Annotated in this window: 96 protein-coding genes and 3 pseudogenes (1 of these 99 running past the window's edge); 72 read left to right on the top strand and 27 right to left on the bottom strand. The window is 71.3% G+C overall.

The annotated features are described in order from the left end of the window. From lepB to IE277_RS26225, 8 genes are all read left to right on the top strand, one after another. Positions 1-289: the 3' end of a signal peptidase I gene (lepB, locus tag IE277_RS26260; protein WP_189956170.1), read on the top strand. The gene continues 497 nt to the left of window position 1, outside the view; 289 of the gene's 786 nt are visible here — the last part of the coding sequence; the start codon falls outside the window, past its left edge; the stop codon is at positions 287-289. Then, positions 279-803, top strand: a complete 525-nt coding sequence (locus IE277_RS26255) for an NUDIX hydrolase (protein ID WP_189956169.1) — start codon at positions 279-281, stop codon at positions 801-803. Before lepB ends, IE277_RS26255 begins: the two co-directional genes overlap by 11 nt. 56 nt (positions 804-859) lie before the next feature. Continuing rightward, positions 860-1,168 (top strand): DUF2469 domain-containing protein, encoded by a 309-nt coding sequence (locus tag IE277_RS26250; RefSeq protein ID WP_003965949.1) that lies wholly within the window; start codon positions 860-862, stop codon positions 1,166-1,168. A gap of 133 nt (positions 1,169-1,301) precedes the next feature. Then, positions 1,302-1,667: a YraN family protein gene (locus tag IE277_RS26245; RefSeq protein ID WP_229881972.1), complete on the top strand. Its 366-nt coding sequence runs from the start codon at positions 1,302-1,304 to the stop codon at positions 1,665-1,667. Then, a complete protein-coding gene (locus IE277_RS26240; protein ID WP_189956167.1) occupies positions 1,668-3,293 on the top strand; it encodes a YifB family Mg chelatase-like AAA ATPase in 1,626 nt (541 codons plus the stop codon). Then, positions 3,290-4,450, top strand: a complete 1,161-nt coding sequence (gene dprA, locus IE277_RS26235; RefSeq protein WP_189956166.1) for a DNA-processing protein DprA — start codon at positions 3,290-3,292, stop codon at positions 4,448-4,450. Before IE277_RS26240 ends, dprA begins: the two co-directional genes overlap by 4 nt. A gap of 324 nt (positions 4,451-4,774) precedes the next feature. Then, the gene (whiG, locus tag IE277_RS26230) at positions 4,775-5,617 is read left to right on the top strand and encodes an RNA polymerase sigma factor WhiG (RefSeq protein WP_189956165.1); all 843 of its coding nucleotides are present in this window, start codon (positions 4,775-4,777) and stop codon (positions 5,615-5,617) included. A gap of 65 nt (positions 5,618-5,682) precedes the next feature. Further along, a complete protein-coding gene (locus tag IE277_RS26225) occupies positions 5,683-6,240 on the top strand; it encodes a TetR/AcrR family transcriptional regulator (protein ID WP_189956230.1) in 558 nt (185 codons plus the stop codon). Between the two features lie 97 nt (positions 6,241-6,337). Here IE277_RS26225 and IE277_RS26220 read toward each other — a convergent pair whose 3' ends face one another. Continuing rightward, positions 6,338-6,931 (bottom strand): murein hydrolase activator EnvC family protein, encoded by a 594-nt coding sequence (locus IE277_RS26220; RefSeq protein WP_229881971.1) that lies wholly within the window; start codon positions 6,929-6,931, stop codon positions 6,338-6,340. Positions 6,932-7,202: 271 nt separating this feature from the next. Here IE277_RS26220 and rpsB point away from each other — a divergent pair, with 271 nt between their 5' ends. The 5 genes from rpsB to IE277_RS26195 all read left to right on the top strand — a co-directional run bounded on the left by rpsB (position 7,203) and on the right by IE277_RS26195 (position 11,992). After that, a complete protein-coding gene (rpsB, locus tag IE277_RS26215) occupies positions 7,203-8,123 on the top strand; it encodes a 30S ribosomal protein S2 (RefSeq protein WP_189956164.1) in 921 nt (306 codons plus the stop codon). Between the two features lie 174 nt (positions 8,124-8,297). Then, positions 8,298-9,134 (top strand): translation elongation factor Ts, encoded by an 837-nt coding sequence (tsf, locus tag IE277_RS26210; protein WP_189956163.1) that lies wholly within the window; start codon positions 8,298-8,300, stop codon positions 9,132-9,134. Between the two features lie 204 nt (positions 9,135-9,338). Next, positions 9,339-10,097 carry a UMP kinase gene (gene pyrH, locus IE277_RS26205; protein ID WP_069778472.1) on the top strand — a complete coding sequence of 253 codons (759 nt, stop codon included), beginning with the start codon at positions 9,339-9,341 and terminating at the stop codon, positions 10,095-10,097. Between the two features lie 192 nt (positions 10,098-10,289). Continuing rightward, positions 10,290-10,847, top strand: coding sequence for a ribosome recycling factor (gene frr / locus IE277_RS26200; protein ID WP_189956162.1), 558 nt, complete (start codon positions 10,290-10,292; stop codon positions 10,845-10,847). Beyond that, positions 10,847-11,992: a phosphatidate cytidylyltransferase gene (locus IE277_RS26195; protein ID WP_189956161.1), complete on the top strand. Its 1,146-nt coding sequence runs from the start codon at positions 10,847-10,849 to the stop codon at positions 11,990-11,992. The genes frr and IE277_RS26195 overlap by 1 nt, the downstream gene beginning before the upstream one ends. A gap of 109 nt (positions 11,993-12,101) precedes the next feature. Here IE277_RS26195 and IE277_RS26190 read toward each other — a convergent pair whose 3' ends face one another. Beyond that, positions 12,102-12,767 carry a YceI family protein gene (locus IE277_RS26190; RefSeq protein WP_189956160.1) on the bottom strand — a complete coding sequence of 222 codons (666 nt, stop codon included), beginning with the start codon at positions 12,765-12,767 and terminating at the stop codon, positions 12,102-12,104. Positions 12,768-12,933: 166 nt separating this feature from the next. Here IE277_RS26190 and rlmN point away from each other — a divergent pair, with 166 nt between their 5' ends. The 5 genes from rlmN (at position 12,934) to IE277_RS26165 (ending at position 18,842) form a co-directional block, all read left to right on the top strand. Then, positions 12,934-14,040: a dual-specificity RNA methyltransferase RlmN gene (gene rlmN, locus IE277_RS26185; RefSeq protein ID WP_189956159.1), complete on the top strand. Its 1,107-nt coding sequence runs from the start codon at positions 12,934-12,936 to the stop codon at positions 14,038-14,040. Between the two features lie 279 nt (positions 14,041-14,319). Next, entirely contained in the window at positions 14,320-15,351 is a 1,032-nt protein-coding gene (locus IE277_RS26180; RefSeq protein ID WP_373310874.1) for a thiamine ABC transporter substrate-binding protein, read from the top strand. A 47-nt stretch (positions 15,352-15,398) separates the two neighbouring features. Beyond that, a complete protein-coding gene (locus IE277_RS26175; RefSeq protein ID WP_189956228.1) occupies positions 15,399-17,000 on the top strand; it encodes an ABC transporter permease in 1,602 nt (533 codons plus the stop codon). Beyond that, positions 17,001-18,020 carry an ABC transporter ATP-binding protein gene (locus IE277_RS26170; RefSeq protein ID WP_189956157.1) on the top strand — a complete coding sequence of 340 codons (1,020 nt, stop codon included), beginning with the start codon at positions 17,001-17,003 and terminating at the stop codon, positions 18,018-18,020. A 24-nt stretch (positions 18,021-18,044) separates the two neighbouring features. Beyond that, positions 18,045-18,842: a maleylpyruvate isomerase family mycothiol-dependent enzyme gene (locus IE277_RS26165; RefSeq protein WP_189956156.1), complete on the top strand. Its 798-nt coding sequence runs from the start codon at positions 18,045-18,047 to the stop codon at positions 18,840-18,842. 80 nt (positions 18,843-18,922) lie between these two features. On the opposite strand, the gene IE277_RS26160 is transcribed toward IE277_RS26165, so the two are convergent. From IE277_RS26160 to IE277_RS26135, 6 genes are all read right to left on the bottom strand, one after another. Continuing rightward, positions 18,923-19,585 (bottom strand): LAETG motif-containing sortase-dependent surface protein, encoded by a 663-nt coding sequence (locus IE277_RS26160; RefSeq protein WP_229881970.1) that lies wholly within the window; start codon positions 19,583-19,585, stop codon positions 18,923-18,925. A 223-nt stretch (positions 19,586-19,808) separates the two neighbouring features. After that, positions 19,809-20,219 (bottom strand): VOC family protein, encoded by a 411-nt coding sequence (locus IE277_RS26155; protein ID WP_189956154.1) that lies wholly within the window; start codon positions 20,217-20,219, stop codon positions 19,809-19,811. Between the two features lie 146 nt (positions 20,220-20,365). Then, complete coding sequence (locus tag IE277_RS26150) at positions 20,366-21,838, bottom strand: hypothetical protein (RefSeq protein WP_189956153.1); 1,473 nt, start codon at positions 21,836-21,838, stop codon at positions 20,366-20,368. Further along, a complete protein-coding gene (locus tag IE277_RS26145) occupies positions 21,820-22,560 on the bottom strand; it encodes an ABC transporter ATP-binding protein (RefSeq protein WP_189956152.1) in 741 nt (246 codons plus the stop codon). The genes IE277_RS26150 and IE277_RS26145 overlap by 19 nt, the downstream gene beginning before the upstream one ends. A gap of 209 nt (positions 22,561-22,769) precedes the next feature. After that, on the bottom strand, positions 22,770-24,152 hold the full coding sequence (locus IE277_RS26140; protein WP_229881969.1) for an aspartate aminotransferase family protein: 1,383 nt from the start codon (positions 24,150-24,152) through the stop codon (positions 22,770-22,772). Further along, entirely contained in the window at positions 24,137-24,655 is a 519-nt protein-coding gene (locus IE277_RS26135; protein WP_189956150.1) for an Lrp/AsnC family transcriptional regulator, read from the bottom strand. Before IE277_RS26135 ends, IE277_RS26140 begins: the two co-directional genes overlap by 16 nt. Positions 24,656-24,825: 170 nt before the next feature. Here IE277_RS26135 and IE277_RS26130 point away from each other — a divergent pair, with 170 nt between their 5' ends. Further along, complete coding sequence (locus IE277_RS26130; RefSeq protein WP_189956149.1) at positions 24,826-26,265, top strand: gamma-aminobutyraldehyde dehydrogenase; 1,440 nt, start codon at positions 24,826-24,828, stop codon at positions 26,263-26,265. A gap of 57 nt (positions 26,266-26,322) precedes the next feature. Here the strand turns inward: IE277_RS26130 and IE277_RS26125 are convergent, their stop codons facing one another. Next, entirely contained in the window at positions 26,323-27,327 is a 1,005-nt protein-coding gene (locus IE277_RS26125) for an aldo/keto reductase (protein WP_189956148.1), read from the bottom strand. 147 nt (positions 27,328-27,474) lie between these two features. Here IE277_RS26125 and IE277_RS26120 point away from each other — a divergent pair, with 147 nt between their 5' ends. Together IE277_RS26120 and IE277_RS26115 are read left to right on the top strand one after the other, a co-directional pair. Next, positions 27,475-28,359 (top strand): helix-turn-helix transcriptional regulator, encoded by an 885-nt coding sequence (locus tag IE277_RS26120; protein WP_189956147.1) that lies wholly within the window; start codon positions 27,475-27,477, stop codon positions 28,357-28,359. A 144-nt stretch (positions 28,360-28,503) separates the two neighbouring features. Beyond that, entirely contained in the window at positions 28,504-29,667 is a 1,164-nt protein-coding gene (locus tag IE277_RS26115) for an ABC transporter substrate-binding protein (protein WP_189956227.1), read from the top strand. Positions 29,668-29,864: 197 nt separating this feature from the next. On the opposite strand, the gene IE277_RS26110 is transcribed toward IE277_RS26115, so the two are convergent. Then, on the bottom strand, positions 29,865-30,359 hold the full coding sequence (locus IE277_RS26110) for a hypothetical protein (RefSeq protein ID WP_189956146.1): 495 nt from the start codon (positions 30,357-30,359) through the stop codon (positions 29,865-29,867). 235 nt (positions 30,360-30,594) lie between these two features. Between IE277_RS26110 and IE277_RS50105 the strand changes: the two are divergent. The 8 genes and pseudogenes from IE277_RS50105 to IE277_RS26070 all read left to right on the top strand — a co-directional run. After that, a pseudogene (locus IE277_RS50105) lies at positions 30,595-31,069 on the top strand (DUF6177 family protein); the annotation flags it as partial. A 589-nt stretch (positions 31,070-31,658) separates the two neighbouring features. Then, on the top strand, positions 31,659-32,801 hold the full coding sequence (locus tag IE277_RS26100) for a globin domain-containing protein (protein ID WP_189956144.1): 1,143 nt from the start codon (positions 31,659-31,661) through the stop codon (positions 32,799-32,801). A gap of 94 nt (positions 32,802-32,895) precedes the next feature. After that, positions 32,896-34,041, top strand: a complete 1,146-nt coding sequence (locus IE277_RS26095; protein WP_189956143.1) for a nitric oxide synthase oxygenase — start codon at positions 32,896-32,898, stop codon at positions 34,039-34,041. Positions 34,042-34,222: 181 nt separating this feature from the next. Then, positions 34,223-35,185: a hypothetical protein gene (locus IE277_RS26090; RefSeq protein WP_229881968.1), complete on the top strand. Its 963-nt coding sequence runs from the start codon at positions 34,223-34,225 to the stop codon at positions 35,183-35,185. 31 nt (positions 35,186-35,216) lie between these two features. Continuing rightward, entirely contained in the window at positions 35,217-35,873 is a 657-nt protein-coding gene (locus IE277_RS26085; RefSeq protein ID WP_189956142.1) for a hypothetical protein, read from the top strand. After that, positions 35,857-36,831 (top strand): inositol monophosphatase family protein, encoded by a 975-nt coding sequence (locus IE277_RS26080; RefSeq protein ID WP_229881967.1) that lies wholly within the window; start codon positions 35,857-35,859, stop codon positions 36,829-36,831. Before IE277_RS26085 ends, IE277_RS26080 begins: the two co-directional genes overlap by 17 nt. A gap of 153 nt (positions 36,832-36,984) precedes the next feature. Continuing rightward, positions 36,985-37,809: a helix-turn-helix domain-containing protein gene (locus IE277_RS26075; RefSeq protein WP_189956141.1), complete on the top strand. Its 825-nt coding sequence runs from the start codon at positions 36,985-36,987 to the stop codon at positions 37,807-37,809. Next, on the top strand, positions 37,796-38,125 hold the full coding sequence (locus tag IE277_RS26070) for a DUF397 domain-containing protein (RefSeq protein WP_189956140.1): 330 nt from the start codon (positions 37,796-37,798) through the stop codon (positions 38,123-38,125). The genes IE277_RS26075 and IE277_RS26070 overlap by 14 nt, the downstream gene beginning before the upstream one ends. Here the strand turns inward: IE277_RS26070 and IE277_RS26065 are convergent, their stop codons facing one another. After that, positions 38,126-39,406, bottom strand: a complete 1,281-nt coding sequence (locus IE277_RS26065) for an ArsB/NhaD family transporter (protein WP_229881966.1) — start codon at positions 39,404-39,406, stop codon at positions 38,126-38,128. It lies immediately after the preceding gene. A 101-nt stretch (positions 39,407-39,507) separates the two neighbouring features. Here IE277_RS26065 and IE277_RS48895 point away from each other — a divergent pair, with 101 nt between their 5' ends. From IE277_RS48895 to IE277_RS47450, 4 genes and pseudogenes are all read left to right on the top strand, one after another. Next, complete coding sequence (locus IE277_RS48895; protein ID WP_189956138.1) at positions 39,508-45,351, top strand: WD40 domain-containing protein; 5,844 nt, start codon at positions 39,508-39,510, stop codon at positions 45,349-45,351. 74 nt (positions 45,352-45,425) lie between these two features. Then, the gene (locus IE277_RS26055; RefSeq protein WP_189956137.1) at positions 45,426-45,953 is read left to right on the top strand and encodes a hypothetical protein; all 528 of its coding nucleotides are present in this window, start codon (positions 45,426-45,428) and stop codon (positions 45,951-45,953) included. A 138-nt stretch (positions 45,954-46,091) separates the two neighbouring features. After that, positions 46,092-46,736, top strand: a complete 645-nt coding sequence (locus IE277_RS26050) for a hypothetical protein (RefSeq protein WP_189956136.1) — start codon at positions 46,092-46,094, stop codon at positions 46,734-46,736. A 279-nt stretch (positions 46,737-47,015) separates the two neighbouring features. Continuing rightward, positions 47,016-47,714 (top strand): annotated as a pseudogene (locus tag IE277_RS47450) (sigma-70 family RNA polymerase sigma factor); the annotation flags it as partial. A 9-nt stretch (positions 47,715-47,723) separates the two neighbouring features. On the opposite strand, the gene IE277_RS26040 reads toward IE277_RS47450, so the two are convergent. Next, positions 47,724-48,410, bottom strand: coding sequence for a glycerophosphodiester phosphodiesterase (locus IE277_RS26040; RefSeq protein WP_189956134.1), 687 nt, complete (start codon positions 48,408-48,410; stop codon positions 47,724-47,726). 29 nt (positions 48,411-48,439) lie between these two features. Further along, positions 48,440-49,596: pseudogene (locus IE277_RS26035) on the bottom strand (adenosine deaminase); the annotation flags it as partial. Between the two features lie 65 nt (positions 49,597-49,661). Between IE277_RS26035 and IE277_RS47445 the strand changes: the two are divergent. Further along, complete coding sequence (locus IE277_RS47445) at positions 49,662-50,471, top strand: DUF4190 domain-containing protein (protein ID WP_229881965.1); 810 nt, start codon at positions 49,662-49,664, stop codon at positions 50,469-50,471. Between the two features lie 176 nt (positions 50,472-50,647). Here the strand turns inward: IE277_RS47445 and ybiA are convergent, their stop codons facing one another. Beyond that, positions 50,648-51,205: a riboflavin biosynthesis intermediates N-glycosidase gene (gene ybiA, locus IE277_RS26025; RefSeq protein WP_189956132.1), complete on the bottom strand. Its 558-nt coding sequence runs from the start codon at positions 51,203-51,205 to the stop codon at positions 50,648-50,650. 209 nt (positions 51,206-51,414) lie between these two features. On the opposite strand from ybiA, the gene IE277_RS26020 reads away from it, so the two are divergent. The 8 genes from IE277_RS26020 to IE277_RS25985 all read left to right on the top strand — a co-directional run bounded on the left by IE277_RS26020 (position 51,415) and on the right by IE277_RS25985 (position 59,792). Beyond that, on the top strand, positions 51,415-52,950 hold the full coding sequence (locus tag IE277_RS26020) for a gamma-aminobutyraldehyde dehydrogenase (protein WP_189956131.1): 1,536 nt from the start codon (positions 51,415-51,417) through the stop codon (positions 52,948-52,950). Positions 52,951-53,056: 106 nt separating this feature from the next. Next, positions 53,057-54,304 (top strand): ABC transporter substrate-binding protein, encoded by a 1,248-nt coding sequence (locus IE277_RS26015; RefSeq protein ID WP_189956130.1) that lies wholly within the window; start codon positions 53,057-53,059, stop codon positions 54,302-54,304. 8 nt (positions 54,305-54,312) lie between these two features. After that, positions 54,313-55,482 carry an ABC transporter ATP-binding protein gene (locus IE277_RS26010; RefSeq protein ID WP_189956129.1) on the top strand — a complete coding sequence of 390 codons (1,170 nt, stop codon included), beginning with the start codon at positions 54,313-54,315 and terminating at the stop codon, positions 55,480-55,482. Then, positions 55,482-56,411, top strand: a complete 930-nt coding sequence (locus IE277_RS26005; RefSeq protein ID WP_189956128.1) for an ABC transporter permease — start codon at positions 55,482-55,484, stop codon at positions 56,409-56,411. Before IE277_RS26010 ends, IE277_RS26005 begins: the two co-directional genes overlap by 1 nt. After that, positions 56,412-57,212, top strand: coding sequence for an ABC transporter permease (locus IE277_RS26000; RefSeq protein WP_189956127.1), 801 nt, complete (start codon positions 56,412-56,414; stop codon positions 57,210-57,212). 36 nt (positions 57,213-57,248) lie between these two features. Continuing rightward, positions 57,249-58,679, top strand: coding sequence for an NAD(P)/FAD-dependent oxidoreductase (locus tag IE277_RS25995; protein ID WP_189956126.1), 1,431 nt, complete (start codon positions 57,249-57,251; stop codon positions 58,677-58,679). Between the two features lie 181 nt (positions 58,680-58,860). Then, on the top strand, positions 58,861-59,178 hold the full coding sequence (locus IE277_RS25990) for a hypothetical protein (protein ID WP_189956125.1): 318 nt from the start codon (positions 58,861-58,863) through the stop codon (positions 59,176-59,178). 137 nt (positions 59,179-59,315) lie between these two features. Further along, positions 59,316-59,792 carry a hypothetical protein gene (locus IE277_RS25985; RefSeq protein WP_189956124.1) on the top strand — a complete coding sequence of 159 codons (477 nt, stop codon included), beginning with the start codon at positions 59,316-59,318 and terminating at the stop codon, positions 59,790-59,792. Between the two features lie 50 nt (positions 59,793-59,842). Here IE277_RS25985 and IE277_RS25980 read toward each other — a convergent pair whose 3' ends face one another. Beyond that, on the bottom strand, positions 59,843-60,631 hold the full coding sequence (locus IE277_RS25980; RefSeq protein WP_229881964.1) for a phosphatase PAP2 family protein: 789 nt from the start codon (positions 60,629-60,631) through the stop codon (positions 59,843-59,845). 417 nt (positions 60,632-61,048) lie between these two features. After that, positions 61,049-62,383: a 4-aminobutyrate--2-oxoglutarate transaminase gene (gabT, locus tag IE277_RS25975; protein WP_189956122.1), complete on the bottom strand. Its 1,335-nt coding sequence runs from the start codon at positions 62,381-62,383 to the stop codon at positions 61,049-61,051. Between the two features lie 384 nt (positions 62,384-62,767). Between gabT and IE277_RS25970 the strand changes: the two genes are divergently transcribed. The 4 genes from IE277_RS25970 to IE277_RS25955 all read left to right on the top strand — a co-directional run bounded on the left by IE277_RS25970 (position 62,768) and on the right by IE277_RS25955 (position 70,219). After that, positions 62,768-65,029 carry an ATP/GTP-binding protein gene (locus IE277_RS25970; protein WP_308433426.1) on the top strand — a complete coding sequence of 754 codons (2,262 nt, stop codon included), beginning with the start codon at positions 62,768-62,770 and terminating at the stop codon, positions 65,027-65,029. Positions 65,030-65,164: 135 nt separating this feature from the next. Further along, positions 65,165-66,820, top strand: coding sequence for a PucR family transcriptional regulator (locus IE277_RS25965; RefSeq protein ID WP_189956120.1), 1,656 nt, complete (start codon positions 65,165-65,167; stop codon positions 66,818-66,820). Positions 66,821-67,166: 346 nt separating this feature from the next. Then, positions 67,167-68,615, top strand: coding sequence for an aldehyde dehydrogenase family protein (locus tag IE277_RS25960; protein ID WP_189956119.1), 1,449 nt, complete (start codon positions 67,167-67,169; stop codon positions 68,613-68,615). Between the two features lie 236 nt (positions 68,616-68,851). Further along, positions 68,852-70,219 carry a S53 family peptidase gene (locus tag IE277_RS25955; protein ID WP_189956118.1) on the top strand — a complete coding sequence of 456 codons (1,368 nt, stop codon included), beginning with the start codon at positions 68,852-68,854 and terminating at the stop codon, positions 70,217-70,219. Between the two features lie 278 nt (positions 70,220-70,497). On the opposite strand, the gene IE277_RS25950 is transcribed toward IE277_RS25955, so the two are convergent. Next, positions 70,498-71,511: a LacI family DNA-binding transcriptional regulator gene (locus IE277_RS25950; protein ID WP_189956117.1), complete on the bottom strand. Its 1,014-nt coding sequence runs from the start codon at positions 71,509-71,511 to the stop codon at positions 70,498-70,500. A 184-nt stretch (positions 71,512-71,695) separates the two neighbouring features. Here IE277_RS25950 and IE277_RS48890 point away from each other — a divergent pair, with 184 nt between their 5' ends. Next, positions 71,696-71,830, top strand: a complete 135-nt coding sequence (locus IE277_RS48890; protein ID WP_268252656.1) for a hypothetical protein — start codon at positions 71,696-71,698, stop codon at positions 71,828-71,830. A 133-nt stretch (positions 71,831-71,963) separates the two neighbouring features. Continuing rightward, positions 71,964-73,901: an acyl-CoA dehydrogenase family protein gene (locus IE277_RS25945; RefSeq protein WP_189956116.1), complete on the top strand. Its 1,938-nt coding sequence runs from the start codon at positions 71,964-71,966 to the stop codon at positions 73,899-73,901. A gap of 34 nt (positions 73,902-73,935) precedes the next feature. Here the strand turns inward: IE277_RS25945 and IE277_RS25940 are convergent, their stop codons facing one another. Both IE277_RS25940 and IE277_RS25935 read right to left on the bottom strand, forming a co-directional pair. Then, positions 73,936-74,403 (bottom strand): hypothetical protein, encoded by a 468-nt coding sequence (locus tag IE277_RS25940; protein ID WP_229881973.1) that lies wholly within the window; start codon positions 74,401-74,403, stop codon positions 73,936-73,938. A gap of 158 nt (positions 74,404-74,561) precedes the next feature. After that, positions 74,562-75,020 (bottom strand): lamin tail domain-containing protein, encoded by a 459-nt coding sequence (locus IE277_RS25935; RefSeq protein WP_189956114.1) that lies wholly within the window; start codon positions 75,018-75,020, stop codon positions 74,562-74,564. A gap of 175 nt (positions 75,021-75,195) precedes the next feature. Here IE277_RS25935 and dxr point away from each other — a divergent pair, with 175 nt between their 5' ends. The 4 genes from dxr (at position 75,196) to IE277_RS25915 (ending at position 80,148) form a co-directional block, all read left to right on the top strand. Then, positions 75,196-76,467 carry a 1-deoxy-D-xylulose-5-phosphate reductoisomerase gene (gene dxr, locus IE277_RS25930; RefSeq protein WP_189956113.1) on the top strand — a complete coding sequence of 424 codons (1,272 nt, stop codon included), beginning with the start codon at positions 75,196-75,198 and terminating at the stop codon, positions 76,465-76,467. Further along, positions 76,464-77,768 carry a M50 family metallopeptidase gene (locus IE277_RS25925; protein WP_189956112.1) on the top strand — a complete coding sequence of 435 codons (1,305 nt, stop codon included), beginning with the start codon at positions 76,464-76,466 and terminating at the stop codon, positions 77,766-77,768. Before dxr ends, IE277_RS25925 begins: the two co-directional genes overlap by 4 nt. 168 nt (positions 77,769-77,936) lie before the next feature. After that, entirely contained in the window at positions 77,937-79,094 is a 1,158-nt protein-coding gene (gene ispG / locus IE277_RS25920) for a flavodoxin-dependent (E)-4-hydroxy-3-methylbut-2-enyl-diphosphate synthase (protein WP_189956111.1), read from the top strand. A gap of 205 nt (positions 79,095-79,299) precedes the next feature. Then, positions 79,300-80,148, top strand: coding sequence for a GNAT family N-acetyltransferase (locus IE277_RS25915; RefSeq protein ID WP_189956110.1), 849 nt, complete (start codon positions 79,300-79,302; stop codon positions 80,146-80,148). Between the two features lie 83 nt (positions 80,149-80,231). On the opposite strand, the gene IE277_RS25910 is transcribed toward IE277_RS25915, so the two are convergent. Further along, positions 80,232-81,278, bottom strand: a complete 1,047-nt coding sequence (locus IE277_RS25910) for a questin oxidase family protein (RefSeq protein WP_189956109.1) — start codon at positions 81,276-81,278, stop codon at positions 80,232-80,234. A 157-nt stretch (positions 81,279-81,435) separates the two neighbouring features. On the opposite strand from IE277_RS25910, the gene IE277_RS25905 reads away from it, so the two are divergent. Both IE277_RS25905 and IE277_RS25900 read left to right on the top strand, forming a co-directional pair. Beyond that, a complete protein-coding gene (locus tag IE277_RS25905) occupies positions 81,436-81,966 on the top strand; it encodes a GNAT family N-acetyltransferase (protein ID WP_189956108.1) in 531 nt (176 codons plus the stop codon). 88 nt (positions 81,967-82,054) lie between these two features. Next, the gene (locus IE277_RS25900; RefSeq protein WP_189956107.1) at positions 82,055-83,758 is read left to right on the top strand and encodes a proline--tRNA ligase; all 1,704 of its coding nucleotides are present in this window, start codon (positions 82,055-82,057) and stop codon (positions 83,756-83,758) included. A 128-nt stretch (positions 83,759-83,886) separates the two neighbouring features. Here the strand turns inward: IE277_RS25900 and IE277_RS25895 are convergent, their stop codons facing one another. From IE277_RS25895 to IE277_RS25885, 3 genes are all read right to left on the bottom strand, one after another. Beyond that, the gene (locus IE277_RS25895) at positions 83,887-84,786 is read right to left on the bottom strand and encodes an aminoglycoside phosphotransferase family protein (protein ID WP_189956106.1); all 900 of its coding nucleotides are present in this window, start codon (positions 84,784-84,786) and stop codon (positions 83,887-83,889) included. Between the two features lie 80 nt (positions 84,787-84,866). Then, entirely contained in the window at positions 84,867-85,358 is a 492-nt protein-coding gene (locus tag IE277_RS25890; protein ID WP_189956105.1) for a ferritin-like domain-containing protein, read from the bottom strand. Next, positions 85,355-85,861: a hypothetical protein gene (locus IE277_RS25885; RefSeq protein ID WP_189956104.1), complete on the bottom strand. Its 507-nt coding sequence runs from the start codon at positions 85,859-85,861 to the stop codon at positions 85,355-85,357. The genes IE277_RS25890 and IE277_RS25885 overlap by 4 nt, the downstream gene beginning before the upstream one ends. 213 nt (positions 85,862-86,074) lie before the next feature. Here IE277_RS25885 and rimP point away from each other — a divergent pair, with 213 nt between their 5' ends. The 9 genes from rimP to IE277_RS25840 all read left to right on the top strand — a co-directional run bounded on the left by rimP (position 86,075) and on the right by IE277_RS25840 (position 98,678). Beyond that, on the top strand, positions 86,075-86,593 hold the full coding sequence (gene rimP / locus IE277_RS25880; protein ID WP_189956103.1) for a ribosome maturation factor RimP: 519 nt from the start codon (positions 86,075-86,077) through the stop codon (positions 86,591-86,593). A 2-nt stretch (positions 86,594-86,595) separates the two neighbouring features. Further along, positions 86,596-87,582 carry a transcription termination factor NusA gene (nusA, locus tag IE277_RS25875; protein ID WP_189956102.1) on the top strand — a complete coding sequence of 329 codons (987 nt, stop codon included), beginning with the start codon at positions 86,596-86,598 and terminating at the stop codon, positions 87,580-87,582. 104 nt (positions 87,583-87,686) lie between these two features. Then, positions 87,687-87,983, top strand: coding sequence for a YlxR family protein (locus IE277_RS25870; protein WP_189956101.1), 297 nt, complete (start codon positions 87,687-87,689; stop codon positions 87,981-87,983). 147 nt (positions 87,984-88,130) lie between these two features. Then, complete coding sequence (gene infB / locus IE277_RS25865) at positions 88,131-91,226, top strand: translation initiation factor IF-2 (RefSeq protein WP_189956100.1); 3,096 nt, start codon at positions 88,131-88,133, stop codon at positions 91,224-91,226. Between the two features lie 189 nt (positions 91,227-91,415). Beyond that, complete coding sequence (locus IE277_RS25860) at positions 91,416-91,709, top strand: DUF503 domain-containing protein (RefSeq protein WP_189956099.1); 294 nt, start codon at positions 91,416-91,418, stop codon at positions 91,707-91,709. Positions 91,710-91,749: 40 nt separating this feature from the next. Beyond that, positions 91,750-92,202 (top strand): 30S ribosome-binding factor RbfA, encoded by a 453-nt coding sequence (rbfA, locus tag IE277_RS25855; protein WP_189956098.1) that lies wholly within the window; start codon positions 91,750-91,752, stop codon positions 92,200-92,202. Then, complete coding sequence (gene truB, locus IE277_RS25850) at positions 92,199-93,104, top strand: tRNA pseudouridine(55) synthase TruB (protein WP_189956097.1); 906 nt, start codon at positions 92,199-92,201, stop codon at positions 93,102-93,104. The genes rbfA and truB overlap by 4 nt, the downstream gene beginning before the upstream one ends. Positions 93,105-93,392: 288 nt before the next feature. Further along, the gene (locus IE277_RS25845) at positions 93,393-97,577 is read left to right on the top strand and encodes a serine protease (protein WP_229881963.1); all 4,185 of its coding nucleotides are present in this window, start codon (positions 93,393-93,395) and stop codon (positions 97,575-97,577) included. A gap of 153 nt (positions 97,578-97,730) precedes the next feature. Continuing rightward, a complete protein-coding gene (locus tag IE277_RS25840; protein ID WP_189956096.1) occupies positions 97,731-98,678 on the top strand; it encodes a bifunctional riboflavin kinase/FAD synthetase in 948 nt (315 codons plus the stop codon). 92 nt (positions 98,679-98,770) lie between these two features. Here the strand turns inward: IE277_RS25840 and IE277_RS25835 are convergent, their stop codons facing one another. Then, positions 98,771-102,028 (bottom strand): SCO5717 family growth-regulating ATPase, encoded by a 3,258-nt coding sequence (locus tag IE277_RS25835; RefSeq protein WP_229881962.1) that lies wholly within the window; start codon positions 102,026-102,028, stop codon positions 98,771-98,773. Positions 102,029-102,706: 678 nt separating this feature from the next. Between IE277_RS25835 and IE277_RS25830 the strand changes: the two genes are divergently transcribed. Beyond that, complete coding sequence (locus IE277_RS25830; RefSeq protein ID WP_229881961.1) at positions 102,707-104,176, top strand: outer membrane protein assembly factor BamB family protein; 1,470 nt, start codon at positions 102,707-102,709, stop codon at positions 104,174-104,176. A 75-nt stretch (positions 104,177-104,251) separates the two neighbouring features. Here the strand turns inward: IE277_RS25830 and IE277_RS25825 are convergent, their stop codons facing one another. Continuing rightward, positions 104,252-104,545, bottom strand: a complete 294-nt coding sequence (locus IE277_RS25825; protein WP_189956094.1) for a DUF397 domain-containing protein — start codon at positions 104,543-104,545, stop codon at positions 104,252-104,254. 265 nt (positions 104,546-104,810) lie between these two features. Between IE277_RS25825 and rpsO the strand changes: the two genes are divergently transcribed. The 5 genes from rpsO to IE277_RS25800 all read left to right on the top strand — a co-directional run bounded on the left by rpsO (position 104,811) and on the right by IE277_RS25800 (position 110,266). After that, entirely contained in the window at positions 104,811-105,098 is a 288-nt protein-coding gene (rpsO, locus tag IE277_RS25820) for a 30S ribosomal protein S15 (protein ID WP_010042739.1), read from the top strand. A 327-nt stretch (positions 105,099-105,425) separates the two neighbouring features. Then, a complete protein-coding gene (locus tag IE277_RS25815) occupies positions 105,426-107,645 on the top strand; it encodes a polyribonucleotide nucleotidyltransferase (protein ID WP_189956093.1) in 2,220 nt (739 codons plus the stop codon). Beyond that, on the top strand, positions 107,642-109,021 hold the full coding sequence (locus tag IE277_RS25810) for a M16 family metallopeptidase (protein WP_189956092.1): 1,380 nt from the start codon (positions 107,642-107,644) through the stop codon (positions 109,019-109,021). Before IE277_RS25815 ends, IE277_RS25810 begins: the two co-directional genes overlap by 4 nt. 26 nt (positions 109,022-109,047) lie before the next feature. Beyond that, positions 109,048-109,800: a 4-hydroxy-tetrahydrodipicolinate reductase gene (gene dapB, locus IE277_RS25805; RefSeq protein WP_189956091.1), complete on the top strand. Its 753-nt coding sequence runs from the start codon at positions 109,048-109,050 to the stop codon at positions 109,798-109,800. Between the two features lie 13 nt (positions 109,801-109,813). Then, a complete protein-coding gene (locus tag IE277_RS25800; RefSeq protein WP_189956090.1) occupies positions 109,814-110,266 on the top strand; it encodes a tetratricopeptide repeat protein in 453 nt (150 codons plus the stop codon). Between the two features lie 75 nt (positions 110,267-110,341). On the opposite strand, the gene IE277_RS25795 is transcribed toward IE277_RS25800, so the two are convergent. Next, positions 110,342-110,902, bottom strand: a complete 561-nt coding sequence (locus IE277_RS25795) for an SCO5741 family PH domain-containing membrane protein (protein WP_189956089.1) — start codon at positions 110,900-110,902, stop codon at positions 110,342-110,344. Between the two features lie 90 nt (positions 110,903-110,992). Next, positions 110,993-111,229, bottom strand: a complete 237-nt coding sequence (locus IE277_RS25790; protein ID WP_189956088.1) for a hypothetical protein — start codon at positions 111,227-111,229, stop codon at positions 110,993-110,995. A gap of 181 nt (positions 111,230-111,410) precedes the next feature. Between IE277_RS25790 and thyX the strand changes: the two genes are divergently transcribed. The 3 genes from thyX (at position 111,411) to IE277_RS25775 (ending at position 115,133) form a co-directional block, all read left to right on the top strand. Then, positions 111,411-112,172, top strand: a complete 762-nt coding sequence (gene thyX / locus IE277_RS25785) for an FAD-dependent thymidylate synthase (RefSeq protein ID WP_189956087.1) — start codon at positions 111,411-111,413, stop codon at positions 112,170-112,172. 221 nt (positions 112,173-112,393) lie between these two features. Continuing rightward, on the top strand, positions 112,394-113,293 hold the full coding sequence (dapA, locus tag IE277_RS25780; RefSeq protein WP_189956086.1) for a 4-hydroxy-tetrahydrodipicolinate synthase: 900 nt from the start codon (positions 112,394-112,396) through the stop codon (positions 113,291-113,293). A gap of 154 nt (positions 113,294-113,447) precedes the next feature. Continuing rightward, positions 113,448-115,133, top strand: coding sequence for a ribonuclease J (locus tag IE277_RS25775; RefSeq protein WP_189956085.1), 1,686 nt, complete (start codon positions 113,448-113,450; stop codon positions 115,131-115,133). Positions 115,134-115,343 lie beyond the last annotated feature (210 nt).

Here is a 115,343-nt window from a genome sequence, read left to right as displayed (position 1 = left end):
GGACTCCACGGCCCACCTCGCCGACGCGGCCAAGGGCACGGTCTCCCAGGACGCCGTGACCGCCCGCGTGGACGCCGTCGTATGGCCCTGGAAGGGTTCGCTCAAGCGCCCCACCGGCTTCGAGGCGCTCGGCGCCCTCTCCCAGCCCGGCCCGCTGGGCACGATCGAGCTGCTGATCGCCGTCGGCGCGGTCCTGGTCCTGGTCGGCGGCGCCTACGGGCCGATCACGAGCCGGCTGGGCCGCTCCCGCGCCCGCGGTGCCCGCCCGGAGGCGGCCGGTGTCCGCTGAGACCGGGCCGACCGGCGAGGACACCTACGAGGGCGGTCTGCGCAAGGTGGCCCGGGTGGTCCTCCTCGACCCCGAGGACCGCATCCTCCTCCTGCACGGCCATGAGCCGGACGATCCTGCCGACGACTGGTGGTTCACCCCGGGCGGCGGTCTCGAAGGAGCCGAGACCCGGGAGGAGGCCGCGCTGCGGGAGCTGGCCGAGGAGACCGGCATCACCGAGGTCGAACTGGGTCCGGTGCTGTGGCGGCGCAGGTGCTCCTTCCCGTTCGCGGGCCGCCGCTGGGACCAGGACGAGTGGTACTACCTGGCCCGTACGACACAGACGGCCACCGCGGCGACGGGGCTCACCGAGCTGGAGCGACGCAGTGTCGCCGGTGCGCGTTGGTGGACGTGTCAGGAACTGACCCGGGCACATGAGACGGTGTATCCGACCAGACTCGCCGAGCTGCTGAGCACGCTGCTCGACGAAGGTCCCCCGGCCGGTCCTGTGACCCTCGACGCGGAAATCGTCTGAGGGTCCGTCGGACTGGCGCACAATGGTGGGATCGCACGGCTGAAGGGGAACATGCCATGAGCGCCGAGGACCTCGAGAAGTACGAGACCGAGATGGAGCTAAAGCTCTACCGGGAGTACCGAGACGTCGTCGGTCTGTTCAAATACGTGATCGAGACGGAGCGGCGCTTCTATCTCACCAATGACTACGAGATGCAGGTGCACTCGGTCCAGGGTGAGGTGTTCTTCGAGGTGTCCATGGCTGACGCCTGGGTCTGGGACATGTACCGGCCGGCTCGCTTCGTGAAGCAGGTCAGGGTCCTCACGTTCAAGGACGTGAACATCGAGGAGCTGAACAAGAGCGACCTGGAGCTTCCGGGCGGATGATCCGCTCTATGCGGCGGTTGTCCGTGCCCTCGCTCGTGCGGGTGACGGGGTTTTCCACAACCGCCGGGTAGCCCACCAAGATCAACAAATGTGGGCGGGACGCGTGACCGTTGGCGCCGGAGGTGGTGCCGACATGAGCAACGCACGCAGTGCACTCGGCAGGTACGGCGAGGATCTGGCCGCGCGGCGGCTGACCGAGGCCGGAATGACGGTCCTGGAGCGCAACTGGCGCTCCGGCCGGTCCGGTGAGATCGACATCGTGGCCAGGGACGGTGACGTCCTGGTCGTGTGCGAGGTGAAGACCCGCAGCGGCGGCTCCTTCGAGCATCCGATGGCCGCGGTGACCCCCGAGAAGGCGGACCGGCTGCGCGCGCTGGCCGGGCACTGGATCCAGGCCCACGGAGGAGCCCCGCCGGGCGGTGTCCGGATCGACCTGATCGGCGTCCTGCTGCCCCGGCGCGGCGCCCCGTCCGTCGAGCATGTGCGGGGGGTGGCCTGAATGGGATTCGCCCGCACCTGCTCGGTGGCCCTCGTCGGCGTGGAGGGCGTCGTCGTGGAGGTCCAGGCCGACCTCGAACCCGGCGTCGCCGCCTTCACCCTGGTCGGCCTCCCGGACAAGAGCCTCACGGAGAGCCGCGACCGGGTCCGGGCGGCGGTGGTGAACTCGGGCGGCGAGTGGCCGCAGAAGAAGCTCACCGTCGGACTCAGCCCGGCGTCGGTGCCCAAGGCCGGCTCCGGCTTCGACCTGGCCGTCGCCTGCGCGGTGCTCGGCGCCGCCGAACGGATCGACCCACGCGTCCTTTCGGACATCGTCATGATCGGCGAGCTGGGACTGGACGGCCGGGTCCGGCCGGTCCGCGGCATCCTGCCGGCCGTCCTCGCCGCGGCCGACGCCGGGTACGAACAGGTGGTCGTGCCCGAGTGCGCCGCCGCCGAGGCCGCTCTGGTCCCGGGTGTCTCGGTGCTCGGCGTCCGCAGTCTGCGACAGCTCGTCGCGGTCCTCACCGAGGAGCCCGTCCCCGAGGAGGAGCCGGACGTACACGGACGCCCCGACCCCCTCCTGGCCGGCCTGCGCATGCCCGGCACGGGTGCGGCCACCGGCATGCACAGCATCGGAGCCGCCCAGCACGACCACGATCACGACCTGGCGGACGTCGTGGGCCAGCGTGCGGCCCGCACGGCCGTGGAGGTGGCCGCCGCCGGTGGACACCACCTGTTCCTCGAAGGGCCGCCCGGCGCGGGAAAGACCATGCTCGCCGAGCGGCTGCCCGCGGTTCTGCCCCGGCTCACCAGGGCGGACTCGCTGGAGGTCACGGCCGTGCACTCGGTGGCCGGGCTGCTGCCACCGGGCAAGCCGCTCGTCGACGTCGCCCCCTACTGCGCCCCGCACCACTCGGCCACGATGCAGTCACTCGTCGGCGGAGGCCCCGGCGTCGCCCGGCCCGGCGCGGTCTCGCTCGCCCACCGTGGGGTGCTCTTCCTGGACGAGGCGCCCGAGTTCCACAGCCAGACCCTGGACGCCCTGCGGCAGCCCCTGGAGTCGGGGCACGTCGTGATCGCCCGCAGCGCGGGTGTCGTCCGCTTCCCGGCACGCTTCCTCATGGTGCTGGCGGCCAACCCCTGCCCCTGCGGACGCTTCTCCCAGCGCGACTCCCTGTGCGACTGCCTGCCGTCGGCGATCCGCCGCTACCAGTCCCGGCTCTCCGGTCCGCTGCTCGACCGGGTGGACCTGCGCGTCGAGGTCGACCCGGTCACCCGGGCCGAGCTCACCGACCCCGGCGCCCGGGGCGAGTCCACGGCGACCGTGGCCGAGCGGGTACGCCAGGCCCGGGAGCGAACGGCGGCCCGCCTGGCCGGAACGCCGTGGCGCACCAACAGCGAAGTGCCGGGCCGGGAACTGCGCAGCCGCTACCACCCCGTGGCCGGAGCGATGGACGAGGCCGAGCGCAGCCTCGAACGGGGTGTGCTCACCGCCCGCGGCATCGACCGGGTCCTGCGCGTCGCCTGGACGGTCGCGGACCTCCTCGGACACGACCGCCCGGACACCACCGACGTCGCTCTGGCCCTGCAGCTGCGCACCGGAGTCCCGCGCGGGGTGCCGATGGCCATCGGGGCGCTGACATGACCACGGGCGCGGATCCGGACGACGAGACGCTCGGGCGGGTCTTTCTCTGCCGGGTGATGGAGCCCGGGGACGAGACCGGCGGGCGGTGGGTGCGGGAGTTCGGGGTGGGGGAGGTGGTGCGGAGGCTGAGGGACGGGGCACAGGCGTTGCCGGGGGTGAGTGCGGTGCGGTGGGCCGGGCTGGTCGCGCGGGCCCGGCGGGCCGAGCCGGAGCGGGACCTCGCCGAGGCGCGGGCCGCCGGGGCCCGGTTCGTGGGGCCGAACACCCCGGAGTGGCCGCGCCAGCTCGATGACCTAGGCGACGCCCGGCCGATCGGACTCTGGGTGCGCGGCCGGCCCCATCTGCGGATGTGGGCGCTTCGGTCCGTGGCCCTGGTGGGTGCGCGCGCCTGCACCGAGTACGGCACCCACGCCGCCGCCACCCTCGCCGCAGGGCTCGCCGAGCGCGGCTGGGTGGTGGTCTCGGGCGGCGCGTACGGCATCGACGGCGCCGCCCACCGCGGCGCCCTCGCCGCCCGCGGAGCCACCGTCGCCGTCCTGGCCTGCGGCATCGACCGGCCCTACCCCCGCGGCCATGCCGCGCTGATCGAAAGGATCGCGGCGCAGGGACTGGTGGTCGGTGAGCTGCCCCCGGGTGACCATCCGACGCCGAGCCGCTTCATCCTCCGCAACCGCGTCATCGCCGCCCTGACCAGGGGCACCGTCGTCGTGGAAGCCGCCTGCCGCAGCGGCTCCCTGGCCACCGCGCGCGCCGCGCAGCGCCTCGGCCGGTTCACCATGGGCGTCCCCGGCCCCGTCACCAGCGCCCTCTCGGCCGGCGTCCATGAGCTGCTGCGCGCGGAGGCCGCCCTGGTCACCGACGCCGCGGACATCGTGGAGCTGGTCGGCGACATCGGTGAGCTGGCGCCGGCCCGGCGCGGCCCGGTACTCCCGCGTGACCTGCTGGCCCCCGCGGTCCGGGCCGTCCTCGCCGCACTGCCCGGCGATCGCGCGGCCCCCGTCGACGAGATCGCGCTCGGCACGCCGACCACACGGGACGAGGCGATCGCGAGACTGTACGAACTCCGAGCACTTGGTTACGTCGAACGACACGGCGATGGCTGGAAGTTGACACGCCAGGCGGTGATGTCGGTCCGCACAGGCCCTGGCCCATGCTGACCGAGCGTGTTCGGCCGTCCGGGGGAATCCCCGACGCCCTTGATGTTTCCCGGAGTTGACGCTCCGGCTGGTCACCCAGAGCGAGGCACGTGGCGAGCGCGCGACGCCCGCCGGAGCGCCCCGCGCACGAGTGGAGCATCACTGTTCGCACACCGCGACAGCTCAGTCACGCTACGCTCACAAAGGAGCCGACGCAGATCCCGCCAACTCGACACCAGACCGACAGCTCGCCCAGGCAGCCCCCACTCCACCCCAGGCAGTCCTACCCCGTCCCACTTCGCGGCACTTCACAGCACTTCACGGCAGAACGGCACAAGGCGACGAATGCCCCAGCACACCTCCGGGTCCGACCGGGCGGCGATCCCCCCAGCCGCCCGCGACGGTGGCAGCATGCGGCCGCCCGCTCCCTCGACGCTCGACGAGCTGTGGCGGTCGTACAAGGCGACGGGGGACGAACGGCTGCGGGAGCAGCTGATCCTGCACTACTCGCCGCTCGTGAAATACGTCGCGGGGCGGGTGAGCGTCGGGCTGCCGCCCAATGTGGAGCAGGCCGACTTCGTCTCCTCGGGAGTCTTCGGGCTGATCGACGCGATCGAGAAGTTCGACATCGACCGGGAGATCAAGTTCGAGACGTACGCGATCACCCGGATCCGGGGCGCGATGATCGACGAGCTGCGGGCACTGGACTGGATCCCGCGGTCGGTACGGCAGAAGGCGCGGAACGTGGAGCGGGCCTACGCCACCCTGGAGGCGCGGCTGCGGCGCACTCCGAACGAGGTCGAGGTCGCGGCGGAGCTGGGCATGGAGGTCGATGAGCTGCACGCCGTGTTCAGCCAGCTGTCGCTGGCCAACGTGGTCGCCCTGGAGGAGCTGCTGCACGTCGGCAGCGAGGGCGGGGACCGGCTCAGCCTCATGGACACGCTGGAGGACACCGCCGCGGACAACCCGGTGGAGGTGGCCGAGGACCGGGAGCTGCGGAGGTTTCTCGCGCGGGCCATCAACACACTGCCCGAGCGGGAGAAGACCGTGGTCACGCTGTACTACTACGAGGGACTCACCCTCGCCGAGATCGGCAATGTCCTCGGGGTCACCGAGAGCCGGGTCAGCCAGATCCACACCAAGTCGGTGCTGCAACTGAGGGCCAAGCTGGCGAGCTTCGGGCGCTGAGTCCTCCCTTTCCGGGACGGGGTGTCCGTAAAGTGGTTGACGTGCCAAGGATTCGAGCGGCCTCCGTGGCCGAGCACCGGTCGATGCAGCGAGCCGCCCTGCTGGACGCGGCTCGGTCCCTGCTGTCCGAGGGCGGGACGGAGTCGCTGACCTTCCCCGCTCTCGCCGAGCGCACGGGGCTGGCGCGGTCGTCCGTGTACGAGTATTTCCGTTCGCGGGCCGCCGTCGTCGAAGAGCTGTGCGAGGTCGACTTCCCCGTGTGGGCGGCGGAGGTCGCGGCGGCGATGGAGCGGGCGGAGTCGGCCGAGGGCAAGGTCGAGGCGTATGTGCGCCGGCAGCTGACGCTGGTCGGGGACCGGCGGCACCGGGCGGTCGTCGCCATCTCCGCCAGCGAGCTGGACGCCGGCGCGCGCGAGAAGATCCGGGCCGCGCACGGCGGACTGGTCGCGATGATCGTCGAGGCGCTCGGCGAGATGGGGCACGAGCAGCCCCGGCTGGCCGCGATGCTGCTGCAGGGGATCGTGGACGCGGCGGTGCGGCGGATCGAGCTGGGCGCGGCCGAGGAGCCCGCGGCGGTGACGGAGGCGGCCGTGGGGATGGCTCTGCGGGGTGTGAAGGGCTGACCTCGCCGGCCGCCGGTGCCGCCGACGCCGGCGGCACCGGGGGAGGTACGGCTGCCCGCGGCGGCGCGCCCGCGCGGGCAGCGGTGCCCGGTCGCGGCTACGCCGGCAGCGGTACCCCCAGCACCGGCAGCAGTCTCGACGGTCCCCTGTGCCGAAGCCACGGCGGGAGCAGGGACAGCGGGTCCAGATAGGCCGCGCCCCGCAGCAGGCCCCAGTGCAGGCAGGTCGTCGGGCAGTGGGCGCTCGTCGGCTGGAGCGTGCCCACCACATCCCCCGCTCCGACCTCGTCGCCCTTCGTCACCGACGGACTCACCGGCTCGTACGTGGTCCGCAGGTCCGTCCCCGCCAGGTCCACCGAGACCACCCCCGTCCCCGCCACCCGGCCCGCGAACGACACCCGGCCGGGTGCGACCGCCCGTACCGGAGCACCGGCGGGCGCCGCCAGGTCCACGCCGCGGTGACCGGGGCCGTAGGGCGTGGCGGGTGGTTCCCAGGCGCGGAGCACCAGGGGGCGGACGCCCACCGGCCAGGTGCGGGCCAGGGCCGGGACCGGGGCCTGAGGAGCCTGAGGGGGCGGTGGGGGAGCCGGGCGAGGCGGGTCCGCCCAGGCCCAGCCGGGCAGCAGGGTCGCCGGCGCCAGACCGAGCAGCAGACATGTCGTCAGCAGGGCACAACGCATCACTCGTCGCATGCGAGAACCCTCCCGCACCCCTCCGATCATGGCCGGGACCTGTGGACCACCGCCGGGTTGTGGACAGCTGCGTCACCCGGTGCCCCGGCGGTCCCGTACACTTCTTCTGGCGATCCGGGTCACCGGGTCGACTTCGCACGCCCCGACACCGGGCTGGTCAACGGCTGGTGTCAGCGCCCCTCGGTCCTTCGTGGCACGGCGCACTGCGGGCGTCAGGCGCGGGAGCCGTCCGGCATCCGCGGCACAACCGAGAACCAAGGAGAATACGGCCATGGCCGTCGTCACGATGCGGGAGCTGCTGGAGAGCGGCGTCCACTTCGGTCACCAGACCCGTCGCTGGAACCCGAAGATGAAGCGCTTCATCTTCACCGAGCGCAACGGCATCTACATCATCGACCTGCTCCAGTCGCTGTCGTACATCGACCGCGCCTACGAGTTCGTCAAGGAGACCGTCGCCCACGGCGGCACGGTCATGTTCGTCGGCACCAAGAAGCAGGCGCAGGAGGCCATCGCCGAGCAGGCCACCCGCGTCGGCATGCCCTTCGTCAACCAGCGCTGGCTGGGCGGCATGCTCACCAACTTCTCGACCGTCTACAAGCGTCTGCAGCGCCTCAAGGAGCTTGAGCAGATCGACTTCGAGGACGTCGCCGCGTCCGGTCTGACCAAGAAGGAGCTTCTCGTGCTCTCGCGCGAGAAGGCCAAGCTGGAGAAGACCCTCGGCGGTATCCGCGAGATGCAGAAGGTGCCGAGCGCCGTCTGGATCGTGGACACCAAGAAGGAGCACATCGCGGTCGGCGAGGCCCGGAAGCTCAACATCCCGGTCGTCGCCATCCTCGACACCAACTGCGACCCCGACGAGGTCGACTACAAGATCCCGGGCAACGACGACGCGATCCGCTCCGTCACCCTGCTCACCCGCGTGATCGCCGACGCCGTCGCCGAGGGCCTCATCTCCCGCTCTCGCGTCGCCACCGGTGACAAGGGCGAGAAGGCCGCGGGCGAGCCGCTCGCCGAGTGGGAGCGCGACCTGCTCGAGGGTGAGAAGAAGGCCGACGAGGCCGAGAAGCCGGCCGAGGCTGCCGCTGAGGCCCCGGCCGCTGAGGCCCCGGCCGCCGAGGCTCCGGCCGCTGAGGCTCCGGCCGCCGAGGCCGCTCCGGCCGAGGAGAAGCCCGCCGAGGGCGAGCAGGCCTGACGCAGGCGTCGACAGCGGGGGCGGTACTGAACCGACGGCGCCTCGGGCGCGGTCAAGTCCGCCCCCGCTGTTCACCCGTGGTCGGTACGACGTATGCGGTCCACGACTACATGTGGAACGCAAATCCGTGCGGATCTGAAGATCTTCCAGACTTCGAGAAAGACTCACAGACTCATGGCGAACTACACCGCCGCCGACGTCAAGAAGCTCCGTGAGCTCACGGGCGCCGGCATGATGGACTGCAAGAAGGCCCTGGACGAGGCCGAGGGCAACGTCGACAAGGCCGTCGAGGCCCTGCGCATCAAGGGCCAGAAGGGCGTCGCCAAGCGCGAGGGCCGCTCCGCCGAGAACGGCGCCGTGGTCTCCGTCATCGCCGACGACAACTCTTCCGGTGTCATCGTCGAGCTGAAGTGCGAGACGGACTTCGTCGCCAAGGGTGACAGGTTCCAGGCCGTCGCCAAGAAGATCGCCGAGCACGTCGCGGCGACCTCCCCGGCCGACCTCGACGCCCTGCTCGCCTCCGAGATCGAGGCCGGCAAGACCGTCCAGGCGTTCGTGGACGAGGCCAACGCCAACCTCGGCGAGAAGATCGTCCTGGACCGCTTCGCGCAGTTCGCCGACGGTTACGTCACCGCTTACATGCACAAGACCATGCCCGACCTGCCCCCGCAGATCGGTGTCCTGGTCGAGTTCGACAAGCCGAACGCCGAGGTCGCCCGGGGCATCGCCCAGCACATCGCCGCCTTCGCGCCGAAGTACCTCGCCAAGGAGGACGTCCCGGCCGAGGTCGTCGAGTCCGAGCGCCACGTCGCCGAGGAGACCACCCGCGCCGAGGGCAAGCCCGAGGCCGCGATCGCCAAGATCGTCGAGGGTCGTCTGAACGGCTTCTTCAAGGACGCCACGCTGCTCGGTCAGCCGTACGCGCTCGACAACAAGAAGTCGGTCCAGAAGGTGCTGGACGAGGCCGGTGTCACCCTGAAGCGCTTCTCGCGCATCAAGGTCGGCATCTGAGTCCGTATCGCGATCGACGCGCGACCCACGGAGAAATCCCGATAGGGTCGACAGCAGTCGTCCGCGCACACCGCCACACCCGGGCGTGAGGCGGACGGCAGCAGATCTGACGAGGAGGCCATTGCCGCGCATGGGAGCGAAAAGCGACCCCATCGGCAATGGCCTTCTTCGTATGTGCAACACGTGAAAGAGGCGGGATCTCCCATGACCACCAAGGCTCAGAAGAGCGACGACGGCAAAGTACGCGGCCGGTTTCTGCTGAAGCTGTCCGGAGAGGCCTTCTCCGGCGGTGGGGGCCTGGGCGTGGACCCGGACGTGGTGCACAAGATCGCCCGTGAGATCGCCGCCGTCGTCCGGGACGGCGCCGAGATCGCGGTCGTCATCGGCGGCGGCAACTTCTTCCGCGGCGCCGAGCTGCAGCAGCGCGGCATGGACCGGGCCCGCTCCGACTACATGGGCATGCTCGGCACCGTGATGAACTGCCTCGCCCTCCAGGACTTCCTGGAGAAGGAGGGCATCGACAGCCGGGTACAGACCGCCATCACCATGGGCCAGGTCGCCGAGCCGTACATCCCGCTGCGCGCCGTGCGCCACCTGGAGAAGGGCCGTGTGGTCATCTTCGGCGCCGGTATGGGCATGCCGTACTTCTCCACCGACACCACCGCCGCCCAGCGCGCCCTGGAGATCGACGCCGAGGCGCTGCTCATGGGCAAGAACGGCGTGGACGGGGTCTACGACTCCGACCCCAAGACCAACCCGGACGCCGTCAAGTTCGACGCCCTCGGCTACGGCGAGGTCATCACCCGCGACCTGAAGGTCGCCGACGCCACCGCCATCACGCTGTGCCGCGACAACAAGCTCCCGATCCTCGTCTTCGAGCTTCTCGCGGAGGGCAATATCGCCCGCGCCGTCAAGGGTGAGAAGATCGGCACGCTGGTGGGCGAACAGGGCAGCCGGGACTGACCGGCACACCCGGCTCGCCCGGGGCGCGCCACCCGACCCGCCACCTTTCCGGGGGAGGGGCGGGACGCGCCCTGGCCGGGGGATGGACAATGTCCTGCCGGTCGGGAACCGTGCAGGAAAGAAGACGCGACGCAGCCGGCCGCCGACCGACTTCAGCAGCCGGGCCTTACTCAAGACACGCAGGAGCAAGTGGTGATCGAAGAGACCCTCCTCGAGGCCGAGGAGAAGATGGAGAAGGCCGTCGTGGTCGCCAAGGAGGACTTCGCCGCGATCCGCACCGGCCGTGCGCACCCGGCGATGTTCAACAAGATCGTGGCCGACTACTACGGCGCGCTGACGCCGATCAACCAGCTGGCCTCGTTCTCCGTGCCCGAGCCGCGCATGGCGGTCGTGACGCCGTTCGACAAGAGCGCGCTGCGCAACATCGAGCAGGCGATCCGGGACTCCGACCTGGGCGTCAACCCCAGCAACGACGGCAACATCATCCGGGTGACGTTCCCCGAGCTGACGGAGGAGCGCCGCCGCGAGTACATCAAGGTCGCCAAGGGCAAGGCCGAGGACTCCCGGGTGTCGATCCGCTCCGTGCGCCGCAAGGCCAAGGACTCCCTCGACAAGGCGATCAAGGACGGCGACATCGGTGAGGACGAGGGCCGCCGTGCGGAGAAGGAGCTCGACGAGCTGACGGCGAAGTTCGTCGCTCAGGTGGATGAGCTCCTGAAGCACAAGGAAGCGGAGCTGCTCGAAGTCTGATGAGCGACTCTTCCTGGGGGGCGCCGCCACCGGCGGGGCAGGCCGGTTACTGGGGGCCCACCGCGGGTGGGCCAGTCCAGGGGGTCGCCCCGGCGGGTCCCGCGTACGATGCGCCTGAGGCGCAGCACACTCGCCCCATGCCCATCGCGCCCGACGAACCCGCGTACGGCGGAGACCAGGACGACGACCGGGGGGCCGCTTCGCCGAGTGGCCCCTTGTTCCAGGACGGGTTCCGCCCGGGTTTCCCGCAGACCCGGACAGTCCCGGCCGAGAACCAGAATCCGGAGCCCATGCCCGACGCCCACGAGCCGGCGCCAGCGCCGCAGAAGAAGAGCGCGGGCCGCGACCTGAGCGCGGCCATAGGGGTCGGGATCGGGCTCGGTGTGGTGATCATCGCCTCCCTGTTCATCAAGAAGGCCGTGTTCGTCGGCGTGGTCGCGGTCGCCGTCGTCGTCGGGCTGTGGGAGCTGACCAGCAGGCTGCAGGAGCGCAAGGACCTCAAGGCGCCGCTGGTGCCGCTCGCGGTCGGCGGTGCGGCGATGGTGGTCGCCGGGTATGTACGCGGCGCCGAGGGCGCATGGGTGGCCATGGCCCTTACGACCCTGGCCACCCTGGTCTGGCGCATGACGGAATCGCCGGAGGGCTATCTCAAGGACGTCACGGCAGGCGTCTTCGCGGCGTTCTACGTGCCGTTCCTGGCCACGTTCGTCGCGATGATGCTGACCGCGAAGGACGGCCCCTGGCGCGTCATGACCTTCCTTCTCCTCACGGTGGTCAGCGACACCGGTGCCTACGCGGTGGGCTGGCGCTTCGGCAAGCACAAGCTCGCCCCGCGGATCAGTCCCGGCAAGACCCGTGAGGGCCTGCTGGGCGCGGTGCTGTTCGCGATGGTCGCGGGCGCGCTGTGCATGCAGTTCCTGATCACCGGCGGCACCTGGTGGCAGGGCCTGCTGCTGGGTCTCGCGGTCGCGGGCAGCGCCACGCTGGGCGACCTCGGCGAGTCCATGATCAAGCGCGACCTGGGCATCAAGGACATGGGCACCCTGCTCCCCGGTCACGGCGGCATCATGGACCGTCTGGACTCACTCCTGCCGACGGCCCCGGTGGTCTGGCTCCTGATGGTGCTCTTCGTCGGCTCCGCGTGAGCCCGCTGTCGTACGGCTCACGGGCCCCCGTCCCTCGCTGAGGGGCGGGGGCCCGTCGCGTGTCCGGGGACGGGGACGGGCACGACGGGGCGGCGGGGGCGGCGGAGCCTCAGACCGTGGAGGTGGCGCGGATCGCGGCGATGTCGAACTGGAGGCGGACCGTCTCGCTCACCATGGCCCCGCCCTGGGCCAGCTTGGCGTCGTAGGTCAGACCCCAGTCGGAGCGGTGGATGGTCGTGGTGCCGTCGAAGCCGACCCGCTCGTCGCCGAACGCGTCGGTGACATGACCGATGTAGGTGAGGTCCAGGTCGATGGGGCGGGTGGTGTCCTTGATGGTGAGATCGCCGGTCATCCGGTAGACGTCCTCGCCGATGAGCTGCACGGTGGTGCTGGTGAAGGTCATCCGCGGGTGGGCGGCGGCGTCCAGGAACTGCCGGCCGACCAGGTGCGCGTCGCGCTGCTCGACACCGGTGTCGACACTGGCGGTGTAGAGCACGATGTCGGCCCGGGAGCGAGCCGGGTCACGGCCGTCGAGGTACAGACGGCTCTCGTACTGCGCGAAGGCGCCGCGCACCGTCGTGACCATCGCGTGCCGCACGGAGAACCCGATCCTGCTGTGCGCGGGATCGATCAGCCACTCGCCGGTGAGCCCCGCCAGGGCGGGATCGGGCAGAACGGCGGTGGCTTGGGCACGGGCCACCGGGGCGGCGGTCGCCACGGGAGCGGCGGCCTGCTGCGCGCGCCGGTGTGAGGAGTTGCGGCCGAAAAGGTTCATGGCTCATGTGGTTACGTCAGTGCCTGGGGCGCGACAAGGTCCGACCAGGAAACCCGACCGTTCGTCAGCAGAACTTCACAGCTCACCCGCCCCTCGCGGCCCGGCGTCGGCGGTGCCCGCGCAGCGTCGGGAGCCACCCGAGTGGATCTGAGACACTGGTACAGCCATGCCTAAGCCCGGAGAACTCACCTTTGTCGCGCCGCGCGGAGCCAAGAAGCCGCCGCGGCACCTCGCCGATCTCACGCCCGCCGAGCGCAAGGACGCGGTGGCCGAGATCGGCGAGAAGCCGTTCCGTGCCAAGCAGCTCGCGCAGCACTACTTCGCGCGGTACGCGCACGACCCGGAGCAGTGGACCGACATCCCCGCCGGCTCGCGCGACAAGCTGCGCGAGGCGCTGTTCCCGGAGCTGATGACGGTCGTCCGGCATCTGTCGACCGACCAGGGGACCACCCGCAAGACGCTGTGGCGGCTGTTCGACGGGACGCTCGTCGAGTCCGTGCTGATGCGGTATCCGGACCGGGTCACCATGTGCATCAGCTCGCAGGCCGGCTGCGGGATGAACTGCCCGTTCTGCGCCACCGGGCAGGCCGGGCTGGACCGGAACCTGTCCACCGCCGAGATCGTCCATCAGATCGTCGACGGGATGCGCGCGCTGCGCGACGGGGAGGTGCCGGGAGGACCCGCGCGGCTGTCCAACATCGTCTTCATGGGGATGGGCGAGCCGCTCGCCAACTACAACCGGGTCGTGGGTGCCGTCCGGGCCCTCACCGACCCGGCGCCCGACGGGCTCGGGCTGTCGCAGCGCGGGATCACCGTGTCCACCGTCGGGCTCGTGCCGGCCATCCACCGGTTCGCCGACGAGGGCTTCAAGTGCCGCCTCGCGATCTCCCTGCACGCCCCCGACGACGAGCTGCGCGACACCCTCGTGCCCGTGAACACGCGGTGGAAGGTGCGCGAGGTGCTGGACGCCGGTTTCGAGTACGTCGAGAAGAGCGGGCGCCGGCTGTCCATCGAGTACGCGCTGATCCGGGACATCAACGACCAGGCCTGGCGCGGTGACCGGCTCGGCCGGCTGCTCAAGGGCAGGCCCGTGCATGTCAACCTGATCCCGCTCAATCCGACGCCGGGGTCGAAGTGGACCGCTTCCCGGCCCGAGGACGAGAAGGCCTTCGTCGAGGCCATCGCCGCCCATGGCGTGCCCGTCACCATCCGGGACACCCGCGGGCAGGAGATCGACGGAGCCTGCGGCCAGCTCGCGGCCACCGAGCGGTAATGTGGCCGGGTCCCGGTAACCGGGTCCCTATATCTTCATAGGCATATCTTCATATTCCGACAGGGGAGCGCCACAGCGCTGAGAGTGCGGCGGACAGGGCCGCAGACCCTCTGAACCTCGCCCAGGTCATTCTGGGTAGGAAGTTCGGTCATCACTCAAGCTGTCGTGCCCTGCCCGGATTCCCGGGCGGGGCCGCGTTCTTCCTGGCCAACCCCAGGAGGACATCCAGTGCACCACAAGACCCTCGGCGCCGTCGCGGCCGGCCTCGGTCTCGTCGCCATGTCGACGCTGACCGCGTGCGGTTCGACGGACACCAAGAGCGCCGCCGACTCCAAGACCGTGACCCTCGTCAGCCATGACTCGTGGGCCGTCTCCAAGGACGTGCTGCAGGACTTCGAGAAGCAGTCCGGGTACAAGGTCAGGGTCCTCAAGGACGGCGACGCCGGTCAGGCCGTCAACAAGGCGATCCTGACCAAGGACAACCCGCAGGGCGACGTCTTCTTCGGCGTCGACAACACCCTGCTGTCCCGCGCCCTCGACAACGGGCTGTTCCAGCCCTACACGGCCAAGGGCCTCGACGAGGTCGGCGCCGCCTACCAGCTCGACAAGGACAAGCACCGGGTCACGCCCGTCGACTACGGCGACATCTGCGTCAACTACGACAAGGCCTACTTCAGCGAGCACAGGCTGACCCCGCCGCAGTCCTTCGCCGATCTGGCCAAGCCGCAGTACAAGAACCTCCTGGTCACCGAGAACGCCGCCACCTCCTCGCCCGGCCTCGGCTTCCTGCTCGGCAGCGCCGCGCAGTACGGCGACGGGGGCTGGCAGGGCTACTGGAAGAAGCTCAAGGCCAACGGCGTCAAGGTCGTCGACGGCTGGGAGCAGGCCTACTCCCAGGAGTTCTCCGGCTCCTCCGGGGGCAAGAAGGCCGGCGGCGACCGGCCGCTCGTCGTGTCGTACGCCTCCTCGCCGCCCGCCGAGGTGGTCGACGCCACGAAGCGGCCCAGCACCGCCCCGACCGGGGTGTCGTACGGCACCTGCTTCCGCCAGATCGAGTTCGCCGGACTGCTCGGCAACGCCAGGAACCCCAAGGGTGCCAAGGCGTTCATCGACTTCCTGGTCTCCAAGGAGTTCCAGGAGGACATGCCGCTGAACATGTACGTCTACCCGGTGCTGAAGGGTGCGAAGGTCCCGGCCGAGTTCACCGAGTACGGGCCGGCCGCCCAGCACCCCGAGACCATGGCTCCCGCCGCGATCGCCGCCAACCGTGACCAGTGGGTCAAGTCGTGGACCTCGCTCGTACTGAAGTAGCCGAAGCGGCCGAACCCCGGCGGGGAAACGCGGCGCGGCTCGGGCTGATGGCCCTGCCCGTCGCGTTCTTCGCCGTGTTCTTCGCCTGGCCCGTGGCCGCGATCGTCGCGCGCGGTCTGAAGGTGGACGGCGCCTGGCAGTTCGGGCGGATCGCGGACGTGGTCACCCAGCCGGACATCCGGCATGTGCTGTGGTTCACCACGTGGCAGGCGCTGGCCTCCACCGCGCTCACCCTGCTGCTCGCGCTGCCCGCCGCCTATGTCTTCGCCCGGTTCGACTTCCCGGGCAGAGCGGTGCTGCGGGCCGTGGTCACCGTGCCGTTCGTGCTGCCGACCGTCGTGGCGGGCAGCGCCTTCCTGGCGCTCGTCGGCCACCACGGCCTGCTGGACGAGTTGTGGGGCGTACGGCTGGACACTACGGTGTGGGCGATCCTGCTGGCGCATGTCTTCTTCAACTACGCGGTCGTCGTGCGGACCGTCGGCGGGCTGTGGGCCCAGCTCGACCCGCGCCAGGAGGAGGCCGCCCGGATGCTGGGTGCCTCGCCGCTGCACGCCTGGCGCAAGGTCACCCTGCCGGCGCTGGCGCCCGCCGTGGCCGCCGCCGCGCTGATGGTGTTCCTGTTCACCTTCACCTCCTTCGGTGTCGTCCAGATCCTCGGCGGGCCCACCTTCTCCACGCTCGAAGTGGAGATCTACCGGCAGACCTCCGAGGTCTTCGATCTCTCCACCGCCGCCGTCCTCACCCTTGTCCAGTTCGCCGCGGTCGGCGCGATCCTCGTCGTGCACGCCTGGACGGTGCGGCGCCGGGAGAGCGCCCTGCGCCTCGTCGACGCCGGGACCACCGCGCGGCGCCCGCGCGGTGCCGGCCAGTGGGCCCTGCTCGCCGGCGTCCTCGTCACCGTCGCACTGCTCCTCGTCCTGCCGCTCGCCGTCCTCGTCCGCCGCTCCCTCGACGCCCCCGGCTTCGGCTACTACCGGGCGCTCACGGACTCCGACGGCGGTACGTTCCTGGTGGCGCCCGTGGACGCGGTGTGGACCTCGCTGCAGTACGCCGTCGCCGCCACCGCCATCGCCGTCGTGGTCGGATCTCTCGCCGCCGCGGCGCTGGCCCGCCGGGACGCCGGACGGCTCGTGCGGGGCTTCGACGCGCTGCTGATGCTGCCCCTCGGCGTGTCCGCCGTCACCGTCGGCTTCGGCTTTCTGATCGCGCTCGACAAGCCGCCGCTGGACCTCAGACAGTCCTGGATCCTCGTCCCGCTCGCGCAGGCGCTGGTCGGCGTCCCCTTCGTCGTACGGACCATGCTGCCCGTGCTGCGGGCCGTGGACGCACGGCTGCGGGAGGCCGCCGCCGTGCTCGGGGCCTCGCCCTGGCGGGTGTGGCGGGAGGTGGATCTGCCGCTGGTGCGGCGGGCACTGCTGGTCGCGGCGGGGTTCGCGTTCGCCGTCTCGCTCGGCGAGTTCGGGGCGACCGTGTTCATCGCCCGGCCCGACAACCCCACGCTTCCGGTCGCCGTGGCCCGGTTGCTCAGCCGTCCCGGCGACCTCAACTACGGCCAGGCGATGGCCCTTTCGACGATTCTGATGGTGGTGTGCGCCGCCGCGCTGCTGATCCTGGAGCGGCTGCGCACCGACCGGACCGGGGAGTTCTAGATGCTGCTGAGCCTCGATGCCGCGACCGTGCGCCTCGGCGGGCGGGCGGTGCTGGACGCGGTCGACCTGGGGGTCGCCGAGCACGAGGTGGTGTGCGTCCTCGGGCCCAGCGGCAGCGGCAAGTCGACCCTGCTGCGGGCGGTCGCCGGGCTGCAGCCGCTGTCCTGCGGGCGGGTCCTGCTGGACGGGCGGGACCAGTGCGGCGTGCCCGCGCACAAGCGGGGCGTCGGCCTGATGTTCCAGGACCATCAGCTCTTCCCGCAGCGGGACGTCGGCGCGAATGTGGCGTTCGGGCCGCGGATGCACGGCGTCCCGAAGGGGGAACGGGACGCCGAGGTGGGGAAGTTGCTGGAGCTGGTCGGACTGCCGGGTGCCGCCCGGCGGTCCGTGGCCGCCCTGTCCGGCGGCGAGCAGCAGCGTGTGGCGCTCGCCCGCGCGCTCGCGCCCCGGCCCCGGCTGCTCATGCTGGACGAGCCGCTCGGCCAGCTCGACCGCTCGCTCAGGGAGCGTCTGGTGGTCGAACTGCGGGAGCTGTTCGGCCGGTTGGGCACGACCGTGCTCGCCGTGACCCACGACCAGGGCGAGGCCTTCGCGCTGGCCGACCGGGTGGTGGTGATGCGGGACGGGCGGATCGCCCAGTCCGGTACGCCGCTTGAGGTGTGGCAGCGGCCCGCCGACGCGTTCGTGGCCCGCTTCCTCGGCTTCGACAATGTCGTCCGGGCGACCGTCGTGGGGGAGGCCGCCGACAGCCCGTGGGGCAAACTGCCCGTGCCCGAGGGCACCCCGCAGGGCGGCCGCACCCTGCTGGTCCGGCCCGCAGGGGTACGGCTCGTGCCGGCCGATGCCGGTCTGCCCTGCACGGTGACCGCCCGCACCTTCAAGGGCACCCATGTGGCCGTACGTCTCCAGCCCGCGGACGGGCCCCACCTGGAGGCGGCCTGCGCACTGCGGGACGCGCCGGAGACAGGCGCGTCGGTCGGCGTGGAGTTCGACGCGGCCGAAATCGTCGCCCTCGACTGATCACCGTGCGCCTAGGGTGGGGTCATGACCCTACTCGCGCATGATCGATACTGCGATGAAATCGCCCATCAGGTAGAGCAGTTGAGGGCTGTTGTGACCTCCGGTGCCGACCTGTCCGCGACCGTGCCGACCTGCCCGGACTGGTCGCTGGAGGATCTCGTACGGCACATGGGCGGCGCCCTGCGCTGGGTGGACACCCTGGTCCGTACCCGGGCGCAGGAGAACGTCCCGCCGGAGCGGGTTCCGCTGGCCAAGGGCCCGGAGAAGCGGGGCGACGCGGCCGCCCTGGACGAGTGGCTCGCGCAGACCGGGGAGCTGGTCGTCGGCGCACTGCGCGAGGCCGGGCCGGACGCCGAGGTGTGGGCGTTTGCCGGAGTGCCGAACGCCGGGTTCTGGGCCCGCCGCATGACCCACGAGATCACCGTGCACCGCGCCGACGCCACGCTCGCGGCCGGGCTGCCGTACGAGGTCGCGCCGGACATCGCCGCCGACGCGGTGGACGAGTGGCTCCAGATCGTGCAGTGGGCGCAGCGGAACATGCCGAAGGACCCGAAGCGGGATCTGCGCCGGCCGGGCGACAGCATCCATCTGCACGCCACCGACACCGAGCCGGCGTTGGACGCCGAGTGGCTCATCGACCTGGACGGGGAGGTGATCGACTGGCGGCGCGGGCACGAGAAGGCCACGGTCGCCCTGCGCGGCCCGCTCAGCTCCCTGCTGCTCGCCTTCTACGGCCGGCTGCCGCTGGACGCCCCCGGGCTGGAGATCCTCGGTGAGCGGGAGCTGCTGGAGTTCTGGCAGCAGCGCGCGACCTTCGGCTGACCGGGCCCCGGCACACGACCGCGGCCCGTCCCCTGGGGATAGGGGGACGGGCCGCGGTGGCGTACGTGAGGGGTGCGGCGTCAGCTGTCGCCGCGGGCGCCGCGACGGCGCATGCCGAGGAAGACCGCGCCACCGCCGACGACGACCAGCGCGCCCGCGATGCCGGCGATCAGGCCGGTGTTGGAGTTGGCACCGGTCTCGGCGAGGTTCGAGTTGCCGGCCGCCGGGGACGGCGCGTTGCTCGGCGCCGCGCTCGCCGGGGCGGAGCTGGACTCGGAGGCCGACGGGGTCGGGGTCGCCGACCCGGACGGGGCGGACGTCGACGGCGACGGCTTCGGCGTCGTGGAGGCCGGCGGGGTCGGGGTGGAGCTCTCGCTCTTGCAGGCGGCGGCCGGGGTCGTCAGACCGCCTGCGATGTCCTTGTCGACGTAGGGGCTGGCCGTGACGTGGACGCGGTACGTCGCGTTCGGCTTCCACTTCTCCGAGAAGGTGATCGCGGTGCCCGCGGCGGAGCCCTTGACCTCCTGCTGGCCGATCTGCTTCTCGACCCCGCCGTTGTTCGTGCGGAACACGGTGATGGTGGCGGGGGTACCGGAGGCGTCGGTGTCGGTGACGACGATGACACCCTGGGCGCCGTCGCACTTGGCTTCGGCCTTGAACTCACTGATGTTGCACGCGAACGCGGAGCTCGACAGGCCCAGCACGACCGCGGCCGAGGCGGAGACAACACCCAGAATGCGCACGGAACGGCGTGCGCTACGGCGAGTTATGGACACGTTTGTCCTTTACTTTGTGCATAACTGCGGGGGGCTGAGGGGGAGTTGGGGCGACGGATGAGGTGAGGCCCCAGCACCCCCAAGAGGCTCACAGGTTTATAAGCGCTCCATAAGCAGTGTCAATGCATATGCCGCCGAGGGCAGTTGGCTTTGCCTGCTTATTAGGTACGGAGACGTTTGAGGGAGCGGGTCAGCCCTGGATCGCGGACGGATCCATCCACATGACCTCCCAGGAGTGGCCGTCGAGGTCGTCGAAGCCGCGGCCGTACATGAAGCCGTGGTCCTGGGTCTGGCCGCTCGGCGTGCCGCCCGCCGCGATCGCCCGGTCGACCAGCTCGTCCACCTTCTCGCGGCTCTCGGCACTCAGACAGACGAGCACCTCGCTGGTCGTGGTCGCGTCGGCGATCTCCTTCTTGGTGAAGGTCGAGTAGAACGGCTTGGTGAGCAGCATCGCGAAGATCGTGTCGCTGATCACCACCGAGGCCGCCTTCTCGTCGCTGAACTGCGGGTTGATCGTGTAGCCGAGTTCCGTGAAGAACTTCTTCGAGGCGTCGAGGTCGTTCACGGGCAGGTTCACGAAGATCATCTGCTGGTGCGTCATGAGGGTCTCTCTCCCGTGGTGGTGTGTGCCGGGGTCGGTGTGTTCGGTGGGTAGACCGGGGGCCCCGGGGAAACTCATCGGCCACGGGAGGTCTTTTTCCGCACGGATTTCGCACGGCTTTCGCACGGACGTGCGCGGCGGGCGGCTCAGCGCGGCACGGGGAGTTCCGCCACGGCGGCGACGACGAGGGTGAGCGGTGCGAACAGCGCCAGCAGGGCCGCCGCGCGCAGGGCCGCGGCCGCGCGCAGCGTGCCGGCCGGGGCGCCGAGCCGGAGCAGCGCGGCGGTCGTGTCGGCCCGGCACTGGCGGGTCTCCACGGCCGCGGTGAGCACGGTGGCGACCGTGCAGCCGGTGACGAGCAGCGCGCCGAGGGTGGTCAGGGGGCCGAACGCCGGTGCCGAGCCGGCGTACAGCATGGTCATGGCGTAGCCGGCGGACGCGACCGCGCTGACGACACCCAGCGGGCGGCCGATGCGGGTGGCTTCCGTCATGAGGACCCGGCCGGCGAGGAGACGGAGCGCGCCGGGCCGGATGGACTGCAGCAGACGCCCGCAGAAATGGGTGAGCCCGGGCGCGGCGAGGACCAGGCCGGTGGCGGTGAGGAGCCAGCCGGTGAGGACGACGAGGTTCGAGCGGTGGGCGTAGGACTGGACGGCGAGGCCGCTGGTCAGGAGGGCGACGCCCCAGGGGAAGCCGACGGGGCTGTCCTTGGCGGGGCGGGCGGTGATGTCGCTCCAGGCCATGTCCGGTGTCCGGGTCCCGGAATCGCGCACGCCGCCCGGCACCGGGCCGGCACCGTCCGCGGCCACCGAGGCCGTCTCGCCGGTACGGCCGCCCGCCGGCCGGCCGCTGCCCTTCCCGCTGCCCTTCCCGCTGTCCTGTCCGCCGCCCTCGGCCGACGGCCTGGCGCCGGTGTCCTCGGCCGCCGGCCGGTCGGCGCCGGGCCGGGGCCGCCCGCTGTCGTCGTCCGGGCTCGGGGCGTCGTCCGCGGTCCGCCGGCCGAAGCGCGCGCCGAACCGGCCGTACGCTCCGAACGTCTCGCGTGCCACCGCCTGGCCGTACGCCCCGAAGCGGCCGTAGCCGCGCCGGCCCGGGGCGGCGGGGCGGGGGTCCTTCGGGCGCAGGGACAGGGCCACCGTCGTCGAGGCGGCGGCCGGCAGCAGGGTCAGCAGGGTCAGGACGGCCGGGACGGGCAGGGGGAGGTCGGCCGCCAGGAAGTCCGCCGCCGCACCGTCGAAGGGCATGCCCGTCAGGTCGCCGCGCAGATGGAGGAAGACCAGCAGGGCGAGCAGCGAGCCGAGCGCACAGGACAGGGCCGTGGTCAGCGCGGAGACCGCCATCAGCCGCGCCGGGCCGAGGCCTACGGCGGACAGGCCGGGGCGCGACCGGGTGCCGGGGTCGGTGCGGGCGACGGCGAGCGCGAAGTAGACCGTGGCGGCGAACGGCACCGTGCACCAGGCGAGCCGCAGTGCGGCGGCGCCGGCCCGTTCCGGGTGGCCCATGGCGTAGCCGAGGCAGGCCAGCATCAGGAAGCCGGTGCCGCCGGTCGCCGCGGCCACCAGCAGGCGGCGCAGCTGGACGGCGGGCCGGGCAGCGCGGGTCAGACGGAGAGCGAGCACGCGGCCCGGCCTTCCGTGTCGGGCGCGTCCGGCAGGTACAGGGTGCTCACCCGCCGGCCGTCCAGCAGGGTCAGGCTGCGGTCGACGAGACCGCCGGCGACGGCGTCGTGCGAGGTGAGGACCACGGTGAGGCCGTGCGAGCGGGCGGCCGTGGTGAGCGTGCGCAGCACATGGGTGCGGTCGGAGTGGTGCAGCGGTGCCGTCGGTTCGTCGGCGAACAGCACGGTGGGGGCCGGTACCAGCGCGCGGGCGATCGAGACCCGCTGCCGTTCGGCCTGCTGGAGCTCGCTCGGGCGCTTGCGTGCCTTGTCGCCGACGTCGAGCCGCTCCAGCCACTCCAGCGCGGCGACCTTGGCCCGGCGGCGGCCGGCGCCGCGCAGCATCAGCGGGAGCGCGACGTTCTCCCAGGCGTTCAGCTCGGGGACCAGGACCGGTGCGGGGTCGATCCAGCCGAAGCGGTCCCGGCGCAGCCGCTCGCGGCGCATCGGGCCCAGGGTGTGCAGGGGGGTGCTGTTGAACCAGACCTCGCCCTCGCGCACCGGCACCAGGCCGGACAGACAGCGCAGCAGGGTCGTCTTGCCGCTGCCGCGCGGGCCGGTGACGGCGAGGATCTCGCCCTCGCGTACGGCGAGCGAGACCCCGGCGAGTCCGGGCGACCCGTCGGGGTGCCTGAAGTGCAGCGAGCGTGCCCACAGCACGTCGTTGTCCGGCGGGGCCTCCATGGGCGTACACCTCGGTTCTGATCCGTATTTCCCGTGCCTGTTCCCTCGTCCGGGGGAACGAACGCTGGGCTGATCGGTCACTGGAACGCTAGGCAGCCGGTACCGGACGGCCGGACAGCACACGGCCCCGGGCCGCCGTTCTCACTCGAACGGGGGCACCGGGGCCGGTGTTCATCATCCGGAAGGATCAAAGGATCATCCGAGTGTGATCAGAGCTTCGTCCACGCCTCCGTGAGGGTGGCGCGCAGGATCTGCTCGATCTCGTCGAAGGTCTCCTGGTTGGAGATCAGCGGCGGGGCGAGCTGGATGACCGGGTCGCCGCGGTCGTCGGCACGGCAGTACAGGCCGTTGTCGAAGAGCGCCTTGGAGAGGAAGCCGTACAGGACGCGCTCGGTCTCCTCCTCGTTGAAGGACTCCTTGGTGTTCTTGTCCTTCACCAGCTCGATGCCGTAGAAGAAGCCGTTGCCGCGGACGTCGCCGACGATCGGCAGGTCGTGCAGCTTCTGCAGGGTCCGCAGGAAGGCGCCCTCGTGGTCCAGCACGTGCTGGTTGATGTTCTCGCGCTCGAACAGGTCGAGGTTGGCGAGACCCACCGCGGCGGAGACCGGGTGGCCGCCGAAGGTGTAGCCGTGCAGGAAGGTGTTGTCGCCCTTGTAGAACGGCTCGGCGAGACGGTCCGAGATGATGCAGGCGCCGATCGGGGAGTAGCCCGAGGTCATGCCCTTGGCGCAGGTGATCATGTCCGGGACGTAGCCGAACTTGTCGCAGGCGAACATCGTGCCCAGGCGGCCGAAGGCGCAGATGACCTCGTCCGACACCAGCAGGACGTCGTACTGGTCGCAGATCTCGCGCACGCGCTGGAAGTAGCCGGGCGGCGGCGGGAAGCAGCCGCCGGCGTTCTGCACCGGCTCCAGGAAGACCGCGGCGACGGTGTCGGGGCCCTCGAAGAGGATCTGCTGCTCGATCTGGTCGGCGGCCCAGCGGCCGAAGGCCTCGGGGTCGTCACCGAAGAGCGGGGCGCGGTAGATGTTGGTGTTCGGCACCTTGTGCGCGCCCGGGACGAGCGGCTCGAACGGCGCCTTCAGACCGGGCAGACCCGTGATGGACAGGGCGCCCTGCGGGGTGCCGTGGTAGGCGACCGCGCGGGATATGACCTTGTACTTGGTCGGCTTGCCCTGGAGCTTGAAGTACTGCTTGGCGAGCTTCCAGGCGGTTTCGACGGCCTCGCCGCCGCCGGTGGTGAAGAAGACCTTGTTGAGGTCGCCCGGGGCGTAGTCGGCGAGGCGCTCGGCCAGCTCCACGGCCTTCGGGTGGGCGTAGGACCACACCGGGAAGAACGCCAGCTCCTGGGCCTGCTTGAAGGCGGTCTCGGCGAGTTCCGTGCGGCCGTGACCGGCCTGGACCACGAACAGGCCCGCGAGACCGTCGAGGTAGCGCTTGCCCTTGTCGTCGTAGATGTAGGTGCCCTCACCCCGGACGATCGTCGGGACAGGGGAGTTCTCGTACGAGGACATGCGGGTGAAGTGCATCCACAGGTGGTCGTACGCGGTGCGGCTGAGGTCCTTCTGGCTCACGGTTATCGGGTTCCCCACATGTAGGTCTGCTTCTTCAGCTTCAGATAAACGAAGCTTTCGGTGGAGCGCACCCCGGGCAGCGCCCGGATGCGTTTGTTGATGACGTCCAGCAGGTGGTCGTCGTCCTCGCAGACGATCTCGGCGAGGATGTCGAACGAGCCCGCGGCCATCACCACGTACTCGACTTCCGACATGCCGGTCAGCGCGTCCGCGATCGACTCGACATCGCCCTCGACGTTGACACCGACCATCGCCTGCCTGCGGAAGCCCACGGTGAGCGGGTCCGTGACGGCGACGATCTGCATCACGCCCTGGTCCAGCAGCTTCTGGACGCGCTGGCGCACGGCCGCCTCGGAGAGGCCGACGGCCTTGCCGATCGCGGCGTACGGCCGGCGGCCGTCCTCCTGGAGCTGCTGGATGATGGCGAGGGAGACGGCATCCAACGTCGGGGTGCCGTTCCTGGACTCGCGGGACGAGTCCCTCTGGTCTGCGCTTCGACTGGCCACGACCTCACTGTGCACGAGGCTTCGACAGTTCCGCAAGCCCCAACCGATGAAATTCGTTGTCTGAGCCTTCGAACCTTGCGGATTTCGCAGAAGTGGTGCGGGTGGGGGTGTTGAAAACGTGGGCCTGGCGACTAGGGTGGGTGTCTCATCAGTCGGACAGTGAGAACCAGATCAGGAGGCCGGCAGTGAGCACCGAGCTGCGTCGTCTGCGCAACTACATCGACGGTGAGTTCCGCGACGCCGCCGACGGACGGACCACCGAGGTGGTCAACCCCGCGACGGGCGAGGCGTACGCGACCGCGCCGCTGTCCGGGCAGGCGGATGTGGACGCCGCCATGGAGGCCGCCGCCCGTGCCTTCCCGGCCTGGCGCGACACCACCCCCGCCGAGCGGCAGAAGGCGCTGTTGAAGATCGCGGACGCGTTCGAGGAGCGCGCCGAGGACCTGATCGCGGCCGAGGTGGAGAACACGGGCAAGCCGACCGGGCTCACCCGCTCCGAGGAGATCCCGCCGATGGTCGACCAGATCCGCTTCTTCGCGGGCGCGGCGCGGCTGCTGGAGGGCCGCTCGGCCGGCGAGTACATGGAGGGGATGACCTCGATCGTCCGCCGTGAGCCGGTCGGCGTCTGCGCCCAGGTCGCCCCGTGGAACTACCCGATGATGATGGCGGTGTGGAAGTTCGCCCCGGCCATCGCCGCCGGCAACACGGTCGTCCTGAAGCCGTCGGACACCACCCCCGCCTCCACCGTCCTCATGGCCGACATCATCGGCTCGATCCTGCCCGAGGGCGTCTTCAACGTCGTCTGCGGCGACCGTGACACCGGCCGTCTGATGGTCGAGCACGACACCCCGGCGATGGCCTCGATCACCGGCTCGGTCCGCGCGGGCATGTCCGTCGCCGAGTCCGCCTCCAAGGACCTCAAGCGGGTCCACCTGGAGCTGGGCGGCAAGGCTCCGGTCGTCGTCTTCGAGGACACCGACATCGCCAAGGCCGTCGAGGACATCTCCGTGGCGGGCTTCTTCAACGCCGGCCAGGACTGTACGGCCGCGACCCGCGTCCTCGTCCAGGCCTCCATCCACGACGAGTTCGTGGCCGCGCTCGCCAAGGCCGCGTCCGAGACGAAGACCGGCCAGCCGGACGACGAGGACGTCCTGTACGGCCCGCTGAACAACCCCAACCAGCTCAAGCAGGTCTCCGGCTTCATCGAGCGCCTGCCCGCGCACGCCAAGGTCGAGGCGGGCGGCCAGCAGGTCGGCGAGAAGGGCTACTTCTACGCCCCGACCGTCGTCTCCGGCCTGAAGCAGGACGACGAGATCATCCAGAACGAGGTCTTCGGCCCGGTCATCACCGTCCAGTCCTTCGCGGACGAGGACCAGGCCGTCGCGTGGGCCAACGGCGTCGAGTACGCCCTCGCCTCCTCGGTGTGGACCAAGGACCACGCCCGCGCGATGCGCATGTCCAAGAAGCTCGACTTCGGCTGCGTGTGGATCAACACCCACATCCCGCTGGTCGCCGAGATGCCCCACGGCGGCTTCAAGAAGTCCGGCTACGGCAAGGACCTGTCGGCGTACGGCTTCGAGGACTACACGCGCATCAAGCACGTGATGACGTCCCTGGGCGAGTAACGCTCGGGAAAACACCGGCCCCGGTCAGGAAGCCACCCTGTCCGGGGCCGCGCTGTGTCACTCGCCCGCCACGAACTCCAGCTCCTGCTCGGTGAGTCGGAGGCCGGCAGCCTGCTCCCAGTCCGCCATCTGCCCCGGGTGCCGCGCCCCCGCGATCGCCCCCGTGACGCCCCTGCGGGCCAGCACCCAGGCGATCGCCACCGACCCCACCGTCGTACCGTGCGCCTGTGCGACCGTCCGGAGCCGGTCCACCGTACGGAGGTTGGTGTCCAGGTCCGTCGTGAAGTCCGGGTGGGTGCGGCGCCAGTCGGACGGGTCGAGCAAGGCCAGCCGCTCCCGGGTGAAGGTCCCGCTGAGCAGGCCCGAGTGGAGCGGCTGGTAGGGGATCACCCCGGCGCCGTGGTCGGCGGCCCACTCGATCTCCGGCTCGGCCGAGCGGTTGAGGAGGGACAGCGGGGGCTGAACGGCGTCGACCGGGGCGATGCGCTGCGCCACCGCCAGCTGCTCGGGGCCGTGGTTGGACAAGCCGATCGCCCGCACCTTGCCTTCCGCCTTCAGGTCGGCCATCACCTGCCAGTACTCCTCCAGCGGGGTGGCCCGCGCGTCCTCAGGAGGCTCGGTGCCGTCCCAGTTCAGGGACGCGCCGGTGTCCGGCCAGTGCACCTGGTACAGGTCGATCACCTCCACGCCGAGCCGGCGCAGCGAGTCCTCGACCTCGCGCCGTACGCTGTCGGGCCGCATGATCCGGCGCGGTGCCGCGGCCGGGTTCGCCGGGTCCCAGACCAGGCCCACCTTCGTGAAGACGTACGGCCGGTCGGCCGCGGGAAGCCCGGCCAGCGCCTTGCCGACCACCTCCTCGGAGTGCCCGAGCCCGTACACGGCGGCGGTGTCGATCCAGTTGACGCCCAGCTCGACCGCCCGGTGCACGGTCTCGATGGACTGCCGGTCGTCCTGGGCGCCCCAGGTGAAGCGCCAGCCGTCACCGCCGAACGTCCAGGCGCCGAGCCCGATCGCGGAGATGTCGAGGCCGGAGGCGCCGAGGGGGCGGAGGGGGAGAGTCATCGTCGTCACGTCCTTGTCGCGTTCGTCTGTCCGTTCTGCTGACGTCCACGACTCTGCGCGACCCGTCACCCCTCTCGACAGGCAAGCTTTATAGGGGGGAAAGACTTGGCCACCCTCGCCGCCGCGAGGCGCCGGATACTGGAGCGCATGACGGCACCCGGCGAACGACGCACCGAACTCAGCCAGTTCCTCAGGTCCCGGCGGGCCCGGCTCACCCCGGCCGACGTGGGCCTGACCGCGTACGGGCCCCGGCGCGTGCCCGGACTGCGGCGCGAGGAACTGGCACAGCTGGCCGGGGTGAGCGTCGAGTACTACGTACGCCTGGAGCAGGGCCGCAACCCGCATGTCTCGGACGGGGTGCTGGAGGCCGTGGGCCGGGCGCTGCGCCTGGACGCGGCCGAGCGGGCGCACCTGCGCAACCTGGCCCGGCCCGACCGCGCCCTGCCGGACACGGCACCGGCCCCGACGGCCCCGACGGCGATACGGCCGTCCCTGCGCCGGCTGCTCGACGCCCAGCCCGGCCCCGCCTATGTCTGCGGCCACCTCACCCAGGTGCTGGCCTGGAACGCGCTCGCCGCCGCGGTCTTCGGCGACTTCGGCGACGTACCGCACGAGCGGCGGACGTTCGCGCACCTGATCTTCCTGGAACCCCGCTACCGCGCCCTGTTCGCGGACAGCTGGGGGCCGAAGGCGGCGGCGACGGTGGCGTTCCTGCGGGTGAGCGTGGGCCGGTATCCCGACGATCCCGCGCTCGCCGCACTCATCGGCACGCTCGCCATGAAGAGCGAGGAGTTCGCCGGGCTGTGGGCCCGCCAGGACGTGGCCGAGAAGGGCCCCGGCCGCTACACCCTGTGCCATCCGCTGGTCGGGCCGCTCACCCTGGACTTCGAGGTGCTGCACACGCCCGAGCCGGGCCAGGTTCTCGTGAGCTACCTCCCGGCGCCCGAACCGGGGGCTGCCGAGGCGCTGGGCCTGGTCGGAAGCTGGGGGGTGACCGACGCCGGGGCGGCGCACGACCCGGGCACGGCATGACCCAGAGCTGACCGGGGCATGACCACCGCGGATCGACAAGGTGTCGGACAGGCGAGGGCATGCTCGACGCAGCGTCGATTGTCCGTCCGGCGGGCGGGCAGGCATCCTTCCGTGGTGCCCCAGACTTCCTCTCGTACGTCCGTGATGTCACGCCGCTCCCTTCTGCGCGCCCTCGGCGGCACCGCGGCGCTCGGCGCCCTGGCCGGCTGTGGGGTGCCGGCCGCCTATGTCGCGCCCGGCGACCGGGCCGTCACCGACGAGTCCGCGGCCGACAAGAAGCTGACCTGGGCGAACTGGCCGCTGTACATCGACACCGACGACAAGAACCCGAACCGGCGGCCCACGCTGGAGGCGTTCGCGAAGCGCACCGGGATCAAGGTCGACTACGTCGAGGAGATCAACGACAACGACGAGTTCTTCGGCAAGATCAGCCCCGCGCTGATGAACCACCAGGCGACCGGCCGCGATCTGATCGTCATGAGCGACTGGATGTGCGCGCGGTTCGTGCGCCTCGGCTGGGTGGAGCAGATGGACCGCGCCCATCAGCCGAACGTCGCGAAGTACCTGGACCCGCTGCTGCGCTCACCCGCCTTCGACAAGGGCCGGCTGTGCACCGTGCCCTGGCAGTCGGGCATCACCGGCATCGCCTACAACCGCAAGAAGCTCGGCCGCGAGATCCGGCACGTCAAGGATCTCTGGGCGAGCGACCTCAAGGGCCGCGTGACCCTTCTCTCCGGCCTGGACGAGTCCTTCGCGCTGCTCATGCAGGGCAACGGCGTGGACATCACCCGCTGGACGGCGGCCGACTTCCACACGGTCTGCGACGAGGTGGAGCGGCAGATCCGCCGCGGCCAGATCCGCCGCTTCACGGGCAACGACTACACCAAGGACCTGGTCAGCGGTGACGTGCTGGCCTGCCAGGCCTACTCCGGCGATGTGATCCAGCTCCAGGCCGACAATCCCGACATCCGCTTCGTCGTCCCCGAGGAGGGCGCCGAACTCTGGTCGGACTCCCTGATGATCCCCAACCGGGCCCGCCACAAGGCCAACGCCGAGCGCCTGATCGACTACTACTACGATCCCGCGGTCGCCGCGAAGCTCGCCGCCTGGGTCAACTACGTCTGCCCGGTCCCGGCCGCCAAGGAGGTCCTCGCGGCCGCCCCGGACAAGGACACCGCGGCCCTCGCCGACAACCCGCTGATCTTCCCCGACAGCTCGATGCGCAGGCGCCTCGCCATCGCCCGCGACATCACCTCCACGGAACGGGTGGAGTTCGCCAAGCGCTGGAACAAGATCGTGGGGTTGTGACCACCACGAACCGGCGACGAGTCGCACGGTCCCGCAACAGAGACCGAGACTCCCGCGATCAAGTGCCGGAATTCATCGACCGTCGCATGTGAGCCGCTCGTTGTGCTGCACGAGCGCGGCGGGGTGTTCTTCGTCGAGAACGGAGTGGCGCTGGACGCCGCGGACAGAGAGGCGAATTGACCGAGGCGGTGTCACCGCTACCGCGCCGTGCAGAACACGCAGCCCTCCCAGTACGGCAGCGCACTGAGTACACGGTGCCGTGCGCACGAGGCCGTCGCCGCTTCCTCAGGGCCGGGGAAGGCCGTGGGCGGCCCGTCGCCGCGGGGCGCCGGGGTGTACGCGGCCACCATGGCGCGGAAGCGGCGCAGATAGTCCGCGGCGAAAGCCGGGACGTAGTCCAACTCGTCCCACCGGTGCCGGTTCAGGGCCAGGTCGGTGACGCGGAGGACGAAGTCCTTGTTCCGCGCCCGCTCTTCGGGTGAAGCGCCCCAGTCGATGTCCTCCAGGTCGAAGCCGACCGCTCCCCGCCCCATGATGCTCTGGTCCTGCAGCGCGAGGAGGGCGGCGAAGCGGTAGTCCCACGGCTGCTCCACGAGATCGGTCACCGCCAGCATCAGGACGTCCACGAATACCGCCGTGCCGCCGTTGCTCAAGTAAAGACCGTCGCCATCGCCGTAGAAGGTGTTGCCCACCGCGCCATCCTATCGCCGTCGCCCGTCCCGGCGCCCTCGCCAAAGGGCGCGAAAGGAAAGGGCTCCAAAAAGTGACGGAGTCGGCCCAGTGATGAGTTCTGCGGTCGGGAGGCCATGCGACAGCGCAGGGAATTGAGCGGGATTACGCCCCTCGGCCAAAGACAGCGGACCGACGTCGTTCTGTCCGCCGATGAACGGATCGGCCGGCTGCCGCCCGACATTCTCCCGCTCCCGTCCCGACCTCCAGGTCCGGTCCGCCGCCGAAGGAGCGGTCATCCAGCTCTGCGACGCGGAGGGCCGCCCCCTCGTCCCCGTCGAGGCCTTGTTGACGACGAGCGGAAGTGGTGGACCGAGGCCCGCGCCTCCACCGCGGTGCCCGAGGCCGAACGGCTCGCGGAGGCCTTCGACCCGCGCCTCGCGACCCTGCTCGGCGGCACCGCCTGGCCGTCGGACGCGCCCGGCGCCGACGACCCGGCCCACCCCGTCGACACCTCCGGGATCACGGCCGTCCCCACGCCCGCCGCCGCACAACCCGCCGTCGACGTGCTCACCGACAAGGTCGCCGTGGTCCTCCAGGACCGGCCGTCATCAGCATGACCGGCTGGCTCTCCCTCCCCACCAGCACCGCGCTCACCGGCCCGACCACGCGCTGGGTCGTCCAGGACCTTGACTGCGGCTACTACGACGGCCTCTCCGGAGCTTCCGCACGATCCACCAGCCCGACGCCCGCCCCGGATATCCGGATTTACCGCCAGAGATCACCTTCAGCCCGGTGAATTCACGTGGTATTACGCTGTCATAAGTCATGCCAGCTATGACTTCTGAATCCACCGCACTCCTGAAAGCGACTGGTTTCGGATCACAATACGGAGCGAGTTCCGATATCTCGCCGGCGGTCTGTGGAGCAAAAGCGCGCGAGTGGCGGCGAGGCCGTGCCAATCCTTTGGTTGACGGGTGAAGATTGTGTATTAGGGTGAATGCGTTCCTGCCCGTTCCCAAGTCGCCCGTGTGCGGCCGAGTTGATCTCTGGCGTCGTATCGCGACGGCGTCACAGCCGAATGGCGGTGCCCGCTCCCCGCTGCTCTGACACTGAATTTCTTTCATGGTGATGACGATTCGATCTGCAGCGGGAGGCGCCCGGTGATCTTCTCCCGTGCGTCGAGAGGACGCCGTGACGCGGTGGATGCCACGGCGCAGCCACCGGAATCAGCAGCCCCTCCTCCCACTCCCACTCCCTCGCCCCCGGCGCCGAGTCCGCCGCCGGACCTCGTGCCGCTGACCGCGGAGGAAGTCGCCCTGATGCGCGCGAGCGTGGCCGTGGTCGGCCCGTACGCGGCGGACATGACGGTCTATTTCTACGCCATCCTGTTCACCCGCTACCCCGAGGTGCGCGGGCTCTTCCCGGACAACCTGGACGTCCAGCGCGACCGGTTGCTGCGCGGGCTGCTGCAGATCGTCGACCTCGTCGACGACCCGGAGAACCTGATCCGGTTCTGCGGCCGGCTCGGTCGCGACCACCGCAAGTTCGGGGCGCTGGACGGCCACTACCCCGCGGTGGGCGAGTGCCTGCTCGCGGCCCTGGCCCGCTACGCCGGCCCGGAGTGGAGCCCGGAGCTGGCCGCCGCGTGGACGCACGGATACGGCGTCGTCGCCCAGGTGATGACGCACGCCGCGGCGGAGGACGCACGCACGGCGCCCGCGGTGTGGGAGGCGGAGATCATCCACCACCGGCACCGCGGCCACGGCATCGCGGAGATCACCGTGCGGCCCGACGCGCCCTACCCGTACACGGCGGGCCAGTACGCGAGCGTGGAGACGCCCTGGCACCCCAAGGCATGGCGCTACTACTCGCCCGCGCACGCCCCGCGCCCGGACAACACCGTGACCTTCCATGTGCGTGCGGTCGCCCAGGGCCAGGTCAGCCAGGGCCTGGTCTACGGCGCGAAGCCCGGGGACGTGGTGCGGCTCGGACCCACCCAGGGCGACATGACGCTCGACCCGCGTACCGACCGGGATCTGGTGTGCGTGGCCGGCGGGACCGGCATGGCCCCCATCAAGGCCCTGGTCGAGGACGCGGCCCGCACCGGGACAGAGCGCTATGTCGACGTCTTCGTCGGTGCGCGGACCGCCGAGGAGCTCTACGGCCTGGACGACATGCTCAGGATGTCCCAGCGGCACCACTGGCTCTCGGTGCGGGCCGCGGTGTCGCACGAGCGTATTGCGGGGCTGGAGGGCACCCTGCCGCGGGTACTGACGGAGTTCGGGCCGTGGTACCGGCACGAGGCGTTCCTCTCCGGGCCGGTGGACATGGTCACGCAGGCCAGCGCCACCCTGGCCCGGCAGGGGATCCCGCAGGAGCGGATCCACTTCGACCCCTTCGACGTGCCCGCGCTGGAGGCCGCGCTGCTGCCCCGGCGGTTGCGGGAACCGCCCGAGGACTGAGCGTCAGGCCCATCCGGCCCATCCGGCCCCGGCCGTGCGGCCACTCGCTTGCCGCGCCCGTGTGAGCAGCAGCCCCCGAGCAGGAGAGAATCCGGTGCAACTCCCCCCTTCGTCCGACCCGGCCCGGTGCCGCCCGTCGGCGCACGAGGTCGTCCTGACGGCGGCCGAGGTGTTCATCCGCCAGTTCGCCGCCGAGACCCCGGGCGCCGGCGATCCGCGCCGACGGCTCGCGGAGGTCGCCGCGGAGGTGGAGCGCTTCGGCACGTACGAACACACCCCGGCGGAGTTGGCGTTCGGCGCGCGCGTGGCCTGGCGCAACGCGGCGCGCTGCATAGGCCGGCTCTACTGGAACAACCTGATCGTGCGGGACCTTCGGCATGTCACGCATCCCGACGACATCGCCGGTGAGTGCTTCGAGCATCTGCGGATCGCGACCAACGGAGGCCGCATCCGGCCGGTCATCAGCGTCTTCGCCCCCGATCGCCCCGGCCGGCCCGCCGCGACGCTGCTGGGCGAGCAGCTGGTGCGCTACGCGGACGACCCGCGCAGCACCCGCCGGGCGGCGCTGGCCAGGGACCTGGGCTGGAAGGGCGGCGAGACCCCCTTCGAGGTGCTCCCGTTGCTGGTGCGGCCCGGCCCCGGCCGGACCCCGGAGTTCTACGAGGTGCCCGAGGACGCCGTGCTGGAGGTGCCGTTGACGCATCCGCGTCATCCCGGGTTCGCCGACCTCGGTCTGCGCTGGTACTCGGTGCCGGCCGTCAGCGACATGTCGCTGGAGATCGGCGGGGTCACCTACCCGGCCGCGCCCTTCAACGGCTGGTACATGGGCACCGAGATCGGCTCCCGCAATCTCGCCGACACCAACCGCTACAACCTGCTGCCCGCCGTCGCCGAACTGTTCGGCCTCGACACCCGCGACGAGCGCACCCTGTGGCGGGACCGCGCCCTGGTCGAGCTGAACCTGGCGGTCCTGCACTCCTACGACCGGGCGGGGGTGAGCATGGCCGACCACCACACCGAGTCGCGGCGGTTCCTCGCGCACGTGGACCGCGAGAAGCGGCACGGGCGCCCGGTGCCGGCCGACTGGAGCTGGATCGTCCCGCCCCTGTCCGGAGGGGCGACCGCGGTCTTCCACCGCTACTACGACCCCGTGGACCCCGACCAGCGGCCGGCCTTCGTGCACCGCACCACGAGCGCGCCGAAGGGATGCCCCTACGGCGCGGCCCGAGCGGGCATGTGATCCTCCCGGTGCCGGGGTCCTCAGCCCACTCCCCCGTCGGACGCTCGTCACAGGAGCCAGGCGCCGCCGAGGAGTTGCCACCCCCGCCGATCTGTCGTGAGCCTGTTTCGGCTGGTTTGACGCATGGCTGACCAAGTGCCCTTGCTCCTACGATGGAAGCCGCCGTCGGGGGAGGGTGCTCGTGACCAGCAGCACGCCGCAGGGGGCCGGGCACCGGCTGGAGAACGCGATCGCCTGGGCGCTCAGAAACGTGGACGGGGTCGTCGCCATCGGCGTCGCCCTGGTCGTCGGGGTCATGGACGTCCTCAACCAGAACATGGACGACAACATCGTCTCCGGCGCCACCCTGCTCGTGCTCGCGGCGCTGGTGTACGGCTCGCTCACTGAGCGCCGCCGCCGGATGGCCGACCTGCGCGCCGCGACCGCCGGGACCAGCCGGGCCATCGAGGACCTGGCCATGGTGCGCGCGCTCTCCGGCGCCGAGGTCGCGCTCGCGCACGAGCGGGCCCGGCGCGCCACCACCCGCTGGGTGTTCAAGGGCGGCACCGGCACCTATCTGCGGGCCGTCACCCTGCCCGAGTGCGTGCTCGAAGCCCAGCGGCAGCGGCGCTCCCTCAGCATGAAGATCGACATCATCAACCCCGCCGACGACCATGTCTGCGCCGCCTACGCCCGGTTCCGCAGCACCTTCGGGCCGGGCGCCGGAAGCGGCCTCGCCGAGTGGACCGTGGAGCGCACCCGCAAGGAGGCGTACGCCACCGTCGTCGCCGCCTGCTGGCACCGGCAGCGGCTGGACACCCTGGAGATCGACGTCCATCTGTCCTCGGTGGCCCCGACGCTGCGGTTCGACCTCTCCGACACCTGCCTGATCATCACCCAGGACGACCCCAGCCGGGTCAGCCTCTGCGTCGAGCGGGACCGGCCGCTCTACGACTACTACGTCACCGAGCTGCACCAGAGCCGGGAACAGGCGGTCAAGCTCGATCTGCGCGAGGCCGTCCCGCTCGCCGACGACCCCACCGTGGACGAGGTCGGGCGCCTGCTGGACCGGCTCGGCCTGCCGCTTCCGCCGAGCTTCACCGACCGTGACGTCGGCGACATCATCGACAAGGCGCTGCGCGCGGAGAACCCGTACCGCAGGTGAGCGCCGTGTTCCGGCCAAGGGGGAAAGGAACATGGACTACCCGGCCCTCGAACGGGCCGCCCGGCGGCACGCCGCCGCCGAGCTGATCCGACACGCCGAATCGGAACTGGACCGGATCGTCTCGGGCCGCGCCGCGCTGCGTGCGATACGCCATCCACTGGGCTTCGTCTGCCTGCCCGTCCTGCGCGACGGCGACGACGGCGTCTGCGTCCACGTCTTCGGCACACCGGACGCGGAGCCCGACCACTCCGTGCCCCAAGTGCACTGCCACAGCTGGGACCTGACCAGCACCGTGCTGTACGGGCGGCTCGACAACCGGCGCGTGGACGTGCACGACGATCCCGGCGAGCCCACCCACCGGGTCTTCGAAGTCCTCAGCGATCCGTCCGGAGTCGACGAACTGCGGCCCACCCCGCGCCTGGTACGGCTGCGGCCCGGCGCGCGGCAGAGCAGCGCGCGCGGCCAGAGCTACACCCTCCCCGCGGGTGAATTCCACACCAGCGTGGTGCCCGACGGCCGCCCCACCGCCACCCTGGTCCTGGGGCGGACCCTGCCCGGCCGGGTGGACCTCTCGCTGGGCCCGCCGTCCGCCCCCGGGCATCGCATGGTCCGCCGGACGTGCGACGCGACCCAGACCGCCCGGATCGCTCGGGCCGCCCTCAGGAGGATCCATGAGCCCGAACCCTGACCCGTCCTCCTCCGCAGACGGCTACGCCGTCGAGCGCCGTACGGCCGTGGGCGCCGCCGAGGAGGCCGGGGCGCTGCTGCGGTCCCGCTACCCCGACGGGTTCGCCGCCCGCCCCAAGGGCGAACTCGGCGACGTCGTCACCGACCTGGACGTCGCCGCCGAACAACTGGTGGTGGGCCGGATCCGGGACCGCTTCCCGCACGACCGGATCCTGGCGGAGGAGTCCGGCGAACTCGCCGGCGACGGCGGCGGCCGCACCTGGCTGATCGATCCCCTCGACGGCAGTAACAACGTCGTCATCGGCCTGCCCGTCTACGTCGTCGGGGTCGCCCTCTGCGTCGAGGACACGCCCGTCGTGGGCGTCGTCCATGACCCGCTCACCGGCCGTACCTGGTCCGCCCTGCGCGGCGGCGGGGCCCAGGGACCGGCCGGGCGCCTCGCCGTTCCGCCGCGCGCCCGCCCGCTCTCCGCCGCGGGCCCCCTGCTGGCCTGGACCCAGGGCCACGCGGTCTCCCGCGACGACCCCGTCGCCTGCGATCTGCGCCACACCCTCGAACTCCGCTCCCGCCGCCTGCTCCAGCTGTGGGCGCCGCTGGTCGCCTGGGCGATGCTCGCCCGAGGCGACATCGACGGCTTCGTCGGCTACCGCGCGGAGGCGATCGACCTCCCCGCCGGCGCGCTGCTCGCCCGCGAGGCGGGGGTCGTTCTACGGCACCTCGACGGCGCGGAGTTCGGCGGCGGCTACGGCGGCCCCGACACGGGGCGGTCCTTCGTCGCCGGGCGCCCGGAGATGCTGCCGCACCTCCTCGACCTCGTCAGCCCTTTCTCCCTCGGCACCGAGGACACTCACAGGGGGGAAACCGCCCCGACAGGTCCAGCGGCGCGGCGTTCCTCGGCGGCCGGTACGTCACCGTCGGCCCCCAGGTCCGGCCACTGTCCCGGGACACCGCCAGCGTGAGAAACACGCTGACGAAACCGTCCTCTTCCTTGTCCTGCATTCCCGCGCCTTTCACTTTCCGTGGCGATACATGCACAGAGTGATGTGGACGGGAGTACCTTCGGTAGATGACCGAGCGTGACAAAGGGGTTTGCAAGAGGGGGAGTTGAGCAGGTGGCCGTCGAGGACAATCCGCGTACGCGCTTGGAGTACGGGCAGGAGCTGAAGCGGAGGAGGGAGGCGGCTGGGTTGACCCAGGAAGAGTTGGCCCAACGTGTCATGATGTCCCGCACGCATATCGCCCACATCGAGGCGGGGCGGCGCAGGCCGGATGTTGAGGATGCGCGGCGGTTGGATCAAGTGCTGGGCACGGATGGGTTTTTCGAGCGGTTCCTGCCCACACTCGACGGTCGCAAGGTTGCTGAGCACTTCAAGGGAGCGCTGGAGTTCGAGGGGCAGGCCACTGCCATCAAGGAGTACGGGCCCAGCCTGGTCCCGGGTGTCTTGCAGACTCAGCAGTACGCGCACGAGGTGTTCAGCTCCAGCTACCCGCGCAAGAGCAACGAAGAATGCGAAGAGTTCCTGGCCACTCGCCTCGACCGGGCCCGCATCCTCGACGACTTCCACGCGCCGGAGTTCTGCGCCCTGCTCGACGAGACGGTGTTGCGGCGTGTGATCGGCGGGCCTGCTGTGATGTGCGAGCAGCTTCGTCACATCGTGGAGCTGGGAGAGTGCCGCCGCATCTACGTGCACGTACTCCCGTTCTCCGTGGGCGCGCACACCCTGCTGGAGGGGTTCCTCTCGCTCATGTGGTTCGAAGAGATGCCGCCCATCGCGTATGCGGAGGGTGTGAACAACGGGCGGATCCTTGAACTCCCGTCCTTGGTACGCGAGTGCCAGGAGATTTACGATCTTGCACTGGGCGACGCCTTGTCGCACCGTAAATCTCTGGACCTGCTCAGGTCTGTCGCGGAGGATTACGAGCATGCAGCCCAGTGAGCACACCATCCCTGACGCGTCAGTGCTGTCGGGTTGGCGCAAGTCCAGCTACAGCGGCGGCAGCGGCGGCTCCTGCCTCGAAGTCACAGCCTGGCGCAAGTCCAGCTACAGCGGCGAAAGCGGCGGCGACTGCGTAGAGGTTGCCGCTTGGCGCAAGTCCACGTACAGCGGCGGCGACAGCGGTGACTGCCTCGAAGTCAACGACACCCCCGCCCCCACCCACGTCCCCGTCCGTGACAGCAAGAACCCCACCGGCCCCGCCGTCGTCTTCTCGGCGCCCGCCTGGTCTGCGTTCGTCGGTGCCGTGAAAAATTAGTCAGCGCGTCAGCACCAGCGCCCCCACCGCCGCGATCACTGTCGCCGTCGCCAAAAAGAACCCCGTGCCCATCAGGCGGGCCACCGGTACTCGAACGCCGTAGGCATGGCAGCGCTCGAACCAGAGCAGCGTGGCCAGGGAGGCCCATGGGGTGATCACCGGGCCCGCGTTGGTGCCGACCAGCAGGGCGAGGAGCTGGTCGTGGTTGGCGGTCGGGACCGCCGACTCGCCGGCGAGGTAGACGGGGAGGTTGTTGAGGGCGTTGGACAGGCCGCCGCCCACCGCCGCCGCGCGGAACATGCCGAGCGTGCCGCTGTCGTGGCCGACCGCCGAGGCGAGCAGGTGGTGCAGCCCGTGCGCGTCGAACGTCTCCACCACCAGGAACATGCCCGGCACCATCACCAGCAGCCGCCAGGGGACGAGGGACACGCGGAGGGCGGAGCGGTCGCGGAGGGCGAAGGCCGTGACGGCGACCAGCGCGGCCGTCGCGGAGGCCATCCACAGCGGGACGTCGGCCACCAGGATGGCGATCAGGAAACCGGCGCAGGCGAGCCCGCACGCGCGGAACAGCACCGGGTCGGCGGGGCGGTGCACGGCGGGCGGGATGTAGCGGTCGGCCGGGTCGGGGCGGAGGTCCGCCGCGCGCGCCGACCCCGGGCCCGACACCGGTACGGCGGTCATCAGGCCGGACTCGTCGGTCACCGGCGCCCCACGCCTGCCCCGGCGCCAGAAGAACAGCCACAAACAAGCCATCGTCACGGCCAGCGCGGCGAGCTGCGGGGCCCACATTCGGCCCGCCAGGCCCAGCGGGGACAGGGCGACCCGGTTGGCGGCCAGCAGGTTCGTGAGGTTGGAGACGGGCAGCAGCAGGCTCGCCGTGTTGGCGAGCCACACCGTGGTCATGGCCAGCGGCACCGGCGCGATGCCCACCCGGGAGGCGAGCGCCAGCATCACCGGGGTCAGCAGCACGGCCGTCGTGTCCAGGTTCAGGGCGATCGTCGTGACCGAAGCGAAGGCCACGCACAGGAGGAACAGCAACCAGTAACTGCCCCGGGCGGCCCTTGCCATCCGGGCCGCGAGGACGTCGAACACCTCGGCCCTGCTGGTCAGCTCGGCCAGCACGATCACCGTGCCCAGGAAGCCCAGCAGCGGTGCGATGCGGGTCATCGCGTCGGAAGCGGAATCCGCGGGCAGCAGTCCCGTGGCCGTACAGATGAGTCCGGTCGCCAGCAGACCGATCGCCACCCGGTCCAGGACATGCAGACGGAGAAAGACACGCACGGTTGGAAGGGTCGCACAGTTGTGCCCCGCCGTGGCCCACGTGTCGCCGAACGCCTCGAAACGACCGGTGTCGGCCACTCTTTTCACGGCATCATGCATACATGGTGGCTCGTCAGAACATCCCGGGGGACACCGGGCCATTGGACTTCTTCATCAGCTACTCACCGGCCGACGAACGCTGGGCGTCGTGGATCGCCTGGACCCTGGAGGAGGCGGGGTACCGGACGGTGCTCCAGGCCTGGGACTTCGTCCCGGGCACGAACTTCGTCGACTTCATGGACCGGGGCGTCAGCGAGTCCGCCGCCGTCATCGCCGTACTCTCGCACAACTACGAGCGCTCCCGGTACGGGCGCATGGAGTGGCAGGCCGCGCTGCGCGCCGACCCGGACGCGCCGGAGCGGCGGCTGATCACCGTACGGGTCGAGGACATCCCCGTGGAGGGGCTGCTCGCCACCATCACCTATGTCGACCTGGTGCCGGTCGCCGATCCGGGGGCGGCCCGCGAGCTGCTGCTCGCCCGGGTGCGTCAGGCCCTCGACGGGCGGGCCCGGCCCAGCGCCCGCCCCGACTATCCGGGGGCGGGCGGCCACCCCGCGCCGTCGGTCCCGTCCGTGCCGAGCCCCGGACGGCCGCTCGGCGGGCCCGGCTGGGCGGGGCGCCGCAGACCGGCGGCGGCGCCGACATATCCGCGGGTGACGGCCGAGGGCGGGGAGCGGGAGGCGGTCACCGTGCTCCAGCTCGCCGGGCCCGCCTTCGGCCGGGGGCAGGACCCGGCCGAGCTGCAGGCCGCGATCCGGGGCGACCTGGTCGAGCTGACCGACGCCGGGGCGCCCTCGCCGGATCTGCTGGTCGTCACCGGCGACCTCACCGCCTCCGGCAGCCGGCGCGAGTTCGAACAGGCCCTCGCCTTCCTCACCGGGCTGCGCGCCCTGCTCGGACTCGAACCGCACCGGGTCGCCCTCGTGCCCGGCGGCCAGGACGTCAACCAGGCCGCCAGCCAGGCCTACTTCAGCACCTGCGAGGCCGACGACATGCCGCCCCGGCCGCCGTACTGGCCCAAGTGGCGGCACTTCGCCCGGCTGTTCCGCGAGCTGTACCAGGGGCTCGACGTGGTCTTCGACAGTGATCAGCCGTGGACCCTCTTTCCGGTGCCGGAACTGCACACCGTGGTCGCGGGGCTCAACTCCTCGATGGCGTACAGCCATCGGCGCGACGACCGGTACGGGCTGATCGGCCGCGAGCAGGCCGCCTGGTTCGCCCAGGCGCTGCGGCCGCACGAGACCGAGGGGTGGCTGCGGATCGGCGCCGTACGGCACGCGCCCGGCGGCGCCGCCCGGCCCGCCGCCCCCGGTGTCCGCCGGGCCGGAGCGCCGGGTGCGGCCGCCCTGGACGGCGCCGGGCCGCTGCGCGACACCGATGTGCTGACCCGGCTGACCGCGCCCCGGCTGCATCTGCTGCTGCACGGCCCGGCCGACTCCGGCGCGGCCCCGTCCGACCTGGCCACCACCGCCGGTGAGGTCCCGGTGATCGGCACCGGCCGGCCCGGCGGGCATCAGCTGCTGCGCGTCACCCGCGAGGGACTGGCCGTGTGGCAGGGGCCGGGCGAGCCACGGCGGCGGCAGGTCCAGTGGCGGCGCGCCGAGCGGGCCTTCGTGCCCGCGGTCGGGGACGCTCCCGATCCGGACCCGGCCGCCCCCGACCCCGAGCCGCGCGCCGTACAGACCCCCGCCGAGATACTGCTCGCCCGGGTCACGGAGGTGTGCCGTACCCGCCACGAGGGCGCCCAGATCCGCCCCGTGGACGGCCCGGTCCCCCAACTGCTCGTCACCTGGACCCAGTCCGGCTTCGTCCGCCAGCAGCGGGTCGCCGTGCACACCGGCACCCCGACCGGCGAGGACGTCGACCGGTTCGTGGCCCTCGTGCACGCCGCCGACACCGAGACCGAGGCCGAACTCGTCCACGACGGCCCGCCGCCCGCCCGTGAACTGCGCGACGCGGCCCGCCGCCGGGGCATCCGGGTGCGCAGCTTCACCGAGTTCCAGGGCCTGCTCGACCTGCGCGGATACGTCTCGGCGCAGAGCGAGCGGCTGCACACCGACCCGCGCTATCCCCCGGGCATGTACCTGCCGCAGCGCTACCGGGAGGTGGAACGCCTCGACGCCGAGGACCGCGACGGGCTCGTCGACGAGATGCTGCGGCTGCTCGACTCCGACCAGGGCCGCTTCCTGCTGCTCCTCGGCGACTTCGGACACGGCAAGACCTTCGCGCTGCGCGAGCTGGCCCGCCGTATCCCCGCCGAACTCCCGCACCTGGTCCCGCTGTTGATCGAACTGCACGCCCTGGACCGGGCCTACTCCTTCGAGGGACTCGTCGCCGCCCACCTCGCCGCCCACGGCGTCGACAACATCGACCTGCGCGCCTTCCGCTACATGCTCCAGCAGGGCCGGATCGTGCTCCTCTTCGACGGCTTCGACGAACTCGTCAACCAGGTCACCTACGACCGCGCCGCCGAACGCCTCCAGGTGCTGCTGGACTCCGCCGTGGACAGCGCCAAGATCGTCGTCTCCAGCCGCACCCAGCACTTCCGCTCCCAGGGGCAGGTGCTCACCGCGCTCGGCGAACGCGTCGGCCTGCTCCCGCACCGCCGGGTCCTCGCCGTCCAGGAGTTCACCCCGCGCCAGATCCACGCCTACCTGGTCAACCGCTACGACGGCGACCACCGCGCCGCCGACCACCGGCTCGCGCTGCTCGACGCCATCCCCGACCTGCTCGCCCTGTGCCGCAACCCCCGGCTGCTCGGCTTCGTCGCCGACCTCGACGACGACCAGCTGCGCGCGGTCGCCGGCGCCGGCCGCGCCCTCAGCCCCGCCGGGCTCTACCAGGAAGTCCTCACCGCCTGGCTCGGCTTCGAGGCGCAGCGGGCCGGCGCCAGCCCCGGCCGGGAGCCCGGACTCTCCCTGGACCAGCTGTGGGACGCGGTCACCGCGCTCGCCCTGCGGCTGTGGGAGAGCGGCCAGGACTCGCTGCGCCTCGACGAGCTGACCGATGTCGCCGAGACCCTGACCGGGCTCGCCGAGGCCCGGCTGTCGGTGCCGCAGACCGCCCACGCCATCGGCTCCGGCACCCTGCTGGTGCGCAGCGACGACGGGGTGTTCCGGTTCATCCACGGCTCGGTGGTGGAGTGGCTCGTCGCCCGTGAGTGCGCCCGCCGGCTCACCGACGGCGACAGCACCCTGCTCGGCCGGCGCCAGCTCAGCCGGCTGGCCGTGGAGTTCCTGTGCGACCTGGCCGACCACCGGATCTGCCAGGCCTGGGCGGAGCGGGAACTGTCCGCCGCGCCCGGCGACGGGGCGATGGACGCCGCCCACGCCAACGCGGTGAAGATCCTCAGCCGGCTCCGGGTGCCCGCCCACACCGATCTGCGCGGCGCCGCCCTCGCCGGGGAGGACCTCTCCCACCGCGACTTCTCCGGCGTCGACCTCACCCGCGCCGACCTCACCGACGCCCGGCTCGTCGGCGCCAACCTCTCCGGGGCCGTCCTGCGCGGCGCCCGGCTCGTCGGCGCCCGGCTCGACGGCGCGGACCTGACCGGCGCCGACCTGCGCGGCGCCGACCTCCGCCGGGCCCGGCTGATCGGCACCGAGCTGACCGGCGCCCGGGTGGACGGCGGTAACTGGCGGCGCGCCGCGCTGATCTCGGCGACCACCGGGCCGCTGGCCGCGGCGCCCGAACTCGCCACCGCCGCGCACGCGCCCGGCATGGCCGTCGACTCCGGCTTCCGGCCCTCCGCGGTCGGGGTGCCGTACGGCTTCGACATGCGCACCAGCCGGCTGCCCGAGCCCATCTCCTACAGTCCCGACGGCGAACTGCTCGCCGTCGGCAGCGAGGACGGCGGCGTCCTCGTCTGCGACGCCGCCACCGGCATGCCGCTGCGCACCCTGCAGGGCCACACCGGCCGGGTCTACGCCGTCAAGTTCCGCGCCCGCGTCCTCGCCACCGGCAGCTCCGACGGGACCGTACGGCTGTGGGACCCGGTCTCCGGCCGCTGTCTGCACCGGCTGCCGATCCACCCGAAGGGTGTCTGGCCCCTCGTCCTCGACGCCGACGGCTCCCGCATGGCCACCGGCGACGCCGACGGCGTCGTCACCGTCTGGGACACCGCCTCGGGCACCGCGCTGCACCGGCTGTCCGGCCACAGCGCGCCCGTCTACACCATGGCGTTCGGACCGGACGACACCTCCCTGGTCACCGGGGACGCCTCCAGCGCCGTACGGCTGTGGGACCTCGCCACCGGGCGGCGCAACGGTGAACTGCCCGGCCACGAGGGCGCGGTGTACCGGGCGCGGTTCAGCCCCGACGGCACCCTGCTGGCCACCGGCGACCGCGGCGTCGACCGGAGCAACGGCACCGTGCGGATCTGGGACGTCGCCACCCGCACCCTGCGGCACGAGTTCACGGGACACTCCGGACGCGTCTACACCCTGGACTTCCACCCTGCCGGCGCCCTGCTCGTCAGCGGGGACACCCAGGGCGAGGTACGGCTGTGGGACCTGGCCGCCGGGCGCTCGGCGGGGCTGCTCGGCGGCTGCCGAGGGGCCGTGTACCAGGTGCTGTTCGATCTCGACGGGACGCTGCTCGCGGCCGGGGACAGCGCCGGCGTGGTCCGGCTGTGGCGGATCGACCCGGCGGCCGACCCGGTCGCGGCGCCGCTGAACCGGCAGCCCGCCGAGCACCGCGGCTCAGTCTGGGTGTGCAAGTTCCGCCCGCACGGCGACGCCCCGGCCACCGGCCCCGGCGCGCTGCTGGTCACCGGCGGCAACGACGGCGTCGTCCGCCTGTGGGATCCGGCGACCGGACAGGGCAAGCGCATCCTGCGCGGCCATGGACGCCGCATCGGCACCCTGTCCTTCAGCCCCGACGGCTCGATGCTGGCGGCCGGCGGCAACGACGGTGTCGTACGGGTGTGGCACTCCGCCTCCGGGCGGCGGCTGCGCGAACTGACCGGGCAGAGCGACCGCCTGGTCTCGGCGGTGTTCGGCCCGGCCGGACCGCTGCTGGCCACCGCCAGCAGCGACGGCGACATCTATCTGTGGAACGCGGCCACCGGCGAGTACCAGCGCGAACTGGACGTCGAGACCGACCATGTGTGGGCCGAGGCGTTCAGTGCCGACGGCAGGCTCCTGGCCACGGCCAACGACGACGACACGGTACGGCTGTGGTACCGGTCCACCGGAGCCCATGTCGCCACCATCACCGAGCACTTCGGCCGGGTCCGCGCGATCGCCTTCCGGTCCGACGGCACGGCACTGGCGACCGGCTGCGACGACCGCAAGGTGCGCCTGTGGGACCTGGCGGAGGGCCGTATCACCGCCGAACTCGACGGCCACACCGACCGGGTCTACGCCGTGGCGTTCGCCCCCGACGGCTCCTGGCTGGCCAGCGCCTCCTGGGACGGTACGGCGCTGATCTGGAAGGACGGTGAGATCGCCCACCGGCTCACCGGCCACACCGGCAGGCTCTGGACGGCGGCGGCCCACCCCCGGCGCCCCCTGCTGGCCACGGCGGGCGACGACCGGACCGTCCGCCTGTGGAACCCGGAGACCGGCCGCGAGACGGCCGCGCTGAGGGGCCACACCGGACGGATCCTCGCCGTGGCGTTCAGCCCCGACGGCTCCCTGCTGGCCAGCGCCGGCGAGGACGGGACGGTACGGCTGTGGCAGGTGCCCGCGGACGCCGCCGCGGAGTCCCCGGCCACCCTGCGGGCCACCCTGGTCGGCATGCCCGGCGGCTGGGCCGCCCTGTCCCCGACCGGCGGCTACAAGTACGAGGGAGACGTCACCGGCGAGTTCTGGCACGCGGTCGGCATGTGCCGCTTCGAGCCCGGCGAACTGGACGGTCATCTGCCGGGGGTGCGGCATGTGGCCCTGGACGCGCCGCTGGAGTAGCGGGGAGGGACAGGGGCAAGGGGCGAGCGCGGGGTGCTTTTGAACGTGTTCAATTGTCGGCGTACGCTCATCCCATGAGCGACAGAGCCGCCCTGCTCCGGGGCATTCGTGTCTGGTTGGTCCTCTTCGTCGTGTGCCTCGTACTCAGCGGGGCCACCGCCTTCCCCCTGGTCCACGAACTGCGCTGGACCGAGAGCGCGTTGCGGGCGCTGTCCGTGCCCGACCACCTGCCGGGACTCTGGGACTGGATCGAGCGGGTGCGGACCGGTCTCGACACCGCCGACTCCGACTACCCCTTCCTCCTCTACGGCACCGACTGGCTGGCCTTCGCCCACCTCGTCATCGCGGTCGCCTTCTACGGGCCCTACCGCGACCCCGTCCGCAACATCTGGGTCGTCGAGTTCGGGATGATCGCCTGCGCCGGGATCGTCCCGCTCGCCCTCGTCTGCGGACCGATCCGCGGCATCCCCTTCTGGTGGAGCCTGATCGACATGTCCTTCGGGGTCTTCGGGGTCGTCCCGCTGTACGTCGTACGGAAGAAGATCAAGCGGCTGGAGGCGCTCGGAGCGGCGCCGCGCCCCATGGCCGCCCCCGCTGCTTGACGGCGGCGAGCACGATCCGCTGGGTCGAACGGCTGCTGCGGCGCATGGCGTACCGCTTCCGCGCAGAAAACTGTCATCGGCGCGCCCTTCGCCCCGTCTCCTCGCACATCACCGTCTCCTCGCCCACGGAGTCCCCGCATGCGCAGCCCGGCCCACCAGCACGTCGACAAGCACCGTCTGAGCCGACGGGGGCTCTTCACGCTCGGCGGGGGACTCGCGGCGGCCGGCGCGCTCGGAGGCGGGATCGCCGCGTTCACGGGCGCCGGGGCGGACGCCGCCCAGCCCGGGGCCGCGGCGGGCGCGGTGAAGCCCTTCGCCCACCCCGGACTTCTGGTGAACGCCGGTGATCTGCACCGCGCCAGGGTCCGGGTGGCCGCGGGCCGGGACCCCTGGCCGGCCGGCTGGCGGCGGCTCACCGCCAATCCGCACGCGCAGAGCATCTGGCAGCCGCGCCCGCAGGCCACCGTGTACCGCGGCGCGGGCTCCGGCCAGAACTACCGCACCCTCTACAACGACATCCACGCCGCCTACCAGAACGCCCTGCGCTGGGGTCCCCCCTCTGGGGGAGGATCGGCGGCACGGAGGCCCACGGCGACACCGCGGTCGCCATCCTCGACGCCTGGTCGGCCACCCTCACCACCGTCACTGGCAACGCCGACCGGTTCCTGGCCGCCGGGATCCACGGCTACCAGTTCGCGGCCGCCGCCGAACTCGTCCGCGACCACCCGCACTTCGCGTTCCCCCGCTTCAAGAAGATGCTGCGCACGGTCTTCCGCCCGATGAACCTCGACTTCCTCACCCGGCACAACGGCGCCGTCATCTCCGACTACTGGGCCAACTGGGACCTGTGCAACCTCGCCTCCCTCATGGCGATCGGCATCCTCCTCGACGACCGCGCCGACTTCCGCCGCGCCGTGAACTACCTCGAACACGGCCAGGGCAACGGCGCCCTCAAGAACGCCATCCCCGTCCGCTACGCCGCCCAGGACCTCGCCCAGTGGCAGGAGAGCGGCCGTGACCAGGGGCACAGCATGATGGGCATCGGCCTGCAAAGCCCGCCGTGCGCTGACGGCGGGCGCGACGCTCGTCGCGGGCGGCACCTACCTCGCCGTACGGACTCCGGACCGCCCGCCGCACCCGGCCGTGACACCCCCGGCGACCGGCCCGGCCATGTGGCCGCCGGCCACCGCCGCGCCCTCCCCGTCCCGGTCCGCCGCGCCCGCCGCCCTGCCGCACCGCCCGGAGACCGGCATCACCAGCACCGGCGGCGCCCACGCCGTCATGAACCACCGTGGCGACGCCGTCACCCTGCACGGCACGGGCTATGTCCTCGTGCGCTGGCAGATCTCCCCGCAGTACCGGGCCGGCAGCCTCGTCATGCCGGCCTGGACCGGGCTGAAGGGCAAGCTGTTCCATGTCGCCTCGGGCGGCGGCCGCCGTATGGACGACCGGCTCGGCACCGACCCCGCGGTCACCGGCATGGGCGGTCCGGCCGTCGGCTACACCGTCCTGCCGCCCGGCACCCGGCAGATGTGGCAGAACGAGTACTTCTACGTCGACGGCAGCGTCACCCTCACCCTGAACGAACGCGGCGCCGACTACGGCCTGAGCGTCTTCCCGGCTACCTGGGCGGCGGCCGAGAAGGACATCACCACCGCCCCCGCCCAGGGCGCCCGCCGCTACGGCCTGGTCCGCGACACCGGCCAGGACTCCACGCCCGTCCCGCAGTACCTCACCCGCGCCACCCCGCCCGACCCGGCACTAGGCCGGTCACGCGCCGTTGCGCAGGGTGTGCAGAGCGGCCACGCGGTTGGTGGTGATCGAGTCGACGCCCAGGTCCAGCAGACGGGTCATCGCGCGGCGGGTGTCCGGGGTCCAGACCGAGAGGAGACGGCCGTCGTGGTGGACGCGGGCCGCCAGGTCCCGGCTCACCAGGGAGAAGCGGTAGTTGAGCCAGCGCGGGCGGACCGCGTCCAGCAGCGCGGGCCGGGGCGGGGCGAGGCTCGTCCAGGTCAGGGCGATCTCGGCGGCCGGGTCGGCGGCGCGCACGGCGAGCATCGCCTCGGCGCCCGCGCAGTAGTAGACGCGGTCCTCGGCCCCGCTCTGCCGGACCGCGTCCACGACCCGGTCCGCCGTCCGCCGGCCGACCCGGCCGCACAGGTCCAGCAGCACCCGGCTGTCCCCGGTGGCCGCCAGCGCCTGGGCCAACGTCGGCACACCGCCCGCCGTGAGACCGCGCACCTCCTCGGCGGACAGCGCGGCCAGCGGCCGGTCGTGCCGCCACAGCCGCCGCAGCGTGTCGTCGTGCAGCAGCACGGGAACGCCGTCGCGGGTGAGGCGTACATCGACCTCGACCGCGTCCGCGCCCCGGTCGAGCGCGGATCGCAGCGAGTCGATGGTGTTCTCACGGAAGCGGTAGGGGTCGCCGCGGTGGGCCACGGCGGTCACGGTCTGCATGGCCCCCATTGTGACCACAGCCGCCGCGGTCAGGAGGCCTGCCAGGCGGCGGTGTACGTGTCGATCTCCGCCGCGATCCGGGCCTTGCCCTCGGCCTCCAGGAAGGACGCCTCCACGGCGTTCTTGGCGAGGTCGGCGAGGCCCCGCTCGTCCAGGTCGAGCAGCCGGGCGGCCACCGCGTACTCGTTGTTGAGGTCGGTGCCGAACATCGGCGGGTCGTCCGAGTTGATCGTGACCAGCACCCCGGCCGCCACGAACTCCTTGATCGGGTGCTCGTCCAGGGTGCGCACGGCGCGGGTGGCGATGTTCGAGGTCGGGCAGACCTCCAGCGGGATCCGGTGCTCGGCGAGATGGGCGAGCAGCGCGGGGTCCTGCGCGGAGCTGGTGCCGTGCCCGATGCGCTCGGCGCGCAGCTCGGTCAGCGCGTCCCACACCGTCTGCGGGCCGGTCGTCTCGCCGGCGTGCGGCACGGAGCGCAGACCGGCGGCGATGGCCCGGTCGAAGTACGGCTTGAACTGCGGCCGGGGCACGCCGATCTCGGGACCGCCGAGCCCGAACGACACCAGGCCCTCCGGGCGGATCCGGTCGTCGGTGGCGAGCCGTGCCGTCTCCTCGGCGGACTCCAGCCCGGCCTCGCCGGGAATGTCGAAGCACCAGCGCAGTACGGTGCCGAACTCGGCCTCGGCCGCCTTGCGGGCGTCCTCGATCGCCGCCATGAAGGCCGGCTCGTCGATGCCCCGCCGGGTGGAGGAGAACGGCGTGATGGTCAGCTCTGCGTAGCGCACCTGCTGCCGGGCCAGGTCGCGGGCCACCTCGAAGGTCAGCAGCCGGACGTCCTCCGGGGTGCGGATCAGGTCGACGACCGACAGATACACGTCGATGAAGTGCGCGAAGTCGGTGAAGGTGAAGAAGTCGGCCAGGGCCTCGGGGTCGCTGGGGACCTTGGAGTCGGGGTGGCGGGCGGCCAGCTCGGAGACGATGCGCGGGGAGGCGGAGCCGACGTGGTGGACATGCAGTTCGGCCTTGGGCAGTCCGGCGATGAAGGTCCGCAGATCGCGGTCGGCCGTGCCGGTGGCGGGTACGGAGCTGTCGGTCATGGGGTCCTCCCCGGAAAGGCGCCCGCGGAGCGAGGTCCGTGGTGCGGGCGCGGTGATCGGCTGATCGGTTGCGCGGGATCATCGTAGGCCCCGGACCGCGTCCGCTTTGCCTGCCCTTAGCATGGCGACACAGCCAGGAGAGGGGGCCCACACCATGTCCGAGCAGGTGCCGCAGTCCACGCCGCAGCAGAACCAGCCTGCGGGCACGGGCCCGACAGCGCCCCAGGTGTCCCTGGACAAGGGGGCGGGGGAGCGGCCGGGTGCGGCCCAGGACGCGATACCCGGCTCCGGCCCGGACTCCGCCGCGGCCTCCCTCTCCTACCAGCAGACGGTGACCTCGCTGCCCGCGGCGGCCCCGAACGCGCCCGCCGACGCCGCCCGCTCCGCCTGGGCCCCGCCGGCCACCGGCCCCGCCCCCGCGGCGAACCCGTTCGCACCCCCGTCGGCCACCGCCCCCGCGATGCCGTACGCTCCGCCGGCCGCCCCCGCGACCCCGTACGCGTCCCCGGCCGGCCCCTATGCCCCGCCGGCCGCGCAGCACGCGGGCCCGGAACCGGTGCCCCCGCCGCCCGTCGCCCCCGACGGCCCCGGCCGGCTGCCCTACGGCTACCCGGGCGCGCCGGTCCCGTACGCCTCCTACCCGGGGCAGCCGCAGCCGCCGTACGCCGGCCTCTACCCGTCCGCCAACGGCTACGGCTGGCCCGGCATGCAGCCCATGCCGAGCAACGGCATGGGTACGGCCGCACTGGTGCTGGGCATCCTGGCTGCCGTCTTCTTCATAGTGTGGCCGGTCGCCCTGGTGCTGGGCATCCTGGCCATCATCTTCGGCGCGCTCGGCCGGGGAAAGGCGAACCGCGGCGAGGCCACGAACCCCGGCATGGCCCTGGCCGGCCTCGTCTGCGGCAGCTCGGGCATCGTCCTGGCCGTGGGCTTCATCGCGATCTTCATCGCGTCCAGAACCTGATCCACGGACCAGTCCCCGGCGACGTCGGGGTACAGACCCGGTGCCATCCGTCGGCCAGGCCCCGCGACATCCAGGGACAGACCTGGTGCCATCCGTCGGCCAGGCCCCGCGACATCCGGGGACACACCCCGGCGCCATCCGCCGGAGAGGCCTCGGCGTCATCCGCCGGTCACGCCCTAGCGGCCGGCCAGGACCTCCCGTGCCTCCATCAACGCGAACCCCAGCAGATTCGGCCCGCGCCAGCGCTCCGGGTCGGCGGCCGCCGCGTCGTCCGCCGCGAGGCCGATGCCCCACACGCGGTCCACGGGGCTCGCCTCCACCAGGACACGGTCGCCGGTCCCCAGCAGGAACGCGCGCAGCGCGTCGTCGGCCGCGAACTTGTGGACGCTGCCCTCGACCACGATGCGGAAGCGCTCCCGCTCCCATATCGCCGCGTCGAAGCCTTTGACCAGCCGTCCCGCCTTCTTCGCCTCGGCGGGATGCCCCGCGGCCAGCGCCCGGCGCTCCGCCTCGGCGTCCTCGAACAGCCGGGCCTTGCCGGCCATCATCCAGTGCTCGGCCGTCGCATACGTCACGCCGTCCACCACGAAGGGTGACGGCCACCACTGGCTCAGACAGCTCGCGCCGATCGTGCCGTCCGGCCTCGGCCGGTGCCCCCAGAAGTGCAGATACTTCACCCGCGCCCCGGCCCGGACCTCGCTGATCAGGGCTTCCACCCCGTTGATCTTCCCCATGCACGCGAGTGTGGCACGCACCACTGACACTCCGTCCGTCCTTTTCCGTCTCCACTCGACACCTGGTCGACAGATTCCGTCGCGTAACCAAAAGGCAACAACGGAATCACTTGTTGGAGTCCTATTGCTCTGTCAGGATCGGCACTCAAATCGAGCTGGAGCTACGCCACCCACCCCCCGGGACGGGGCGAACGGCGGAGGAGAGCGACATGCACAACCCGGGCACCGCCACCCCGGAACGATTCCCCGCACAGGAGCGATTCGCCGATGGCGCGCAGTTCATCGCCGGTCGCCTGACCAAGGGCACCTCGGGCCGCGTCCACGCGGTGACCGACCCCGCCACCGGTGACGAGGTCTACACCTACGAGCTGGCCGGCACCGACGACGTCGACGCGGCCGTCAGCGCCGCGCGCGAAGCCTTCCCGGGCTGGTCCTCGGCCACCCCGGGCGAGCGCTCCGACGCCCTGCACCGCTTCGCCGCCGTGCTCGCCGACCGCGCCGAGGACGTCGCCCGCGCCGAGTCCCTGCAGTGCGGCAAGCCGCTGAAGCTGACCCGCGAGTTCGACGTACCGGGGACCATCGACAACATCGCCTTCTTCGCGGGCGCCGCCCGGCATCTGCAGGGGCAGTCCGCCGGTGAGTACTCGGGCGACCACACGTCGTACATCCGGCGCGAGCCGATCGGTGTCGTCGGGTCCATCGCGCCCTGGAACTACCCCCTGCAGATGGCCGCCTGGAAGATCCTCCCGGCCATCGCCGCGGGCAACACCATCGTGCTCAAGCCCGCCGAGCTGACCCCGCTCACCTCGCTGCTCTTCGCGCAGGCCGCCACGGACGCCGGCATCCCCGACGGGGTCGTCAACATCGTCACCGGGACCGGGAAGGAGGCCGGGGAGCACCTCGTCGGCCACCCCGACGTCGCCATGACCTCCTTCACCGGGTCCACCGGCGTCGGCAAGCGGGTCGCCGAGGTCGCCACCGCCACGGTCAAGCGGCTGCATCTGGAGCTGGGCGGCAAGGCACCCTTCGTCGTCTTCGACGACGCCGACCTGGAGGCCGCCGCCCACGGCGCCGTCGCCGGTGCGCTCATCAACACCGGCCAGGACTGCACGGCCGCCACGCGCGCGTATGTGCAGCGGCCCCTCTACGACGCCTTCGTGGAGCGGACCGCCGCCCTGATGGAGACCGTGCGGCTCGGCGACCCGTTCGCCGCGGGCACCGACCTCGGCCCGCTGATCTCGCACGTCCAGCGCGACCGGGTCGCCGGCTTCGTGGACCGGGCGCGTGCCTACGCGCGCGTGGTGACCGGCGGCGAGGCACCGGGAGGCGAACTGGAGAAGGGCGCCTACTACCGGCCGACCCTGATCGCCGGCGCCGCCCAGGACAGCGAGATCGTCCAGTCCGAGATCTTCGGCCCGGTACTGGTCGTACTGCCGTTCGATGGTGATGATGAGGGCATCCGGCTGGCCAACGACACCCCGTACGGCCTCGCCGCCTCCGCATGGAGCCGCGATGTGTACCGCGCCAACCGCGCCACCCGCGAGATCAAGGCGGGCTGTGTGTGGGTCAACGACCACATCCCGATCATCAGCGAGATGCCGCACGGCGGCTACAAGGCCTCCGGCTTCGGCAAGGACATGTCGGCGTACTCCTTCGAGGAGTACACGCAGGTCAAACACGTAATGTTCGACAATACGGCGGTGGCCCGCAAGGACTGGCACCGCACGATCTTCGGGGACCGGTAGCAGTCGCCGACGGCGACGGACCGACATCACTTCCAGACGGCTGCTGCCGGGTGTGACGACCCGGCCCCGACCAGGCCGACCCATCCTCCGAAAGGGCACCACGCGCATGGAGCAGTACGAGCCCGACCGCCTGACGCCGGTCGAAGCCGCCGCCGTGCGGCGCAGTCTCCGTAATGGCCGGGCCGCGATGACCCGGCGCTCGCTGCTGCGCGCCTGTGCGGGCGGCGCGCTCACGGTCGGCGGACTGGGGGCGCTGAGCGCCTGCGGGATCCCCGCGGCGAACAAGACGCAGGGCGGCGTCTCCGCCGACGACCACTCGGCCACGGAGAAGGTCGTCGACTTCTCCAACTGGCCCGAGTACATCGACGTGGACGACAAGACCAAGCGCCATCCCACGCTCGACACGTTCGCCCGGCAGACCGGCATCCGGGTCAAGTACACCGAGGACATCAACGACAACGACGAGTTCTTCGGCAAGATCCAGCCCGAGCTCGCCGCCGGCCAGGACACCGGCCGTGACCTCATCGTGCTCACCGACTGGCTGGCCGCCCGCATGATCCGCCTCGGCTACGTCCAGAAACTGGACCCGGCCAACCTGCCGCATGCCTTCGCCGACCTGTCGGACCAGTTCCGCAGCCCGGACTGGGACCCCGGGCGGGCGTACTCGTACCCCTGGCAGGGCATCTCGACTGTCATCGCGTTCAACAAGCAGGCACTCGGCGGCGTCGAGGTGAAGTCGATCTCCGACCTGCTCGACAACCCCAGGCTGAAGGGCCGCGTCGGCTTCCTCACCGAGATGCGTGACAGCGTCGGCATGACCATGCTCGACATGGGCATCGACCCGGCGAAGTTCACCGGCGACGACTACGACAAGGTGATCGCCCGCCTGCAGAAGGCCGTCGACAAGGGCCAGATCCGCCGCTTCACCGGCAACGACTACACCTCGGACCTCACCAAGGGCGACCTCGCCGCGTGCGTGGCCTGGGGCGGCGACATAGTCCAGCTCCAGGCGGACAACCCCCACGTCGGCTACGTCATCCCGGACGCCGGGTACATGACGTCGACCGACAACATGCTCATCCCCAACAAGGCGCGCCACAAGACGAACGCCGAGCGGCTCATCGACTTCTACTACGAGCCCGAGCCCGCCGCCCAGCTCGCCGCGTACATCAACTACGTGAGCCCTGTCGCGGGAGTCAAGCCCTATCTTGCGAAGATCGACAAATCGGCGGCGGACAATCCGCTGATCATTCCCGACAAGGCCATGCAGGCGAGGTCCCATGCCTTCCGCGCGCTCACGCAGAAGGAAGAGACGGCCTACCAGCAGAAGTTCTCGAAGCTCACAGGGGCGTGACGACGACGATGACGACACCAGACAACAGCGGCGACGTCCGCCTCTCCGGTATCAGCAAGACCTACGACAACGGCTTCACCGCCGTACAGCCGCTGGACCTGACCGTGCCGCAGGGCTCCTTCTTCGCCCTGCTCGGCGCGTCCGGCTGCGGCAAGACCACCACCCTGCGCATGATCGCCGGCCTGGAGGATCCCACGACGGGAGCCGTCCACCTCGGCGACCAGGAAGTGACCCATCTGCCGCCGTACAAGCGGCCCGTGAACACGGTCTTCCAGTCCTACGCCCTCTTCCCGCACCTCGACATCTTCGAGAACGTCGCCTTCGGTCTGCGCCGGCGCGGCATCAAGAGCGTGAAGAAGCAGGTCGAGGACATGCTCGACCTGGTCCAGCTCGGCGAGCAGGCGCGCAAGAAGCCGCATCAGCTCTCCGGCGGCCAGCAGCAGCGGGTGGCCGTCGCCCGCGCACTCATCAACCACCCGAAGGTGCTGCTGCTCGACGAGCCGCTCGGCGCCCTCGACCTCAAGCTGCGCCGCCAGATGCAGCTGGAACTCAAGCGCATCCAGACCGAGGTCGGCATCACCTTCGTCCACGTCACACACGACCAGGAGGAGGCCATGACCATGGCCGACACGGTCGCCGTGATGAACGCGGGCCGCGTCGAACAACTCGGCTCGCCCACCGACCTCTACGAGAACCCCGACACCACCTTCGTCGCGAACTTCCTCGGCACCTCCAACCTCATCGAGGCCGAGGTCGACACCAAGAACGGCGACGACATCGTCCTCAAGGCCGGCGGCGGCAAGCTGGTGCTGCCCGAGGCACGATGTTCGGCGCCCACGAAGGCCGGCGGCAAGGTGCTGGTGGGCATCCGCCCCGAGAAGATCTCCCTCACCCACGCCGACGACGCGGGCGACATCCCCGAGGGCCGCAACCGCCTCACCGGCAAGATCGCCGACGCCAGCTTCATCGGTGTCTCCACCCAGTACGTGATCGACAGCCCGGTCTGCGACGAACTCGCGGTGTACGTCCAGAACGTGGAGCGCGACGGCCGGCTGGTGCCCGGCGCCGACGTCGTCCTGCACTGGAGCCCGGCGCACACCTTCGGACTCGACGCCGCCCAGTCCCTGCTTGCCGGGACAGTGGGCTCCGCGGGCACCGAGGAAGAGGCGGCCGCCTGATGCCGACGCTCACCGAGGCGCCCCCGCCTCTCGCGCCCACCGCGGACGGGAAGAAGCCGACGCGCAAGCGCGGCCGGTTCACGCCGTACTGGCTGCTGCTGCCCGGCATCCTGTGGCTGATCATCTTCTTCGCGCTGCCGATGATCTACCAGGCCTCCACCTCCGTGCAGCAGGGCTCCCTGGAGCAGGGCTACAAGGTCACCTGGCACTTCGCGACCTACTGGGACGCGCTGTCCCAGTACTGGCCGCAGTTCCTGCGGTCCGTGTTCTACGCGGCCGCCGCGACGCTGCTGTGCCTGCTGCTCGGCTACCCGCTGGCCTATCTGATCGCCTTCCGCGCGGGCCGCTGGCGGAACCTGATCATGATCCTGGTGATCGCGCCGTTCTTCACCAGCTTCCTGATCCGCACCCTGGCCTGGAAGACGATCCTCGCCGACAACGGCCCCGTCGTGCACGCCCTGAACTCGCTGCACGTCCTGGACCTCACCAACTGGCTCGGCTGGACGGCCGGCGACCGGGTGCTGGCCACACCGCTGGCGGTGGTGTGCGGACTGACGTACAACTTCCTGCCGTTCATGATCCTGCCGCTGTACACCTCGCTGGAGCGGATCGACGGACGGCTGCACGAGGCGGCCGGCGATCTGTACGCCAGGCCGTGGACCACCTTCCGCAAGGTGACCTTCCCGCTGTCGATGCCGGGCGTGGTCTCCGGCACGCTGCTGACCTTCATCCCGGCGGCCGGTGACTACGTCAACGCCGAACTGCTCGGCTCCACCGACACGCGCATGATCGGCAACGTCATCCAGACGCAGTTCCTGCGCATTCTGGACTACCCCACGGCCGCGGCCCTGTCCTTCATCCTCATGGCCGCCATCCTGGCCATGGTCACGATCTACATCCGCCGGTCCGGGACGGAGGATCTGGTCTAAATGCCCTTCGTCAACTGGCTCAAGCGCCGTCTCGTCGTCATCGCGGGACTGCTGACGCTCGGCTATCTCCTGCTGCCGAACGTCATCGTCACGGTGTTCTCCTTCAACAAGCCGAAGGGACGCTTCAACTACGAGTGGCAGCAGTTCTCGCTGGACGCCTGGAAGCAGCCGTGCGGCGTCGCCGACATGTGCGGCTCGCTCTCCATCAGCCTGCAGATCGCGATCTGGGCGACGATCGGTGCCACGGTCCTCGGCACGATGATCGCGTTCGCGCTGGTCCGCTACCGCTTCCGGGCCCGCGGCGCCATCAACTCGCTGATCTTCCTGCCGATGGCGATGCCCGAGGTCGTCATGGCCGCCTCGCTGCTCACCCTGTTCCTCAACATGGGCGCGCAGCTCGGCTTCATGACGATCCTGATCGCCCACATCATGTTCTGCCTCAGCTTCGTCGTCACCGCGGTCAAGGCGCGCGTGATGTCGATGGACCCGCGTCTGGAGGAGGCCGCCCGGGATCTGTACGCCGGCCCCGTACAGACCTTCCTGCGGGTCACCCTGCCCATCGCGGCACCCGGAATCGCCGCGGGCGCGCTGCTGTCGTTCGCGCTCTCCTTCGACGATTTCATCATCACCAATTTCAACGCGGGCTCGACCGTCACCTTCCCCATGTTCGTGTGGGGTTCGGCGCAGCGCGGAACTCCGGTCCAGATCAATGTGATCGGTACGGCGATGTTCCTGGTCGCCGTTCTCATCACGCTGTCCTCGATGGTCATCAGCAATCGCCGCAACAAGCAAAAGGCCTGAGCCTTTTCCAGAAAGTCCTCGTAGGGAGTTGAAATCATGGCCCCAAGCGCCATGAGTCGTGGAAAAGACAACTGGATCGCCTCTCTCTCCGAAGCCCAGCCGGTCCCGTACTGGCTGGAAGACCCCGGCAAGCCCCCCGCCGAGCCCGCCCTCACCGGCACCGAGAACTGCGACCTGCTGGTCGTCGGCGGCGGCTACAGCGGGCTGTGGGCCGCGCTGGGCGCCAAGGAGCGCGACCCGCAGCGCGATGTGGTGCTGCTGGAAGGCCGCGAGGTGGGCTGGGCCGCCTCCGGCCGCAACGGCGGCTTCTGTGCCGCCTCCCTCACTCATGGCCTGCCCAACGGCATGACCCGCTGGCCGGACGAGATCCACACGCTGCAGGAGCTGGGCCGGCGCAACCTCGACGAGATCGAGGCCGCCGTCGCCCGGCACGGCATCGACTGCGAGTTCGAGCGCACCGGCGAGATCGACGTCGCCACGGAGACCTACCAGGCCTGGGAACTGCGCGACTGGCACCGGGAGCTGACGGAGAAGGGGCTCGCCGACGGCATCGAGTTCCTCGACGCCGAGGCCGTGCGCGAGCAGGTCGCCTCGCCCACCTTCGAGGCGGGCCTGTGGGACCGCCGGGGCGTCGCCATGCTGCACCCGGCCAAGCTGGTCTGGGGCCTGAAGAAGGCCGCTCTGGAGCTCGGCGTACGGATCTACGAACACACGCCCGCGCTGAGCCTGAAGCAGTACGGCGCCGGCATGGCCGTACGCACGCCCTACGGCGCGGTCCGCGCCCGCGGGGTCGCGCTCGGCACGAACATCTTCCCGAGCCTGCTGCGCCGCGTGCGCTCCTACACCGTCCCGGTCTACGACTACGCGCTGATGACCGAGCCGCTGAGCGCCGACCAGCTGGCCTCGATCGGCTGGAAGAACCGCCAGGGCCTCGGCGACTCGGCCAACCAGTTCCACTACTTCCGGCTGTCCGCCGACAACCGGATCCTGTGGGGCGGCTACGACGCCATCCACCACTACGGCGGCCGGGTGCGCTCCGAGTACGACGACCGGCCGGAGACGTACGCCAAGCTCGCGGGCCACTTCTTCACCTGCTTCCCGCAGTTGGAGGGCGTCCGCTTCACCCACGCCTGGGGCGGCGCGATCGACACCTGCTCGCGCTTCTCGGCGTTCTACGGCACCGCGCACCAGGGGAAGGTGGCGTACGCGGCCGGGTACACCGGCCTCGGCGTGGGCGCGACCCGCTTCGGCGCCGATGTGATGCTCGACCTGCTGGACGGGGAGCGCACCGAGCGCACGGAGCTGGAGATGGTCCGCAGGAAGCCGCTGCCGTTCCCGCCCGAGCCGTTCGCCTGGACCGGGATCGCCCTCACCAAGTGGTCGCTGGCCCGCGCGGACGCGCACGGCGGGCGCCGCAATCTGTGGCTGCGGGCGATGGACCGACTGGGGCTGGGCTTCGACAGCTGAGCCGGCGAGGGGAGGGGGGAGGGGCGGGGCGGGCCCGGGCCGAGGGCTTTTACCTGGCCCTTATGACGGCGTCAAGCCACGAGAATCCGGAGCATGACCCCGCTGCCGTATTCCGGCGTACTGGAAGCACGGACCTCACCGGGAGGTACCGGCTTCCACACCGGATCAGCAGGAGAAGATCATGAACCGCATCACCCGCGTCACTCGCACCCACCGCAAGGACGACGACTCCCGTGCCCGGCGTCGCCCGGGCCTGGCGACGGCGGTGGCCTCCGCCGCCGTCGTCGCCGCGGGCGTCATGCTCCCGGCCGCGGCCGCCACGGCGGCGCCCATGCACCAGACGGCCGCGGTGACCATGGCTCCCCGGCATGACCACGACCACAGGGACCACTGGGACCACGACCACCACAGGCACTACTACTGGGACGACGATCACGACCGGTACTACTACTGGGACCACGATCACTGCTACTACGTGTACGTCTGGGGCTGGGACTAGCCCCGGCCGATACTGAGAAGTGACCCAGGTCACTCGAAAGGGGACGCGGAACCCGCGTAATGCCCCCGCGAGGCCTCCCTCTCTCTCCCTGACCCGACCGTGCCGGACGGCCGGGTGAGAGAAAGGGAGGCCCTTCGATGACTGGGGCGAAGACGGCCGTCGAGTGGCTGGCATCCGTCGCACCGGATCCCGAGGCCTGTCGCTGGGAATGGGAGCGCAACCCCCTCGGGATCGCCCTGCTGCCCGCCGGCAGGGCCTGGGACGTACTGATCCTGCCCGGCGACCTCGGCTACCCGACCCTGGACGTGCTCACCCGGGTGCTCGACCGGCCCGGCCCGGTACTCGTCGACTTCGGCGACAACCGGGTCGGGTTCTTCGTGCCGCCGGGCACCGCGGCCCGCTGGGTCGGCACCGGGATCCGCACCGCGGGCCCCGGCACCTGGATCGTCGTGCCGTATCCCGGCCGGGCGACCCGGGGTGTGCGCTGGCTGGTGCCGCCGGACGGCTCGGGCACACTGACCGACCCCGCGCTGCTGGAGCTGGCGATGCACGAGGCGGCGGCGTGGCTGGCCGGGGGCGGGGACAGGGACAGGGGCGGGGACGGCTGCGGCTGACCGACCCGGCCTTCGGCGAGTGAGCAACGGCTGCGTACCGCCGTCCGAGGTCACGAAGACCCTGGACCGTCCGACGAAGAAGACGAACCGCGGCTCGTACGCGCCCCATGGGGCCTGTCCCGCACCGCGCGGTCCGATGACACGGTCGGTGAACCGGGACCGCTGACCGAACCGGGAGTTCCAGAAGAACTCCGACACGTATTTCCGCTGACCGCGCTTCGGCTGATCGCGCTTCGGGTGGTCACCTGGGACAGGGCGGTCAGCAGCACGGTGCACAGACACCAGCTGGCCACCACATCCAGCGGCCAGTGATAGCCGCGCCGGACCAGGCCGTACGACACCCCGAGGACCAGGGCCGTACAGACACCGACCAGGCTCCGGCGGGCGGCGCCGGAGCGCAGCCAGGGGAGCAGGAGGAGGGTCGCGGAGCCGTACGCGACGGCGGCCGTCGCCGTATGGCCGGAGGGGAAGTAGCCGACAGCCGGGGGCACCGCGGGGGTCCCCGGCCGTGCGGTCCACTCCTTCAGCGGGACGACGATCGCCGGGACCAGCGCCATCAGGACGAACGCGGCGAGCGGCGGCAGCCACCAGCGGGGCACACCGCTGCCGCGGCCCCGCCACAGGACGTACCCGATGGCAAGGAGGAGTACCGGCACGGCGACCTGGCCGTTGCCGAGGTCGGAGAGGATCTCGGAGAAGCGGTCCGGATGGACGAGGGCCCGGCTCAGGCGGGCGTCCAGCCGCAGCAGCGGGCCGTGGGCCACGACCTGCCAGGTGAACAGGGTGAAGAGCACGGCCGGCAAGGCGAGCAGCGGGGCACGGCGGACAACGGTCGACACGACGCCCAGCTTCGCAGAGTTGCGGGAAGGAGGTCGGCCGCCCCGGAACAGGGGGGGTGGTTCCGAGGCGGCCGACCGGATCGGAACGTCGCACGCCCCGGGGGGTTTGGGGCGGCGACCGTCCGATCGGTGAGGAGATCCCGGAGCCGTCAGGCGCCGGATGTGTGCGCGAGGGCACGACCAGGTCGAAGCTGGGGAGGCCTCGTCCTGAAATCGTCCACAGTCCCCTGTGGACGGGGTGTATCTCTCATCTGGGTAGAACCTACGGCAGGCCGCGGCGCTTGGGCAGACGGAAACGCGACCCGCCATCCACCCCGCACACCTTCTTCACACGGCCTGCCGCAGGCCCCGTCACAGGTGCGGACCGCCTGTTCGGAACAGGCGCGGACGAGGCGTGGACGACTCGTCCAGATGCGCTCAGATGCGGGAGAAGGCCTGCTCGATGATGTCGAGGCCCTCGTTCAGGAGGTCCTCGCCGATCACCAGCGGGGGCAGGAAGCGCAGCACGTTGCCGTAGGTGCCACAGGTCAGGACCAGCAGGCCCTCGGCGTGGCAGGCCTTGGCGAGCGCGCCGGTGGCCTCCGGGTTCGGCTCCTTGGTGGCGCGGTCCTTGACCAGCTCGATAGCGATCATCGCGCCGCGCCCACGCACATCGCCGATGATGTCGAACTTCTCGGCCATGGCGGCGAGGCGCCCCTTCATGACCTCCTCGATGCGCTTGGCCTTGCCGTTGAGGTCCAGCTCCTTCATGGTCTCGATGGCACCGAGCGCACCGGCGCACGCGACCGGGTTACCGCCGTAGGTGCCGCCGAGGCCGCCCGCGTGCGCGGCGTCCATGATCTCGGCGCGACCGGTGACGGCGGCGAGCGGAAGACCACCCGCGATGCCCTTCGCGGTCGTGATGAGGTCCGGGACGATCCCCTCGTCCTCACAGGCGAACCACTGCCCGGTCCGGCAGAACCCGGACTGGATCTCATCGGCGACGAACACGATGCCGTTGTCGGCGGCGAACTGCCGAACCGCCGGCAGGAAGCCCTTCGCCGGCTCGATGAAGCCGCCCTCGCCGAGGACCGGCTCGATGATGATCGCGGCGATGTTGTCGGCGCCGACCTGCTTGGACATCTGGTCGATGGCCTGCGCGGCGGCCTCGGGACCGGCGTTCTCCGCACCGGTCGGCCAGCGGTAGCCGTAGGCCACCGGCACGCGGTACACCTCGGGCGCGAACGGCCCGAAGCCGTGCTTGTACGGCATGTTCTTGGCGGTGAGCGCCATGGTGAGGTTGGTCCGCCCGTGGTACCCGTGATCGAACACGACGACGGCCTGCCGCTTGGTGTAGGCACGCGCGATCTTCACGGCGTTCTCGACGGCCTCGGCGCCGGAGTTGAACAGCGCGGACTTCTTGGCGTGGTCACCGGGGGTCAGCTCGGCGAGCGCCTCCGCGACCTCCACGTACCCCTCGTACGGGGTGACCATGAAACAGGTGTGGGTGAAGTCGGCGAGCTGGGCGCTCGCCCGCCGTACGACGGCCTCGGCGGAGGCACCGACGGAGGTCACGGCGATACCGGACCCGAAGTCGATGAGCCGGTTGCCGTCGACGTCCTCGATGATCCCGCCACCCGCGCGGGCGGTGAAGACCGGCAGCACCGAGCCCACGCCCTGCGCGACCGCGGCGGTACGGCGGGCCTGCAGCTCCTGCGACTTCGGGCCGGGGATGGCGGTGACGACGCGGCGCTCCTGCGGAAGTGCGGTCATGAGGGCTCCCTGATGAATCTTGCGTACCGGGCGGTCCCGGACGACTCCGGGCGGTGGTATTTCGGCCACATACCTATCTTTCTTCGCAGGCTAGGGCCGGGGACGGGGGGTGGGCATGCTCCATGTGGGCGTTGTCGGCGGCCGTGGTTGTCCGCCGTGGACATAGCTTCATGGCCGGGGTACGCCCAGTCGGCGGGTGCTCTCGGCCGCGTAAACGGTGAACTCCCCTTCGCGGGGCGTTAGATTGGCTCGCTGATGGTGGATGGAACGGCTGGTCAGGGGGCAAGGGCGATGGACAGCGACGGCACACGAGATGCACGCGGCACGCATGCGCATCCTGTACCGCGCCCGACGGCACCGCCACAGGGACATGACGTCCCTCCGATGCCCCCTGCACCGCCCGGTGTGCCGCCCGTGGCCGGCGGCTCGGCGTTCCTGCAGTGGCTGCGTACTCCCCGTCCCGAAGTCACACCCGGGCTGTGGCGCTTCGGGTACCGGCCCCGGCCTCAGGAGACCAGCGCCCGGGTTTCCGACCGTGCACTGCTGACAGGAGCGGTGGGCGCACTGCTCGCGGTCCTCCTCGTGTGGTCGCTGTGGGCCAACAATCTGGTGCCCCACAAGAGGATCCTGCTGGAGTTGGTCACGCCGACCGACTGGTGGAGCGGCCAGCCGCACCGGGCCGCATCCACCGCCAGCGCCGTCTACGACAGCATCTTCGCCACCCTCGTCCTGTACTACTTCGCCCGTGTGGGCAACTGGAAAGAGGTCGTCCAGCGGTATGTGGCCGACCGGCCGCAGCCGTCGCGCGCGCTGCGCGCCGCCGTCCTCGGAGCGCTCATCATCTGGCTGGTCGTCTGGCACGGGCTGCTGCCGTACTACAAGCTGGCCGTAAGCCTGACACCGTCCGGCTGGCTTTTCGGGGACGGCGACCCGGAGGCCACTTTGCAGCGACTGAAACTCCTCAAGGCCGGGCTCACCCTGTTGACCTTGTGGCCGTTCGCCGTAGCCGGCGACTGGCTGGGCCTGGTCGGCAGCTTGCGTCAGCCGCGGACCGTGGCCGAGCGCCGCGCGGCCGAGGCGCCCGACCATGTCGCGGACTGGCACGAATTGCACGCCCATGGACAGAGCACGACGGCCGCACGGCTGTCCGAGGAGGCGAGCACTGGCCGGATGAACGACGTCGACTGCTTGAGGATCCGTCGTGCCTGGAGTTCCGTGGTGGCCGATCCGACCCGTCTCGACGCGTTCACCTCTGCCGTGCTCAGAGACGGCGCCCGCGCCTGTCTGCACCCCTCAGGGCAGCGTGACCTTCCTGCTCGCATGGCCACGCATGACCTGCTGACCTCTCAAGTCCGCATCGGCCGGTACACGGATGCGGAGCGCACACCTCCTGCCCACCGGGCTGCGGGCGCCGCCGTGGACCCCAGCACGCTCGGCACATCCCTGTTGGTGGTCGGCCCGTCCGGCTCGGGCAAGACCGCGCGAATGGTGCGGCCCATCGCCGAGTCCCTTGCTCTCCAAGCCCTCGCCGGGCAGGCGGCTGTCGTCATGGTGAGTGCCGCCGGAACGTCTCTGGGGCTCGATCAGTCCTACGACATCGTGATCAAGCCAGGGGACCGGTCGTCTGCGTACGATCTCGATCTCTACGGTGGGACGGACGACCCGGACGAGGCGGCCGCGCTCCTCGCGGACGTACTGGCTGGCGACTGGACCGAGGTCGACCTCCGGCGTGCCGTGACGGTGCTGGCACAGCTTCTGGGGCCGTTCCGGGCCGTCCACAGCCGGTTCCCGTCCGTATCGGAACTGAGGCAGCTGCTGGACGGGGAACCGTCGGCTCTGGACCGGCTGAAGACGATGCTCGACCCACAGGAGCACTCCCTCCTCCGGGAACTGGACGCTCGCGCACGCCAAGCAGGCGTCCCGGGCGACGTCGGGATAGTGCTCAGCGACCGGCTCGGCTGTCTCGACCGACCGGTCTTCACCGGCTTCTTCGACACCTCCCTCGACGCCCGGCCCTTCACCCTGAGCTCGCTCGACCACCCGCTGAGGGTCAGGATCGACCTGCCGGAGCGTGCGCATCCCGAGGCTGCCCAACTTCTGGCACGGTTGGTGCTCGCCCAGTTCACGAAGTGCATGGCCACGCGTGTGGATCGGTCCCTGTTCGCCTGTCTCGTTCTGGACGATGCGACACACGCGATCACGGCCGGGTCCGTGCGAGCCCTGCGCAGGCTGCGGGAGAGCCACGCCGGTGTGGTCCTGAGTCTGCGGGCCCTCGGCGATGTGCCGGAACACCTGCGGCAGGCCCTGATCGCAGCGGTCGGCTGCCACGCCGCCTTCGCGGGGCTCGCCACCTGGGAGGGTGCGCTGTTCGCTCAGGCATGGGGCACGGAGTGGGTGGAGACGACGGAGGTCGCCAAACACACAGTGTTCGCGGACCAGCCGCTGACCCGGTTGATCCACGCCGTACGGAAACTCGGTACCGGGAAGCCGGTCACCACGGATGCCGTCACCGTCCGGCAGGTCGAGCGGGAGCGGTGGTCGGCTTCGGAGTTGGCGCATGGGGTGCCGGCCGGGCATGCGGTGTTGTCGTTGACGAGTGTGCGGGGGGAGCACGCGCCGCCGTTGCTGGTGGATCTGCGCGGGTGAGAGACGGCCCGGGGACCGTACGGTGAGGCAGAATCGGTACAGGCCGTTCATACGGTTCGGCCAACAGGTCATGGTGATCATGCTGATCGTCGTCGGTTGTCCTGGTCATCGGAGATTCCTCGTCGTGAAGGCCCCATGCCCCCTACTCTCGCCTCGCTCGTCCACCACTCCGCGCTCAAGCTGACCGTGCGCGCCGGTGAGGACCGTCTCGATGTGCCGGTCCGCTGGGCCCACGTCAGTGAGTTGGCCGACCCGGTGCCGTACATGGAGGGCGGCGAACTGCTGCTGATCACCGCGCTGAAGCTGGACGCGGAGGACCGGGAGGCCATGCGGCGGTATGTGAAGCGGCTGGTGGGGGCCGGTGTCGTCGGGCTCGGGTTCGCCGTCGGGGTGAATTACGAGGACATTCCCGAGGCGCTCGTCGAGGCCGCGCGGGAGGAGCGGCTGCCGTTGTTGGAGGTGCCGCGTCGCACCCCCTTCCTCGCCATCAGCAAGGCCGTGTCCGCGGCCATCGCCGCCGATCAGTACCGGGCCGTCACCGCGGGATTCGCCGCCCAGCGTGAACTGACCAAGCAGGCCCTCAGCGCCGGACCCGAGGGCCTCCTCGGCGCGCTCGCCGCCCAGGTCGACGGCTGGGCCGCGCTGTACGACGCCTCCGGTGCCGTCGTCGCGGCCGCGCCGGAGTGGGCGGGGCGCAGGGCCGCGCGGCTCACCGCCGACGTCCAGCGGCTGCGCGAGCGGCCCGCCCCGGCCTCCTCCGTGGTCGGCGGGCCCGAACACGAGGACCGGGTCGAGCTGCACTCCCTGGGGACGGGCCGGCGGCCCCGCGCCGCGCTCGCCGTCGGCACGGCCGCCGCCCCCGGCACCGCCGAGCGATACGCCGTGCACTCCGCCATCGCCCTGCTCACCCTCACGACCGAACGCTCCCGTTCCCTGCACGCGGCCGAACAGCGCCTCGGCACGGCGGTGCTGCGCATGCTGCTCGCCGGGGAGCCCGACCACGCCCGCGCCGTCGCCGGGGACCTGTACGGCGGGCTGCTCGACGCCCCGTTCCGGATGATCGTCGCCGAGTCGGTGTCCGGATCCGCCGCCAGGGCGCACGCGGACGCCCATGGCCATGTCGCCACGTCGGTGTCCGGGGGCGCGGCCCTCGTCGCCGACGCCGGCGGTGATCCGCTGGGCGCGCTCACCGAAAGCGTGGAGGCCGCCGCCGCGCGCTCCGGGGAGGCCGTGCTGGTCGTGCCCGAGGGCGAGCGGCTGGTCGTACTCGCCGCCGACGGGGGTGCCGCGGTGGCCGCCTGCGCGCAGTACGCGGCGGCGCTGGAGGCGGCGCGGGCGGTGCCCGAGCAGGCCGGGGGAGAGGAGGACGAGCTGGTGGTGGGGCTGTCCGCGCCGGCCGGGCCGATCGCCGCGGCGGCGGCCTACAAGCAGGCCGAGCAGGCGCTGTCCGTGGCACGCCGGCGAGCGCGGGTGCTGGTGGAGCACGAGCATGTGGCCGCGGGGTCCGTGCTGCCGTTGCTGGCCGACGACGCGGTGAAGGCGTTCGCCGACGGGTTGCTGCGGGCGCTGCACGAGCATGACGCGACGGGCCGCGGGGATCTGGTCGCCTCGCTGCGGGCATGGCTGTCGCGGCACGGACAGTGGGACGCGGCCGCGGCGGACCTCGGGGTGCACCGGCACACGCTGCGCTACCGGATGCGGCGGGTCGAGGAGATCCTGGGGCGGTCGCTGGACGATCCCGACGTACGGATGGAGCTGTGGCTCGCCCTGAAGGCGACCTCCGGCGACTAGGGCGTGTTGCGAAAGTCCCGCCTGCCGCCCGACGCCTGGCACGCACTCTCGCCGCACCGGGCGAAAACCCACGTACAACCAGTACGAGGGCTTTCGCCCGGCACTCCCCCAGCCTCCGGCCGGGGGGACCCCCAGAGCACGCACCAGACGCCGCTCGGCCCGCCCTCCGGGCGGACGACGGGACTTTCGTAACACGCCCTAGTCCAAACAGTAGTGTCCTGCTCCTCTACTGCTACGGGTCGGACAAGCGACCCCCGGGCGCCCCCGCCCTACCGTGGACCACGAAAGCCAAGTACATCCCCAAACGCGGAAGGGCCGGGACTCGCAGATGCCCCAGGAAAAGAATGTGGGAGCCACCCACGCCTTCTGGCTCGCCGGTCGCCAGGTCACCGGCGAGGACACCTTCGACGTCACCTCCCCGTGGGACGGCCGGCTCGTCGGCAAGGCCGGCGTACCGACGGACGCCCAGGTCGAGGAGGCCGTGGCCGCCGCGTACGCCGTGCGGGACGAGTTCGCCGCCACCCCGGCACACGTGCGGGCCGCCGCGCTCGACCACGTCAGCAAGCGGCTGGTCGAGCGCACCGAGGAGATCGCCCAGCTGATCTCCGCGGAGAACGGCAAGCCCATCAAGTGGGCCCGGGGCGAGGTCGGCCGCGCCGTCTCCGTGTTCCGGTTCGCGGCCGAGGAGGCCCGCCGGTTCAACGGCGGTGAGGCCCAGCGGCTCGACACCGACCTCGGCGGCCAGGGGCGCCTCGCCCTGACCCGGCGCTTCCCGAAGGGCGTCGTGCTCGGCATCGCGCCGTTCAACTTCCCGCTGAACCTGTGCGCCCACAAGATCGCCCCGGCGATCGCGGCCGGCGCCCCGATCATCCTCAAGCCGGCGCCCGCCACCCCGCTGTCCGGCCTGATCATCGGCGACCTGCTCGCCGAGACCGAGGGCCTGCCGGCCGGCTCCTGGAGCATCCTGCCGGTCGCCAACGACAAGATGCCCGCCCTCGTCCAGGACGAGCGACTGCCGGTCATCTCCTTCACCGGTTCCGAGAAGGTCGGTTACGCGATCATGGACTCGGTGCCGCGCAAGCACTGCACGCTGGAGCTGGGCGGCAACGGCGCGGCCGTGGTCCTCGGCGACTTCGCGAGCGACGCCGACCTGGACTGGGCCGCGACCCGCATCGCGACCTTCTCCAACTACCAGGGCGGCCAGTCCTGCATCTCCGTGCAGCGCGTGATCGCCGACGCGTCGGTGTACGACCGGCTGCTGCCGCGCATCGTCGCCGCCGTCGAGGCCCAGGTCACCGGCGACCCGAGCGACGCCAAGACGGATGTCGGCCCGCTGGTCAGCGAGGCTGCCGCCGAGCGCGTGGAGTCCTGGGTGAAGGAGGCCGTCGAGGCCGGCGCCACGCTGCTCACCGGCGGTGACCGCGACGGCGCCTCGTACGCGCCGACCGTCCTCACCGACGTACCGGCGGACACCACGATCTCCTGCGAGGAGGTCTTCGGGCCCGTCCTGACCGTGCAGAAGGTCGACGGCGAGACGGCGGCCTTCGAGGCCGTCAACTCCTCCAAGTACGGTCTCCAGGCGGGCGTGTTCACCCACGACCTGCAGGTCGCCTTCCGCGCCCACCGGGCCCTGGAGGTCGGCGGCGTGGTGATCGGCGATGTCCCGTCCTACCGCGCCGACCAGATGCCGTACGGCGGCGCCAAGCAGTCCGGAGTGGGCCGTGAGGGCGTCAGGTTCGCGATGGACGACTACACATACGAGCGCGTGCTGGTCCTGACCGGACTCGCGCTCTGACCTGCCACGGACAGGTCGGGCAGGAACGGCCGGAGCCCACTGTGCGGGGGCTTCGGCCGTTCCTCGTTCCGTTTCCCTGACTGCTGCACCCTGGTAAAGGATTCGAAATCTGCGGTTCAAGAGTGTTGCCATAAGTCTTGATCTGTCCATGACTCACCCGATGAGATGCGCCTGACCACTTCGTCCGAGTCGGCCTCAGCCGGCTCAGGACGTCACAGGACCACTCAGGGGACCACATGCACATAGCCCGTTCCGGGCGGGGCGTCGCGGCGTCCACCGCCACCGTCGCGCTCGTCGCCGCCGCACTGGCGGCCACCTCCCAGGCCGGCGCCACCACCGCCGCGCCCGCCGGCGTACCGCACACCAAAGCGGTGCCGGCCATCGCGGGGAACACCCTGGTCCACGGTGTGGCCAGCCCCCTGCCGATCGAGCAGTGCCAGACCAAGTGGCACATCAACTGCTACAACCCGCTGCAGTACCGCACCGCGTACAACCTGAACCCGCTGTACAAGAAGGGCATCACCGGCAAGGGGCGGACGATCGTCATCGTCGACTCCTTCGGGTCCCCGACCGTCCAGCACGACCTGGACGTCTACAGCAAGCAGTTCGGGCTGCCCAGCACCAAGGTCAGCGTCGTCAAGTGGGGCCACGTCCCGAAGTGGGACCCCAAGAACTCCGACATGACCGGCTGGGCCGGCGAGACCACGCTGGACGTCGAGATGGCGCACGCCGTCGCCCCCGGCGCCAAGATCGTGCTGGTCGAGACGGCGGTCGCCGAGACCGAGGGCGTCACCGGTCTGCCGGAGATGATGTCCGCCGAGAAGTCCCTGATCGACCACGGGGTCGGCGACGTCATCAGCCAGAGCTTCGGCGCCACCGAGAACACCTTCCCGGGCTTCGACAAGGGCGACTTCTCCAGCATCAAGAAGCTGCGGTACGCCTTCGAGGCCGCCAAGCGCAAGCACGTCACCGTGCTCGCCTCCTCCGGTGACGGCGGCGCCACCGACATGAAGGCGGACGGCAAGTCGTACTACAACAAGCCCGTCAACTCCTGGCCGTCCTCGGACCCGCTGGTGACCTCCATCGGCGGCACCCAGCTCCACCTGAACGACAAGGGCCGGCGCGTCAAGCCGGACAGCGTCTACAACGACAACGGCGCGGGCGGCGGCGGCCAGTCCCACGTCTTCGGCCGCCCGTCCTTCCAGGACGGTGTGAAGAACGTCGTCGGCGGCCGCCGCGGCACCCCGGACATCTCGATGGCCGCCGCGGTCAACGGTGGTGCCTGGGTGTACTCCAGCTACGACCCGACCGCCGTCGGCTGGGAGGTCTCCGGCGGCACCAGCGAGGCCAGCCCGCTCTTCTCGGGCATCGTGGCCCTCGCCGACCAGGCGGCCGGTCGCCGACTGGGTGACATCAACTCCGCCCTCTACACCCTGCTGAAGCAGAAGAACCCGGGTGTCGTCGACGTCAACGACGGCACGGACAACAGCTACCAGGGCGTCAAGGGCTACAAGGCCGTCAACGGCTATGACATGGCCACCGGCGTGGGCACGCTGGACGCCCTCCGCTTCGTGCCGGCCCTCGGCAAGGCGAGCCGCGGCTGATCACGGCGCCATTGCGTCACCCCTGAGACGGCCCGGGTCCTGGACCCGGGCCGTCTCGCATGCCCGGCCCGTGGTCTCGTCCCACTAGGTAATGGCAATCATTTTCAGGTAAGCTGGTCATGGCGCAGCCCGCCATGGCGAAGGGGTCCGGCACCGCTGCCTTCCGGTGCCGGACCCCTTCCTGTCGCCGGTCTTCTCCGGACCCTCAACCGGAGAAGCCGACGTGCGCGAGCCGCAGTTCCATGACGCCCTCGCCCGCCACTCGTGAGCCGCGGGTGTCAGGGTGCGGCCGGCGCCGGCCCCGAACTCGCCCGCGGCGTCAGCTCGGGGGCGAGCAGCACGACCTCGTCGCCGCCCGGCCCGTCCAGCTTGGCCACCAGGTGCTCCACGGCGCGCCGGCCCATCTCCTGCGCCGGCACGGCGACCGAGGTCAGCCGCACCGAGGCCTGCACGGCGACCTGGTCCGGGCAGATCGCGACCACGGACACGTCCTCCGGCACGGCCCGGCCCTGCTGGCGCAGCAGCGCGAGCAGGGGTTCCACCGCCGACTCGTTCTGCACCACGAACCCGGTCGTCGCCGGGCGCTCGTCGAAGATCCGGGCGAGGGTGAGGGCCATCGCGTCGTACCCGCCCTCGCACGGGCGGTGCAGCACGCGGACGCCCGTCTCGCGGGCCCGGGAGCGCAGTCCGTCGAGGGTGCGCTCGGCGAAGCCGGTGTGCCGTTCGTAGACGGCGGGGGCCTCGCCGATGACTGCGATGTCACGGTGGCCGAGCCCCGCCAGATGCGTCACACACAGCGCACCCGTCGCGCTCCAGTCCAGATCCACGCAGGTCAGATCCGCTGTGTCGGCGGGCAGCCCGATCAGCACCGAGGGCTGGCCGCTCTCCCGCAGCAGCGGCAGCCGCTCGTCCTGCAGCTCGACGTCCATCAGGATCATGGCATCGGCGAGACCGCTGCCGGTCACCCGGCGCACCGCGTCGGGCCCCTCCTCCCCGGTGAGCAGCAGGACGTCGTAGCCATGCGTACGGGCCGTGGTCGCCACGGCGATGGCGATCTCCATCATCACCGGCACATACATGTCGGTGCGCAGCGGGATCATCAGCGCGATGATGTTCGACCGCTTGCCGGCCAGGGCGCGGGCGCCGGCGTTCGGGTGGTAGCCCAGTTCCCGGATGCTCTGCTCGACCCGCTGCCGGGTGGTCGAGGAGATGGACCGCTTGCCGCTGAGGACATAGCTCACCGTGCTCGCCGAGACTCCGGCGTGCTGGGCGACCTCGGCGAGGGTGACCATCCGTGCTCCAACCGGTGTGAAGCGCTTCGACATTGCGCGCTGCTGACGAGGATGAGTGAGGGTGTGATGGACATTATCCTCAGCCAGGCCGGAGTGTCCAGAGGTGTCGAAGCGCTTCGACGTGTTTTCCGATCCGGATCCTCGGCAACCTGTCGGCCGGGCGGCGACCCCAGGGAGGCGGAACATGAACGGCCCCCCGGAAGGACCTGTCGTCGCGGCCGGTGACACCCTGGCGCAGGCCGGCGGGTCGAGCAAGAGGTGCGGCGCGTTCGACGCGCTCACCTTCGGCACGTACAGCTACCAGGGCGACATCGGCTGAGCGCCGGCCGACTATCCGCTGAACGGACGCGCGAGGGGTGGTCGGGGCGGCCCGTTTCGGGTACCAACGATCCAGTAGCACTGGTCGGTAGTGAACGGTCCGAATCATCCCTCTTCGCGGCGAGGTGAGCCTCATGTCCGCCCCCACCACTTCACGCACCAACGTCACCGAGCGCGAGGCACGCCAGGTGGCGGAGGACGCCCGGGAACAGGACTGGCGCAAGCCCAGCTTCGCCAAGGAACTGTTCCTCGGGCGCTTCCGGCTCGATCTCATCCACCCCCACCCGCTCCCCGACGACGAGTCCGTGCGGCGCGGCGAGGAGTTCCTCGCCAAGCTGCGTACGTTCTGCGAGAGTACCGTCGACGGGGGTCGCATCGAGCGCGAGGCCCGCATCCCCGACGAGGTCGTGGCGGGCCTGAAGGAACTCGGCGCGCTCGGCATGAAGATCGACCCCAAGTACGGCGGTCTCGGCCTCACCCAGCTCTACTACAACAAGGCCCTCGCCCTGGTCGGCTCCGTGAGCCCCGCCGTCGGCGCGCTGCTCTCCGCGCACCAGTCGATCGGTGTCCCGCAGCCGCTGAAGATGTTCGGCACCCAGGAGCAGAAGGACGCCTTCCTGCCGCGCTGCGCCCGCACCGACATCTCCGCCTTCCTGCTCACCGAGCCGGACGTCGGCTCCGACCCGGCACGGCTCGCCACCACGGCCGTACCCGACGGGGACGACTACGTCCTCGACGGGGTGAAGCTGTGGACCACCAACGGCGTGGTCGCCGATCTGCTCGTCGTCATGGCGCGGGTGCCGAAGGCCGAGGGACGCAAGGGCGGCATCACCGCGTTCGTGGTGGAGGCGGCCTCGGAGGGCATCACCGTCGAGCACCGCAACGCCTTCATGGGGCTGCGCGGCATCGAGAACGGCGTCACCCGCTTCCATCAGGTCCGGGTACCCGCAGCAAACCGCATCGGGCCCGAGGGCTCGGGTCTGAAGATCGCGCTGACCACCCTCAACACCGGCCGGCTCTCGCTGCCCGCGATGTGCGCGGGGTCCGGCAAATGGTGTCTGAAGATCGCCCGCGAATGGTCGGCGGAGCGCGAGCAGTGGGGCAAGCCGGTGGCCCTGCACGAGGCGGTGGGCTCGAAGATCTCCTTCATCGCGGCCACGACCTTCGCCCTCGAAGCCGTCCTGGACCTCTCCTCCCAGATGGCCGACGAGGACCGCAACGACATCCGTATCGAGGCCGCCCTCGCCAAGCTCTACGGCTCCGAGATGGCCTGGAAGATGGCCGACGAACTGATCCAGATCCGCGGCGGACGCGGCTATGAGACCGCCGACTCCCTGAAGGCGCGCGGCGAACGGGCGGTCCCGGCCGAGCAGATGCTGCGCGATCTGCGCATCAACCGGATCTTCGAGGGCTCGACGGAGATCATGCATCTGCTGATCGCCCGCGAGGCCGTCGACGCCCATCTCTCGGTCGCCGGTGACCTCATCGACCCCGACAAGTCCCTGTCCGACAAGGCGAAGGCGGGCGCGAACGCGGGCGTCTTCTACGCCAAGTGGCTGCCGAAGCTGATCGCCGGACCGGGCCAACTTCCCTTGTCCTACGGCGAGTTCAAGCAGGGTGTCGATCTGTCCGGGCATCTGCGCTACGTCGAGCGCACCGCCCGCAAGCTGGCCCGCTCCACCTTCTACGCCATGTCCCGCTGGCAGGGCCGGATGGAGACCAAGCAGGGCTTCCTCGGGCGGATCGTGGACATCGGCGCCGAGCTGTTCGCGATGAGCGCGGCCTGCGTCCGGGCCGAACTGCTGCGCAGCCGGGGCGAACACGGCCGCGAGGCCTACCAGTTGGCCGACGCCTTCTGCCGGCAGGCCCGCATCCGGGTCGAGGAGCTCTTCGACCGCCTGTGGACCAACACCGACGCCCTCGACCGGAAGGTGGTCAAGGGCGTTCTCGGCGGGTCCTACACCTGGCTGGAGGAGGGCATCGTCGATCCGTCCGGGGACGGCCCGTGGATCGCGGACGCGACCCCCGGACCGTCCACGCGGGAGAATGAACGCCGCCCTTACGGCGACTGAGCTCCTCCGTCACCCGGTGACCGGGCGCCTGGGGTCAGTTGCCCCAGGTGCCCTGGTTCACGGCGCAGTTCCAGCCCGAGCCGTGCAGGGTGAACTTCACCCGGTAGGTGTGGGTGTTGAGCAGGTGCGTCTGCACCCGCACGCCGAGGCTCGCCTTCTTGTTCAGCGTGCCCGTGGACACGGTCACGGTCTGCGAGGTCTTCTGGGTGACCCGGCCGCCCGTGGCCTTCGCCGAGCCGTAGCGGATGTTCTTGACGTTGGTGACGGTGAAGCTGACCCGCTTGAAGCTCTGCGTCGTGGACTTGTTCTGGATGCCGAAGTAGAGGCCGCCGTTGGTCACCCAGCCATGCGAGTCGACGTAGAAACGCGTCGGGTAGCTGATGTTGAGCGGGCAGCCGGCGCGCTGCGGGGTGTGGGTGGCGGCGAACGCGCCCCCGGCCAGACCGAGCTGAGTGGCGGTCAGAAGACCGGCCGTCGCCAGGACGGTCGCGGTCGTACGCATGCGGTTCACGAAAGTGATTCCTCCCCCATTGATGGCCCCTCTTGTCGGGCGCCGACGAAAGGATGCCATGACCGGCGGCCAAAGGTGCACTTTTTCTGCGGTACTTGTCTTCGGCAGGACTTGTCGCCCGCCGTAGGCGCCCTCAGCAGGACCGGCCGCTAGCAGTACTTGTCGCTCGGATCCCGTGTGGTCCATGAGCAGGAGGCGATCCTGGCGCCGTTCGCCTTGGTCAGGGTGGCCGTGTCCCTGTCGTTGTTCCAGACGTAGGCGCTGCGGCCCTGGTACTTGTCCGACGCGGTGTCCGCGCCCCGGCCGGTGTGGATCTTCATGTACTTCCCGGCGCCGATCGTGACGTCGCGGAAGACGTACCGGTGGTTCGAGGCGTCCTTCAGCACCCAGCCCTTGAGCGAGACGGCCGAGCCGCCGGTGTTCCGGATCTGCACCCACTCGGCGTTCAGGCTCGCGTTGGAGCGGTTGTCGGTGCCCGGGCTGTCGAACCACACATGGTGGATCCGGACGCCCCCGGCCGCCTGGGCCGGGGTGGTGAGCAGGGTGCCGGTGAGCAGGGCCGCGCCCGCGAGGGCCGGCAGGGCAGCGCGAATGCGCACAGTACGCATGGAGAGATCCCCCCAGGATGTCGTCCGCGAAGTGGTGCGACTGCAGTGTTATCACGGGATCTTCACTGATACTTCACATCGGGGAAATCGCTCCGTCCCGCGACGAATCCTGTTCACGCACCCGCCCGGGGGACACCCTGTCCTGACCGTCACCGCTTGCGGCCACAATGGGGGGATGACCGACAGCCCCGCCCATCCGGCACCCCTCGCCGATCCGCACCTCGTCTACGACCCCGTCGCGGGCGACGGCCCCAAGGACGTGGTGATCCTCGGCTCCACCGGATCCATCGGCACCCAGGCCATCGACCTCGTGCTGCGCCACCCCGGCCGCTTCCGGGTCACCGCCCTGTCCGCGAACGGCGGCCGGGTCGCCCTGCTGGCCGAGCAGGCGCGCCGGCTGCGGGTGCGGACCGTGGCGGTCGCCCGCGAGGACGCCGTACCCGCCCTGCGCGAGGCACTCGCCGCCGAGTACGGCCCCGGCGAGGCCCTGCCCGAGATCCTCGCCGGACCGGACGCGGCCACCCAGGTCGCCGCCTCCGACTGTCACACCGTGCTGAACGGCATCACCGGCTCCATCGGCCTCGCGCCCACCCTCGCCGCGCTGGAGGCGGGCCGCACCCTCGCGCTCGCCAACAAGGAGTCCCTGATCGTCGGCGGCCCGCTGGTCAAGGCGCTCGCCAAGCCCGGCCAGATCATCCCGGTCGACTCCGAGCACGCCGCCCTCTTCCAGTCCCTCGCCTCCGGCACCCGCGCCGACGTGCGCAAGCTGGTCGTCACCGCCTCCGGCGGCCCCTTCCGCGGCCGTACCAGGGCCGAGCTGGCGGACGTCACCGTCGAGGACGCGCTCGCCCACCCCACCTGGGCCATGGGCCCGGTGATCACGGTCAACTCCGCGACCCTCGTCAACAAGGGCCTGGAGGTCATCGAGGCACACCTCCTCTACGACATTCCCTTCGACCGCATTGAGGTGGTCGTGCATCCCCAGTCGTATGTCCACTCGATGGTCGAGTTCACCGACGGATCCACGATCGCCCAGGCGACGCCCCCCGACATGCGCGGGCCGATCGCCATCGGCCTGGGCTGGCCCGAACGCGTCCCCGACGCCGCGCCCGCTTTCGACTGGAGCAAGGCCTCCACCTGGGAATTCTTCCCCCTTGACAACGCGGCCTTCCCCTCGGTGAATCTCGCGCGGCACGTGGGGCAGCTCGCGGGGACCGCCCCGGCGGTGTTCAATGCGGCAAATGAGGAGTGCGTCGAGGCCTTCCTGGGCGGCGCGCTGCCCTTCAACGGGATCATGGAGACCGTGACCCGGGTCGTCGAGGAGCACGGCACCCCGGGCGCGGGAACTTCACTCACGGTGTCGGACGTCCTCGAAGCGGAGACCTGGGCCCGTGCCCGGGCTCGTGAACTGACAGCCACGACGGCAACCGCGGAGGCGCGTGCATGACGACCTTGATGTTCATCCTCGGCATAGTGGTCTTCGCGGTCGGCCTGCTCGTCTCGATCGCCTGGCACGAGCTGGGGCACCTGTCCACGGCCAAGCTCTTCGGCATCCGCGTGCCCCAGTACATGGTCGGCTTCGGCCCGACCGTCTGGTCGCGGAAGAAGGGCGAGACCGAGTACGGCATCAAGGCGGTGCCGCTCGGCGGCTACATCCGCATGATCGGGATGTTCCCGCCCGACGACCAGGGCCGGGTCTCCGCCCGCTCCACCTCCCCCTGGCGGGGCATGATCGAGGACGCCCGCTCGGCGGCCTACGAGGAACTGCAGCCCGGTGACGAGACCCGCATGTTCTACACGCGCAAGCCGTGGAAGCGCGTCATCGTCATGTTCGCGGGCCCCTTCATGAACCTGATCCTCGCGATCGGCCTGTTCTTCACCGTGCTCATGGGCTTCGGCATCCAGCAGCAGACCACCACCGTCGCCTCCGTCTCGCCCTGCGTCATCGCGCAGAGCGAGCACCGCGACAGCTGCAAGAAGTCCGACGCGCCCTCCCCGGCCCAGGCCGCCGGCATGCAGAAGCGCGACAAGATCGTCTCCTTCGACGGCAGGCCGACCAAGGACTGGAACACCCTGTCGGACCTGATCCGGGACAGCGCAGGCAAGACCGTCCCGATCGTCGTCGAGCGCGACGGCGGGCAGCTCACCCTGCACGCCACCATCGCCACCAACCTGGTCGCCCAGAAGGACTCCAGCGGGCAGTACGTCCAGGGCAAGTACGTCAAGGCCGGCTTCCTCGGCTTCGGCTCCGCCACCGGCGTCGTCCACCAGGACTTCGGCCAGTCGGTGACCTGGATGACCGACCGGGTCGGCGACGCCGTCGACTCCCTCGCCGCCCTTCCCGGCAAGATCCCCGCGCTGTGGAACGCGGCCTTCGGCGACGGCCCCCGCGAACCCGACTCCCCGATGGGCATCGTCGGCGCCGCCCGGGTCACCGGCGAGATCGCCACCCTGGACATCCCCGCCTCCCAGCAGGTGGCGATGTTCGTGATGCTGCTCGCCGGCTTCAACCTCTCCCTGTTCCTGTTCAACATGCTCCCGCTGCTCCCGCTGGACGGCGGGCACATCGCGGGCGCGCTGTGGGAGGCGCTGCGGCGGAACGTGGCCCGGGTGCTGCGGCGCCCGGACCCCGGCCCGTTCGACGTGGCGAAGCTGATGCCGGTGGCGTACGTGGTGGCCGGGATCTTCGTCTGCTTCACCATCCTGGTGCTGATCGCGGACGTGGTTAACCCGGTGAAAATCTCCTAGCCATCCGACGTTCGAGGCGGCCCGGAACCCTGAGTTCCGGGCCGCCCTCCATTGAGTGGGTTTACCGGTGGGATGTGCTCGGGCCAAGGCCTGTGCCGTAATCTCGAAGTCTGGAGCCCGCCCGCCCGCGGGACCGGACCTGATCCACGACTTGGGGTTGCACAGCAGATGACTGCGATTTCTCTCGGCATGCCGTCCGTTCCGACCAAGCTCGCCGAGCGCCGCAAGAGCCGGCAGATCCAGGTCGGAAGCGTGGCGGTCGGCGGAGACGCGCCGGTCTCGGTCCAGTCGATGACCACGACCCGTACGTCCGACATCGGGGCCACCCTCCAGCAGATCGCCGAGCTGACCGCGTCCGGCTGCCAGATCGTCCGCGTGGCCTGCCCCACCCAGGACGACGCCGACGCCCTCGCCACCATCGCGCGCAAGTCCCAGATCCCGGTCATCGCCGACATCCACTTCCAGCCCAAGTACGTCTTCGCCGCCATCGAGGCCGGCTGCGCTGCGGTCCGCGTCAACCCGGGCAACATCAAGCAGTTCGACGACAAGGTCAAGGAGATCGCCCAGGCCGCCCGGGACCACGGCACGCCGATCCGCATCGGTGTCAACGCCGGCTCCCTCGACAAGCGCCTGCTGCAGAAGTACGGCAAGGCGACCCCCGAGGCGCTGGTCGAGTCGGCCCTGTGGGAGGCGTCCCTCTTCGAGGAGCACGACTTCCACGACATCAAGATCTCGGTGAAGCACAACGACCCGGTCATCATGATCGAGGCGTACAAGCAGCTCGCCGCCCAGTGCGACTACCCCCTCCACCTCGGTGTGACGGAGGCCGGCCCCGCGTTCCAGGGCACGATCAAGTCGGCGGTCGCCTTCGGCGCGCTGCTCTCCCAGGGCATCGGCGACACCATCCGCGTCTCCCTGTCGGCGCCCCCCGCCGAGGAGGTCAAGGTCGGTCTCCAGATCCTGGAGTCCCTGAACCTCAAGCAGCGCGGCCTGGAGATCGTCTCCTGCCCGTCCTGCGGCCGCGCCCAGGTCGACGTCTACAAGCTCGCCGAAGAGGTCACCGCCGGTCTGACCGGCATGGAGGTCCCGCTCCGCGTCGCCGTCATGGGCTGCGTCGTCAACGGCCCCGGCGAGGCCCGCGAGGCCGACCTCGGCGTCGCCTCCGGCAACGGCAAGGGCCAGATCTTCGTGAAGGGCGAGGTCATCAAGACCGTCCCCGAGTCCAAGATCGTCGAGACCCTCATCGAAGAGGCCATGAAGCTGGCCGAACAGATGGAGAAGGACGGCATCCCCTCCGGCGAGCCGTCGGTGTCGGTGGCCGACTGAGACGCATACACACCCTGGTGCGGCCCGCGCCCGGAAGGGGCGCGGGGCTGGGTTCGATATGCGGCTGCCGCCGCGTGGGCGCGACCAGTCACACACAGCCCGCAGTCGCCCGGTGACCCCAGCCCCCCGAGCTGGAAGGCGCGTGGCCGAGGCAGCGCGGCTATAGTGCCGAGACCAGCAGAACCCCCAGGGTGAGGCCCCGCACGTGTTGACCCAGACCACCTCACGGGTGCTCGAACCGAGCGACCTTGACGCCGCGCTCGCCGTCCTCGGCCGCGAGCCGGTCGCGAACGCCTTCGTGACCTCCAGGGTGCAGGTCGCCGGCCTCGACCCGTGGCGCCTCGGCGGCGAGATGTGGGGCTGGTACGAGGAGGGCATGCTCACCTCGCTGTGCTACGCGGGCGCCAACCTGGTCCCGGTCTGCGCCACCCCACGCGCCGTCCGCGCCTTCGCCGACCGCGCCCGCAGAGCCGGCCGCCGCTGCTCCTCCATCGTCGGCCCCGCCGAACCCACCGCCGCGCTGTGGCGGCTGCTGGAGTCCCACTGGGGTCCCGCCCGCGAGGTCCGTGCGCATCAGCCCCTGATGGTCACCGACCGCATGCCCGCCGACATCGCCCCGGACCCGTACGTCCGCCGCGTCCGCAAGGACGAGATGGAGACGATCATGCCGGCGTGCGTGGCGATGTTCACCGAGGAGGTCGGCGTCTCCCCGCTGGTCGGCGACGGCGGTCTGCTGTACCAGGCCCGGGTCGCCGAACTCGTCGGCTCCGGCCGCTCCTTCGCCCGCCTCGACGAGCACGGCAAGGTCGTCTTCAAGGCGGAGATCGGCGCGGCGACCCGCCAGGCCTGCCAGATCCAGGGCGTCTGGGTGGCGCCCGAGTACCGGGGGAAGGGCCTGGCGGCCCCCGGCATGGCCGCGGTCCTGAACTACGCGCTCGCCGACGTGGCCCCGGTGGTCAGCCTCTATGTGAACGACTTCAACACCGCGGCCCGGCGGACGTACCGGCGCGTGGGATTCCAGGAGACCGGCGCGTTCATGAGCGTGCTGTTCTAGGGCCTGTCCGGTCCAGGGCCTGTCCGGCGGATCCTGTCGCGGACGCGGGTGCCGGCACGCCCATCTGCGGCGTTGGCCCTGGCTCACCGCCAGGTCTCCGCCTCGATCAGGCCGGCCGCGCGGACCACTGCCGCGAGGGCCTCGGGGCGGCCCGTGCGCGCATGGACGTCCAGGCAGGTGTCCGCGAGCTTGATGACGTGCTCGTCCCCGTGCCGGGCGGCCAGCTCGAAGACCTCCTCGGCCGATCCGGGCGCCTCGGGCAGGCCGCCGGCCGGCGTGGGCTCGGCGGGCGCGTAGGCCGCCGTCACGGCCGCGCTCGCCGCCCAGGCCGCGTGCAGGCTGGTGACCCACTGGGCGCGGGGCAACGCGGGCAGCGTGCGCAGTACGGCCATGGGCGCGGTCGCCGCGTGCACCAGCATCACCGGTGAGCCGTGCGCGCTCGGGAGATAGTGAAGGGCCGCCGCCTCGGTGAGGTCCGCCAGCAGTTCGCGGGCCTGCCCGGGGTCGCCGGCCGGGCGCAGGGCGGCCAGTGCCGGGGGCCAGCCGGCCAGGCCGGAGAGCTGGCCGAGCCGATGGCCGATGCCGTTGCTCTGGTCGGGGACCCGGGGCACGCCGGCCAGCGCGGCCGCGGGCTCGGCGGTCCCGGACGGCACGGTGAGCGGGACCGGCTGCCAGCGCGCCGCCCAGTAGCCGAGGGCCTGGCCCAGCTCGGCCCGCCGGGCCGCGTCCTCGTGCTCCAGCAGGGCGTGCACGGCGTGCCCGGTGCGGATCACCCCGTGGGTGGCGCCCGCCGCGACACCGGGCAGCAGCCGCGGCCACCACGCCGCCAGCACCTCCCGCCAGGGCCGCTCTGCGACCTCCCGGTCGAAGAACGCGAGCCAGTCACCGAGCCGGCGCGGATCGCCGAGCGCCGTGCGCCAGTCGTCGGAGGTGACCGGCGACAGACCGCGCGGCAGCTCGTCCAGCCGGTCCATGTAGCGGTCCAGCCAGCGATGGACATGGCGTGCCTGCCCGTGCCGGACCAGCGCCTCCACGGCCATGGGGCCGTGATTGCTCAGCCATCCTTCGAACTCCGGCCCGGTCCGGTGCAGTCGTTCATAGGCCTCGTCGAGCGTGCTGTCAGCATCCATGACACACGACGCTAGGCGAGCGCCGGCACGGCAACATCGGCCAGGGGACCGAAGCCGTCCGGGCGCAGGACCTAGTGCCCCAGGACCGTCGACGGACCCCCGCGGCCCCTTACCGCGCGCCCGCCCCGCCGTGCACGGCCACCTGTACGCTCCCCGCATGGACCTCGTGATCGGCACCCTGGACCTCTCCGCGCGCGTCGACGAGGCCTTGGCCGTTCAAGCCGTCGCCTTCGGACTCGGCCCGGACGAAGTGGCCGTACGCCGCCAGATCGTCCAGCGCCATATGCAGTACCAGGGCGCGAGGGCCCTCGGCGCGACCGCCCAGGGACAGCTCGTCGGGTTCGTGTACGGCATGCCCAACTCCCGTACCCACTGGTGGTCCACGGTCGTGGAGCCGTACCTGCGGGCGAGCGGAAACGACGGCTGGCTGGACGACTCCTTCGTGATCACGGAGCTGCATGTCCACCCCGGCCACCAGAACCGCGGCATCGGCCGCCGGCTGATCACCACCATCACGGACTCCGCCGCCGAACCCCGCTCGATCCTCTCCGCGATCGACATCGACAGCCCGGCCCGCGGCCTGTACTTCTCCCTCGGGTACGTCGACCTCGCCCGCCGGGTCCACTTCCCGAGCGCGCCGCGCCCGTACGCGGTGATGGGCGCCCCGCTGCCGCTGCGCCGCAAGTGAACACCGGGCACATAACCGATTTCCGCCTGCACAGCCAGCCCGGCTAACCTCCTTGCCATCACCCAAACCCGGCAGGAGTACGAGAACCATGGCCAACGCACCGGTCCAGCGCATGTCCCAGTTGATGGCGAAGACGCTGCGCGACGACCCGGCGGACGCCGAGGTCCTCAGCCACAAGCTCCTCGTCCGCGCCGGCTATGTCCGCCGCACCGCCGCCGGCATCTGGAGCTGGCTGCCCCTCGGCCGGAAGGTCTTCTCCAACGTGGAGCGGATCGTCCGCGAGGAGATGGACGCCATCGGCGCCCAGGAGGTCCTGCTCCCCGCGCTGCTGCCCAAGGAGCCGTACGAGGCGACCGGCCGCTGGGAGGAGTACGGCCAGGAGCTGTTCCGGCTCCAGGACCGCAAGGGCGGCGACTACCTCCTCGGCCCCACCCACGAGGAGATCTTCACCCTCCTGGTCAAGGACCAGTGCTCGTCCTACAAGGACCTGCCGGTGATCCTCTACCAGATCCAGACCAAGTTCCGTGACGAGGCCCGCCCCCGCGCCGGCATCCTGCGCGGCCGCGAGTTCCAGATGAAGGACTCGTACTCCTTCGACACCGAGGACGAGGGCCTCGCGCAGTCCTACGCCCTGCACCGCCAGGCCTACCAGCGCATCTTCGAGCGCCTCGGCCTCGACTACCGCATCTGCGCCGCCACCGCCGGCGCCATGGGCGGCTCCAAGTCGGAGGAGTTCCTCGCCCCGGCCGAGGCCGGCGAGGACACCTTCGCGGACTGCCCGAACTGCGACTTCGCCGCCAACACCGAGGCGATCACCTACGAGCTGAAGCCGGTCGACGGCTCGGACGCCCCCGCGCTCGAGGAGATCCCGACCCCCGACACGCCGACCATCGAGACGCTCGCCGCCTCCCTCGGCGTCCCGGCCTCCGCCACGCTGAAGAACCTGCTGGTCAAGGTGGACGGCGAGATCGTCGCCGTCGGCGTGCCCGGGGACCGCGAGGTCGACCTGGACAAGGTCGAGGCGCACTTCGCCCCCGCGGCCGTCGAGATGGTCACCGAGGCCGACTTCGCCGGCCGCCCCGACCTGGTCCGCGGCTACGTCGGCCCGCAGGGCCTGGGCGAGAAGGTGACCTACCTCGCCGACCCGCGTGTCGCCCCCGGCACCGCCTGGATCACCGGCGCCAACAAGGAGGGCATGCACGCGAAGCACGTCGTCGCCGGCCGTGACTTCGAGGTCGACGAGTACGTCGACGTCGTGGTCGTGCAGGAGGGCGACCCCTGCCCGAACTGCGGCACCGGCCTGAAGCTGGACCGCGCCATCGAGATCGGCCACATCTTCCAGCTGGGCCGCAAGTACGCCGACGCCCTCAAGCTCGACGTCCTCGGCCAGAACGGCAAGCCGGTCCGCGTCACCATGGGCTCCTACGGCATCGGTGTCTCCCGCGCCGTCGCCGCGCTCGCCGAGCAGACCGCCGACGACAAGGGCCTGGTGTGGCCCAAGGAGGTCGCCCCGGCCGACGTGCACGTGGTCGCCGCCGGCAAGGCCCTGCAGACCGAGCTGGCCCTCGACGTCGCCGAGAAGCTGGCCGCCGCGGGTGTCCGCGTCCTGGTCGACGACCGCGCGGGTGTCTCCCCGGGCGTGAAGTTCACCGACGCCGAACTGATCGGCGTCCCGCAGATCCTGGTCGCGGGCCGCCGCTCCGGCGAGGGCGTCCTGGAGCTGAAGGACCGCAAGACCGGCGAGCGCGAGGAGCTGTCGGTGGAGGACGCGATCGCCCGCCTCACGGCGTAGTCAGGTCAGGACGGTCCCCGGCAAAAGGCCCGCGGAGAAGCCCATGGAGAAGCCCCCTGAGACCGGCGGAGGTCTCGGGGGGCTTCTCCTGTCGGGCGGCTTCTCCTGTTGCTCTTCCGCCTTGCCCTTCACAGCCAGCCGGCGAACTCCACCAGCAGTTCCCCGTCCTTCGGCCGGCCCACCCTGAGTGCCCGTACCCCGGACTCCACCGCCCGGAACAGCGTCCACCCCCGCAGCCGCTCCTGATCGACGTCCAGGGACTCCGCGAGCCGCTTGACGCGCCGCCGTACGATCGCCGCCCCGGAGGGCGCCGCGATCAGGTCCTCCACCCGGTCGCGCACCAACCGCGCCAGATCGAAGGCGCACTCGCCGACCACCGGGTCCGGACCCACGGCGAGCCATGGCATCCGCTCCCCGGCCAGCACCTTGCTCTGCCGGAACGTACCGTGCAGCACCTGGTGCTGGGGCGGCGCGGCCAGCAGTTCCTCGCGGGCCGCGAGCGCCGCGTCGACCAGCGGCGCCACCTCGGGCCGGGCGTCCGCGCCCGCCCGCATCGCCGCCGCCTGCCGCCCGGTGCGCTCGGCGACCGTCTCGAAGACATGGTCCGCCGGCGGTTCGACCCACAGCCGGCGCAGCGTCCCCGCCGCCTCCAGCAGCGCCTTCGCCTCCGGCAGCGAACGCACCGACACATCCGGGTGCAGCCGCTCCAGAAGCAGCACCCCGTCCCGCGCATCCGCTTCCAGCAGCTGTACGGCGCCCAGTCCGGCCCAGTGCGCGAGCGCCGCCCGCTCGCTCTCCGGACGCGCCCGGGGCGGGGCCAGCTTCAGCACGGCCGCGGTGCCGTCCGCCCGCCGCACCAGGACCACCAGGCTGCTGCGGCCACCCGGCACCTGGACCCGCTCCACCGTCAACTCGCGCCTGGCAACGGCCTGTTCGGCGATCGCGGGCAGCCGCGCCAGCCAGTCGTCCCCGGCCGGTGTCGTCTCACCGAGCGCCCGTACCAGGCGCGGCGGCGGTTCGAAAGCCATGCGCGAGTTCTCTCCTTCCAGTCCGGGGCCGGACCGGGGCAGTCCGGGTCGTTTCGTACCGGCGCGTGCGGGTCACCGGATCACGGTGACGCCGAGGCGGCGGCCGACGGCGTGGTGCCGGCCGCGCCGGTCCCCTCGCCGGCCCGCTCCGCGAGCCCAGGGAAGGCTACGCTCTGCCCGCTCCAGCGCACCGAGCGCACCGCTGCCTCCCGCAGCGCCGCGGCCGCCGCGCCGCGCCGCGCACCCGTCGCCGCCCGCACCAGATCGGCGTACACGCCGGCCAGCCGCTCCTCCAGCCGGGCGGCGAGCCGCACCGCCGCCGCCTGGTCCGTGACCGGGAACGGCAGTGCGTACGCGGCGTCCGCGGCGACCGGCTGCCCGCCCAGATCGCGGACCTCGCGGGTCAGCGCGTCCCGGCTGGCCCGATGGGCGTCGTAGGCCGTCCGCGCGTCGGCCTGGCGCGCCGCTCCGATCCGGCCGCCGACCACGCCGTAGCCGTACACCGCCGCGTGCTCCGCCGCCAACGCCGCCTGCAGCGCGGTCAGTTCGGCCGACTTCGCCTCGCCGCTCATTTCGCCCCCTCCGTCAGCAGGTACGCGTGCGCGGCCCCGGCCGCCGCCACCGACGCCAGCAGCCGCGCCAGTTCGCCCGGCACCTTCAACAGGTCCCGCGCCCGCTGGTCGGCGAGGGCCCGCTCGGCCGCGGCCAGGGCGGCGAGCGCGTCCTTCTCGGCGGCCGGCACGGCCGGAGCGGCGGACGGGGCGGCCGAGGACTGCGTGGGCGTGGGCGTCGCACCCTCCGTGAACGACCGGACATGGGCCGCGACCTGGGCACGCAGCGGGCGCAGCCGCTGCCCGAGCCCCGGATGCGCGCCGAGCACGGCGTCGTACCGCAGCAGCAGCGCCCGGCTGTCCCGCGCCGCACCCGCGCGTGCCCGCGCCGTCGCCGAGGAACCGCCGCCGTCGGCGTCCGGACCGGCCGAGCAGCCCACCAGCAGGGCGGCGCCGGCGGCCGAGGCGAGCAGGGATCTTCTGCGCGGACCCGAGGGGGTGCGCGGCGGCGGAGGGTACGGCACGGCTGACGTCCTCGGGGGGCTCGTACGAACACACGGGCGGGAGGGCGGCCCGCAGTGATCACGGTACCCGCGCATTCCCCCGGTTCATGTCAGCGGCTCAGTGCACCCGCCCCGCCGCAGGCACTCGGACGCAACACCCCCCGCGACCGGATACCCTTTGACCAGACACGCGACCCAACCCACAACAGCACACGCGGCCGAGGAGTCACCCGGATGAGCACCACCCAGAGCGAGAGGCTGCGAGAGCTGCTGGAACCGCTCGTCACCTCCCAGGGGCTGGATCTCGAAGAGATCGCCGTGGACTCCGTCGGACGCAAGCGGGTGCTGCGCGTGGTCGTCGACTCCGACGACGGAGCGGATCTGGACGCCATCGCCGATGTGAGCCGCGCGCTCTCGGCGAAGCTCGACGAGACCGACGCGATGGGTGACGCCGCGTACGACCTGGAGGTCGGTACCCCCGGCGCCGAGCGCCCCCTCACCGAGCACCGGCACTTCGTGCGTGCCACCGACCGGCTCGTGAAGTTCCAGCTGGCCGAGGGCGGCGAGCTGGTCGCCCGGATCCTGACCGTGGACGACGAGGGTCTGGACGTGGAGGTCCCCGGCGTCAAGGGACGCAAGGCGACCACCCGCCGGCTCGGTTTCCCGGAGATCGGCAAGGCGCGCGTGCAGGTCGAGTTCAACCGCAAGGACAAGGCGGACACGAAGGACATGAAGGAAGAGGAGGAGGCGTAGCCGTGGACATCGACATGAGCGCCCTGCGGGGCTTGGTCCGGGAGAAGGAGATCTCCTTCGACCTGCTGGTCGAGGCGATCGAGTCGGCCCTCCTCATCGCCTACCACCGCACCGAGGGAAGCCGCCGACACGCGCGCGTGGAGCTCAACCGGGAGACCGGGCATGTGACCGTGTGGGCGAAGGAGGACCCCGAGGACCTCGAGGAGGGCCAGGAGGCCCGCGAGTTCGACGACACCCCGTCCGGCTTCGGCCGGATCGCCGCCACCACCGCCAAGCAGGTGATCCTGCAGCGGCTGCGCGACGCCGAGGACGACGCGACGCTCGGCGAGTACGCGGGACGCGAGGGCGACATCGTCACCGGCGTGGTCCAGCAGGGCCGCGACCCGAAGAACGTGCTCGTCGACATCGGCAAGCTGGAGGCCATCCTGCCGGTGCAGGAGCAGGTGCCCGGCGAGACCTACCCGCACGGCATGCGTCTGCGGTCGTACGTCGTCCGGGTGGCCAAGGGCGTCCGCGGGCCGTCCGTCACCCTCTCCCGTACGCACCCCAGTCTGGTGAAGAAGCTCTTCGCCCTGGAGGTGCCGGAGATCGCCGACGGCTCGGTGGAGATCGCCGCGATCGCCCGCGAGGCCGGCCACCGCACCAAGATCGCCGTACGGTCCACCCGTTCGGGTCTGAACGCCAAGGGCGCCTGCATCGGCCCCATGGGCGGCCGGGTGCGCAATGTGATGGGCGAGCTGAACGGCGAGAAGATCGACATCGTCGACTGGTCGGACGACCCGGCCGAGATGGTGGCGAACGCCCTGTCACCCGCTCGGGTGAGCAAGGTGGAGGTCGTCGACCTCGCCGCCCGCTCCGCCCGGGTGACCGTGCCGGACTACCAGCTGTCGCTCGCGATCGGCAAGGAGGGCCAGAACGCCCGCCTCGCCGCCCGCCTCACCGGCTGGCGCATCGACATCCGCCCGGACACCGAGCAGCCGGCCGAGTGATCGGCCGGGAATAGATCCAAGCCGCAGGTCGCTTGGTTTACGACAACAACCGTTCGATCTTTCCCCCGAAGGGGTGAGGTCGCTGCGGGGAGGTAGACTTAACCGTGTCTGGCCGGACGCACACCCGAGCATGCCCTGAACGCACCTGTGTGGGGTGCCGGGAGCGGGCGGCCAAGAACGATCTCCTGCGGATCGTGATGATCGAGGACGCCTGCGCCCCCGATCCTCGCGGTACGCTGCCCGGCCGGGGTGCCTATGTGCATCCCGTCCTGGTCTGTCTCGACCAGGCGGTACGCCGCCGGGCGTTCCCGCGGGCACTGCGCGCGCCGGGAGTGCTCGACACAAAGGCGTTGCGCCGATACGTCGAGCAGACAACAGTTGCTGAGCAGGCAACGCCGTAAGGAAGTGGCGCGCGGACCGTCCGCGTGGCCAGGTACCCCGCGAGTTGGAAGTAGGTCGAGATTGCGATGAGCACTCGATGAGCACGCGATGAGTACGCCCATGAAGTAGCGACGGTCCGGCTTCAACCCGGACCTCAAAGGAGCGAAGTGGCTAAGGTCCGGGTCTACGAACTCGCCAAGGAGTTCGGTGTGGAGAGCAAGGTCGTCATGGCCAAGCTCCAGGAACTCGGTGAATTCGTCCGTTCGGCGTCTTCGACCATCGAAGCGCCGGTTGTACGCAAGCTGACCGATGCCTTCCAGGGCGGTGGCAACGGCAAGTCCGCCGGCAAGCCCGCCCCGCGCAAGGCTTCCCCCAAGCCCGCCGCGCCCTCTCCGGCGCAGGCGGCCCGTCCGGCTGCCCCGAAGCCGGCGGCCCCCAAGCCTCCGACGGCGCCCGCTGCCCCGCAGCCGGCCGCCTCGTCGGCCCCCTCGGCGCCCGCGCCGGCGGCCCCGGGTCCGCGTCCGGTCCCGGGCCCGAAGCCCGCGCCGCGTCCGGCTCCGGCCGCCCCGGAGTTCACCGCTCCGCCGGCCGCTCCGGCCGCGCAGGCCCCGCAGGCTCCGGCCGCGCAGGGCCAGGCCCCGCAGGGCCCGCGTCCCGGCGCCCGTCCCGGTGCGCCGAAGCCCGGCGGCCGTCCCGGCGGTTCCGGCCAGGGCCAGGCGGCCCGTCCGGGCCAGGGCGGCGCGCGTCCCGGTCAGGGTGGCTCGCGTCCGGGTGCCCGTCCGGCCGGTCCGCGTCCGGGTAACAACCCCTTCACGTCCGGTGGCTCCACCGGCATGGCCCGCCCGCAGGCCCCGCGCCCGCAGGGCGGCCCGCGTCCCGGTCCCGGCGGCCCCGGCGGCGGTCCCCGTCCGCAGGCGCCCGGCGCCCAGGGCGGCGGTCCGCGTCCGCAGGGTCCCGGCGGTTCCCGGCCGTCCCCGGCCGGCATGCCCCGGCCGCAGGGCGGCGGTCCGCGTCCCGGCCCGGCCGGTCCGCGTCCGAACCCCGGCATGATGCCGCAGCGTCCCGCTGCCGGCCCGCGTCCCGGTGGCGGTGGCCCCGGCGGCCGCGGTCCCAGTGGCGGCGGTCGTCCCGGTGGCGGTGGCGGTCGTCCCGGTGGCGGCGGCTTCGCCGGCCGTCCGGGCGGCGGCGGTGGTGGCGGCGGCTTCGCCGGCCGTCCCGGTGGTCCCGGTGGCGGTGGCGGCGGCTTCGCCGGCCGTCCCGGTGGTCCCGGCGGTGGTGGCGGCGGTGGCCGTCCCGGCTTCGGCGGGCGTCCCGGCGGTCCCGGTGGCCGCGGTGGCACGCAGGGTGCCTTCGGCCGTCCCGGTGGTCCCGCGCGTCGCGGCCGCAAGTCGAAGCGGCAGAGGCGCCAGGAGTACGAGGCCATGCAGGCCCCGAGCGTCGGCGGCGTGATGCTGCCGCGCGGCAACGGCGAGACCATCCGTCTCTCCCGCGGCGCGTCGCTCACCGACTTCGCGGAGAAGATCAACGCCAACCCGGCGTCCCTCGTCGCGGTCATGATGAACCTCGGCGAGATGGTCACGGCCACGCAGTCCGTCTCCGACGAGACGCTGCAGCTCCTCGCGGGCGAGATGAACTACGCGGTTCAGATCGTCAGCCCCGAGGAGGAGGACCGCGAGCTGCTCGAGTCCTTCGACATCGAGTTCGGCGAGGACGAGGGCGGTGACGAGGACCTGGTGGTCCGTCCGCCGGTCGTCACCGTCATGGGTCACGTCGACCACGGTAAGACGCGACTGCTCGACGCCATCCGCAAGACGAACGTCATCGCGGGCGAGGCCGGCGGCATCACCCAGCACATCGGTGCCTACCAGGTCTCCACCCAGGTCAACGACGAGGACCGCGCGATCACCTTCATCGACACCCCGGGTCACGAGGCGTTCACCGCCATGCGTGCCCGTGGTGCCCGGTCGACGGACATCGCGATCCTGGTCGTCGCGGCCAACGACGGCGTCATGCCGCAGACGGTCGAGGCGCTCAACCACGCCAAGGCGGCCGACGTCCCGATCGTCGTCGCGGTCAACAAGATCGACGTCGAGGGCGCCGACCCGACCAAGGTGCGCGGTCAGCTGACCGAGTACGGCCTGGTGGCCGAGGAGTACGGCGGCGACACGATGTTCGTCGACATCTCCGCCAAGCAGGGTCTGCACATCGACTCGCTGCTGGAGGCCGTGGTCCTCACCGCGGACGCCTCGCTCGACCTGCGGGCCAACCCGGCCCAGGACGCGCAGGGCATCTCGATCGAGTCCCGTCTCGACCGCGGCCGCGGTGCCGTGGCGACGGTCCTCGTCCAGCGAGGCACCCTGCGGGTCGGCGACACGATGGTCGTGGGCGACGCCTACGGTCGCGTGCGCGCCATGCTCGACGACAACGGCAACAACGTGGCCGAGGCCGGCCCGTCGACGCCGGTCCAGGTCCTGGGCCTGACCAACGTCCCGGGTGCCGGCGACAACTTCCTGGTGGTCGACGAGGACCGTACGGCCCGTCAGATCGCCGAGAAGCGCGCCGCCCGCGAGCGCAACGCGGCCTTCGCCAAGCGCACGCGCCGTGTCTCGCTGGAGGACCTGGACAAGGTGCTCAAGGCCGGCGAGGTCCAGCAGCTGAACCTGATCATCAAGGGTGACGCCTCTGGTTCCGTCGAGGCTCTTGAGTCCTCCCTGCTCCAGCTGGACGTCGGCGAAGAGGTCGACATCCGCGTCCTGCACCGCGGTGTCGGTGCGGTCACGGAGTCGGACATCGACCTGGCCATGGGCTCCGACGCCATCGTGATCGGCTTCAACGTCCGCGCGGCCGGCCGCGCGGCGCAGATGGCCGAGCGCGAGGGCGTGGACGTCCGGTACTACTCGGTCATCTACCAGGCGATCGAGGAGATCGAGGCGGCCCTGAAGGGCATGCTCAAGCCGGAGTACGAGGAGGTCGAGCTCGGTACGGCGGAGATCCGCGAGGTCTTCAAGTCGTCCAAGCTGGGCAACATCGCCGGTGTCCTCATCCGCTCCGGCGAGGTCAAGCGCAACACCAAGGCGCGCCTCGTCCGCGACGGCAAGGTCATCGCCGAGAACCTCAACATCGAGGGTCTGCGTCGCTTCAAGGACGACGTCACCGAGATCCGCGAAGGCTACGAGGGTGGTATCAACCTCGGAAACTTCAACGACATCAAGGTCGACGACGTCATCGCGACCTACGAGATGCGGGAGAAGCCGCGGGCGTAACGGCCGACGGTTTGCTGCTGGCCGACGGGGCCTTCGGGTTCCGTCGGCCAGCAGGCCTTTTCCCGCCCGGCCCACGGTGCCGAAACCCTGTCGAGCCACCGGCGGCTACGCGGTACCGTTCTTGGTGTCCCTGGCGCCACACGGCCCGGGGCCACCGATCCCGTACCGGCGGGTGAACCGGCAACACACATGTACGTGGGGACTCTGTCCTTCGACCTCCTCCTCGGCGACGTCCACTCGCTGAAGGAGAAGCGCTCCGTCGTCCGCCCGATCGTCGCCGAACTCCAGCGGAAGTACGCCGTGAGCGCGGCCGAGGTGGACCACATCGACCTCCACCGGCGAGCGATCATCGGCCTCGCGGCGGTCTCCGGAGACGCGGCACACCTCACCGACGTACTGGACCGGTGCGAACGGCTGGTCGCCGCCCGCCCCGAGATAGAGCTGCTGTCCGTGCGACGGCGCTTCCACGGCGACGACGACTGACCACAGAACGCAAGAAGAAGAAAGAACGGGAGACGGACCAGTGGCCGACAACGCGCGGGCGAAAAGGCTGGCGGACCTCATCCGGGAGGTGGTGGCCCAGAAGCTGCAGCGCGGGATCAAGGACCCGCGGCTCGGCTCGCACGTCACCATCACGGACACCCGGGTCACGGGTGACCTCCGGGAGGCGACCGTCTTCTACACGGTCTACGGCGACGAGGAGGAGCGGGCGGCCGCGGCAGCGGGCCTGGAGAGCGCGAAGGGCATCCTGCGCTCCGAGGTCGGCCGCGCGGCCGGTGTGAAGTTCACGCCGACCCTCACCTTCGTCGCGGACGCCCTGCCGGACACCGCCCGGACCATCGAGGACCTCCTCGACAGGGCACGGCAGTCCGACGCGAAGGTCCGCGAGGCCTCCGCGGGAGCGTCCTACGCGGCCGGCGCGGACCCGTACCGCAAGCCGGCGGAGGACGAGACGGACGGCGACGCCGCGGAATGACCCAGAAGCACACCACGCCCGACGGCCTCGTCATCGTCGACAAGCCGTCGGGCTTCACTTCGCACGACGTGGTCGCCAAGATGCGCGGGATCGCCAGGACCCGCCGCGTCGGCCACGCGGGCACCCTCGACCCGATGGCGACCGGCGTCCTGGTCCTCGGTGTCGAGCGCGCCACCAAGCTCCTCGGGCACCTCGCCCTGACGGAGAAGGAGTACCTGGGCACCATCCGCCTGGGCCAGGACACGATCACCGACGACGCCGAGGGCGAGATCACCTCCGCCACCGACGCCTCCAAGGTGACCAGGGACGCCATCGACGCCGGGATCGCCAAGCTGACCGGCGACATCATGCAGGTGCCGTCCAAGGTCAGCGCCATCAAGATCGACGGCGTACGGTCGTACAAGCGGGCCCGCGACGGCGAGGACTTCGAGATCCCGGCCCGCCCGGTGAAGATCTCCTCCTTCACCGTCTACGACGTCCGGGACGCGGTCGCCGACGACGGCACGGCGGTCCTCGACCTGATCGTCTCGGTGGTCTGCTCCTCCGGCACCTACATCCGTGCCCTCGCCCGTGACCTGGGCGCCGACCTCGGCGTCGGCGGTCACCTCACCGCGCTGCGCCGGACGCGGGTCGGACCGTACAAGATCGATGCGGCGAGGACGCTGGACCAGCTCCAGCAGGAGCTGACCGTGATGCCGATCGCGCAGGCCGCACAGGCCGCGTTCCCGCGCTGGCAGGTGGACGCCCGACGCGCCCGGCTGCTCCTGAACGGCGTCCGGCTGGAGATGCCCGAGGCGTACGCGGGCGCCGGTCCCGTCGCCGTCTTCGACCCCGAGGACCGCTTCCTCGCGCTGGTGGAGGAGCAGAAGGGCAAGGCCAAGAGCCTGGCCGTCTTCGGCTGAGCCACCTCGCGCAGCCACCTTGCCGCGCCGGGCGGCAGAGCCCCGGGCGGCTCGTCCGTGGAGCGGCGGCCGGCCACGGGGTGGGCCCCTGCCGCCGCTCCACGGTCCCCCCTCGGTTCCCCCACCTCTAGGGTTATCCACGGACTCCCGCCTATTCACCCGTCCGGGCAGGCGCTCGGAGTGAACCAGGGGAGCGGAAGGGGGCGCTTTCGCCGGGCGATCTGTCCCGCCGATCATCGCGCACCTACCGTCGAGACAGGGACGCGGTAGGGGCGGGGAGGTACGGCCATGGTGGGACGGGGCCCGCGCGCCGCGAGCGGCCGCGGGGCGGTGGCGGACGGTGCGCAGGAGACGGCGGACGGCGTCCGATGGGATCCTCGGGATCGTACAGAGACCCGGGACCCTTGGGATCGTACAGAGACCGGGGACTGTGCCGACACCGGCCACACCACCGGCACCGGACATTTCACCGGTACAGGGCACGCCCCCGGCACGGGACACTTCACCGGCACGGGACACCCCACCGGCTTCGCCACCGGCGCCGGCTGGCCCTCGGGCCGTGCGGGCGGCACCGCCGACGCCACGGATCACGCCACCGGCACAGGCACCGGCGGTGGCACGGATTGCGACACAGGCAGCGGTAGTACCACGGGCTACGCGACCGGCACCGGCCGTCCGACCGGCGCGGACGGTGTCACCGGTCTCACCGGTCTCACCGGCTACACCACCGGCACCGTCGACAGCGCGGGTCTGTCCGGCGCCTCCGCGGCCTCCCGCACCCCCGACGCCGACCCCGGCCCGGACCTCGTACAGATCCGCGACCTCGCAGGCCGCCCCCGCGGCGTCGGCTTCCTCGCCGATCACCAGGGCACCCTGCTCACCGCACACGAGACCGTCGACGGCCTGGCCCGGCTCGTGCTGCAGAACGCGGCCGACCTCACCTGCGTGGTCTCCGCCGCCGACGTCACCCCGCTGCCCGACCTCGGCCTGGCCCTGGTCCGCACCGAGGGCCTGGGCCTGGACCCGCTGCCGCTGACCACGCGGGAGCGGATCGACGCCGGAACCTATGTACGGATCTCCGCGGGCTGCTGGCGCGAGGCGCGGGTGCTGTCGGCGACCGAGGCGACGTACACCGCCACCGATCGCCGCCATCTCCTGCCGGACGCACTGGAGCTGGCCATCGGCACCGCCGGCCGGGACGCGCTGCGCCTCGGCGGCGGCGCGGCCGGCGGACCGGTGGTCGACGCGGAGACCGGCGCGGTCCTCGGTGTCCTCGGCACGGCCCTGCACTCCGCGCAGCGCGACTCGGGATTCGCGGTGCCGCTGCGGCCCGCCGAGGGCCCCCTCGCCGCACTGCTCGCCCGCAACGCGGCCACCGTGCCCGCCTACGGCACCGATCTCAACCTGGCCGGCATCCTGCAGCTGACCGCCACCTCGGTCGGCCAGGACGGCCCCCGGGGCTGCCTCACCGGCGCCGTGGCAGCGGTCGAACGTGCCGGTGTCGCACAGGAGTTGGCCGCCTTCACGGCCGGTGAGCGGACCGTGCTCGGGCTCGTCGGCGCCTCGGGCAGCGGCCGTACGACGGAACTCGCGGCCCTCGCCGCCCGCCGGGCCGGCGGCGGCCTGCCCGCCCCGACGCTGTGGCTGCGCGGGGCCGATCTGGAGGACGCCGACGACTCCGTGGCCGACGCGGCCCGCCGCACCCTGGAACGGGCCGCCCGGATCGTGGCCGCCGCTCGCTCCGCCGAGCCCGCGGACCTCGGCGATCTCGGCCCCGATCACCTGGCCCGCATCGCCGCCCGCGCCGGCCGCCCGCTGCTGCTCCTGCTCGACGGCCCCGAGGAGATGCCTCCCGTCCTTGCCCACCGGCTGCCCGAGTGGACCGGGGCAACGGCCGACTGGCTGCGCGCCACGGGGGCACGCCTGGTGGTGGCGTGCGGGGAGGAGTACTGGGAACGCGCGGGCGCGGAGTTCCCCGCCGGCCTGCTGCACAACCCGGCGGCTTCTGCGGCTTCGGTGGCTTCCGAGGCTTCGGTGACTTCCGGGCGTTCGGCGGCCTCGGCGGCTTCCGTGGCTTCCGTGCCTTCGGCAGCTTCCGAGCCTTCCGCGGCCTCAGCGCCTACCGCCGCTTCCGCCGCTTCCGCCGCTTCGGCCGGCCCAGTGCCGTCCGGGGTTGCCGCCGCCGTGCCGGGGTACTCCGCCCCGCTGCCTCTCCCGCCCTGTCTGTACCTCCCCGACCTGACGGTGGACGAGGCGCTCGCGGCCCGTGCCGGGTACGGCATCCCCGACGGCGCTCTCATCGACCGTGACGCCCGGCATCCGCTCGCCCTCCGTCTGCTGTCCGAGGTCCGGGCCGCCGCCCCCGACGCCCCGGCCGCGGGGCCCCTGACCCGGCACGAGGTGTTCGCCGCGCACCTGGACCTGATGTGTCTGCGGATCGCGGTCCGGCTCGCCGCCGAGAACGGCCTGCGCGGCACGGCCGTACGCCGGCTGGCCGCGCGGGTGGCCGGGCAGGTGCACGAGGCCGCGCGGCGCAGCCTCGGCCCCGGGCAGGGCGAGCTGGACCGCGCCTCCTTCGAGGCGGTGTTCCCCTGGGGGCCCGCCCCGGCCGGGCTCGGCGGCGGCACCGGCTGGGCGTCCGCCGTCCTCACCGAGGGCCTCCTCGTCCCGGCCGGCCGCGGCTACCGCTTCGCGGACGAGGAACTGGCCGACTGGATCCAGGGCATCCACCTCGACCTCGACGAGGCCCTGCACGCCCTGGTCCACCGCCCCCGCCCCGCAGGGCAGACCGCTCCGGTGCCCGTGCCGCACCATCGCATCGGCCCCGTCGTCCAGGCCCTGCTGCTCCTCGCCCGGCAATGCGGCACCCATCAACTGGCGGACCGGCTAAGGGAGTTGACGGACGCCGTGGACCGGGACCCCGGCTCCTGGTGGGCCGCCCGGCTGGTCGCCCGCACCCTGCTCCAGGTCCCGGACGCGACGCCGTACACCGAGGTGCTGCGGCTGCTCGCCGACCGCGTCGTCGCCTGGCGCAGCGCCGGGCGGCCCGTGCCGGGCGATTTCGGTCCCGGCTTCTGGACCGAGCTGCCGGTCTGCGACACCGAGCGGCTGGACCTGCTGCGCCGGCTCGTGCTGGCCGACCAGGCGCCGACGCGGCCCGGCCGGCGCTACCTGGACGCCGTCGCCCGGCTGCTCGCCGCCGCGCCCGCCGTCGTACAGCCGCGGCTGACCTGCTGGTTCGACGACGAACGGCCGCTGCCCGCGACCCCGCACGCCACCGTCGCGACCGCCGCACAGGCGCTGTTGCACACCCATCGGCACGGCGCGCTGGACGACCTCACCGAGGTCCTGGTGACGAGCGCCCACCGGCGTGCCGACGAACTGCTCGCCACCCTCGCCGAGGACGAGCCGTCGGCCGTCTGCCGGGCCGTGGACCGCTGGGCGCACGACGAGCGCCCCGCCCGCCGGGTCGCGGCCATGAGTTTCGGGCTGCGCGCGGCTCCCCACGTCCGTTCCGAGGCCGACCGCGAGCTGCTGCGCTATGCCGCCCTCGCCCTGCTCGCCCGCCCCGCGGACTGCAGCCTGCACGGCGGCGCCCTCGCCCTGCTGATCCGCGATCCGCACACCCGCGACGGGTATCTCGCCCTGGCCCTGCGCCACTTCGCCGACGGCGACCCGCAGCTCCCGCCCACCGCCCTGGCCCCGGCCCTCATCACCCACCCCGAGCCGGTCCTGCAGGCCTTCCGCTCCCGGCTGCACGGGCCGGACGCCGGCGACACGCTGCGCACCCTCACCGACGTGGCCACCCCGGCCCTCGCCCATCGTGTGGCGGCCCTGCTCCGGGAGGCGGTACGGCTGCGCCCGGAGGGCGCCGGCCACCTCGCCGGGCAGATCGCCGCCCAGGTCGACCGCCGCCTCACCCAGGGGCCCACCGCCCGTCCCGTTCTGCTGCCCCTGGTCACCGGCCTGCTCGACGACGCCCCGGAACAGCTTCGCGCGGCCCTCGCCACCGTCCTCGCCGGCGCCGGCACCCCCGCCTGCCGCCCGCTCCGCCGCGAGCTGCTGGAACTGCTGCTCGTCCGGGAACAGGACCCGACCGTGCTGGACGCCGTCCTGCGCGCGGTGGCCGAGCGTGCGGTGGCCGGGCGCGCAGGGACGGAGCGGGCGGGGACCGAGCGCGCGGTGGCCGGGCACGTGGTGGCCGGGCACGGAGACGGCAGGGAGGTGTATGGCGACGCTCGGGAAGCGGAGATCCGCGGGCTCGTCCACCGCACCGGTCTGCTCCTCGTACGCACCCCCGAGGGCGCCACCCGCTTCGACCGCGGCCTGGTCCACCTCGGCCGGCACGTGCCCGGCTTCGCCGCGCGGATGTCCCGCTGGCTGGCCGCCACCCCGGACGACTGGGCCGCCGTGGTGGGCCCGAGCACCCGCCGCACGCTGGAGAACCTCGCAGGGGTCCGCGTACCGGCCTGAACGGCCGCCGTGGCGACGGAGCGAGCGGCGCCCGGGACGTGCGCCCCGTCACAGCCTCCCTACCGATGCGGGCCCGCGGGACCCGGCGTGGCACCCTTAGACCTGCGCAAGTCTTAAGAGTCGATATGGACACGGGTTCGAGGAGCGGTCACAGTGCAGCGCTGGCGTGGCTTGGAGGACATCCCCCAGGACTGGGGGCGCAGCGTCGTCACCATCGGTTCCTACGACGGCGTCCACCGCGGCCACCAGCTGATCATCAAGCACGCCGTGGACCGCGCCCGTGAGCTGGGCGTCCCGGCCGTCGTCGTCACCTTCGACCCGCACCCCAGCGAGGTCGTCCGCCCCGGCAGCCACCCGCCGCTGCTCGCCCCGCACCACCGCCGGGCCGAGCTGATGGCCGGCCTGGGCGTGGACGCGGTCCTCATCCTCCCGTTCACCACCGAATTCTCCAAGCTCTCGCCCGCCGAGTTCGTGGTGAAGGTGCTGGTGGACAAGTTGCACGCGAAGGCGGTCGTCGAGGGCCCGAACTTCCGCTTCGGCCACAAGGCCGCCGGCAACGTCGACTTCCTCACCGAGCAGGGCAAGGTCTACGACTTCGAGGTCGAGCTCATCGACCTGTACGTCACCGGCGAGGCGGGCGGCGGTCTGCCGTTCTCCTCGACCCTGACCCGCCGCCTGGTCGCCGAGGGCGATGTCGAGGGCGCCCGCGAGATCCTGGGCCGGCCGCACCGCGTCGAGGGCGTGGTCGTGCGCGGCGCCCAGCGCGGCCGCGACATGGGCTTCCCGACGGCCAACGTCGAGACCCTCCCGCACACCGCCATCCCCGCCGACGGCGTGTACGCCGGCTATCTGCACGTCGCGGGCGAGGCCATGCCGGCCGCGATCTCCGTCGGCACGAACCCGCAGTTCGACGGCACCGAGCGCACGGTGGAGGCGTACGCCATCGACCGTGTCGGCCTCGACCTGTACGGCCTGCACGTCGCCGTCGACTTCCTCGCGTACGTCCGCGGCCAGGCGAAGTTCGACTCGCTGGACGCCCTGCTGGAGCAGATCGCCGCGGACGTGAAGCGGTGCCGCGAGATCATCGCCGCGGACGAGTAGGGCTCTTCCCGGCCGGCATACGGCAAGCGGCAAGCGGCAAGCGAAGGGCGGCCGGTGCGGAGAACGCACCGGCCGCCCTTCGTCATGCGGTCCTACTGCTGGGGAGGCTGGGGCGGCTGCGGGTAGCCCTGCTGCGGCGGGTACGGCTGGCCGGGGGCCTGCGGCGGGTACGGCTGCTGCCCCGGCTGTCCCGGGTAGGGCTGCTGCGGCGGACCGCCGTACAGGTCCGGGCCGAGGGCCTGGGGGTACGGCTGGCCCGGCATGGGCTGGCCCGGCATCGGCGGGGCGGCCACCGGCGGCGGGTTGCCGTCACTGGTCCACAGCCCGTGCGACTGCTGGTGGCGTACGAAGTCCTCGGCGACCATGGCCGCGAGGTTGAAGTACGCCTCGCGCGTCCGCGGCCGCATCATGTCGAGGTCGACCTCGGCACCGGCGGCCAGATGCTCGTCGAAGGGCACGACCACGACCCCGCGGGTGCGCGTCTCGAAGTGGGACACGATGTCCTCGACCTTGATCATCTTGCCGGTCTCGCGCACCCCGGAGATCACGGTGAGGGACCGCGAGACCAGGTCGGCGTACCCGTGCGCGGAGAGCCAGTCCAGCGTCGTACTGGCGCTGCTCGCACCGTCCACGGACGGCGTGGAGATGATGATCAGCTGGTCGGCGAGATCGAGCACGCCACGCATCGCGCTGTACAGCAGGCCGGTGCCGGAGTCGGTCAGGATGACCGGGTACTGGCGGCCGAGCACGTCTATCGCACGCCGGTAGTCCTCGTCGTTGAACGTGGTCGAGACCGCCGGGTCCACATCGTTGGCGATGATCTCCAGACCGGAGGGCGCCTGTGAGGTGAACCGCCGGATGTCCATGTAGGAGTTCAGGTACGGGATCGCCTGCACCAGGTCACGGATGGTGGCGCCGGTCTCCCGGCGCACGCGCCGCCCGAGCGTACCGGCGTCCGGGTTGGCGTCGATCGCGAGGATCTTGTCCTGGCGCTCGGTGGCCAGGGTGGCGCCGAGCGCGGTGGTCGTGGTGGTCTTGCCCACGCCGCCCTTGAGGCTGATGACCGCGATCCGGTAGCAGGACAGCACCGGCGTGCGGATCAGCTCCAGCTTGCGCAGTCGCTCGGCTTCCTCCTTCTTCCCGCCGAGCTTGAAACGGCTGGATGCCGCGGTGGGCCGCCCGCTCTTCGCCTTCTGCTTCTTGTTGATCAGCCGGTCGGCGGAAAGCTCCACGGCGGCGGTGTAACCGAGCGGCGCGGCACCGGGGTTGGTCGGCTGCCGCTGGTCGTGCTGCACGGCCTGCGGCCACGCGGCCCCGGTCCGCGGATCGACCGGCGCGTGCGGGGCCTGCGGGGCCTGCGGGGCCTGCGGAGGCTGCGGGGCCTGCGGGGCCTGCGGAGGCTGCGGGGCCTGCGGGGCCTGCGGAGGCTGCGGGGCCTGCGGGGCGGCCTGCGGGGCCTGAGGCGCCTGCGGGGGCTGAGGGAACTGCGGGGGCTGCGGTGCTTGCGGGCCCTCGGCCACGGGCGCACCGTCCGGGTGCTGCGGCGGCTGCGGGAAGCCGTAACCGCCCGGCTGGGGCTGGGCGTTGGGGGTGGTGCCGGGATGCGGGAAGCCGTAACCGCCGGGCGGGGTGGGCCCGTTGGGGACCGGCGGCTGGGCCTCGGGGGGCTGCGGGAAGCCGTAACCGCTCGGCGGAGTGGGCGCGTTGGGCGTCGGCGGTTGGGGGACAGGCGGCTGCGGGAAGCCGTAGCCACCCGGTGCGGCGGGTCCGGTCGGGGCCGGCGGCTGGTTCCAGGCGGCCGGCGCGGGCTGCGGGGCCTGCGGGTGGAAAGGCGGCTGCTGTCCGGGCGCACCGCCGGGCCCCTGCGCGGCCGCCGGCTGTGGCCGGCCGGGCACGGGGCCGGGCTGCTGGGGCGCGGCAGGCTGCGGCTGGCCCGGCCACTGGGCCGCCGGAGCGGGCGCTGCGGGCTGGTAGGAGGGCGGCAGCGGGGGCATCCCGCTCGGCGGCGCGGGCGGCGGCGACCAGGCGGGCCGGGCGTCCTCAGGGGCGGGCGGGACGGGGGCCTGCGCCGGGATGGCATCCTCCGGCGCGTCCATCGGGGACGCGCTGTCCTGGGCGGCGGCCTCGGCCACGACGGCGTCGGTGGGCTCGGGGGCGGCGGAGGCACCGTCGTCGGACCGGGAGTCGAGGGACTGCGCGTCCTCGGGCTGCGCGTCGCCGGGACGGGCGTCTTCGGGACTGCCGTGGCCGGGCTCGGCGTCCTTGGACTCGGTGTCCTCGGACTCGGCGTCGGCGATGGAGCCCTCCCGGGCGTCGGCCGCGTCCGTGGCGTCGCGAACGGCGTCGTCCTCGCCGGTGTCCGCGCTCTCCGCCGTGTTCTCGGCCTCGTCTTCGCCCCGGTCCGTTTCCTCGTCACCCGCGCTCTCGTGCCCGGATCCGTCCTCGGCGGACTGCTCGGACGCGTCACCTTCGGCACCGGCACCGGTGCCACCGGCACCGCTGGCACCGTCGGCCGGCTGGTCGGCCGAGCCCGTACCCGAAACCTCCGCGGCGCCCTCCGCGGCGCCCTCCACAGAGCCTTCGGCGGAACCCTCGCCGGAGTCCTCGGAGCCTTCGTCGCCGGATTCGGCCTCCTGCGCGGCCACCCCCGCGCGCTCGGCGATCTCGGCCATCTCACGCTTCAGGGCGACGGCGGAGAAGCGCATGGTGGCCCCGCTCTCCAGGTCCCCGCTGCCCGTCTCCGGCTCGACCGCGGCGGCCGGGGCGGTGGACGCCTCCGGCTGGACCTGGGGGGCGGACTGCGGCCGCTGCAGCTCGAAGCCGTCCGGCAGCCTCGGCATCGACACTGGGCCCCCGGTGGGCGGCGCGGGCGGCACGGGCGCGGCATAGGGCGCGCCCTGGGCCGGCGGGGGCGGAGGCGGCGGTGCGTACGCGGTGCCCTGGGGCGGCGTGTACGGAGTCCCCTGCGGCGGTGCGAAGGGGGCGCCCTGCGGCGGTGCGAAGGGGGCACCCTGCCGCGGATCGTGCGGAGTTCCCTGCGGCGGGGTCGCGTAGGGGTGGGCGGCGGGCGGCTGCGGAGCCGGTCCCGGCACCGGCGTGTTCGACGGGTACGACGGCACCGCGGACGCGGCAGGGCCGCCCGGGTCGCCGGAGCTGTTCGCCCCAGGGACACCCGAGGTACCGGAGGAGCCGGACGCGTCGTCGGACGGATCCGGCGCGTTCTGCGTGTACCAGGCGGGTGGTGCGTAGTCGATGGTGAACTCGCCGGTGGTGTCCAAGGCCTCCGCGTCGGGTTGGTCATCGCCGGGTGTGGCCCAGCCCCCGCGCATCCCGTCCCGATCGCTGCTCACAGTTCCTCCTGGTGTGGTCGAGCACCCTCATGCCGTGCCGAGGCGACCATGTCGTCTGGTTCCGAGTCGTCCGTAGTCGTGCGGGGCAGTCCGATCCGACGGCTCTCCCCCTGGGGCACCGACGACCGGTCGACGGGTCGTGCCATCGCGCCCTCTCCCAGCCTAATCATCACGAGCCGTACCTCGGCAGGCCCGCCCGTCCCCGAGCACATGCCCAAGCATCCCGAACCGCCCCTCCGGTCACGCGACTTGGCGGGGGAAAATGACGGATCAATCAACTGGAAAGTGACAAATAGGAGAGCTTTGCTCCCGTGAGCAAAGGGGACAGGAAGGGGCAGTTCCGTCCATCCGGCGGCAGGAGCGGAGTTCGCCCACAGGCCGGTTGGGGCTGTGGGACCCGTTTACTAGAGTGACGGCATTGCGAAAACGAATGCTTGAGCGGCGCGCTTGCCGCAAGCGGGGGACGAGTACGGGAGAGGCGCAAGGTGCTGCCTGAAGCGGGTCCGGCACGCGCCTCCGTCGCCGATCCGCCTCCTCGCAGCTCGCCAAGTCGCCATCGGGCGCCCCTGCTTCTGCGACCGGAGCAGCCCCGAAGCCGCCCGGCGGCGCACAGCCAAGACGACGTACAGCTCTCGCGAAGGGGAGTGCCTCACCGTGGGCTTCGGACCACCCTCGTCCATGTACACCCAGTCGGCCCTGGCCGCCGGCGACTCCCGGTCCAGACGGCGTAGACGCGTCCTCGGAGGGATCGTCGCGGCGGTGGTCGTCCTCGCCTGCCTCGGCGCGGGTCTGATCTGGTACGGCTCGGGCGGACACACCAAGGGGCGGACCGACGCCAAGGCGGTCGCGCAGGCCCCGGACGCCATACGCGAGACCGTGGAGAAGGCCCCCGTCTCACCGGAGGGCCAGACCGTCGTGAAGCACGAGGAGAATGGCCTCACCGGCAATAAGCAGCGACTCGCACCCGGCACTTGGGCCACGGGCAAGATCCTCGCCCGGGCCGTCGCCGACCACATCGAGGGCTACAGGATCGAGCCCCATCCCGACTGGGACGCGAAGACCTGGAGCCTCCAGCTCGACGGCCATGTCTGCGCCACCAGCCGCGACGTCACCGCCGACGGCCGTACCGCGGTCGTCGTGCAGCCCGCACGCGCCAAGTCCTCCGGCAAGAACGGCGTCTGCGACGAGGTGGTCATGGTCGACCTCGACACCGGCAAGAAGCTCTGGCAGAAGAAGATGCCGTCCGCCGACTTCGCCTACGTCACCAACACCAACATCGCGCTGACCCAGGGCGTCGTGGCCATCGCCTGGGACCTCGGGTCGGTGGCGTACGACATGGCCGACGGCAAGCAGCTGTGGAACACCACGGTCGCCTCGTCCCAGTGCCACGACAACGGCTACGCGGGCGGACGGGCCCTGCTGGCCCTCGTCAAGTGCGGCGAATGGGAGGACACCACCTACCGGGTGGAGAAGCTGGACCCGCGCACCGGCAAGACCCTGTGGCGGTACTCGGTCAGCAAAGGCATCAAGCAGGTCTACCTGCCGTCCGCCGACCCGCCCGTGCTCGCCGTGGAGGCGGGGGACTACGCCATCACCGACCTGATCACGCTGGACTCCGGGACCGGCGAGGAGCAGGCCCGGATCTCGATGACGAAATACGAGCCCCAGTGCAGCGACGACATGTACTTCGGCATCGTCGCCAAGTGCTACGGCATGGTGGTCGGCCGCGACCGGATCTTCGTCATGAGCAAGGACGGCGACGACATCGCGAAGCCGCAGAACAAGATCACGGCCTTCGACGTCAAGAAGGGCACCGCTGTCGCTACGTTCGAGGGCCGTATGGCCCAGTCGGTTCTCCCGGTCCGTATGAACGGTGACGACCTGATCATCTACCGCAAGAGCCTGGACGCCATCCAGCCCTCGGCCGTAGTGGACTGGAACCTCCGCACGAACAAGGAGACCCCGTACCTCCTGTTCCAGCTTCCGGAGGACGACACCCAGATCGACAATCCAGATGAGTCGGACATCATCTATGAGCAGGGCCGTGTCTTCTTCGCTCACCGCTCGCTCGAACAGGACGACGTCCATTCGAAGGACCCGGTCCTGTCGGTGATCGGCGTGGGCACCGCGGGGCTGCTCCAGCACTGACACGCGCAAGGGGGCGGCACGCACGCGTGCCGCCCCCTTCTGCAACGGTGTGTCACCGCTTTCCCCAACGGTGTGTCACCGCGCGTCGGGCTCTCCGTCGTGCGGCATCGGCTGCAGATCGAACTCCCCGTCCCGGGCCCCCAGCACGAACGCCCGCCACTCCGCCTCGGTGTACCGCAGCACCGTGCCGTGGTCGAGCGAGGAACGCATCGCCACCGCCCCGTCGGGCAGATACGCGATCTCGACCCGCTCCTCGTGCTCCTCGGTCCCCGGCGCGCCGTGCCACTCGACGCCCGAGATGTCGAGCGCGTACAGCTCGTCCCGCTCCCGCTCCTTGCGCGCCTTGATCTCCGCTTCCGTCTCCGTCATGGTGCAGTGATCCCTTTCCGGCGTGAGTACGGTCCGGCGCTCACCCTAGTGGCCGCTCGCGTCCCACCTGGGCGGTTTCAGAACCCGGGGAAAGATGCCGGCCACGTGCTGGTACCCTGAGTGACGGCCGTTCGTGTACGCACCCCTGGAGCCACGGCTCTGGCTGGCCGCGCCCGACGGACCCCGCCTCCCGAGTAACGGAAGCTTCCCCGAGATGTAGACCGGGGGCACTCGGTGGCACTCAACAGACTAATGAGGAGTACGCGTGTCGCTCGACGCCGCTACGAAGAAGCAGATCATGTCCGAGTTCGGTACCAAGGAGGGTGACACCGGCTCCCCCGAGGTCCAGGTCGCTCTGCTCTCCCGCCGGATCTCCGACCTGACGGAGCACCTCAAGACCCACAAGCACGACCACCACTCCCGTCGTGGCCTGCTGATCCTCGTCGGTCAGCGCCGCCGCCTTCTCCAGTACCTGGCGAAGAAGGACATCCAGCGCTTCCGTGCGCTGGTCGACCGCCTCGGCATCCGCCGCGGTGCGGCGGGCGCCAAGTAAGACGCCATGACAGGGAGCGGTTCCCGGTAGCACACCCGGGGCCGCTCCCTTCGTCGTACATGCGGAAACGTGCGGAGTGTCACTCACGCTTTGTAGTGTGGTAGCAAAACGCAGTACGTACGACACAGCACGACAACGCACGACAACGAACGAGGAGAAGCGCACCTCGCCGCCGCCGGTCCTCGGTAGTGGCCCCCGGGGGGAAGCGAACCCCGGGTGCTTCGATCGAAGACCGGCCCGCACCAGACGGCGCGCTTCTCCGCCACCGTCCCCCTGCCACACGGGCAGCCAAGGGACGAAAGACGATATGTAACGGAGAAAACGCTAGTGGAGAACGAGACCCACTACGCCGAGGCCGTCATCGACAACGGCCCCTTCGGCACCCGCACGATCCGCTTCGAGACGGGCCGCCTGGCCAAGCAGGCCGCCGGCTCCGCCGTGGCGTACCTGGACGACGACACCATGGTGCTGTCGGCCACCACCGCCTCCAAGAACCCCAAGGACCAGCTCGACTTCTTCCCGCTGACGGTGGACGTCGAGGAGCGGATGTACGCGGCCGGGAAGATCCCCGGTTCCTTCTTCCGCCGTGAGGGCCGTCCCTCCGAGGACGCCATCCTCACCTGCCGTCTCATCGACCGTCCGCTGCGCCCGTCCTTCAAGAAGGGCCTGCGCAACGAGATCCAGGTCGTCGCCACGATCATGGCGCTCAACCCCGACCACCTGTACGACGTCGTGGCGATCAACGCCGCCTCCGCGTCCACCCAGCTGGCCGGTCTGCCCTTCTCCGGCCCGATCGGCGGCGTCCGCGTCGCGCTGATCCGCGGCCAGTGGGTCGCCTTCCCGACGCACACCGAGCTGGAGGACGCCGTCTTCGACATGGTCGTCGCCGGCCGTGTCCTGGAGGACGGCGACGTCGCGATCATGATGGTCGAGGCCGAGGCCACCGAGGGCACCATCAAGCTCGTCGAGAGCGGCTCCGAGGCGCCGACCGAGGAGGTCGTCGCCGCCGGTCTGGAGGCCGCGAAGCCCTTCATCAAGGTCCTGTGCCGCGCCCAGGCGGACCTCGCCGCGAAGGCCGCCAAGCCGACCGGCGAGTTCCCGATCTTCCTGGACTACCAGGACGACGTCTTCGAGGCCCTGACGGCCGCCGTCCGCCCCGAGCTGGCCCAGGCGCTCACCATCGCCGGCAAGCAGGAGCGCGAGGCCGAGCTGGACCGCGTCAAGGGTCTCGCCGCCGAGAAGCTCCTGCCGGAGTTCGAGGGCCGCGAGAAGGAGATCTCCGCCGCGTACCGCTCGCTCACCAAGCAGCTGGTCCGCGAGCGTGTGATCAAGGAGAAGAAGCGCATCGACGGCCGCGGTGTCACCGACATCCGCACGCTGGCCGCCGAGGTCGAGGCCATCCCGCGGGTGCACGGCTCCGCGGTGTTCGAGCGTGGCGAGACCCAGATCCTGGGCGTCACCACCCTCAACATGCTCCGCATGGAGCAGCAGCTGGACACCCTCTCCCCGGTGACCCGCAAGCGCTACATGCACAACTACAACTTCCCGCCGTACTCCACCGGTGAGACCGGCCGCGTCGGCTCCCCGAAGCGCCGCGAGATCGGCCACGGCGCCCTCGCCGAGCGCGCCCTCGTGCCGGTCCTGCCGACGCGCGAGGAGTTCCCCTACGCGATCCGCCAGGTCTCCGAGGCGCTGAGCTCCAACGGCTCGACGTCCATGGGCTCGGTCTGCGCCTCCACCATGTCGCTGCTGAACGCCGGTGTGCCGCTGAAGGCCCCCGTCGCCGGTATCGCCATGGGTCTGATCTCCCAGGACATCGACGGCGAGACGCACTACGTCACCCTCACCGACATCCTCGGTGCCGAGGACGCCTTCGGTGACATGGACTTCAAGGTCGCCGGCACGAAGGAGTTCGTGACCGCCCTCCAGCTCGACACCAAGCTGGACGGCATCCCGGCCTCCGTCCTGGCCGCGGCCCTCAAGCAGGCCCGCGACGCCCGCCTGCACATCCTCGACGTGATGATGGAGGCCATCGACCGGCCCGACGAGATGAGCCCGCACGCCCCGCGGATCATCACCGTCAAGATCCCGGTCGACAAGATCGGCGAGGTCATCGGCCCCAAGGGCAAGATGATCAACCAGATCCAGGAGGACACGGGCGCCGAGATCACCATCGAGGACGACGGCACGATCTACATCGGTGCCGCCGACGGTCCCTCGGCGGAGGCCGCCCGCGCCACGATCAACGGCATCGCCAACCCGACGATGCCCGAGGTCGGCGAGCGCTACCTGGGTACGGTCGTCAAGACGACCACCTTCGGTGCGTTCGTCTCCCTGCTGCCCGGCAAGGACGGTCTGCTGCACATCTCGCAGATCCGCAAGCTGGCCGGCGGCAAGCGCGTGGAGAACGTCGAGGACGTCCTCGGTGTGGGCCAGAAGGTCCAGGTCGAGATCGCCGAGATCGACTCCCGCGGCAAGCTCTCCCTCATCCCGGTGATCGAGGGCGAGGAAGGCTCTGACGAAGCGAAGGACGACGCCGAGCAGTGACGTCCCGTAGCTCCAAGGTGACGGCCCGCCCCTCTTCGGAGGCGCGGGCCGTCGCCCGTACCCAAACCCTCATCAAGGGCCAGAACGGCATCGGCACGGTCCGTAAGACCACCCTCCCGGGCGGCCTGCGCATCGTCACCGAGACCCTGCCCTCGGTCCGCTCCGCGACCTTCGGAATCTGGGCGCACGTCGGCTCCCGCGACGAGACCCCGGCCCTGAACGGCGCCACGCACTACCTGGAGCACCTGCTCTTCAAGGGCACGCACCGGCGCAGCGCACTGGACATCTCCGCCGCCCTCGACGCCGTCGGCGGCGAGATGAACGCGTTCACGGCGAAGGAGTACACGTGCTACTACGCGCGCGTGCTCGACACCGACCTGCCGCTCGCCATCGATGTCGTCTGCGACATGCTGACCGGCTCGCTGATCCGGGAGGAGGACGTCGACGTCGAGCGCGGCGCGATCCTCGAAGAGATCGCGATGACCGAGGACGACCCGGGCGACTGTGTGCACGACCTGTTCGCGCACACCATGTTCGGCGACAACGCCCTCGGCCGCCCGGTCCTCGGCACGGTCGACACGGTCAACGCCCTGTCCGCCGACCGCATCCGCCGCTTCTACAAGAAGCACTACGACCCGACCCACCTCGTGGTCGCCTGCGCCGGCAACATCGACCACGCCAAGGTCGTACGACAGGTCCGTGCGGCCTTCGAGAAGGCGGGTGCCTTCAGGAACCTGGACGTGCAGCCGATCGCCCCGCGCGACGGCAGCCGCAGGATCCGCACGTCCGGCAAGGTCGAACTGCTCGGCCGCAAGACCGAGCAGGCCCATGTCGTCCTCGGCATGCCCGGCCTCGCCCGCACCGACGACCGCCGCTGGGCCATGGGCGTGCTCAACACCGCCCTCGGCGGCGGCATGTCCTCCCGCCTCTTCCAGGAGGTCCGGGAGAAGCGCGGCCTCGCCTACAGCGTGTACTCGTACACCTCGGGCTTCGCCGACTGCGGCCTGTTCGGCGTGTACGCCGGCTGCCGGCCCAGCCAGGTGCACGACGTGCTGAAGATCTGCCGTGACGAACTCGACCACGTCGCCGCCAACGGCCTCACCGACGACGAGATCGTCCGCGCCATAGGACAGCTCCAGGGCTCCACCGTCCTCGGCCTGGAGGACACCGGCGCGCTGATGAACCGTATCGGCAAGAGCGAGCTGTGCTGGGGCGAGCAGATGTCCGTCGACGACATGCTGGACCGGATAGCCGCGGTCACCCCGGACGAGGTCCGCTCGGTCGCCGGCGACATCCTGGGACAGCGCCCGTCGCTGTCGGTCATCGGCCCGCTGAAGGACAAACAGGCCGCACGCCTGCACGACGCCGTCGCCTGACCCACCTCCCGTAAGGAACGAAGAAGATGAGCAAGCTGCGCGTGGCGGTCCTCGGTGCCAAGGGCCGGATCGGGTCCGCGGCGGTCAAGGCGGTCGAGGCCGCCGAGGACATGGAGCTGGTCGCCGCCCTGGGCCGGGGCGACAAGCTCCAGACCCTGGCGGAGACCGGCGCCCAGGTCGCCGTGGAGCTGACCACCCCCGACTCCGTCATGGACAACCTCGACTTCTGCGTGCGCCACGGCATCCACGCGGTCGTCGGTACGACGGGCTGGACCGAGGAGCGCCTCGCGCAGCTGACGGGCTGGCTGGACCGGTCCCCGCAGACCGGTGTGCTCATCGCGCCGAACTTCTCCATCGGCGCCGTGCTGACGATGAAGTTCGCGCAGATCGCCGCGCCGTACTTCGAGTCGGTCGAGGTGGTCGAGCTGCACCACCCGAACAAGGTGGACGCTCCGAGCGGTACGGCCACGCGCACCGCTCAGCTCATCGCCGAGGCCCGCCGGGCCGCGGGCACGGCCCCGGCACCGGACGCCACGGCGACGGCCCTGGACGGCGCGCGGGGCGCCGACGTGGAGGGGATCCCGGTCCACGCCGTCCGCCTGCGCGGCCTCCTGGCCCACCAGGAGGTACTGCTCGGCGGCGAGGGCGAGACCCTGACCATCCGCCATGACTCCCTGCACCACAGCAGCTTCATGCCGGGCATCCTGCTCGGTGCCCGCCGCGTGGTGACCACTCCGGGCCTGACCTTCGGCCTGGAACACTTCCTGGACCTGAACTGAGCCGGAAGACGTCATGCGCGCGAAGATCACCTACCTCGTCACGGCGGCCGTCCTGGTCTTCTACTTCGTCCTGGTCGGCAGCCGCGGCATCATGCTCATCCAGTCCGGCACGGTCCTCACCGTCACCTTCGGCGTGGCGGTGCTGATCCTGCCGGTCATCGGACTGTGGTTCCTGTGGAAGAACACCCAGTTCGTCCGCAAGGCCAACCAGCTCGCCGCCGCCCTCGACGCCGAGGGCGGACTGCCCGTGGACGAGCTGCGGCGCACCCCGGGCGGCCGGATCGACCGCGACTCGGCGGACGAGGTGTTCGCCCGTCGCAAGGCCGAGACCGAGGCGTCCCCGGACGACTGGCGCTGCTGGTTCCGCCTCGCCGTCGCCTACCACGACGCCCGCGACACCCCACGCGCCCGCAAGGCGATGCAGAGGGCCATCGCCCTGCGCGAAGGACGTCCCGTCGAGGCCTGACCGAACGCGCCCCAGGCGGCACGCGTGGGCGCCGGGCACCCCCTCCGGGGGAGGCCGTACGTATGCCGGTGGCGGTCAGCCGTTCCCGTGCCCGTACTCCGCCGCCCAGGCCTCCACCGTGTCCGCCGCCCGGTCGAACGCCGCCGGCCGGCCCAGGAAGTCCAGCGTGTGCGTCGTCAGCAGCGGCGCCGTGTCCCCGGCCGGCCGGTCCTTGCGTACGAGCGTCAGTGCCTGCCCCTGCACCGTGCGGGGCAGTCCCAGCCAGCGCACCGGCTGCTGCACCGTCCGCACGGAGAGCACCCGCGCCCACGGCGCCGTACGCGTCACCAGAAGACCGACATGACGCAGTCCGCGGCTGCTCACCCACACACCCATGCGCAGCAGGCGAAGCGCGCAGGCGATGACCACCAGCGCCAGGACGAGGACCGTCGCAGCGGAGGAGACCGAGCCGGTCAGGGCGATGACGACCGCGGCGAACAGCACGAAGGCGGCCAGCAGCAGCACCAGTGCCGCCACACCCACACGCCAGGGACCCGGACGATAGGGACGCCGCCAGCGCTCCCGGTCGTCGTACGGCAGCGCGCTCTCGGAAGCGGCCTCAAAGGTGCGGTCGGCCGACAGGATGGACAGGGGCACGGCTGATCCTCACTCGATCCTCGCGTGGGCTGTGCCCGGTGAGGCTATCCGCCGTCGTTCCCGCTCACCACCCGAGGGCGGCCGGAAGAGTCAGTGTCCCTCGGAGGCCTGGGACTGCTGCGTCGGCGCATCGGACGGCGTGGACATCGCCGGCATACCGAGGATCAGGGCCCCTATCAGCCCCGCGACGATGGTGAGTCCCAGCAGCGAACGCCCGGCTATCTCCCCGAACGACGCCCGCTGACGGGGCGGGGGAGTGATATTGCTGCGGAAGCTCTCTGCCTCGGCCAGGAAGGCGAAGGGTACGGGCTCGCGCCGACGGAACATCGGGGGTACGTCTCCTTTCGGGGTCGAACGAACGGCTCTCACCGATACAGACGCTCGATTGACACAAAAGGTGCCCATGTCGGAAAAAATCCATGGTGGGTTTTCCGAGGGCATGTTCTGAGGCCACGTACTGCGTGGGCCGGGCGGGGGCCCCGTAAGGTGGGCGCGAACCACAGCTGTGATGGGAAGGACCCCAACCCCCGTGACCACCCCCGAGTCGCTCCCCGAGTCGCTCACGTTCCGCAGTGACGTCACCGTCGAGCTCGTGAAGTCCAGCGCTTCCGACGCCGACGTCCTCTTCGCCGCGCGGGTCTCCACCGCCGGAGAGCAGTCCCTGGACGAGCTGAAGAAGGACCCCGAGCGCTCCAAGGGCCTGATCAACTACCTGATGCGCGACCGGCACGGCAGCCCGTTCGAGCACAACTCGATGACGTTCTTCATCAGCGCCCCGATCTTCGTCTTCCGCGAGTTCATGCGGCACCGGGTCGGCTGGTCGTACAACGAGGAGTCCGGTCGCTACCGCGAGCTGGAGCCGGTCTTCTACGTGCCCGACGCCTCCCGCAAGCTCGTGCAGCAGGGCCGCCCGGGCAAATACGTCTTCGTCGAGGGCACCCCGGCCCAGCAGGAGGCCGTCGGCAGCACCCTGCGGGAGTCGTACGAGCAGTCGTACACCGCCTACCAGAAGATGCTCGCCGAGGGGGTCGCCCGCGAGGTCGCCCGCGCCGCCCTGCCCGTGGGCCTCTACTCGTCGATGTACGCCACCTGCAACGCCCGCTCCCTGATGCACTTCCTCGGCCTGCGCACCCAGCACGAGCTGGCCAAGGTGCCGTCCTTCCCGCAGCGGGAGATCGAGATGGTCGGCGAGAAGATGGAGGCGCAGTGGGCGCAGCTCATGCCGCTGACGTACGCCGCCTACAACGCGAACGGGCGCGTGGCCCCGTAAGAAAGGCCTACGAAGCCCTGTTCCCCCACCAGGAACGGATGTACGCATCAGCCGGGCGAAGTGTCCGTATTGCGGCATTTGGAGAAGTTCATCTAGCCTGATCAAACGGACCCGGCACTGCTTGAACCCCCGAGCAGGCAGTGCCGGGCTCCGCATTTGTCCTGACTTTCCCGGCACCCCACGGGCAGACCACGCATGGAGCACCGAGTAGCGTGTTACCCATGGCTCCGACCTCGACTCCGCAGACCCCCTTCGGGCGGGTCCTCACCGCCATGGTCACGCCCTTCACGGCGGACGGCGCACTCGACCTCGACGGCGCGCAGCGGCTCGCCGCCCACCTGGTGGACGCAGGCAACGACGGCCTGATCATCAACGGCACCACCGGCGAGTCCCCCACCACGACCGACGCGGAGAAAGCGGACCTGGTACGAGCCGTACTGGAGGCGGTCGGCGACCGCGCCCACGTCGTGGCCGGCGTCGGCACCAACGACACCCACCACAGTCTGGAGCTGGCCCGCGAGGCCGAGCGGGTCGGCGCCCACGGCCTCCTCGTCGTCACGCCGTACTACAACAAGCCCCCGCAGGAGGGCCTGTACCGGCACTTCACGGCGATCGCGGACGCCACGGGCCTGCCCGTCATGCTCTACGACATCCCCGGCCGCAGCGGCGTCCCGATCAACACCGAGACGCTCGTCCGGCTCGCCGAGCACCCCCGGATCGTCGCCAACAAGGACGCCAAGGGCGACCTCGGCCGCGCCAGCTGGGCCATCGCCCAGTCCGGTCTCGCCTGGTACTCCGGCGACGACATGCTGAACCTCCCGCTGCTGTCGGTGGGCGCGGTGGGCTTCGTCTCGGTCGTCGGCCACCTCGTCACCCCCGACCTGCGCGCCCTCGTGGACGCGTACACCTCGGGCGACGTCGTCAAGGCCACCGAGATCCACCAGAAGCTGCTCCCGGTCTACACCGGCATGTTCCGCACCCAGGGCGTCATGACCACCAAGGCCGCCCTCGCCCTCCAGGGTCTGCCCGCGGGCCCGCTGCGCTCGCCCATGGTCGAGTGCTCGCCCGAGGAGATCGCCCAGCTCAAGATCGATCTTGCTGCCGGCGGGGTACAGCTCTGACAACAGACTTGGCACCACACGGGCTTCACAACTGAAGAACAACAGAAGAAGCGGGCCACCGGTGCCCGCACCCACAACGACAACTGCTTCTGCACGAACGTCTCACGCGCCACGTGCCCGACCGGTACGTGGCGTGTGTGGTGAGGAGAGTCTTTTGAGTCATCCGCATCCTGAACTCGGCCCGCCCCCGCCGCTCTCCGAAGGAGGCCTGCGGGTCACCCCGCTCGGCGGTCTCGGTGAGATCGGCCGAAACATGACGGTCTTCGAGTACGGCGGCCGTCTGCTGATCGTCGACTGCGGAGTGCTCTTCCCCGAGGAGGAGCAGCCCGGAATCGACCTGATCCTGCCGGACTTCTCGTCCATCCGGGACCGCCTCGACGACATCGAGGGCATCGTCCTCACCCATGGTCACGAGGACCACATCGGCGGTGTCCCGTTCCTGCTCCGCGAGAAGCCGGACATCCCGCTGATCGGCTCCAAGCTGACCCTCGCTCTGATCGAGGCCAAGCTCCAGGAGCACCGGATCCGTCCGTACACCCTGGAGGTGGCCGAGGGGAACCGCGAGCGCATCGGGCCCTTCGACTGCGAGTTCATCGCCGTCAACCACTCCATTCCGGACGCGCTGGCCGTCGCCATCCGCACCCCCGCCGGCATGGTGGTGCACACCGGTGACTTCAAGATGGACCAGCTCCCGCTGGACAACCGTCTCACCGACCTGCACGCCTTCGCGCGGCTGAGCGAGGAGGGCATCGACCTCCTGCTCACCGACTCCACGAACGCCGAGGTCCCGGGCTTCACCCCGCACGAGCGCGACATCTCCAATGTGCTGCGCCAGGTCTTCGCGAGCGCCCGTAAGCGGATCATCGTGGCGAGCTTCGCCAGCCACGTCCACCGCATCCAGCAGATCCTGGACGCGGCCCACGAGTACGGCCGCCGGGTCGCCTTCGTCGGCCGCTCCATGGTCCGCAACATGGGCATCGCGAGGGACCTCGGCTATCTGAAGGTCCCGCCGGGCCTGGTCGTCGACGTCAAGACGCTCGACGACCTCCCCGACCACGAGGTGGTCCTGGTCTGCACCGGTTCCCAGGGCGAGCCGATGGCGGCTCTGTCCAGGATGGCCAACCGCGACCACCAGATCCGCATCGTCGACGGGGACACGGTCATCCTGGCCTCGTCCCTGATCCCCGGAAACGAGAACGCGGTCTACCGCGTGATCAACGGCCTGACCCGCTGGGGCGCCAACGTCGTCCACAAGGGCAACGCCAAGGTGCATGTCTCCGGTCACGCGTCCGCGGGCGAGCTGCTGTACTTCTACAACATCTGCCGCCCGAAGAACCTGATGCCGGTGCACGGAGAGTGGCGCCACCTGAGGGCGAACGCGGAGCTCGGCGCCATGACGGGCGTCCCGCACGACCGGATCGTCATCGCCGAGGACGGCGTGGTGGTCGACCTGGTCGAGGGCAGGGCCAAGATCTCCGGCAAGGTCCAGGCCGGATACGTCTACGTCGACGGCCTCTCCGTCGGCGACGTCGGCGAACCGGCCCTCAAGGACCGCAAGATCCTCGGCGACGAGGGCATCATCTCGGTCTTCGTGGTCGTCGACTCCTCCACCGGCAAGATCACCGGCGGCCCGCACATCCAGGCGCGCGGCTCCGGTATCGAGGACTCGGCCTTCGCCGATGTCACCCCGAAGATCGCGGAAGTGCTGGAGCGGTCCGCCCAGGACGGCGTGGTGGAGCCCCACCAGCTGCAGCAACTCATCCGGCGCACCCTCGGCAAGTGGGTCTCGGACACCTACCGCCGCCGGCCGATGATCCTCCCGGTGGTCGTGGAGGTCTGACGCCTCGTCGGAGCATTCACCCGAGCGGGGCGCCTCGATTTGCATCGGGGCGCCCCGCTCCAGTACGTTTACGGCTCCGCCTCACCGGGAACCCCAGCACTTCATGTGCTGGACACAGGCTCCTGGAGCCGGGTGGGAAAACCGACTCAGAACTTCTGATAAAGTCGGAACCGCCGGAAAGGAAACCGCGAGAAAGACGCGGGGAACTGG

Origin of the sequence: Streptomyces alanosinicus (genome assembly GCF_014650595.1) — a bacterium.
GTDB lineage: Bacteria > Actinomycetota > Actinomycetes > Streptomycetales > Streptomycetaceae > Streptomyces > Streptomyces alanosinicus.
The sequence above is the reverse complement of the archived record's forward strand: the minus strand, read 5'-3'. Positions and strand labels throughout refer to the sequence as shown.

Excerpts from the sequence above, each read along its gene's own strand:
- dapB (WP_189956091.1), top strand. The coding sequence starts at position 109,048 with ATGAGCAAGCTGCGCGTGGCGGTCCTCGGTGCCAAGGGCCGGATCGGG.
- IE277_RS26055 (WP_189956137.1), top strand. The coding sequence starts at position 45,426 with ATGAGCGACAGAGCCGCCCTGCTCCGGGGCATTCGTGTCTGGTTGGTC.
- IE277_RS26245 (WP_229881972.1), top strand. The coding sequence starts at position 1,302 with ATGAGCAACGCACGCAGTGCACTCGGCAGGTACGGCGAGGATCTGGCC.
- ybiA (WP_189956132.1), bottom strand. The coding sequence starts at position 51,205 with ATGGGGAAGATCAACGGGGTGGAAGCCCTGATCAGCGAGGTCCGGGCC.
- IE277_RS26020 (WP_189956131.1), top strand. The coding sequence starts at position 51,415 with ATGCACAACCCGGGCACCGCCACCCCGGAACGATTCCCCGCACAGGAG.
- IE277_RS26115 (WP_189956227.1), top strand. The coding sequence starts at position 28,504 with ATGTCACGCCGCTCCCTTCTGCGCGCCCTCGGCGGCACCGCGGCGCTC.
- rimP (WP_189956103.1), top strand. The coding sequence starts at position 86,075 with ATGAGCACCACCCAGAGCGAGAGGCTGCGAGAGCTGCTGGAACCGCTC.
- truB (WP_189956097.1), top strand. The coding sequence starts at position 92,199 with ATGACCCAGAAGCACACCACGCCCGACGGCCTCGTCATCGTCGACAAG.
- rlmN (WP_189956159.1), top strand. The coding sequence starts at position 12,934 with ATGCCTAAGCCCGGAGAACTCACCTTTGTCGCGCCGCGCGGAGCCAAG.
- IE277_RS26015 (WP_189956130.1), top strand. The coding sequence starts at position 53,057 with ATGGAGCAGTACGAGCCCGACCGCCTGACGCCGGTCGAAGCCGCCGCC.
- IE277_RS26220 (WP_229881971.1), bottom strand. The coding sequence starts at position 6,931 with ATGCGACGAGTGATGCGTTGTGCCCTGCTGACGACATGTCTGCTGCTC.
- IE277_RS25890 (WP_189956105.1), bottom strand. The coding sequence starts at position 85,358 with ATGAGCGGCGAGGCGAAGTCGGCCGAACTGACCGCGCTGCAGGCGGCG.
- IE277_RS25940 (WP_229881973.1), bottom strand. The coding sequence starts at position 74,403 with ATGCGTACGACCGCGACCGTCCTGGCGACGGCCGGTCTTCTGACCGCC.
- IE277_RS47445 (WP_229881965.1), top strand. The coding sequence starts at position 49,662 with ATGTCCGAGCAGGTGCCGCAGTCCACGCCGCAGCAGAACCAGCCTGCG.
- IE277_RS25935 (WP_189956114.1), bottom strand. The coding sequence starts at position 75,020 with ATGCGTACTGTGCGCATTCGCGCTGCCCTGCCGGCCCTCGCGGGCGCG.
- IE277_RS26070 (WP_189956140.1), top strand. The coding sequence starts at position 37,796 with ATGCAGCCCAGTGAGCACACCATCCCTGACGCGTCAGTGCTGTCGGGT.
- pyrH (WP_069778472.1), top strand. The coding sequence starts at position 9,339 with ATGACCACCAAGGCTCAGAAGAGCGACGACGGCAAAGTACGCGGCCGG.
- whiG (WP_189956165.1), top strand. The coding sequence starts at position 4,775 with ATGCCCCAGCACACCTCCGGGTCCGACCGGGCGGCGATCCCCCCAGCC.
- IE277_RS25955 (WP_189956118.1), top strand. The coding sequence starts at position 68,852 with ATGCACATAGCCCGTTCCGGGCGGGGCGTCGCGGCGTCCACCGCCACC.
- IE277_RS25905 (WP_189956108.1), top strand. The coding sequence starts at position 81,436 with ATGGACCTCGTGATCGGCACCCTGGACCTCTCCGCGCGCGTCGACGAG.
- IE277_RS26010 (WP_189956129.1), top strand. The coding sequence starts at position 54,313 with ATGACGACACCAGACAACAGCGGCGACGTCCGCCTCTCCGGTATCAGC.
- IE277_RS25945 (WP_189956116.1), top strand. The coding sequence starts at position 71,964 with ATGTCCGCCCCCACCACTTCACGCACCAACGTCACCGAGCGCGAGGCA.
- IE277_RS26000 (WP_189956127.1), top strand. The coding sequence starts at position 56,412 with ATGCCCTTCGTCAACTGGCTCAAGCGCCGTCTCGTCGTCATCGCGGGA.
- IE277_RS25895 (WP_189956106.1), bottom strand. The coding sequence starts at position 84,786 with ATGGCTTTCGAACCGCCGCCGCGCCTGGTACGGGCGCTCGGTGAGACG.
- IE277_RS26165 (WP_189956156.1), top strand. The coding sequence starts at position 18,045 with ATGACCCTACTCGCGCATGATCGATACTGCGATGAAATCGCCCATCAG.
- IE277_RS26155 (WP_189956154.1), bottom strand. The coding sequence starts at position 20,219 with ATGACGCACCAGCAGATGATCTTCGTGAACCTGCCCGTGAACGACCTC.
- IE277_RS25985 (WP_189956124.1), top strand. The coding sequence starts at position 59,316 with ATGACTGGGGCGAAGACGGCCGTCGAGTGGCTGGCATCCGTCGCACCG.
- IE277_RS26145 (WP_189956152.1), bottom strand. The coding sequence starts at position 22,560 with ATGGAGGCCCCGCCGGACAACGACGTGCTGTGGGCACGCTCGCTGCAC.
- IE277_RS26040 (WP_189956134.1), bottom strand. The coding sequence starts at position 48,410 with ATGCAGACCGTGACCGCCGTGGCCCACCGCGGCGACCCCTACCGCTTC.
- IE277_RS26170 (WP_189956157.1), top strand. The coding sequence starts at position 17,001 with ATGCTGCTGAGCCTCGATGCCGCGACCGTGCGCCTCGGCGGGCGGGCG.
- IE277_RS25825 (WP_189956094.1), bottom strand. The coding sequence starts at position 104,545 with ATGACGGAGACGGAAGCGGAGATCAAGGCGCGCAAGGAGCGGGAGCGG.
- IE277_RS25845 (WP_229881963.1), top strand. The coding sequence starts at position 93,393 with ATGGTGGGACGGGGCCCGCGCGCCGCGAGCGGCCGCGGGGCGGTGGCG.
- IE277_RS26085 (WP_189956142.1), top strand. The coding sequence starts at position 35,217 with ATGGACTACCCGGCCCTCGAACGGGCCGCCCGGCGGCACGCCGCCGCC.
- IE277_RS26240 (WP_189956167.1), top strand. The coding sequence starts at position 1,668 with ATGGGATTCGCCCGCACCTGCTCGGTGGCCCTCGTCGGCGTGGAGGGC.
- dxr (WP_189956113.1), top strand. The coding sequence starts at position 75,196 with ATGACCGACAGCCCCGCCCATCCGGCACCCCTCGCCGATCCGCACCTC.
- rpsB (WP_189956164.1), top strand. The coding sequence starts at position 7,203 with ATGGCCGTCGTCACGATGCGGGAGCTGCTGGAGAGCGGCGTCCACTTC.
- IE277_RS26250 (WP_003965949.1), top strand. The coding sequence starts at position 860 with ATGAGCGCCGAGGACCTCGAGAAGTACGAGACCGAGATGGAGCTAAAG.
- IE277_RS26080 (WP_229881967.1), top strand. The coding sequence starts at position 35,857 with ATGAGCCCGAACCCTGACCCGTCCTCCTCCGCAGACGGCTACGCCGTC.
- IE277_RS26195 (WP_189956161.1), top strand. The coding sequence starts at position 10,847 with ATGAGCGACTCTTCCTGGGGGGCGCCGCCACCGGCGGGGCAGGCCGGT.
- IE277_RS26100 (WP_189956144.1), top strand. The coding sequence starts at position 31,659 with ATGCGCGCGAGCGTGGCCGTGGTCGGCCCGTACGCGGCGGACATGACG.
- IE277_RS26120 (WP_189956147.1), top strand. The coding sequence starts at position 27,475 with ATGACGGCACCCGGCGAACGACGCACCGAACTCAGCCAGTTCCTCAGG.
- IE277_RS25925 (WP_189956112.1), top strand. The coding sequence starts at position 76,464 with ATGACGACCTTGATGTTCATCCTCGGCATAGTGGTCTTCGCGGTCGGC.
- IE277_RS25910 (WP_189956109.1), bottom strand. The coding sequence starts at position 81,278 with ATGGATGCTGACAGCACGCTCGACGAGGCCTATGAACGACTGCACCGG.
- IE277_RS26180 (WP_373310874.1), top strand. The coding sequence starts at position 14,320 with ATGTCGACGCTGACCGCGTGCGGTTCGACGGACACCAAGAGCGCCGCC.
- IE277_RS26050 (WP_189956136.1), top strand. The coding sequence starts at position 46,092 with ATGCGCAGCCCGGCCCACCAGCACGTCGACAAGCACCGTCTGAGCCGA.
- IE277_RS25800 (WP_189956090.1), top strand. The coding sequence starts at position 109,814 with ATGCGCGCGAAGATCACCTACCTCGTCACGGCGGCCGTCCTGGTCTTC.
- thyX (WP_189956087.1), top strand. The coding sequence starts at position 111,411 with ATGGGAAGGACCCCAACCCCCGTGACCACCCCCGAGTCGCTCCCCGAG.
- IE277_RS26190 (WP_189956160.1), bottom strand. The coding sequence starts at position 12,767 with ATGAACCTTTTCGGCCGCAACTCCTCACACCGGCGCGCGCAGCAGGCC.
- dapA (WP_189956086.1), top strand. The coding sequence starts at position 112,394 with ATGGCTCCGACCTCGACTCCGCAGACCCCCTTCGGGCGGGTCCTCACC.
- IE277_RS25860 (WP_189956099.1), top strand. The coding sequence starts at position 91,416 with ATGTACGTGGGGACTCTGTCCTTCGACCTCCTCCTCGGCGACGTCCAC.
- tsf (WP_189956163.1), top strand. The coding sequence starts at position 8,298 with ATGGCGAACTACACCGCCGCCGACGTCAAGAAGCTCCGTGAGCTCACG.
- IE277_RS25970 (WP_308433426.1), top strand. The coding sequence starts at position 62,768 with ATGCCCCCTGCACCGCCCGGTGTGCCGCCCGTGGCCGGCGGCTCGGCG.
- IE277_RS25790 (WP_189956088.1), bottom strand. The coding sequence starts at position 111,229 with ATGTTCCGTCGGCGCGAGCCCGTACCCTTCGCCTTCCTGGCCGAGGCA.
- IE277_RS25830 (WP_229881961.1), top strand. The coding sequence starts at position 102,707 with ATGTACACCCAGTCGGCCCTGGCCGCCGGCGACTCCCGGTCCAGACGG.
- IE277_RS26005 (WP_189956128.1), top strand. The coding sequence starts at position 55,482 with ATGCCGACGCTCACCGAGGCGCCCCCGCCTCTCGCGCCCACCGCGGAC.
- IE277_RS25990 (WP_189956125.1), top strand. The coding sequence starts at position 58,861 with ATGAACCGCATCACCCGCGTCACTCGCACCCACCGCAAGGACGACGAC.
- IE277_RS26125 (WP_189956148.1), bottom strand. The coding sequence starts at position 27,327 with ATGACTCTCCCCCTCCGCCCCCTCGGCGCCTCCGGCCTCGACATCTCC.
- IE277_RS48895 (WP_189956138.1), top strand. The coding sequence starts at position 39,508 with ATGGTGGCTCGTCAGAACATCCCGGGGGACACCGGGCCATTGGACTTC.
- IE277_RS26175 (WP_189956228.1), top strand. The coding sequence starts at position 15,399 with ATGGCCCTGCCCGTCGCGTTCTTCGCCGTGTTCTTCGCCTGGCCCGTG.
- IE277_RS25995 (WP_189956126.1), top strand. The coding sequence starts at position 57,249 with ATGGCCCCAAGCGCCATGAGTCGTGGAAAAGACAACTGGATCGCCTCT.
- IE277_RS25950 (WP_189956117.1), bottom strand. The coding sequence starts at position 71,511 with ATGGTCACCCTCGCCGAGGTCGCCCAGCACGCCGGAGTCTCGGCGAGC.
- IE277_RS25900 (WP_189956107.1), top strand. The coding sequence starts at position 82,055 with ATGGCCAACGCACCGGTCCAGCGCATGTCCCAGTTGATGGCGAAGACG.
- IE277_RS48890 (WP_268252656.1), top strand. The coding sequence starts at position 71,696 with ATGAACGGCCCCCCGGAAGGACCTGTCGTCGCGGCCGGTGACACCCTG.
- ispG (WP_189956111.1), top strand. The coding sequence starts at position 77,937 with ATGACTGCGATTTCTCTCGGCATGCCGTCCGTTCCGACCAAGCTCGCC.
- dprA (WP_189956166.1), top strand. The coding sequence starts at position 3,290 with ATGACCACGGGCGCGGATCCGGACGACGAGACGCTCGGGCGGGTCTTT.
- IE277_RS25965 (WP_189956120.1), top strand. The coding sequence starts at position 65,165 with ATGCCCCCTACTCTCGCCTCGCTCGTCCACCACTCCGCGCTCAAGCTG.
- gabT (WP_189956122.1), bottom strand. The coding sequence starts at position 62,383 with ATGACCGCACTTCCGCAGGAGCGCCGCGTCGTCACCGCCATCCCCGGC.